91 protein-coding genes, 3 tRNA genes, 2 rRNA genes and 1 riboswitch (1 of these 97 only partly in view) are annotated in these 95,000 nt (G+C 65.0%); of the genes, 46 read left to right on the forward strand and 50 right to left on the reverse strand.

The genetic code is table 11. The features are described 5' to 3' along the window. Window positions 1–107: 107 nt before the first annotated feature. The 4 genes from XF30_RS06420 to XF30_RS06435 form a co-directional block, all read right to left on the reverse strand. Complete coding sequence (locus XF30_RS06420; protein ID WP_035996672.1) at window positions 108–1,169, reverse strand: MBL fold metallo-hydrolase; 1,062 nt, start codon at window positions 1,167–1,169, stop codon at window positions 108–110. Window positions 1,170–1,306: 137 nt separating this feature from the next. Beyond that, on the reverse strand, window positions 1,307–3,463 hold the full coding sequence (locus XF30_RS06425; RefSeq protein WP_109142220.1) for a methyl-accepting chemotaxis protein: 2,157 nt from the start codon (window positions 3,461–3,463) through the stop codon (window positions 1,307–1,309). A 161-nt stretch (window positions 3,464–3,624) separates the two neighbouring features. Beyond that, complete coding sequence (locus XF30_RS06430) at window positions 3,625–4,350, reverse strand: outer membrane protein (RefSeq protein WP_035996788.1); 726 nt, start codon at window positions 4,348–4,350, stop codon at window positions 3,625–3,627. Window positions 4,351–4,574: 224 nt separating this feature from the next. Further along, the gene (locus XF30_RS06435) at window positions 4,575–4,895 is read right to left on the reverse strand and encodes a hypothetical protein (protein WP_035996689.1); all 321 of its coding nucleotides are present in this window, start codon (window positions 4,893–4,895) and stop codon (window positions 4,575–4,577) included. A gap of 189 nt (window positions 4,896–5,084) precedes the next feature. Here XF30_RS06435 and XF30_RS06440 point away from each other — a divergent pair, with 189 nt between their 5' ends. After that, window positions 5,085–5,369, forward strand: coding sequence for a hypothetical protein (locus XF30_RS06440; protein WP_035996692.1), 285 nt, complete (start codon window positions 5,085–5,087; stop codon window positions 5,367–5,369). 32 nt (window positions 5,370–5,401) lie between these two features. On the opposite strand, the gene XF30_RS06445 is transcribed toward XF30_RS06440, so the two are convergent. From XF30_RS06445 to XF30_RS06475, 8 genes are all read right to left on the reverse strand, one after another. After that, window positions 5,402–6,343 (reverse strand): AEC family transporter, encoded by a 942-nt coding sequence (locus tag XF30_RS06445; protein WP_109142221.1) that lies wholly within the window; start codon window positions 6,341–6,343, stop codon window positions 5,402–5,404. A gap of 105 nt (window positions 6,344–6,448) precedes the next feature. Continuing rightward, a complete protein-coding gene (locus XF30_RS06450; protein ID WP_035996696.1) occupies window positions 6,449–6,658 on the reverse strand; it encodes a hypothetical protein in 210 nt (69 codons plus the stop codon). Next, window positions 6,655–6,831, reverse strand: a complete 177-nt coding sequence (locus XF30_RS38400; protein ID WP_192893053.1) for a hypothetical protein — start codon at window positions 6,829–6,831, stop codon at window positions 6,655–6,657. The genes XF30_RS06450 and XF30_RS38400 overlap by 4 nt, the downstream gene beginning before the upstream one ends. 369 nt (window positions 6,832–7,200) lie before the next feature. After that, window positions 7,201–8,820, reverse strand: a complete 1,620-nt coding sequence (locus XF30_RS06455; protein WP_192893054.1) for an ABC transporter ATP-binding protein — start codon at window positions 8,818–8,820, stop codon at window positions 7,201–7,203. 2 nt (window positions 8,821–8,822) lie between these two features. Next, on the reverse strand, window positions 8,823–9,662 hold the full coding sequence (locus XF30_RS06460; RefSeq protein WP_035996700.1) for an ABC transporter permease: 840 nt from the start codon (window positions 9,660–9,662) through the stop codon (window positions 8,823–8,825). Continuing rightward, the gene (locus XF30_RS06465) at window positions 9,659–10,630 is read right to left on the reverse strand and encodes an ABC transporter permease (RefSeq protein WP_109142223.1); all 972 of its coding nucleotides are present in this window, start codon (window positions 10,628–10,630) and stop codon (window positions 9,659–9,661) included. The genes XF30_RS06460 and XF30_RS06465 overlap by 4 nt, the downstream gene beginning before the upstream one ends. 229 nt (window positions 10,631–10,859) lie before the next feature. After that, window positions 10,860–12,410: an ABC transporter substrate-binding protein gene (locus tag XF30_RS06470; protein WP_035996790.1), complete on the reverse strand. Its 1,551-nt coding sequence runs from the start codon at window positions 12,408–12,410 to the stop codon at window positions 10,860–10,862. Between the two features lie 301 nt (window positions 12,411–12,711). Beyond that, window positions 12,712–13,023 carry a hypothetical protein gene (locus XF30_RS06475; RefSeq protein WP_035996705.1) on the reverse strand — a complete coding sequence of 104 codons (312 nt, stop codon included), beginning with the start codon at window positions 13,021–13,023 and terminating at the stop codon, window positions 12,712–12,714. Between the two features lie 180 nt (window positions 13,024–13,203). Between XF30_RS06475 and irr the strand changes: the two genes are divergently transcribed. Next, window positions 13,204–13,689, forward strand: coding sequence for a Fur family transcriptional regulator Irr (gene irr, locus XF30_RS06480; RefSeq protein ID WP_057028406.1), 486 nt, complete (start codon window positions 13,204–13,206; stop codon window positions 13,687–13,689). A gap of 29 nt (window positions 13,690–13,718) precedes the next feature. Here the strand turns inward: irr and XF30_RS06485 are convergent, their stop codons facing one another. Continuing rightward, a complete protein-coding gene (locus XF30_RS06485) occupies window positions 13,719–15,266 on the reverse strand; it encodes a winged helix-turn-helix domain-containing tetratricopeptide repeat protein (protein WP_109142224.1) in 1,548 nt (515 codons plus the stop codon). A 133-nt stretch (window positions 15,267–15,399) separates the two neighbouring features. Between XF30_RS06485 and mddA the strand changes: the two genes are divergently transcribed. Then, entirely contained in the window at window positions 15,400–16,188 is a 789-nt protein-coding gene (mddA, locus tag XF30_RS06490) for a methanethiol S-methyltransferase (protein WP_192893055.1), read from the forward strand. Window positions 16,189–16,276: 88 nt separating this feature from the next. Beyond that, a complete protein-coding gene (locus tag XF30_RS06495; RefSeq protein WP_109142225.1) occupies window positions 16,277–16,699 on the forward strand; it encodes a GFA family protein in 423 nt (140 codons plus the stop codon). A gap of 80 nt (window positions 16,700–16,779) precedes the next feature. On the opposite strand, the gene XF30_RS06500 is transcribed toward XF30_RS06495, so the two are convergent. Beyond that, a complete protein-coding gene (locus tag XF30_RS06500) occupies window positions 16,780–17,004 on the reverse strand; it encodes a hypothetical protein (protein WP_036020653.1) in 225 nt (74 codons plus the stop codon). A 234-nt stretch (window positions 17,005–17,238) separates the two neighbouring features. Here XF30_RS06500 and XF30_RS06505 point away from each other — a divergent pair, with 234 nt between their 5' ends. Then, window positions 17,239–17,523 (forward strand): hypothetical protein, encoded by a 285-nt coding sequence (locus tag XF30_RS06505; RefSeq protein ID WP_109142226.1) that lies wholly within the window; start codon window positions 17,239–17,241, stop codon window positions 17,521–17,523. A gap of 134 nt (window positions 17,524–17,657) precedes the next feature. Here XF30_RS06505 and XF30_RS06510 read toward each other — a convergent pair whose 3' ends face one another. The 4 genes from XF30_RS06510 to XF30_RS06525 all read right to left on the reverse strand — a co-directional run bounded on the left by XF30_RS06510 (window position 17,658) and on the right by XF30_RS06525 (window position 21,663). Beyond that, a complete protein-coding gene (locus tag XF30_RS06510; RefSeq protein WP_036020659.1) occupies window positions 17,658–19,592 on the reverse strand; it encodes a sensor histidine kinase in 1,935 nt (644 codons plus the stop codon). Continuing rightward, window positions 19,589–20,272 (reverse strand): response regulator, encoded by a 684-nt coding sequence (locus XF30_RS06515; RefSeq protein ID WP_035996793.1) that lies wholly within the window; start codon window positions 20,270–20,272, stop codon window positions 19,589–19,591. Before XF30_RS06515 ends, XF30_RS06510 begins: the two co-directional genes overlap by 4 nt. 159 nt (window positions 20,273–20,431) lie before the next feature. Next, a complete protein-coding gene (locus XF30_RS06520; protein WP_109142227.1) occupies window positions 20,432–20,659 on the reverse strand; it encodes a hypothetical protein in 228 nt (75 codons plus the stop codon). Window positions 20,660–20,796: 137 nt separating this feature from the next. Next, the gene (locus XF30_RS06525) at window positions 20,797–21,663 is read right to left on the reverse strand and encodes an alpha/beta fold hydrolase (protein WP_109142228.1); all 867 of its coding nucleotides are present in this window, start codon (window positions 21,661–21,663) and stop codon (window positions 20,797–20,799) included. 143 nt (window positions 21,664–21,806) lie between these two features. Here XF30_RS06525 and XF30_RS06530 point away from each other — a divergent pair, with 143 nt between their 5' ends. Further along, window positions 21,807–22,184 carry a VOC family protein gene (locus XF30_RS06530; RefSeq protein ID WP_035996730.1) on the forward strand — a complete coding sequence of 126 codons (378 nt, stop codon included), beginning with the start codon at window positions 21,807–21,809 and terminating at the stop codon, window positions 22,182–22,184. Between the two features lie 19 nt (window positions 22,185–22,203). After that, complete coding sequence (locus XF30_RS06535; protein ID WP_109142229.1) at window positions 22,204–23,088, forward strand: arginase family protein; 885 nt, start codon at window positions 22,204–22,206, stop codon at window positions 23,086–23,088. Between the two features lie 96 nt (window positions 23,089–23,184). On the opposite strand, the gene XF30_RS06540 is transcribed toward XF30_RS06535, so the two are convergent. Next, window positions 23,185–23,269, reverse strand: a tRNA-Leu gene (locus XF30_RS06540). 157 nt (window positions 23,270–23,426) lie between these two features. Between XF30_RS06540 and XF30_RS06545 the strand changes: the two genes are divergently transcribed. Next, window positions 23,427–23,966, forward strand: a complete 540-nt coding sequence (locus tag XF30_RS06545) for a disulfide bond formation protein B (RefSeq protein WP_109142230.1) — start codon at window positions 23,427–23,429, stop codon at window positions 23,964–23,966. A 3-nt stretch (window positions 23,967–23,969) separates the two neighbouring features. On the opposite strand, the gene XF30_RS06550 is transcribed toward XF30_RS06545, so the two are convergent. Together XF30_RS06550 and XF30_RS06555 are read right to left on the reverse strand one after the other, a co-directional pair. Further along, on the reverse strand, window positions 23,970–25,055 hold the full coding sequence (locus tag XF30_RS06550) for an AbrB family transcriptional regulator (protein WP_036020673.1): 1,086 nt from the start codon (window positions 25,053–25,055) through the stop codon (window positions 23,970–23,972). Window positions 25,056–25,151: 96 nt separating this feature from the next. Next, complete coding sequence (locus XF30_RS06555) at window positions 25,152–25,433, reverse strand: PsiF family protein (RefSeq protein ID WP_109142231.1); 282 nt, start codon at window positions 25,431–25,433, stop codon at window positions 25,152–25,154. Window positions 25,434–25,634: 201 nt separating this feature from the next. On the opposite strand from XF30_RS06555, the gene XF30_RS06560 reads away from it, so the two are divergent. After that, window positions 25,635–26,117: a hypothetical protein gene (locus XF30_RS06560; protein WP_109142232.1), complete on the forward strand. Its 483-nt coding sequence runs from the start codon at window positions 25,635–25,637 to the stop codon at window positions 26,115–26,117. A gap of 108 nt (window positions 26,118–26,225) precedes the next feature. Here XF30_RS06560 and XF30_RS06565 read toward each other — a convergent pair whose 3' ends face one another. Next, a complete protein-coding gene (locus tag XF30_RS06565) occupies window positions 26,226–26,774 on the reverse strand; it encodes a TetR/AcrR family transcriptional regulator (protein WP_109142233.1) in 549 nt (182 codons plus the stop codon). Between the two features lie 107 nt (window positions 26,775–26,881). On the opposite strand from XF30_RS06565, the gene XF30_RS06570 reads away from it, so the two are divergent. From XF30_RS06570 to XF30_RS06580, 3 genes are all read left to right on the forward strand, one after another. Next, window positions 26,882–27,310 carry an acyl-CoA thioesterase gene (locus XF30_RS06570; protein ID WP_035996751.1) on the forward strand — a complete coding sequence of 143 codons (429 nt, stop codon included), beginning with the start codon at window positions 26,882–26,884 and terminating at the stop codon, window positions 27,308–27,310. Between the two features lie 3 nt (window positions 27,311–27,313). Beyond that, a complete protein-coding gene (locus tag XF30_RS06575) occupies window positions 27,314–27,757 on the forward strand; it encodes a PaaI family thioesterase (RefSeq protein WP_036020678.1) in 444 nt (147 codons plus the stop codon). 111 nt (window positions 27,758–27,868) lie between these two features. Continuing rightward, window positions 27,869–28,528: a DsbA family protein gene (locus XF30_RS06580; RefSeq protein WP_035996797.1), complete on the forward strand. Its 660-nt coding sequence runs from the start codon at window positions 27,869–27,871 to the stop codon at window positions 28,526–28,528. 80 nt (window positions 28,529–28,608) lie between these two features. On the opposite strand, the gene XF30_RS06585 is transcribed toward XF30_RS06580, so the two are convergent. The 3 genes from XF30_RS06585 to XF30_RS06595 form a co-directional block, all read right to left on the reverse strand. Continuing rightward, on the reverse strand, window positions 28,609–28,815 hold the full coding sequence (locus XF30_RS06585) for a hypothetical protein (RefSeq protein ID WP_035996755.1): 207 nt from the start codon (window positions 28,813–28,815) through the stop codon (window positions 28,609–28,611). A gap of 81 nt (window positions 28,816–28,896) precedes the next feature. Then, the gene (locus tag XF30_RS06590) at window positions 28,897–29,967 is read right to left on the reverse strand and encodes a carboxylesterase family protein (protein WP_109142234.1); all 1,071 of its coding nucleotides are present in this window, start codon (window positions 29,965–29,967) and stop codon (window positions 28,897–28,899) included. A gap of 26 nt (window positions 29,968–29,993) precedes the next feature. Further along, entirely contained in the window at window positions 29,994–30,965 is a 972-nt protein-coding gene (locus tag XF30_RS06595; RefSeq protein WP_109142235.1) for a S1C family serine protease, read from the reverse strand. A 264-nt stretch (window positions 30,966–31,229) separates the two neighbouring features. Between XF30_RS06595 and XF30_RS06600 the strand changes: the two genes are divergently transcribed. The 6 genes from XF30_RS06600 (at window position 31,230) to XF30_RS06625 (ending at window position 38,527) form a co-directional block, all read left to right on the forward strand. Continuing rightward, complete coding sequence (locus XF30_RS06600) at window positions 31,230–32,648, forward strand: M20 family metallopeptidase (protein ID WP_109142236.1); 1,419 nt, start codon at window positions 31,230–31,232, stop codon at window positions 32,646–32,648. Window positions 32,649–32,907: 259 nt separating this feature from the next. Beyond that, window positions 32,908–34,698: a peptide ABC transporter substrate-binding protein gene (locus tag XF30_RS06605; protein ID WP_109142237.1), complete on the forward strand. Its 1,791-nt coding sequence runs from the start codon at window positions 32,908–32,910 to the stop codon at window positions 34,696–34,698. A 26-nt stretch (window positions 34,699–34,724) separates the two neighbouring features. Further along, window positions 34,725–35,684, forward strand: coding sequence for an ABC transporter permease (locus XF30_RS06610; protein WP_025033623.1), 960 nt, complete (start codon window positions 34,725–34,727; stop codon window positions 35,682–35,684). After that, window positions 35,650–36,567, forward strand: coding sequence for an ABC transporter permease (locus XF30_RS06615; RefSeq protein ID WP_035996800.1), 918 nt, complete (start codon window positions 35,650–35,652; stop codon window positions 36,565–36,567). The genes XF30_RS06610 and XF30_RS06615 overlap by 35 nt, the downstream gene beginning before the upstream one ends. After that, a complete protein-coding gene (locus XF30_RS06620; protein ID WP_035996773.1) occupies window positions 36,567–37,562 on the forward strand; it encodes an ABC transporter ATP-binding protein in 996 nt (331 codons plus the stop codon). The genes XF30_RS06615 and XF30_RS06620 overlap by 1 nt, the downstream gene beginning before the upstream one ends. Next, the gene (locus tag XF30_RS06625) at window positions 37,559–38,527 is read left to right on the forward strand and encodes an ABC transporter ATP-binding protein (RefSeq protein WP_035996776.1); all 969 of its coding nucleotides are present in this window, start codon (window positions 37,559–37,561) and stop codon (window positions 38,525–38,527) included. The genes XF30_RS06620 and XF30_RS06625 overlap by 4 nt, the downstream gene beginning before the upstream one ends. A 29-nt stretch (window positions 38,528–38,556) precedes the next feature. Here the strand turns inward: XF30_RS06625 and XF30_RS06630 are convergent, their stop codons facing one another. Both XF30_RS06630 and XF30_RS06635 read right to left on the reverse strand, forming a co-directional pair. Beyond that, window positions 38,557–40,461 carry a sensor domain-containing diguanylate cyclase gene (locus XF30_RS06630; protein WP_192893056.1) on the reverse strand — a complete coding sequence of 635 codons (1,905 nt, stop codon included), beginning with the start codon at window positions 40,459–40,461 and terminating at the stop codon, window positions 38,557–38,559. Between the two features lie 173 nt (window positions 40,462–40,634). After that, a complete protein-coding gene (locus XF30_RS06635; RefSeq protein ID WP_036020706.1) occupies window positions 40,635–40,856 on the reverse strand; it encodes a dodecin in 222 nt (73 codons plus the stop codon). 178 nt (window positions 40,857–41,034) lie between these two features. Here XF30_RS06635 and XF30_RS06640 point away from each other — a divergent pair, with 178 nt between their 5' ends. After that, complete coding sequence (locus XF30_RS06640; RefSeq protein ID WP_109142239.1) at window positions 41,035–41,916, forward strand: DMT family transporter; 882 nt, start codon at window positions 41,035–41,037, stop codon at window positions 41,914–41,916. A 20-nt stretch (window positions 41,917–41,936) separates the two neighbouring features. Here XF30_RS06640 and XF30_RS06645 read toward each other — a convergent pair whose 3' ends face one another. The 6 genes from XF30_RS06645 to XF30_RS06670 form a co-directional block, all read right to left on the reverse strand. Continuing rightward, entirely contained in the window at window positions 41,937–42,494 is a 558-nt protein-coding gene (locus tag XF30_RS06645; protein ID WP_057028390.1) for an HNH endonuclease, read from the reverse strand. A 199-nt stretch (window positions 42,495–42,693) separates the two neighbouring features. Next, window positions 42,694–43,671, reverse strand: a complete 978-nt coding sequence (locus tag XF30_RS06650) for a peptidyl-alpha-hydroxyglycine alpha-amidating lyase family protein (RefSeq protein WP_109142240.1) — start codon at window positions 43,669–43,671, stop codon at window positions 42,694–42,696. 144 nt (window positions 43,672–43,815) lie between these two features. Next, window positions 43,816–45,579 carry a flavin-containing monooxygenase gene (locus tag XF30_RS06655; protein ID WP_109145599.1) on the reverse strand — a complete coding sequence of 588 codons (1,764 nt, stop codon included), beginning with the start codon at window positions 45,577–45,579 and terminating at the stop codon, window positions 43,816–43,818. Between the two features lie 163 nt (window positions 45,580–45,742). Further along, window positions 45,743–47,269: an acyl-CoA synthetase gene (locus XF30_RS06660; protein WP_035996868.1), complete on the reverse strand. Its 1,527-nt coding sequence runs from the start codon at window positions 47,267–47,269 to the stop codon at window positions 45,743–45,745. A gap of 22 nt (window positions 47,270–47,291) precedes the next feature. After that, window positions 47,292–48,473, reverse strand: coding sequence for an ABC transporter substrate-binding protein (locus XF30_RS06665; RefSeq protein WP_109142241.1), 1,182 nt, complete (start codon window positions 48,471–48,473; stop codon window positions 47,292–47,294). A 34-nt stretch (window positions 48,474–48,507) separates the two neighbouring features. Further along, a complete protein-coding gene (locus XF30_RS06670; protein WP_109145600.1) occupies window positions 48,508–49,482 on the reverse strand; it encodes an NAD(P)H-dependent flavin oxidoreductase in 975 nt (324 codons plus the stop codon). Window positions 49,483–49,662: 180 nt separating this feature from the next. On the opposite strand from XF30_RS06670, the gene XF30_RS06675 reads away from it, so the two are divergent. Next, on the forward strand, window positions 49,663–50,550 hold the full coding sequence (locus tag XF30_RS06675) for a LysR family transcriptional regulator (RefSeq protein ID WP_035996816.1): 888 nt from the start codon (window positions 49,663–49,665) through the stop codon (window positions 50,548–50,550). Here XF30_RS06675 and XF30_RS06680 read toward each other — a convergent pair. Beyond that, the gene (locus tag XF30_RS06680) at window positions 50,547–51,200 is read right to left on the reverse strand and encodes a DNA-3-methyladenine glycosylase family protein (RefSeq protein WP_057028386.1); all 654 of its coding nucleotides are present in this window, start codon (window positions 51,198–51,200) and stop codon (window positions 50,547–50,549) included. The genes XF30_RS06675 and XF30_RS06680 overlap by 4 nt on opposite strands. Window positions 51,201–51,383: 183 nt before the next feature. On the opposite strand from XF30_RS06680, the gene gluQRS reads away from it, so the two are divergent. Together gluQRS and XF30_RS06690 are read left to right on the forward strand one after the other, a co-directional pair. After that, window positions 51,384–52,256 carry a tRNA glutamyl-Q(34) synthetase GluQRS gene (gluQRS, locus tag XF30_RS06685; protein ID WP_109145601.1) on the forward strand — a complete coding sequence of 291 codons (873 nt, stop codon included), beginning with the start codon at window positions 51,384–51,386 and terminating at the stop codon, window positions 52,254–52,256. A gap of 101 nt (window positions 52,257–52,357) precedes the next feature. Then, the gene (locus XF30_RS06690; protein ID WP_109142242.1) at window positions 52,358–53,611 is read left to right on the forward strand and encodes an ATP-binding protein; all 1,254 of its coding nucleotides are present in this window, start codon (window positions 52,358–52,360) and stop codon (window positions 53,609–53,611) included. Here XF30_RS06690 and XF30_RS06695 read toward each other — a convergent pair. Continuing rightward, window positions 53,538–54,431, reverse strand: coding sequence for a YihY/virulence factor BrkB family protein (locus XF30_RS06695; protein WP_109142243.1), 894 nt, complete (start codon window positions 54,429–54,431; stop codon window positions 53,538–53,540). The two genes, XF30_RS06690 and XF30_RS06695, sit on opposite strands and share 74 nt — an antisense overlap. Before the next feature lie 312 nt (window positions 54,432–54,743). Between XF30_RS06695 and XF30_RS06700 the strand changes: the two genes are divergently transcribed. The 6 genes from XF30_RS06700 to XF30_RS06725 all read left to right on the forward strand — a co-directional run bounded on the left by XF30_RS06700 (window position 54,744) and on the right by XF30_RS06725 (window position 58,810). Next, complete coding sequence (locus XF30_RS06700) at window positions 54,744–54,938, forward strand: twin transmembrane helix small protein (protein WP_036020744.1); 195 nt, start codon at window positions 54,744–54,746, stop codon at window positions 54,936–54,938. A gap of 2 nt (window positions 54,939–54,940) precedes the next feature. After that, window positions 54,941–55,513 carry a cob(I)yrinic acid a,c-diamide adenosyltransferase gene (locus XF30_RS06705; RefSeq protein ID WP_035996833.1) on the forward strand — a complete coding sequence of 191 codons (573 nt, stop codon included), beginning with the start codon at window positions 54,941–54,943 and terminating at the stop codon, window positions 55,511–55,513. 126 nt (window positions 55,514–55,639) lie between these two features. Beyond that, the gene (locus XF30_RS06710; protein WP_109142244.1) at window positions 55,640–56,389 is read left to right on the forward strand and encodes an electron transfer flavoprotein subunit beta/FixA family protein; all 750 of its coding nucleotides are present in this window, start codon (window positions 55,640–55,642) and stop codon (window positions 56,387–56,389) included. Beyond that, a complete protein-coding gene (locus tag XF30_RS06715; protein WP_109142245.1) occupies window positions 56,389–57,333 on the forward strand; it encodes an electron transfer flavoprotein subunit alpha/FixB family protein in 945 nt (314 codons plus the stop codon). Before XF30_RS06710 ends, XF30_RS06715 begins: the two co-directional genes overlap by 1 nt. A gap of 196 nt (window positions 57,334–57,529) precedes the next feature. Beyond that, window positions 57,530–58,411, forward strand: a complete 882-nt coding sequence (locus tag XF30_RS06720; RefSeq protein ID WP_035996839.1) for a 3-hydroxybutyryl-CoA dehydrogenase — start codon at window positions 57,530–57,532, stop codon at window positions 58,409–58,411. Between the two features lie 204 nt (window positions 58,412–58,615). Then, complete coding sequence (locus XF30_RS06725; RefSeq protein WP_036020754.1) at window positions 58,616–58,810, forward strand: glutathione S-transferase family protein; 195 nt, start codon at window positions 58,616–58,618, stop codon at window positions 58,808–58,810. Between the two features lie 4 nt (window positions 58,811–58,814). Here the strand turns inward: XF30_RS06725 and tlpA are convergent, their stop codons facing one another. Continuing rightward, window positions 58,815–59,480 carry a thiol:disulfide interchange protein TlpA gene (gene tlpA, locus XF30_RS06730; protein WP_109145602.1) on the reverse strand — a complete coding sequence of 222 codons (666 nt, stop codon included), beginning with the start codon at window positions 59,478–59,480 and terminating at the stop codon, window positions 58,815–58,817. 100 nt (window positions 59,481–59,580) lie between these two features. Here tlpA and argH point away from each other — a divergent pair, with 100 nt between their 5' ends. The 3 genes from argH (at window position 59,581) to lysA (ending at window position 62,654) form a co-directional block, all read left to right on the forward strand. After that, entirely contained in the window at window positions 59,581–60,978 is a 1,398-nt protein-coding gene (argH, locus tag XF30_RS06735) for an argininosuccinate lyase (protein WP_109142246.1), read from the forward strand. A 93-nt stretch (window positions 60,979–61,071) separates the two neighbouring features. Beyond that, on the forward strand, window positions 61,072–61,365 hold the full coding sequence (gene lptM, locus XF30_RS06740) for an LPS translocon maturation chaperone LptM (protein ID WP_109142247.1): 294 nt from the start codon (window positions 61,072–61,074) through the stop codon (window positions 61,363–61,365). A 23-nt stretch (window positions 61,366–61,388) separates the two neighbouring features. Next, the gene (lysA, locus tag XF30_RS06745; protein WP_035996848.1) at window positions 61,389–62,654 is read left to right on the forward strand and encodes a diaminopimelate decarboxylase; all 1,266 of its coding nucleotides are present in this window, start codon (window positions 61,389–61,391) and stop codon (window positions 62,652–62,654) included. A gap of 131 nt (window positions 62,655–62,785) precedes the next feature. Here lysA and XF30_RS06750 read toward each other — a convergent pair whose 3' ends face one another. Together XF30_RS06750 and XF30_RS06755 are read right to left on the reverse strand one after the other, a co-directional pair. Beyond that, window positions 62,786–63,676 (reverse strand): NAD(P)-dependent oxidoreductase, encoded by an 891-nt coding sequence (locus tag XF30_RS06750; RefSeq protein WP_109142248.1) that lies wholly within the window; start codon window positions 63,674–63,676, stop codon window positions 62,786–62,788. 218 nt (window positions 63,677–63,894) lie between these two features. Continuing rightward, window positions 63,895–64,278 carry a carboxymuconolactone decarboxylase family protein gene (locus XF30_RS06755; RefSeq protein WP_028134137.1) on the reverse strand — a complete coding sequence of 128 codons (384 nt, stop codon included), beginning with the start codon at window positions 64,276–64,278 and terminating at the stop codon, window positions 63,895–63,897. A gap of 169 nt (window positions 64,279–64,447) precedes the next feature. On the opposite strand from XF30_RS06755, the gene XF30_RS06760 reads away from it, so the two are divergent. Next, window positions 64,448–67,117 (forward strand): TIGR02302 family protein, encoded by a 2,670-nt coding sequence (locus XF30_RS06760; RefSeq protein WP_109142249.1) that lies wholly within the window; start codon window positions 64,448–64,450, stop codon window positions 67,115–67,117. A gap of 202 nt (window positions 67,118–67,319) precedes the next feature. Here the strand turns inward: XF30_RS06760 and XF30_RS06765 are convergent, their stop codons facing one another. Both XF30_RS06765 and XF30_RS06770 read right to left on the reverse strand, forming a co-directional pair. Continuing rightward, window positions 67,320–67,694, reverse strand: a complete 375-nt coding sequence (locus XF30_RS06765) for a response regulator (RefSeq protein WP_035996894.1) — start codon at window positions 67,692–67,694, stop codon at window positions 67,320–67,322. A gap of 37 nt (window positions 67,695–67,731) precedes the next feature. Further along, a complete protein-coding gene (locus XF30_RS06770) occupies window positions 67,732–68,610 on the reverse strand; it encodes an MJ0042-type zinc finger domain-containing protein (protein WP_035996896.1) in 879 nt (292 codons plus the stop codon). Window positions 68,611–68,790: 180 nt separating this feature from the next. Here XF30_RS06770 and ftsE point away from each other — a divergent pair, with 180 nt between their 5' ends. From ftsE to XF30_RS06790, 4 genes are all read left to right on the forward strand, one after another. Further along, complete coding sequence (gene ftsE / locus XF30_RS06775) at window positions 68,791–69,450, forward strand: cell division ATP-binding protein FtsE (RefSeq protein WP_057028593.1); 660 nt, start codon at window positions 68,791–68,793, stop codon at window positions 69,448–69,450. Beyond that, window positions 69,443–70,411: a cell division protein FtsX gene (locus XF30_RS06780; RefSeq protein ID WP_035996909.1), complete on the forward strand. Its 969-nt coding sequence runs from the start codon at window positions 69,443–69,445 to the stop codon at window positions 70,409–70,411. The genes ftsE and XF30_RS06780 overlap by 8 nt, the downstream gene beginning before the upstream one ends. A 282-nt stretch (window positions 70,412–70,693) precedes the next feature. Beyond that, entirely contained in the window at window positions 70,694–71,398 is a 705-nt protein-coding gene (locus tag XF30_RS06785) for a YdcF family protein (RefSeq protein WP_035996919.1), read from the forward strand. A gap of 11 nt (window positions 71,399–71,409) precedes the next feature. Then, a complete protein-coding gene (locus XF30_RS06790; protein ID WP_035996922.1) occupies window positions 71,410–72,180 on the forward strand; it encodes a lysophospholipid acyltransferase family protein in 771 nt (256 codons plus the stop codon). Window positions 72,181–72,277: 97 nt separating this feature from the next. Here XF30_RS06790 and XF30_RS06795 read toward each other — a convergent pair whose 3' ends face one another. Continuing rightward, window positions 72,278–72,889, reverse strand: coding sequence for a gamma-glutamylcyclotransferase (locus tag XF30_RS06795; RefSeq protein ID WP_109142250.1), 612 nt, complete (start codon window positions 72,887–72,889; stop codon window positions 72,278–72,280). Between the two features lie 110 nt (window positions 72,890–72,999). Between XF30_RS06795 and XF30_RS06800 the strand changes: the two genes are divergently transcribed. After that, complete coding sequence (locus XF30_RS06800) at window positions 73,000–74,184, forward strand: DUF2125 domain-containing protein (RefSeq protein WP_109142251.1); 1,185 nt, start codon at window positions 73,000–73,002, stop codon at window positions 74,182–74,184. 119 nt (window positions 74,185–74,303) lie between these two features. Here XF30_RS06800 and XF30_RS06805 read toward each other — a convergent pair whose 3' ends face one another. Genes XF30_RS06805 through XF30_RS06815 form a run of 3 tightly spaced genes read right to left on the reverse strand, consistent with a single transcriptional unit; the run spans window position 74,304 to window position 77,215 of the window. Next, on the reverse strand, window positions 74,304–75,239 hold the full coding sequence (locus XF30_RS06805; RefSeq protein ID WP_109142252.1) for a prephenate/arogenate dehydrogenase family protein: 936 nt from the start codon (window positions 75,237–75,239) through the stop codon (window positions 74,304–74,306). Continuing rightward, a complete protein-coding gene (gene hisC, locus XF30_RS06810) occupies window positions 75,236–76,333 on the reverse strand; it encodes a histidinol-phosphate transaminase (RefSeq protein WP_109142253.1) in 1,098 nt (365 codons plus the stop codon). The genes XF30_RS06805 and hisC overlap by 4 nt, the downstream gene beginning before the upstream one ends. Before the next feature lie 33 nt (window positions 76,334–76,366). Next, window positions 76,367–77,215 (reverse strand): chorismate mutase, encoded by an 849-nt coding sequence (locus XF30_RS06815; RefSeq protein WP_035996937.1) that lies wholly within the window; start codon window positions 77,213–77,215, stop codon window positions 76,367–76,369. A gap of 156 nt (window positions 77,216–77,371) precedes the next feature. After that, window positions 77,372–77,451, forward strand: a riboswitch (SAM riboswitch). Between the two features lie 94 nt (window positions 77,452–77,545). Between XF30_RS06815 and metX the strand changes: the two genes are divergently transcribed. Together metX and metW are read left to right on the forward strand one after the other, a co-directional pair. After that, window positions 77,546–78,748: a homoserine O-acetyltransferase MetX gene (gene metX / locus XF30_RS06820; protein ID WP_109142254.1), complete on the forward strand. Its 1,203-nt coding sequence runs from the start codon at window positions 77,546–77,548 to the stop codon at window positions 78,746–78,748. A 2-nt stretch (window positions 78,749–78,750) separates the two neighbouring features. After that, window positions 78,751–79,413: a methionine biosynthesis protein MetW gene (gene metW, locus XF30_RS06825; protein WP_035996939.1), complete on the forward strand. Its 663-nt coding sequence runs from the start codon at window positions 78,751–78,753 to the stop codon at window positions 79,411–79,413. 116 nt (window positions 79,414–79,529) lie between these two features. Here metW and XF30_RS06830 read toward each other — a convergent pair whose 3' ends face one another. Continuing rightward, window positions 79,530–80,393 (reverse strand): alpha/beta fold hydrolase, encoded by an 864-nt coding sequence (locus tag XF30_RS06830; protein WP_035996943.1) that lies wholly within the window; start codon window positions 80,391–80,393, stop codon window positions 79,530–79,532. Between the two features lie 213 nt (window positions 80,394–80,606). Between XF30_RS06830 and XF30_RS06835 the strand changes: the two genes are divergently transcribed. Then, complete coding sequence (locus XF30_RS06835; RefSeq protein ID WP_109142255.1) at window positions 80,607–81,260, forward strand: TIGR02594 family protein; 654 nt, start codon at window positions 80,607–80,609, stop codon at window positions 81,258–81,260. Window positions 81,261–81,375: 115 nt separating this feature from the next. Here the strand turns inward: XF30_RS06835 and XF30_RS06840 are convergent, their stop codons facing one another. After that, entirely contained in the window at window positions 81,376–82,164 is a 789-nt protein-coding gene (locus tag XF30_RS06840) for an MOSC domain-containing protein (protein WP_109142256.1), read from the reverse strand. 239 nt (window positions 82,165–82,403) lie between these two features. Between XF30_RS06840 and clpB the strand changes: the two genes are divergently transcribed. Next, a complete protein-coding gene (clpB, locus tag XF30_RS06845) occupies window positions 82,404–85,043 on the forward strand; it encodes an ATP-dependent chaperone ClpB (RefSeq protein WP_109142257.1) in 2,640 nt (879 codons plus the stop codon). A 41-nt stretch (window positions 85,044–85,084) separates the two neighbouring features. Here clpB and XF30_RS06850 read toward each other — a convergent pair whose 3' ends face one another. Next, window positions 85,085–85,504 carry a nuclear transport factor 2 family protein gene (locus tag XF30_RS06850; RefSeq protein ID WP_109142258.1) on the reverse strand — a complete coding sequence of 140 codons (420 nt, stop codon included), beginning with the start codon at window positions 85,502–85,504 and terminating at the stop codon, window positions 85,085–85,087. 126 nt (window positions 85,505–85,630) lie between these two features. On the opposite strand from XF30_RS06850, the gene XF30_RS06855 reads away from it, so the two are divergent. Further along, entirely contained in the window at window positions 85,631–86,371 is a 741-nt protein-coding gene (locus tag XF30_RS06855; RefSeq protein ID WP_157783946.1) for a helix-turn-helix domain-containing protein, read from the forward strand. A 202-nt stretch (window positions 86,372–86,573) separates the two neighbouring features. Here XF30_RS06855 and XF30_RS06860 read toward each other — a convergent pair whose 3' ends face one another. The 3 genes from XF30_RS06860 to XF30_RS06870 form a co-directional block, all read right to left on the reverse strand. Then, window positions 86,574–86,837, reverse strand: a complete 264-nt coding sequence (locus XF30_RS06860; RefSeq protein ID WP_035996955.1) for a hypothetical protein — start codon at window positions 86,835–86,837, stop codon at window positions 86,574–86,576. Window positions 86,838–86,919: 82 nt separating this feature from the next. After that, window positions 86,920–88,539, reverse strand: coding sequence for a Vgb family protein (locus XF30_RS06865; protein WP_109142259.1), 1,620 nt, complete (start codon window positions 88,537–88,539; stop codon window positions 86,920–86,922). A gap of 154 nt (window positions 88,540–88,693) precedes the next feature. Then, the gene (locus tag XF30_RS06870; RefSeq protein WP_109142260.1) at window positions 88,694–90,757 is read right to left on the reverse strand and encodes a M23 family metallopeptidase; all 2,064 of its coding nucleotides are present in this window, start codon (window positions 90,755–90,757) and stop codon (window positions 88,694–88,696) included. A 1,126-nt stretch (window positions 90,758–91,883) separates the two neighbouring features. Here XF30_RS06870 and XF30_RS06880 point away from each other — a divergent pair. From XF30_RS06880 to XF30_RS06895, 4 genes are all read left to right on the forward strand, one after another. Beyond that, window positions 91,884–93,372, forward strand: a 16S ribosomal RNA gene (locus XF30_RS06880). A gap of 192 nt (window positions 93,373–93,564) precedes the next feature. Next, a tRNA-Ile gene (locus XF30_RS06885) sits at window positions 93,565–93,641 on the forward strand. 33 nt (window positions 93,642–93,674) lie between these two features. After that, window positions 93,675–93,750 (forward strand) — tRNA-Ala (locus XF30_RS06890). Window positions 93,751–94,134: 384 nt separating this feature from the next. Continuing rightward, window positions 94,135–95,000: ribosomal RNA gene (locus XF30_RS06895) — 23S ribosomal RNA — on the forward strand; it runs 1,981 nt beyond the window's last position. Together the 16S and 23S rRNA genes with 2 tRNA genes alongside form the textbook arrangement of a ribosomal RNA operon.

Genomic DNA, 95,000 nt, shown 5'->3' on the forward strand with positions numbered 1-95,000 from the left:
GGGGCTGTTTCGGCAATGATGGTGAGAGTTGGACTCGCGGAGACTCCCCCTCACCCGCCACGCTTCGCGTGTCGGCCTCTCCCCGCAGGCGGGGAGAGGCGAATAACTCACGTCGTCCGAAACTGCAGCACGCCGTCCTGCATCTCGGGCGTGAGGCGGCCCTCGACGATCATGTAGTTGACGTGGGCGACGAGCTCGCCGGCGGCAAAGCCCATCTGGTGCTCGTCCAGCACGTGCTTGTTGAACACCACGGGCACCAGGGCGCGCGAGGTTTGCGGCACCTCACGGCAGGCTTCCGCGATCAATCGGCAGCGCTCTTCATGGTGGTCGGCGAGCTGCTTGATGCGGGTCTTCAATCCGTAGAACGGCACGCCATGGCCAGGCAGCACCAGCACGTCATAGGGCAGCGTCGTGGTGAGGCTGGCGAGCGAGGCCAGATATTCGCCGAGCGAATTCTGGTCGGGCTCGACCGCCCAGACGCTGACATTCGGCGAGATCTTGCTCAGCACCTGGTCGGCGGAGAGGAACAGCTTGTCGTCGGCGCAATACAGCATCACCTGGTCGAGGGCGTGGCCGCCGCCGGTGATGACCTTGAAGCGGCGCGTGCCGATCACGACGTCGTCGCCATGCGAGATGCGGCGGTAGGACGGCGGCAGCACCGAGACGCGCTTCAGATAGTCCTGGCCGCGGCCGAGCAGCTTTTCGGTGAGCGACTCGTCCATGCCATGGCGGCGGAAGAACAGCCGCTGCGCCTCGCGCCGCTCCTCGGTGCCGCGGTTCTGGTGATAGACCGATTGCAGATATTCGACCTGCGACATCACCAGCGGGCAGCCGAACCGCTCGACGATCCAACCGGCGAGACCGACATGATCCGGGTGGGAGTGGGTGACGATCAGGCGCGTGATGTTGACGCCTTTCAGCGGTCCGTCGAACAGCTTCGTCCAGGCCTCGATCGTCTCCTCGTTGCCGAAGCCGGCATCGATCATCGCATAGCCGTCGCCATCGGCGAGCAGGTAGATGTTCACGTGGTTGAGGCGGAACGGCAGCTTCAGCCGCGCCCACAACACGCCGGGCCGCACCTCGACCACCTGTTCGGGGCCGGGATGCTGTTCCCAGGGGTAGCGCAGGGCCTCGGCCGAGGACTGCGGGGTGTCGGTTTTCGAGCTCATGCTATCGGCTTAAACCCAGCGCGCGCGGGGCGCCAGCCGAAAAAGGATGCTGGGCGGCGACAGCATGGCGGTCATACCGAGGCAGTTTTCCGTAGCCCGGATTGCGCTACGCTCCATCCAGGCTACAGGACAGGGCCTTACGCCGCCCGCATGTCGTTGAGGAAGGCGTCGATCTCCCCGCGCAGCATATCGGCCTCGCGGCGCAGCGCGTCCGAGGCGCCCAGCACCTCGGTGGCCGCAGCGCCGGCTTCGGCGGACGCGGTGGAGACGCCGACGATGTTGCTGGAGACCTCGCTGGTGCCGCCGGCGGCATGCTGGATGTTGCGGGCGATTTCGCGCGTCGCGGCGCCCTGCTCCTCGACCGCTGCTGCGATCGTGGTGGTGACGTCGTTGATCTCGCCGATGATCCGGCCGATGCCCTGGATGGCGCCGACCGCGGAGGTCGTGACTGACTGCATGCTGGCGATCTGGGTGCGGATCTCGTCGGTCGCCTTGGCGGTCTGGCTCGCCAGGCTCTTCACCTCGGAGGCAACCACCGCGAAGCCGCGGCCGGCCTCGCCGGCGCGTGCCGCCTCGATGGTGGCGTTGAGCGCGAGCAGATTAGTCTGCGAGGCGATGGTCTGGATCAGGTCGACGACGACGCTGATGCGGCTCGCGCTGTCGGCAAGGCTCTGCACCGTGGCGTCGGTCGCTCCCGCTTCGTCGACCGCCTTTTTGGCGATCTCGGCGGAGGTCACGACCTGACGGCTGATCTCCTGGATCGAGGAGGACAGCTGCTCGGTGCCGGCCGAGACGGTCTGCACGTTGACCGACGTCTCTTCCGCCGCGGAGGCGACCGCGTTGACCAGCGCGTTGGACTGGTCGGCGGTGTTCGACATGCTCTGCGCGGTCGATTGCATCGAATTGGCCGATTGGGCCAGATTATCGAGCGCGGAGCGCACCGTGCTTTCGAACTGGGCGATCTTCGCCTCCATGCGCGCGGCGCGCTCGGCCTTGGCGATACGGTCCTTGTCCTGCTCGCTCGTCAGCGCGCGGGTCTCGATCATGCTCTCCCGGAACACCTGCAGCGTGTTCGCCATCACCGAGATTTCGTCGTTGTGATTCTTCGAGCGGTAGATCTCGGTTTCGAGATCCCCGTTCGCGAGCAGCTGCATCGACTGCTGCAAGGCGCCGATCCGGCGCAGGATGTTACGGCCGACATAGAGCCAGACGAACAGCGCCGAGCCGACCAGCATCAGCGCGCCCAAGCCCAGCATGACCGACGTCGCGAGCGAAATCTCCTGCCGCGCCTGGAAGGTCGAGGTGTTGGTCTCTTTCTGCACGCCGTCGACGAGCTGCTGCACGCTGATGCCGAGCCCGACATTGAGCTTGCGGGTCTCGTCCAGGATGGTCTGGCCGTAGTCGATGGAGTCGAGCTCTTTCTCGCGCAGATTGAACACGCCGGTCTTGCCGGTGCCGAGCGCGAGCAGCTTTTCCGCCGTCTCGCGCAGCATCTTGTTGCCCTGGTTGTCCGGCAACAGATCGAGGTTCGACCGCAGGCGCCCCTGCGCCGTCTTGAATTCCTTCTGGATGTCATCGAGCTTGTCGCTGGTGTTCGCCGACAGCGCCGCGCTCATGTTGGCGGCGGCGAGATTACCGCTGGCGACGACGTTGCCGAGCTGACCGACGGTCTGCGCGGCGTCGGTCGCGTCTGCGGCTGACAGGTCGGCTGAACCGAGAATGGCATTGACGCGGGTCTGCGCGTCCAGCATCGCCGGACTCGCTGCGCCAACGAACGCGCCCTGCGCGGCGCGAAGCGCGTCATATTGCTTGTCGTGCAGCGCCGCGATGTCGAGCCGTTCGCGGGCGGCTTTCGTCAGGCTCTGAGCCGCCTCGTTGATGCTCTTCATCGTCTCGCTGAGCCCGGAGACGACGCTCTTGTCGCCGCCGAGCTCGATGATCTCGTTGAGCTTCTGCTGCGTCTGCTCCTGTAATTCCCTGAGCTTCTTGGTACGTTCGGTCAAGGCGTCCTCGCTCTGCGCCGCAAGCAGGGCCGGTCCCTGCGCCGCGAGGCTCGCACTCAGCGCCGACAATTGCAGGCTGGCGGAAAGGCGCGGAATGTCCCGTCCGCTCAGTTCAGTCATGCGTCCGCCGAGATTCTGCAGCGCAAGGCCGGCGCCGGCCGCGATCACGAGGCCCATGCCCGCGATGACCGCAAACGCCGCGAACAGGCTGCCGCGCACGCCCCATTTGGGCATTTTGAAACGCGGACGGAAACTGCCAAGGAAGCGGCCAAGGCCCAAACGGATCGGCATCGAAAATTCCCCCAATGTTCTTCTATTTGTGGCTGCAGTATCGGCAGCACCGGTTAAGGAATCGCAATGAGCCCAATCGGTTGACGTTGTTCCGCAGAGCGAAAAAAGAGGGGCCGGCAACGAGGCCGGCCCCTTCATCTTGATAAGGTCCTGGTAACCGATCAGTAGCGCGCCATGGCCGGGCTCGCCCAGTTGAAGCGGTAGTTGACGCCCGCCTTGAAGGTATGGTCGTCGGTGGTGAAGGCGCCGGTGCCGGCGAGCGGACCGGCAGTGAAGCTGGCGTCGCCGAAATTGTAGTACTGGTACTCGGCCTTGGCCGACCAGTTCGGGGCGAACATGTATTCGAGGCCGGCGCCGACGGTGTAGCCGTTGCGGTGATCGCCGGTGATGACGAAGGCGGCCGGCACGCCGCCGACGGTGACCCTCTCGTTGTTGTCCGAATAGGCGTAGCCGCCCTTCACATAGACCAGGCCGGGACCCCAGGTGTAGCCGACGCGGCCCGTGATCGAGCCGAGGCCGCGCTGGTCGTTGGTGTAGGCGATGCCGCCCGGGAACACGGCGCCGACGCTGCCGGAGAGCCAGGAATACTGGCCTTCGACGCCGACCACGAAGTTCGGGTGGAACTGCCAGTCCGCACCGACCTGCACGCCGCCGAGGAAGCGGCCGTTGCCGTTGTTGCCGGTGGAGAGGCCATTGAAATTGTTGTCGCTGGAGAACGCGCCGCCGACATGGGCGCCGAGATAGAAGCCCGTCCAATTGTAGATCGGCGCGGCGTAGGCCGGCGCGGGCGTCTTGTAATAATTGCGGTTGCCGAGATCGGCACCGACGGCCGGCGCAGCCGCGCCCAACACGAGCAGCGCCACGGTCGCAAACAGAATCTTCTTCATCGTCTTGAACTCCAACACGTAAGGTCCCCGGCAGGCGCGTTTGCTGCGCCGCATTGGTTTTGCAGATAGCTCGCTTTTGACGAAAATGCTGTCACATCCGTGGCACAGCGACGGCCAACGTAACTTGTTGGGCCGCAAATGATTTTCGTGCTTAATGGCAACTTAAGAAGTGGTGAAGGAAGGCTTAACGGCGCACTCTGTCGCTAACTTGCGCGCGCCTTGCGTTAACCAAGACGCCGCCGTGCCTCATCGCGCATCTGCGCGCGAAAGGCGGCGCGCTTTGCCGGCCTGTCTTCCTCACGCACGTCGTGTCGATCGAAGATGTCGAACTTCTCCAAGATCGGATAGCGCTCGCTCGCCATCGCGAGCACGCGCAGTATCCTGGTCCCCTCCGGCGTCGGGCCGCTGACCTCCCAGCGCCGGATGGTGTCGGCGCCGCCTCTTTCCGGCAGTCCGCAAAGCTTGGCCATGTCGGCCGCGCTGAGCTTGCGCTCGAGGGCATCGGAGAGGTCGTTGCGAAGCTGCTTCAGTTCGGCGCCGGTCATGCTTGCGTCCAGGGAAGTCACTGAAAGCAATGCACTAGCGCTGATTCGGGTCCATCCGAAGACGGTGTGAGTCCGCCGCGCTCCGGCACCTTCGTCCGCACACGGAGTTATGAAGGGAGAAACCATGGAAATTTGCCGATGCATGAACACTTGGCATATCGGGGCGCGCAACGGGTGAAGGGATCAGCCATGAAAACCATCAGACTCGCCATTTCCGCGCTGATCACGACGGGACTGCTTGCCGCACCATTCGCAGCTGAGGCGAAAAAGGTCCGGTCCAGCCGGCAATACAGCACTGGTGTGGTGGCTCCGACCTATGGCGGAGCCGGAGCGCCGGCCGCGCAACCGAGGGCGGCCTACGGATCGTCGGGACAGACGGTTGGCACTGTCACCGCGCCGTCGATCGGATCATACAATTGGCCCTCGGTCGGCGTGACCAACTCGGCTCCCACCTGGAGCAACACCACGAGATAGAGGGCTCCGGCAAGGTGGAGACCACTGGCGGATCAACGCATGCCGCTCGCCGATCCCGAGAGCAGATAAAGCGCGATGAGCAATGTCGCGACCGACATCATCGTCGTGATCGAGACCGTGGCCGCAACCAGCTTCTCCTCGACCTTGTGTTCATGTGCGAGGACGTAGACGGTTTTCGCCGTCGGCACGGCCGCGCAGATGACCGCCGCAACCGTGTAGAGAGGGGTGAGGCCGATCACGACGCAAAGCCCGTAGACGATGAGCGGCATGACCACCAGTTTCACCGCCGCGAGCGCAAACGACGCTTTCAGGTTGGACCGCAAGCCCTCGATGGACAGGCCAAGCCCAATGGCGAACAGCGCGCACGGCGTGAGCGCGGCAGCGATCATGTTGAGATAGGCCGCGACCGGTGCCGCAATCGGCAGTCCCGTCACCGCCCAGGTGAGGCCGATGAACGTCGACAGCACCATGGGATTGAGCAGGATCTGCTTTGCCAGTCCCATAGAGCCCACGGAGGCCCCGCGTGCATCGCGCTTTTCCAGCAGGATCACCGTGATCGGAAACATCACCGCGGCCACGAACACCGTCGCGACGGCCGCGGGCAGGACGGCGGGTTGGCCGTAGATCGCATGCAGGATCGGCAGCGCAACGAACCCGGTGTTGGTCATCGCCGCCGCCATCCCGTGAATGGTGCTGCTGGCGAGGTCGTGTTTGCCGCCTGCGCGGACCGGCACGAACACGAGCGCGAAGCAGATCAGCGAGCCGCCGCCGAAGGCGAGCAGAAAACGCCATTCCAGGAGATTGCGCGCCGGCTCCTGGGCGATCGTGACAATCAACAGCGCCGGCATCGCCACGTTGTAGGCGAAATGCACCAGGGCATCGGCCAGCGCCCGCGAGAGATAGCCGAGCTCGCCGGCGAGCCAGCCGGTGACGATGATCGCGAATACGGGAAGAACGAGGCTGGCGACCTCCATCCGGCTTCCCCCTCATTTTCGAACAGGGAGGGTAGACCGGCAATGGACTGGCGTCACTCCGTGATTTGTGGGTCGCCTTGATTTGTCGGAGGAGAATCCGCCTCGCTAGATTCCCCGGCGCCCCTGGTCTCCGATCACGCAGCGCCAGGCCGCCAGGCGCTCGGCCGGATGCTGGTTCATCCATTCGGCAAGCTGCGGCGCGCCCATCAGGCAGGCCTGCACCGAGATTTGCGCAAAGTCCGACGTGGTGACGATCTGCTCGTGACAATTGGAGGGAGAGGCGAGGCTGCAAAGCACGGCGATGATCTTGATCACGATACGTTACCTCCGTCGCGGCCGATGAACGGGCGACGGATCGCCGGCTTTCCCTGGCCCTCGTCCGTCGGATCGACCGGCGGGAAGATGCTGTCGTAGATCGCCCGCGCTTCCTGGATGAGACGCGTTCGCTCGCGCTCGGACTTCGAGACAAATCGAATAACTTCGCCCATGTTGGCTCCGAATATCAGTGTGAGTCCGTCATGAGATGACGTCGATCATTCAAACGTCATCTATGGTCATGCCCTTAAGCTTTGAAGCGGCCGGTCCGGTCACGACCGGATAAAAAGCGCGTGACCAGGCTGCGCAGTTCCCAGCATCCCGGTGCGTCTTGCTTGCTGGGTTGTTGAGCTGCCCATCACACCACGTTCGTTGTACGGCGCCAGCCGCGACGAGCGACTATGGCGTCAACTCACCCCTTGCCGACATGAGCAAGGATGGTCTCACGAAAGCAAATGCCGCTGAATCGAATATGTTTCGCCTCGCTCGGCGTGCAAGTTTTTGGAACCATCACGGAAATCAATGAACGAGGACGAACCGTCTCAGGCCGCCGGCGCGTGCTCCTTCCGTCCGGGCACGGCTGCGAGCAATTCGCGCGTATAGGCGTGCTCGGGCGCGGCGAAGAGTTGCGCCGTCGGCTTCAGCTCGACGATGGCGCCGCGCTGCATCACCGCGATGCGGTCGCAGATCTGGGCTGCGACGCGCAGATCGTGGGTGATGAACAGCATCGACAGGCCAAGGCGCGCCTTGAGATCTTCCAGCAGCTTCAACACCTGCGCCTGCACCGAGACATCGAGCGCGGAGACGGCCTCGTCCGCGACGATGATCTCCGGCTCGAGCGCGAGCGCGCGGGCAATGCCGATACGCTGGCGCTGACCGCCGGAGAATTCGTGCGGATAGCGTTCGAGCGCGCCGGCGTCCAGGCCCACCATCTTGAGGAGATCGCGGGCGCGGTCGAACGCCACCTTCGGATCGGTCCCGGCTGCGATCGGCCCGTCGGCGATGATGTGGCCGATTTTGCGGCGCGGATTGAGCGAGGCGAACGGATCCTGGAAGATCATCTGGATGCGATGGCGCTCGCCGCGCAGCGCCTTGCCGGAAAGCGAGGTCAGGTCGGTCTCGCCGATCCGCACCGTGCCGCGGTCGGCTTCGATCAGTCGCATCACCAGGCGCGCTACCGACGACTTGCCCGAGCCGGATTCACCGACGAGGCCGAGCGTCTCGCCCTTGAGGATGTTGAAGTTGACCGCGCGCGCCGCATCGACGCGGCGGGCCTGGCGGAACCAGCCGCCCGACGTGACGTAGGTCTTGTCCAGCCCGATCACCTCGACGGCCTTGGCCCGATCGTCCAATGGCTCTCGCGGCGGCGGATCCATCGAGGGCACGGCGGCAAGCAATGCCTTGGTGTAGTCGTGCTGCGGCTCGTTGAAGATGGCCGCGGCCGGACCTTCCTCCACGACCTTGCCGTGGCGGAGCACCACGACCTGGTCGGCGATGTCGGCGACCACGCCGAAATCATGGGTGATGAACATCACCGCCATGTTGCGGCTCCGCTGGAGGTTGCGGATCAGCTTCAGGATCTGGGCCTGCGTGGTGACGTCGAGCGCGGTGGTCGGCTCGTCCGCGACCAGCACCGCGGGCTCGAGCGCGAGCGCCATCGCGATCATGGCGCGCTGGCGTTGGCCGCCGGAGAGCTGGTGCGGATAGGCGCGCACGATACGCTCAGGGTCGGGCAGGCCGACTTCGCTTGCCAGCGCCAGCGCCTTGGCCCGCCGCTCCTTCGGCGTGAGCAGGCCGTGCGCCTCGAACATCTCCGCCATCTGGTCGCCGATCCGCATCAACGGATTGAGCGCGGTCATCGGCTCCTGGAAGATCATCGCCAGCCGACGGCCGCGCAGATCGCGCCAGCCGTCGTCAGCGAGCTTGAGCAGGTCCCGGCCCTCGAACTGGATTTCACCGGAGGTGACCGAGACCGTATCCGGCAAAAGGCCCATCAGCGCATGCGCGCACATCGACTTGCCGGAGCCGGACTCGCCGACGACGCAGACGATCTTGCCGGGCTGCAGATCGAGCGAGACACCGTCGACCGCGAAGGGGCGCTCGGCGCCCTTGGGCAGCGCGATCCGCAAGTTCCTGATGGAGACGGCGGGCGAGGCGGTCATCGTCAGCGGCCCTCCCGCGACAGGCGCGGATTGAGCGCATCGTTGAGGCCTTCGCCGATCAGGTTCAGCCCGAGCACCGAGATCAGGATGGCGATGCCGGGAAACACGGTGATCCACCAGGCCTGCCGGATCACGGTGCGGCCGGCGCCGACCATGTAGCCCCAGGAGATCAGATTGGGATCGCCGAGGCCGAGGAAGGACAGCGAGGATTCAAGCAGGATCGCGGTCGCCACCATCAACGAGGCCAGCACGATCACGGGCGACAACGCGTTGGGCAGGATCTCGCGCAGGATGATCCAGCTGTTGCTTTGGCCGGTGACCACGGCGGCCTGGACATATTCGCGGGTGCGCAGCGACAGCACCTCGCCGCGCACGAGGCGAGCGACCGGCGGCCAGCTCACCACCGCGATCGAGGCGACGATCGAATAGATCGAGGGCTGCAGGATGGCGACCAGCACGATCGCGAGCGCGAAGCTCGGAATGGTCTGGAAGAACTCGGTGAAGCGCATCAGGGCGTCGTCGACCTTGCCGCCGAAATAACCGGCCATGGCCCCGATCGGCACGCCCACGATCAGCGCCGCCAGCGTGGAGACGAGACCGACCAGAAGCGAGACGCGGGCGCCGAAGATCATGCCGGCGAAGATGTCGCGGCCGAGCGCGTCGGTGCCGAGCGGCACGGCCCCGAGCGTGAACGGCGGCAGGAACGGCCGCTGCACCATGCGCCAGGGCGAGTTCGGGAACAGCATCGGTCCGAACACCGCGACAGAGATTGCAACCAGGAGGATGACGAGCCCGATGACGCCGCTCGGGCTCTTCAGCATCGATTTCCAGAACTGTTTCATGCGGCGTATTCGATCCGCGGATCGACCAGGCGATAGACGAGGTCGGTGATGAGGTTGAAGGTGAGGACCATGGCAGAGCAGATCACGAACACGCCGAGCAGCAGATTGTAATCCCGCTGCAGCAGTGCGTCGTACATCAGCCGCCCGATGCCGGGCCAGGCGAACACGGTCTCGGTGATGACGGCGCCGCCGATCAGCGTGCCGGAATGCACGCCGGCGAGCGTCACCACCGGCAGCAGCGCGTTGCGCAGCACGTGGCGGCGCTGGATCACGGCGTCGGAGAGCCCCTTGGCGCGCGCCGTCTTGACGAAGTCGAGGCGTTTCACCTCCAGCATCGAGGCGCGCGTCATGCGGGTGTAGGTCGCCATGAAGAACAGTCCCAGCGTCATCGCCGGCATGATCAGGTGCTTTGCGACGTCGAACGCGTGGGCAAGGCCGGTGAGGTTGGCGCCGACCGTCTCGTAACCGAAGCTCGGCAGCCAATCCATCGTGACCGAGAACAGGAGGATGCCCATCAGCGCCACCCAGAAGATCGGCATGGCGTAGAAGATCAGCGCGAATACGGTGATGGCGGTGTCGAAAAAGGTTCCGGCAAAGCGCGCGGCGAAGGTGCCGAACAGGATGCCGAGCGCGAGCGAGATCGCGAAGGCGGTCAGCGTCAACAACAGCGTCGCCGGCAGCCGCTCGCCGATCAGTTTTGCGACCGGAGCCTGCTGGCGGAAGGAAAAGCCGAGGTCGAGGCTGACGACGCCCTTGACGTAGATGAAGAGCTGCTCGGGCAGCGGCTTGTCGAGCCCGAACTTCTCCCGAAGCTGCTTGACGAAGACCTGATCGCTGGCCCCGGCCTCGCCCGCCATCACGATCGCGGGATCGCCGGGCGCCAGGCGGATCAGGAAGAAATTGAGAACGACGATCGCGAGCAGGACGATCACGCCCTTCAGGACGCGCTGAGCAACGAAGGAGAGCATCTAGTGAGTCATATTGGTGATGTGACCTGGCGCCACGGAGACGGAGTGACTCCCTCGCCCCGCTCTTGTCCGCCGAAGCCTCGGCGAAGGCGGATGCGGGGAGAGGGTTGGGGTGAGGGGGACTTCCCGCGAACGTATCAGCAGTTGGACTCGTGGAGACTCCCCCTCACCCGAATGTGCGCTATGCGCACATTCGACCTCTCCCCGCAGGGGAGAGAGGTAAGAGGCTTCACTTGTCGAGCCATGCGTCCTTGAAGCCGTCATTGACCCCGATCCCCGTGGTGATCAGGTTCTTGACCTTGCAGCGCATGATGGTCGGAAATTGCAGCTCGAGCATCCAGGCCACCGGCACGTCCTCGACCAGGATCTTCTGCGCCTTCTCGTAGATCTCCTTGCGCTTGGAATCCGGCGTTGCAACCGCGCCCTCGGCGAACAGCTTGTCGATATCCGGGTTGGAGTAACCCTCGACGTTGTTGAACATCTGGCCCTTGGCGATGTTGCTGGAGATGTAGTTGCGTCCCACTCCGAGCGCGGGGTCGCCGTACTGGTAGAGATAGGTAAAGGCGATGTCATAATCCCACTCGGCGATCTTCTGGTTGCCGCCGGCGACGTCGGTGGCGATCGTCTCGATGGTCATGCCGACATCCTGGAGGTTCTGCTTGACGGCTTCACCCCAGCGCTGCCAGGTCTCGCCATAGGCGAGCGGCAGCAGACGGATCTTTTCGCCCTTGTAGCCGGCTTCCTTCAGCAGTGCCTTGGCCTTGGCCGGATCGTAGGGGTATTTCTTCACGTCATCGGTATAGAACTTGATGGTCGAGGCCGACGGGCCGGTGGCGACCTTGCCGAGCCCGTTCCAGATCACGTCCTTGGCGAAGTCGCGGTCGACCGCATACATGATCGCCTGCCGCACCCGCTTGTCGGCTAGCGGACCCTGGCGGTTGTTCAGCCACAGCCAGGCCAGCGGCGAGAAGAATTCCCAGCCGGCGCCGGTGACGCAGGTGTCCTTCAGCTTGGACAGCCGCGGCACGTCGAAATTCTCGACCGAGCCGCCGGGCAGCACGTCGACCTTGCCGGTCTCGTAAGCCACCGAGCGCGCGGCGGCGTCGGGGATGATCTGCCAGTAGATCTCGTCGAGATGGGGCTTGCCCTTCTCGTGGTAGTTCGGGTTCTTGACCAGGCGGATGAACGAGCCCTTCTGCCATTCCTTGAACATGAAGGGGCCGGTGCCGATGGGTGCGTTGTTGTAGGGGTTGGTCTTCCAATCGGTGCCTGCATAGAGATGCTTCGGCACCATCGGCATCGAGCCGACCTCGAAGATGCCGAGGAACGGGCCGAACGGCTGCTTCAGCGTGAAGACCACCGTATGATCGTCCGGCGTCTCGACCTTGTCGACCTGCGCCAAATTGGTGCGGGCGCGCGCATGGGTCTGCTTCAGCATCTCGATCGAGAACAGCACGTCGGCGGCGGTGAAGGGCTTGCCGTCGTGCCAGGTTACGCCCTTCTTCAGCTTGAAGATGTAGGTCTTGGCGTCCTCGCTGACGCTCCAGCTCTCGGCGAGCTCCGGCAGGGGATCGAGCTTGGGGCTATAGCGCAAGAGGCCTTCGAAGATGTTGCCCGAGACCATCTGGGTCGGGCCGTTCTGGACCTGCGCAAGCATCAGGCCGGGCGGCTCGGGCTGAATCACGGCATTGATCACACCCCCCGTCTTCGGCTCTTGCGCCAGCGCAGGGGCCGCAAGGCCGCAAGCCAGGAGGAGACCAAGCAAGACTCGTTTTGGCATGTCGTAATCTTTCTCAAGCGAGACCAGCCGGAAACGCTTCGCACGCGCCCTCGCGCGCAAAGCGACGGTCGGTCCATCCCAGTCCCCATCCGCCATCAAGGCTCACACAGTCCCGTTCGGCGCGGCAAGATGAAAGTCGCGACAGTGCTCGCACAAAAAATGTACAGCTCGTCCTGTTTCTCCGCCTGTGCGACGGCACGGTAGATCGGCCAGCTCCGAGGGATCAGGCGGCCTTCAGAAGTGATGAGAGCATGCCGGGGCAGTGCACAAGTCCGCGCCTGCGACCAAAAGCATCAGCCCGTCATTTTGCGCCGAGCGCCCGCCGCAATTCGTCGAGCGCCTCTGCAAGCTGCTCGCGGTGCGCGATGTCGTCCTTGGGAAGCGCGGCGACGCTGCCGGCGAGCTCCCGCAGGATGCCGGCCAGCAGGCCGAAGTTGACGTGCAGATGCACCGATTTGCGTTCATCGGCCGCACCAGGATGCTGCAGCACCAGCGCAATGCCGCTGCCGTCGAGCTTCGCCTCGAAGCGGGACGAATGCTCGAAGGTGCCGACATAGAATTTGTCGGGATATTCGAGTGCGACCTCTGCCTTGTCGGGAACCGGCTTGGACATGCGAACCTCATCTATGCCCGCGCATTCTGGCCGGGAATGAGCCGGCCCGCCTGGCGCCAGGTCAGAGGCGGTCGACGCCAAATTTGATCCGGATCAAAGCCGGCCCGCCGCTTTTGCGATCGAATGGCAAGTAGCGGGACGCGGCTGCGCATCCCGTTTGCTTGAGCCGTGAGACGATGGATGGACATTCAGGCCACGACTATCCCTGCGGATGACGACGGCGGATCCGATGTCGCCGGTCTTGAGCCGTCGCCGGATGCGGGCGTGCAGCACTGCCTGCAATTGCTCGGCAATGCCGGCTTGCGCCCGACACGCCAGCGCGTGGCGCTGGGCCGATTGCTGTTCCTGGGCGGCCATCGTCACGTCACCGCAGAAAGTCTCTACGCAGAAGCGATGGCTGCGAACGCATACCTGTCGCTCGCCACCGTCTACAACACGCTGAACCAGTTCACCGAAGCCGGCCTGCTGCGCCGGATCGCGGCCGACGGCATCAAGTCGTTCTTCGACACCGACACGTCCCTGCATCCGCATTTCTATCTCGAAGGCGAGGACGTGCTGGTCGACGTGGCCGAGGGCCTCGCCTTCACCAAGATGCCCGAGGCGCTTCCCGGCCACGAGATCGCGCGGCTCGATGTCGTCGTCCATTTACGCCGGAAGCGAACCTAGCGCTTGCGCTGCAGGGAGGCTAAGACGCCTCACTGCAACCCGGCGCGGCGGAATCCCTCCAGATAGTGTTCGCGATCTCGCTCATTGGCCCACGGTAGCTGCGTCGCGATCCAGTGTAGCGAGATGCCCGGCTGGGTGCGGCGGAGCTCTCCGAGTGCCATTTCCGCAAGCGTGCCATCGCCGGTCATGCCGGCGGAGACGGCGAGCACGCGGTATGCGCCGGTAAGATCGCCGCGGTGGCGGATCGCCTCGCGCGCCAGCGCGATGGCCTCGCCATAGTGCCGTTCGGTGAAGCGCGCATAGGCGGCGATACCGTGATAGATCGCCAATGACGGATCGCGCGGCGACAGCCGGATCGCCTTTTGCGCAGCCTCGAACGAGTCCTTCGACCGTCCGGCGTAGGACAGTGCCAGCGCGTAGTAGCCCTGCGCCAGCGAGAAGTTCGGATTGAGCGCGAGCGCCTGCTCGAACTCGGATAGCGCGTCGGTGAGCCTGCGGGTCGAGAAGCAGACGCTGCCGAGCGCGGCATGTGCCCAGGCATCCTCATGGTCGCAGCGCACCGCTTTGAGCGCGGCGGCTTCCGCGGACGGCGCAACCGCGGCCAGCTCGGTCCAGCCGAGATGCACGCCGAACATGTCGTTCACGGCCAACACCGACAGCGCCTGGCCGTAGTTCGGATCGATCGCGATCGCGCGCGCGAGCAGTTCCTTCGCGGCCGTCTGGTCCTGGCGGGTCACGCGCCAATAATGCGACAGCGCGCGCATCAAGAGGTCCCAGGCGTCGAGGCTCGCCGGCGGCTTCCGACGGTTGCGGAAATTCTCGGCGGCGTGGATCTGCGGCTCGATCGCGGCGGCGATCGCGTTGGTGATCTCGTCCTGCACGGCGAAGACGTCGACGAGCTCGCGGTCATAGCGCTCGGCCCAGAGATGACCGCCCGACACGGCGTCGTTGAGCTGCGCGGTGATGCGCACCCGGTTGTCCGTCTTGCGCACGCTGCCTTCGACGATGTAGCGGACGCCGAGCTCCTCGGCGATCTGCCTGATATGGACCGCGCGTCCCTTGTAGGTGAAGGAGGAGTTACGGGCGATCACCATGAACCAGCGCTGCTTCGACAGCGCGGTGAGGATGTCCTCGCTGATCCCGTCGCCGAAATAGTCCTGCTCGGGATCCCCGCTCTTGTTCTCGAAGGCGAGCACCGCGACCGCCGGGCGGTCCGCCATGCGCGGGGGAGCGAGCCTGGCTTCGGTCCGCGCGGGCGATCCCGCCACCTCTTCCCGGACCTCGCCGACGAACCGAAAGCCCTTGCGCGGAATGGTCTTGATCAGGCGCTGGCTCGCGCCGTCGTCGCCGAGCGCCTTGCGCGCGGCGTTGATCCGGCTGTTGAGGGCGGAATCCGAGACGATGCGGTCGTTCCAGACCTGGCTGATCAGGTCATCCTTACTGACCACACGCGCCCGTTGCGTGACCAGATAAAGCAGCAGATCGAACACCTGCGGCTGCAACGGGACGGGTTTTCCGTCGCAAGTGAGCTCCCGGAGGTCGCCGTCCAGCACGTTGTTTTCAAAGCGGAATCGCACGTTCTCGTCGTCTCAAGCAAAAATCAAAGTCGTCTCAGGCGAAAATCAATCGTCCGCGAAAGCCGCGGGACGTCCGATCCGGCATGGTGCGAAGACCAAACCGTGTCGATGCCTCGGCACAACGGAGTGTTTCATGACCCAAATTGATCATCAGGTTCATTCTCTCGGCCCGGAGGTTACGGGCTCTCGTATTTTCAGGTTCATCGCCTTTCTGTACGGAATTGCGGCATATCTCGTGTTTTTCGTCACCATTCTCTACGCGATCGGCTTCGTCATGGGGGTGATGGTGCCCAAGACCATCGATACCGGTGCCGAAGCGCCCGTCGTTCGCGCGGTCGTCATCAATCTGCTGCTGATGTCGCTGTTCGCAGTTCAACACAGCGTGATGGCACGCCGGCAATTCAAGGATTGGTGGACGCAGTTCGTCCCCAAGCCGGTCGAGCGAAGCACGTATGTGCTGTTCGCGAGCCTGTCATTGCTCCTGCTGTTCTGGCAGTGGCGTCCGCTACCCGCGGTCATATGGGAGGTCGAGAACCCCGATCTTGCCGTGACACTGGTCACATTGTCCTTCGCTGGCTGGGTGCTGGTGTTCACCTCGACCTTCATCATCAACCATTTCGAACTGTTCGGCCTGCATCAGGTGACGAATCATCTCGTCGGCAAGGAAATGCAGCCGCCGCGTTTCAAGACGCCGCTGCTCTACAAATTCGTCCGCCATCCGATCTATCTCGGTTTCATCATCGCGTTCTGGGCGGCGCCAGTCATGACCGCGGGTCATCTCTTGTTCGCGGCCGTGACCACGCTCTACATCTTCGTCGGCATCGCGCTGGAGGAGAGCGATCTCCTCGATCTCTTCGGCGACGAGTACCGGCAGTACAAGCAACGCGTCTCCATGCTTATTCCCTGGCGCCGGTCGGTATAGTCTAGGCCAAGCCCCGCGCATCCAATCGAAACGGCGCGCGGGGCGCCGACGCGCGATAGCGATCCATCGGAAAAAGGGAGACGTCCAAATGAAACATGTCGGAAACTGCTTCTGCGGCGCGGTCACGGTCGAGGTCACGGGCGCGCCGGAGGCGATGGGCTATTGCCATTGCCGCTCCTGCCGCTCGTGGTCGGGCGGTCCGGTCAACGCTTTCAGCCTGTGGAAGCCGGAAGCCGTGCGCATCACCGAAGGCGCTCAGAATGTCGAGACCTTCGCCAAGACGCCGCTCAGCCAGCGCAAATACTGCAGGAAGTGCGGTGGCCATCTCATGACCAACCATCCGCCGCTCGGTCTGGTCGACGTTTTCGCCGCCACCATCCCCACCCTCGCGTTCACGCCCGGCGTCCACGTCAACTATGCCGAGACCGTGCTGCCGATGCGCGATGGCCTGCCCAAGCTGAAGGATTTTCCCGCCGAGTTCGGCGGAAGCGGCGAAATGATGCAGGAATAGCGGCGCGCCTTTGGCATTTTTTCGAGAGGGCGGCAGAGCGCCGCCCTCTCTGGCTTCTTCCAAGAGAGAAGGATGAAGGACTAGCCTCCGCGCGATTCGACCACCTTGCGGCAGGAATCGGACAGCTTCGACTTGTTCTCGCGCAGGCAGGCGTTCATCTGCGGCGGCTTGCCGATATGCTCGGCGCAGAATTTGCTGGCGTCGCCGCGGCAGGCCATTTGCTCCTGCACAGATGGACCGGACTGTGCGGCAGCAGGCAGGGCGGCAGCTGCGAGCAGCAGCGCGGCAAGAACCGAAATCTTCATGGAGCACCTCTTTGGAATTCTCGTTGGTCCCGACCGGGATCAATCGGGCCGGACCATTCCGCAAAGGCCGGGCGCCGGTCCATGCCATGTTCATGGCAGCGGCCAGTCCTCCCGGCCGCGGTACCCCCATCTTCATGGCATGTATCCGCGCGCCGACTTTTGTCATTCAGGCTGCACCTCGGCTGCGAGACCCGGTGATTGCGTCGGGACGCCGAACGGAACCAGGAGAGCAAGATGTCGAAGAGAGCTGGAGCGCTGGGCGCAGGGCTGACGGTCATGGCGCTGGCGGGCGCGGCGATGGTGTCGCTGGGCACGAGCCCGGCGCAGGCCGTGGTCTATTGCAAGACCGTCGGCGTGCCGAAGGGCTGCGTGGTGCGGCCGACTGGCGCCGTGGTGGTGGGAGCGCCGGTCGCGCGGGCTGCCGTCGCGACCCCCGGTATCGGCGCGCCCGGTGTCGGTGTGCGTGCCGGCACGCCGATGAATCGCGGCGGCCCGGTCAATCGCGTCGGCGTGCGCTGATATTTCCGCTTCATTGAATTGATGCATCGCTTCGGGCCAAGGGGCCTGCGGACGAACCCCCCGTCCTCCGCAGCCAATTTTACCCGGCCCGTCCCCTCTCTCCGTGCGCCCCACACGTTCGGGGAGGGGCCCTTTCAGCCTGCGGCCATGTCGCTGTCGGGAAAACGTTGCGGCAATTTCAGCCGCACGCGCGTGCCGGAGGAATCAGACGTCAGGTCGAGCACCGCGCCGCAGCGGGCGGCGCGGCTTTTCATGTTGCGCAAGCCGCGCGCGGTCTGGCCGGCCCCCGCGGCCTCGCCATTGCCGGCCAGCGCAAAGCCGCCTCCGTCGTCAGTCACGCTGATCACGCCGTACGGCCCCTGGCCCGCGTCGAACGTGTCGATGGTCACCGCGATGCGGCGGGCCTGCGCGTGCTTGACCGCATTGGTCACGGCTTCGTCGAGGATGCGCACGATCTGGACGACGTGCCATGGCCTGAGCTCGGGATGCAGCGGCAGGCCCTGCGGCGTCGCCACGCGCCAGTCGAGCGTGATGTCGTGCGGGCGCAATTGGGCCGTGGCGCGCTCGCGCCAGGAGCCGAGCGCCAGCATCAGGTCGCCGCCAATGTCGTCCATGGAATCGATCACGAGACGGAGATCCTTCAGCGCCGCGCGGGCGGCATCCGTGATGCTCGCGCCCGTGCTGCCGCGTTCGGACAGCGCGACGATGCTCACCAGCTGGCCGCCGAGGCCGTCGTGCAGGTCTCGCATCAGGCGCGTGCGCTCGTTGGCGAGCGCCGCCGCGCGGGCGCGCTCCTCCTCGCGGGCAAAGCTCGCCTTCAGCCGCTCCTCGGCCTCCCGCACCCGCGTCACCAACTGGCCGGCAAAGCTGTCGACCTGGTTCAAGGCGCGGGCGAAGCGCCAGGTCAGCCCGGCGCCGATCGCGACCAGCATCGCCGAATAGGACAGGCGCGAGACGAAGATGCGATCGTTGCTCACGATGTCGAGCACCGTGAGCATGTCCTGGACCCAGCAGACCAACACGATGGTCACCGCGCAGCCGATCGTGAAGCTCGCCGCGTCCTGCCGCCGCACCACCGCGGTTGCGGTGACGCAGGCCATCAGGAACAGGCAGAGCCCGACGGTGGGAATGCCGAGCACCAGGAACAGGATGCGCGGCAGCGGTGGGCCTCCGATCAGCCCGACCACGAACACGAGGACGCCGGGCACGAACAGCAGCGTGCCGTAGCGCGGCCAGCGCCAGCCGAAGAACAGCACGCCGAACACGACGATCAGCGCGCTCTCAATCGGTGCGGAGGCCAGCAGCACCGCGGCCAGGTGCGATACCGTAGCCGGCGGCACCGGCGGCGGCGCGAATGCCTGCACCACGCCGAGCACCATCGCCGTCGCCAGTACGCCATAGACCGGCTCGTGACGCCGCATCAGCCACATGATCGCGAGGATGACGGCCAGGATCGCCTGCCAGGCGGAAAACACCACCGGCAGGGTGACGAACAGCAGCGTGCGTGTCTCATAGGCCGGGCGCAAGGCGGCATCCGGCCCGACATAGACGGTGTCGAGGAAGCCCTTGAGCGGGCCCCATACGAACAGCCGCACCGTGATCTCGTTTCCGCCCTCGCGCAGCAGCGACGCGGGGATGGCTGCGATCTGCGGCGTGTTGCGGTCGGGCCGGTTGGCGTTGGTGTCGCGTCGGGAGTCGAGCACGACGACGCCGTTGACGGCGACCTCCACCGCGTTGCTGAAGCGCGGCAGGAACACCGACCAGCCCGAGGCCGCATCGCCGCTCCGGAACGTGAAGGTGCCGGCGTAGATCGGCGGGTCGGCCAGCGAATAGCGCGACGAGGTGAAATGCGGCAGCGTCACCGGGCGCGTCAGACCGTCCTCCCGCGCCGAGAAATCGTCCACCGCGTAGTCGTCGGGATCGCTCGGCTGCAGCAACCGAATCCCCAGGATCGTGACGATCACGATCAGCGCCTGAAGCAGCAGATAGGGCACGAGGCGCGAGGCGATTAGCCGGCGCCGCGGGCGTGTCGGTGCCTTCGTAGGTGCTTTGGCCGCGATCTCGCTCACAGCTTGATCAGGCCCTGCTGCACCGCCTCGAACACCGCCTCGCTGCGCGTATGCACCTCGAGCTTGCGATAGATGTTCTTGATATGCCCAGGCACGGTCTGCTTGGACAGGCCGAGATGGCTCGCGATCTCGGCATAGCTGAAGCCTTTAGCGATGCCCCACAGGATGTCGATCTCGCGCGGGGTGAGCCTTGCCGTGTTGAGCGCGGGGCCGGGCGGCGGCTCCGCCGAATTCTGCGCGGCACCTTGCGTCCTGCGCACGATGAAGCGGGCGATCGAGGCCGAGATCGGCGAATGTCCCGCGACCAGATCGCGCACCGTGGTGGCGATGTCGGTGGGGAAGGCGTCCTTGAGCAGGTAGCCGGTGGCGCCGACCGTGATCGCGGAGATCACGCTTTCCTCGTCGCCCAGCGCGGAAATCACCATGATTTCGGTGTCGGGGAAGCGCTGCCGCATCTCGCGGATCAGCTCGACGCCGTGGCCGTCGGGCAGTCGCAGGTCGGTCAGCAGCACGCGCGGCGCGCCGGCGGCGAGGGCTTGCCGCGCCTCTGCGAGCGTACCGGCGCTGCGCACCTCGTAACCGGCCTTGACCAGCGCATCCTGGAGCCGCCAGCAGGTCGGCGCATCGTCCTCGACGAGGAGGATGGTGATGGCTTCACCCGTCTCGCCTTGTTCGGTCATGATCATGGTCCCGCGATCCGCGTGTCCCCCGCGGCGCGAGGCAAGTCTAACCGCAGCCCGAAGGCCGTGACACCCATAATCATGGGGGCGGGAAAGTCACGGGACTGCCATGTGCCGACCCAACGTTGCCGCGCGACGGAGTGCCGCCGCCAATCCAGCTTACGAAAGATCAACCCGCGGCGGCGGATATCGCCGCGCCAGGACCGATAGCGACAGCGGCCGTTCGTCTTCCGGCAGCTCCAGATAGGCCAGCACGAGCGGCCGCTTCCAATCGCCGACGCCGAAATCCATCGCCGTCCATTTCTGCGGCTCGGGCCCTTCGAGCCCCCGGACCCAGACGAAATAGCGGGGAAGGTCGTCCGCGTCCGTCGTGCGTCTCCTGGCCATCGAAGCGGTCCGCTGCGTCAAGATCGTTGCCGCACGATATAGGGAATATCTGGGGGAAGTCGAACGCCCCGGGACGATCGGGGAAGCTTGCCGCCCGCGCCGGTGCCGGTTGGCGACAAAAGCGCTGTCGTTGCCCGTTAAGGTTCGATCCGTTCGAGAAATGATCGCGTAAGCGAAACAACCTCATCGAGGTTGGTTTCGAGCAGCCAATGGCCGCCATCCAGGAGATGCAGTTCGGCATCCGGCAGGTCGCGGAGATAGGCCCGCCCTGACTCCTCAGGCATGTAATGGTCCTGCGGCCCCCACAGGATCAATGTTGGCGGCTTGTGCTGCTGAAGATATCGGCGGTGCTCGGGAAACCATTGGCGGTTCGCCTTGAGGCCAAACAGAACGTCTGCGGCGGCGTCTTTCCGCCGCTCGGTCATCAGCGACCAGTGCAATCGCCAAAGGTCCGGCGCGATCAGTCCAGCCATGTCCGCACGCACATCATTCAGGAACTCGTCCCGGAAATTCTCTTCAGTGATAGCTTCCCTCATCGCCGCACGCATCTCCTGATCGGGCAGTGACCAGGACTTCTCGATGTCAGCGTATGCCGGGCCAAGCGCATCTTCGTAAGGTATGTCGCCGTTTTGAATGATCTGGGCCACCACCCTCTCAGGCCGCATGATCGCCAGCCTGGCTCCGATCGGTGAGCCAAAATCATGAAGGTAGATCACGAAGCGTTCGATCTTCAGCTGCTTCACGAACTGGTCGAGCCACGCGGCATAGCCGTCGAAGCTGTAGTCGAAGTCATCAGGTGTCCCGCTATAGCCGAACCCGGGATAGTCGGGAGCAATCAGCCGCCAATTATCGGCCAGTCGCGGCATCAGATTGCGGAATTCGTAGGATGAACAGGGATAGCCGTGCGGCAGCAGAACGACGGGCGCGCGTTCAGGACCGGCTTCTCGGTAGAAGGTATCCACGGATCCGATCCGGACCCTGCAATGTCTGACGCGTGTGTCCATGTCTTGCTTCCTTTGTAGATAAAGCAACTTCGGGGGCGGGGTTCCCGGCATCTGCTTCGTGGTGGGTAGAACCGCAGGCGGCACCGACGGAACAACGACCGGAAGGTCACCGTTACGAAGCAACACCGGAACGGGAGGTCGTTGTGATCCATCATGTCTCCGTCGGTACGAATGATGTTCAGCGTGCGAAGCGCTTCTACGATGCGGTCTTGCCGGTCGTCGGGATCACGCCGATGGCCGAGGACGAGGGTGGACTGGGCTACGGAAGCGGGACGTTTCACTTCAGCGTTCAAGTTCCGATCGATGGAAAACCCGCGACCGTGGGTAACGGCAGTCATATCGCCTTTGCCGTCGAGAACCGCGCGATGGTCGATCGCTTCTACGCAGCAGCATTAGAGCATGGTGGCAGCGACGCTGGCGCTCCCGGGCTGCGGCCGAGTTACGACCTCAACTATTATGGGGCGTTTGTCCGCGATCCAGACGGTCACAAGATCGAGGCCGTGACCTACTCGGCACAATAGTCGCGAGCGGGAAGGCGCCATGCCGACCATGCCCTATGCAATTATCGAAGCTCCTTCGACGCTCGGCCTTGCGACCGACGGCGTGGAGCGCTTGCCCGAACAGCTGCTGAAGCTTGGACTTGCGGAGCGCATCGGCGCACGCCGCGCCGGGCGGCTGGTGGTGCCTTCGAAAGATCCGGTGCCGGATCCCGAGACCGGCATCTTGAACGCCGGCGCAATAGCGGCGTGGTCGCCCCAGCTCGCCGACGCGGTGGAAGCGGTGCTTGTCGAGGGCAAGTTTCCGCTTGTGCTGGGCGGCGATTGCACGATCTTGCTGGGCTCGATGCTCGCGCTTCGACGGCGCGGCCGCTACGGCCTGTTGTTCATCGACGGCCACGCCGATTTCTTCCAGCCCGAGGCGGAGCCCAATGGTGAGGGCGCCTCGATGGACCTTGCCTTCGTTTCCGGCTACGGCCCGTCCCTCCTGGCCGACATCGAAGGTCACGGTCCTCTGGTCCGCCCTGAAGACATTGTGGCGTTTGGATATCGCGATCACCAGGATCAGGCGGAATATGGAAGCCAGCCGCTTCCCGAAGAGCTCAAGGTGCTTGATCTTCCTGCTGTGCGGGCGCGGGGCATCGAGGCCGCTGCACGCGAAGCCGTCGATTACCTCACGCGAGCCGAGCTGGACGGCTTCTTCATCCATCTCGACGCCGATTGTCTCGACGATGCCATCATGCCGGCTGTCGATTTTCGCGTGCCGGGTGGGTTGTCGTGGGACGAGCTATCGACCGTGCTCCGGGTTGGCTTGGCGAGTGGCAAGGCGGTCGGCCTGGAGATCACCATTTACAATCCGGGCCTGGATGAAGACGGCAGCGCCGGGCGTGGCCTGGCCGATGTGCTCGCAGCAACGCTCGGGTCGTAGCTCGAGTTTGCTGAACCAGTTCGACTTCGCCAAGAGGCTTCGCCGGACACGCTTCGCCCTTCGAGCCCCGCCACGCGAAGCCCGAAGGGCGAAGCGTGGTGCCCCTGGCCGGAATCGAACCAGCACTCCTTGCGGAACTCGATTTTGAGTCGAGCGCGTCTACCAGTTCCGCCACAGGGGCCCTCGGTCGGCCCCATAGGCGGCGTCGCGAAGCCGGCGGACTATAGCCATGGACGGGACGGGGTCAACCCGCGCCAAAGTGATCCCGGCCGTTCTCGACAGCCGCATGGGCCGGGGCTAGAGGCTTAGGGCGCGCGAGAGATACGAAAGAGGCTGCCGTGACCACCCAGAGTGCCGCCATACCTGCGTTCAAGCCGGGCGCCACGAGCCCCGCGCTGACCGCCGCGGCCTTGGTCACGCTGATCGGCGCAGCCACGATTGCGGGCGCCTGGTTCTTCCAGCTCGTCCTGGAGATACTGCCCTGCCCGTTGTGCCTGGAGCAGCGCTACGCCTATTACCTTGCGATACCGCTCGGTGTGTTGACGGCGCTGGCGGCGCGAAGCGGCGCGCCGCGGCCGCTGCTGCTGGCGGGGCTGGCGATCCTCACCCTGGCCACGCTCGCCAATGCCGGCCTCGGCGCCTACCATTCCGGGGTCGAATGGGGGTTCTGGAAGGGGCCGACTGATTGCTCCGGTCCGGTCGTCAACCTCGGCAGCGCCGCCGATCTCTTGTCGAAGCTCGACACTGTGAAGGTGGTGCGCTGCGACGAGGTGCAATGGCGCTTCCTCGGCCTCTCGCTCGCCGGCTACAACGTGCTGATCTCGCTCGTGATGGCCGCCATCGCCGCGTGGGGATTCGTTCGGACGGCGAAGCGCTAAAGCTCAATCATCCACGTCGTCCTGCGTGCGCCCGAACAGGTGCACGATGCCCGGCGTTGCGATCGTCACGAAGACGAAACGCGACAGGTGGTGGGCGCCGACGAAGATCGGGTCGATGTGCAGCGTCAAGGCCAGCGCCAGCATAGCGTCCATCGCGCCCGGCGCGAAGGCGACGACGACGTCGGAGAATTTCACCGGGGTGGTCAGCGCCACGATGCCAACGAAGATGGCGGAGACGGCGATGGCCACGGCAAACGAGCCCAGCGCAGCGCGGAGGTGGCCGGCGAGCGTCTTGATCCGCATCCGCGCGAAACGGCTGCCGATCAGTGCGCCGATCCCGATCAGCGCAACGCCACGCACCCAGTCCGGCAGGCCGCCCTCGACCCATCCGGCACCATGCAGCACGCTGGAGGCGATCATCGCGCCGAACATCCAGCTCGCGGGAAACCTGATCAGCCGCAACACGAGCGCTGCGGCCAGCGACGCGGCGGCTAGCTCGAGCAGGTCGAGCGGCGAGGCGATGGTCGTCGTCAACGACGGTGCAGCGGAGGGCGTGACGCCTGCAATCGCCAGCACCATCGGCAGCGCGGCGGTCAGGATCATGACGCGCATGGTCTGCACCACCGCAATGCCCGGCAGGTCGGCGCCGCGCTCGACCGCCAGGATCGTGATCTGCGACAGCGCGCCGGGACTGCCGGCCAGGAAAGCGGAGGTGCGGTCCCAGCCATGCATGCGCTGGAGGTAATAGCTCGACCCGAACGTGGAGCAGAACGTGGCGAGCGCAAGCAGGCCGATGGTGACGGGGTAGGCGCTGACCTGCTGAAGCAAATGGCGCGAGACGACCGAGCCCAGCGAGATGCCGAGCAGCACCAGCACGGTCTGGGTCAAAATCGGCGGCAAGGTCAGCTGGCGGCCGGCGATCGCGGCGATCCCGACCGCGATCATCGAGCCGGAGATCAGCCCGCCGGGAAGGCCGGCGAGCAGAAACACAAGGCCGCCGGCGGTGCCGATGACGAGCGTCTCCACCGTGCTCAGGATCGTGGCACGGCTCGGCCATTCGAACGACAGGGAGGCGGTGATGTGCTTCACGCCACCTTATCGCAAATCAGCGCGAGGCGCACAATTGCAGGCTCATCATGCCGCAATGCGCGAGGCCTTCCGCGGAGGCTCGGAATCGTGACGGGCTTATTTCTTGTCGGCTGCGGGAGCGGCGACTGCGCTGCCGGCCTTCGCCTCCTTTTTGCATTCGCGACGGAATTTCTTGCGCTCCTTCCCCTTCAATCCCTTGGCGTCTGCCTGCCTGGAGCATTCCAGCGGTTCCGCCGATCGCTCCTTCGTTGCCCTCTTGTCGTCAACAGTGGCGGCAGTGTCGGTCTTGGCGGCCGGCGCGGCGGTCTGCGCGAAAGCGGTGCCGGTGACGAGCAGGGAGGCGAGAGCAACGGCGGCGAGGCGGGACGTGAAGGTCATGTGGTGCACTCTGCTTGCGAGAATTGCGAAGGGCTGAAACGTTGGCTCGCGTTGCTGAACGCGACATGAATGAAGTCGAGCGGCAGGATCACTATATTTTGCCGGCGCAACTCATCGCATCCTTGTCGCAAGCGGCTAACACGCTAGGATAGCAATCCTCAATTCACTTCCGTCGGGGAAGATCAAGCAGGAGACCCAGGGATGACCATTCAGACGAAATTGTTGTATGTGATCGCAGCGTCCGGTGTCGCGGCATTGCTGACGAGCGCGCCGGCACAGGCACTGACAGCGCAGGAGTGCAGCGCGAAGTACCAGGCCGCCAAGAAGGACGGCTCGCTCGGCACCATGAAGTGGAATGACTTCCGCAAGGCCCAATGCGGTGCCGATGCGACGCCCGCCGCTGCGCCGACAGCGGCTGCGCCCACAGCTCCCGCGGAGCCGAAGCAGGCCAAGAAGGAAGAGGCACCCGCCGCCGCGCCGGCCCTGCCGGCCGGTCCTGCGGTCTACCCAAACGCGGTCGATCCGAAATATGCCAAGGAGACGCCCGGCAAGGCGCGCCTGCACACCTGCGTCGACCAGTACAATGCCAACAAGTCCACCAACGGCAACGGCGGCTTGAAATGGATTCAGAAAGGCGGCGGCTATTACAGCGAATGCACCAAGAAGCTGAAGGGCGCCGCCTGAGCTTCGCAGCGAAGGCCGGAGCAAGGCTCCGGCCGATTCGCCTGAATTCTCGCGCATGATCTTGGCAGAACACCTGCGCTCACCCGGCCCTTGGGGTCCGGATCATGCTTAGTCCAGCAGCTTCTCGGCAGATTTCGCCACGAGCTGCGACCGCTTGCGCGGACCGCTCTCGACGAACAACAGGCTCTGGCCGAAGATGAAGCAGTAGAACAGAAAGGCCTGCGCGTCGGCCTCCTCGGCCGCAAGGCCGGTTGCGCGATAGAGGTCGCCGACGTGCCTGAGCCGCGCCGCGTCGACGCTCGCCACCGCCGCCGCGGCGTTGTCCTCCGATCGGGCCCATTGCCGGATCGCGAGCTCGATCGCCATCCCTTCTGGATTGAGCCGCTCGGAATAAAGCTGGATCACCGCCTTCAGCCGCTCGCGGGGCGCTTGTCCGTCGAGGCTCGTCTGCTGCGCGATCGCGGCGATGCGGCCCTTGCGCCAGGCGTCGAGCATGGCCTCGAGCAGTGCGGCGCGGTCGGCGAAGTGCCGGTAGAAGCCGCCCTTGGTGACGCCGAGATTCTTGGCGAGCACCTCGACCCGCACGCCCTCCACCCCCGCGCGGGCGAGCTCGGCAAACCCAGCCTCGACCCAGACGTCGCCCTTGCCGTCGCTCATGAAGAAAGCCTCACCCGGTCTTGATACGGTGCCGTATTGCTAACGTGACACGGGTTTGATACGCTACCGTATCAACGAGCAAGGACGAAATTGCGGGAGGAAATGCGATGGAGCAGGAGGCGACCTATCGCGGCACGGTCTATCCGTGGCAATGCGACCATGTCGGGCACATGAACATCATGTGGTATGTCGGCAAGTTCGACGAGGCCAATTGGAATCTGTTCGCTCGTCTCGGCCTGACGCCGAGCTATTTGCGCATCTCCGGCCGCGGCATGGCCGCGGTGCAGCAGAACATCGCCTACAAGCGCGAGCTGCTCGCCGGCGACATCGTCGAGATCCGCAGCCATCTGCTCGAGATCAGGGACAAGTCGATCCGCTTCCGGCACGACATGACGAATGCGGAGACCGGCGAGCTCGCGGCGACGTGCGAGATCACCGGCGTGCACATGGACCGTCAGCTCCGCAAGTCCGCCCCGTTCGCCGATTGCATTCGCGAAGCTGCCTTGAAGCATCTTGCCGAACCAGCCGAGGTGTGAGCCATGACCGCATTCGAGCCGAAAAACCCGGGCTATCGCGCGGCGGCCATCGCCATGTTCGATGCCCAACCGGCCATGCGCACGCTCGGTATCGTGATCGTCCGGCTCGCGCCGGGCGAGGTCGAGCTGGCGATGCTGCATGCGCCGGCCCTCACGCAGCAGAATGGTTTCATCCATGCCGGCATCATCACGGCCGGGCTCGACAACGCCTGCGGCGTTGCGGCCTTCAGCTTGATGCCGGCGGAGGCCGGTATCCTCACCGTCGAGTTCAAGACCACGCTGCTCGCGCCCGCCCGCGGCGAGCGTTTCGTCTTCAAGGCCGAAGTGGTCAAGCCCGGCCGCACGCTGACCTTCTGCGAGGCAAAGGCCTACGCCGAGCATGACGGCAAGACCACGCTGATCGCCATGATGAGCGGGACCTTGATGGCGATGCTGCCGGCGGCTTAGTCGAGCCGGACGCGATTCGCGTGGCAATCGCGCCCGCGGCATTCTATATGACCCGTAACAATGACCGGTGCGCGGGCGTATATCCGCAAGACGGGACCGAAACGGGACGATATGACTGGATTTGGGAATAATGGCCTTGGGCCGAGCCGGCGCGCAGCCTTGACGCTGATCGGAGCGGGCGCTCTCGCCGTGGGTGGGATCGTTTCGGCGCGCGCCGCCACCGGCGATGACGAGGTGCTGACCGAAGCCAAGGTGCTGCGCGATCCCGACACGCCGGTCGCAGGCAATCCCGACGGCAACATCACCATCGTCGAATGGTCCGACTACAATTGTCCCTATTGCCGCAAGCTCGAGCCCGAGCTGCGCCAGGTGGTCCAGGACGACGGCAAGGTGCGGCTGGTCATGAAGGACTGGCCGATCCTCGGGCCGGTTTCGGTCACCGCGGCGCGGAGCGCGCTGGCGGCCAAGTTCCAGGGCAAGTATCACCAGGCCCATGACGCCCTGATCGGCGTCAGCTCGCGCCTGACCGAGCCGCGCATCAACGAGCTGCTCGCGGCTGCCGGGGTCGACATGGACCGCTTGAAGCGCGATCTCACCGGCCACGCCAAGGACATCGACGCCATCCTCAAGCGCAACAACGAGCAGGCTGAAGCTTTCGGCTTCCAGGGCACCCCGTCCTTCATCGTCGGCAAGTATCGCGTGCCCGGCGTGCTCAGCATGACCGAGTTCGAGCAGGTCATCGCCGACGCCCGCAAGGCCAAGATGAACTGAGCCGGCGATATTTCAGGACGCAATACAAAGGCGCCGTCGCGGGTCTGCGACGGCGCCTCGTTCATGTCGATCGGACGAAATTACTTCGACGAGATCCGGACCCAGTCCTTGTGCGCGCGATCGCGCAGCGCATCCCAATCGGCCTTGGCGACGTCCCAGTTCACGATCGTTCGGTTGGTGGTCGCGATGTCGCCTTTGGCGACTGACGACGTCTGCATGGAATCATAGACGTAGACGCCGCCCGCAAGCAGCAACGCGCCCAGGATCATTCCGAAAAAAGTCTGCATGGCGAACCTCCGGTGACGGGCGATAACGTCGGCCCGGAGTGATGGTTCCGCGACTATGCGGCGCATCCAAGGTGAGGTTGTTCATTCTCCATTCAGCCACTCCATCAGCTCCGCATTGATCTCGCGCGGATAGGTGTGGCTGAGGTCGTCGATCTCTCGATAGGTGACTTGGGCACCGGCGGCGGACAGCGCCGCCTGCGTCTGCCGTGCGGTCTGCACCGGAAACATCCAGTCGAGCTTGCCGTGAGTGATGAAGACCGGCAAGCCTTGCAGGCGCGTTGCGTCGGCCATCTCCGCCATCAGCGGATGGAAGGTCGCCGCAACCGGGGCGAGATGCGTGAACGGCGAGGCGCCGTCGAGGCCGGTGACGTAGCAGAAGGTGCCGCCGTCGCTCATGCCGGTCAGCAGCATGCGCGAGGGGTCGATGCGCCAGCGGCCGCGTACAGTATCGATGATGCGCATGAGGTTCGGTGTGTCGGTGTCGTCGCCCATCAGCGCCCAGGTCGGGCCGGTCGCGGTCGGCGCCACCAGGATCGACCCGAGAGTGCGGGCGTCGCGGAGCCAGCTCCACAGAAAGCCGCGTCCGTTGCCGCTGCCGCCATGCAGCGCCATCACCAGCGGCATGGCACGCTCAGGCGCATAATATTCGGGGACATAGACCGAGAAGCCGCCGCGGCTGCCAGGCTCGTTGTGGTCGTGGAAGATGCCGGTATCTTCGCCCGCGCTGGCTTGGAGCCGCGACAACAAATCCGCATTGTCGCGATTGGCGGCGTTGAGGAAGAAGCCGCTCACGGGCGGAAATTGCGCTGCCAGCGGATAGAGCGCCTCCTGCGCGCGCGGGACATGGCGCAGCGCGCGGAACACCGCGACGAGATCGCCATGGCCACGCTCGACCTCACGAATGCCGGCAAAGGCAGCGAGCGTCTCGCCGCAGGCGCGATCGAGCCGCTCGCGCAAGCCTCCGAACTGCTCCGGCCAGTCCCCGATTGCTGCGTGCGCCGTCTGCAGCGCCTCGTCCGGCGTGCCGATCGCATCCATCACCGAGGCGAAGGCCGGCGGATGCAGATGCCGCTGGAAGAAGCCGAGCGCTTCCAGCGCATTGAGCAGCGGCGGCAGCACGGCCACGATGTCGTCCACCACGGCCTCGGTCATCGCCCGCTTCCTCAAAGCCTTTTGGATCAGTGCAGCTTCGGCGCCTTCAGGAGCTTGAAGCGATCGGTCGACGTCACGGTGACGTCGAAGGTGACGCCTTCGTGATGAACGGTGAGCGGCACGTCGACGCCGGCGGCGCCGAGCGCCCACATTTTCTTGTAGAAGGCGGTCTGGCTCGTCACCCTGTCACCGTTCACGGCGAGAATGACGTCGCCGGTCTTGAGCTCGGCGCGGGCGGCCGGGCCATTGGCGGAGATCCCGATCACCACCACGCGGTTGTCGATCTCGGTCGAGTAGAGTCCGAGCCAGGGTCGTGCCGGCTTGTTGACACGGCCGAACTTGCGCAAGTCCTCCAGGACCGGCTTCAGGAGGTCGATCGGCACGATCATGTTGACGTGCTCGGCCTCGCCGTCACGTTCGCGATCGAGCTGGAGCGAGCCGATGCCGATCAGCTCGCCGCGTTCGTTGAGCAGCGCCGTACCGCCCCAGTTCGGATGTGCGGGAGCGGTGAAGATGGCCTCGTCCAGCAGATATTCCCAGTAACCGGCGAATTCCTGCTTGGCCACGACCTGGCTCGCGACCGAGCGCGTGCGTCCGCCGGCGCCGCCGACCACGACGCGGTCGCCGATCCGTGTCGCCGCCGACGAGCCGAGCGGCAGCGGCGCAATGTCGAGCTGGCCGAGCGCCTGCACCAGCCCGAACCCGGTCTCGGAATCGAAGCCGAGCGCATGGCCCTCCACCACTCGTCCGTCGGCGCGGTGCAGCCAGACCGACTCTGCCTCGGTGATGAGATAACCTATCGTGAGCACCAGGCCCTCATCGATCACGACGCCGTTGCCGGCGCGTTCGGTGCCCAGCGTCTCGGCACTGAAGGCGTCCGGAGGGATGATGGCGTGCAGGCCGACGACGGAGCCGAGCGCGCGGTCGAGATCGAAACCATAGTCGCCCGCCCGCGGCTGGTTCGCCGGCGGCACTCTCCATTCGGTCAGAGCGCTCATGGAGTTCTCCTGGCTGAGAGCATCGCTCCGGCAAGGCTGGCGGAGCGACGCGCGAAGCACGCCTAATTTAGGCCGGAGCAGGCCGTCTTGAAAGCCTCGTTCCCAACTATTCGGGAGAACGCCGCGTGAAATCTTGGAAAGGCCCGGAAACACATCGTCATCTGATCCGGCGCATGGCTGCTGTCCGGCGCAGTGCTAGGCGCCGTGCAGTGAAGCTGCTAACCATTGCCGCCTCGTTTGACCAAGGGATCACGGACGACAAGCATGGACAACCGCAGCGACATCTGGCGTGGCATCGACACGATCAAGGCACGCTTCATCGACCTCAGCGACAGGGTCTGGGGCATGCCTGAGGTCTGCTACACCGAGGCGCGGTCCGCCGCCGAGCATCTCGCCGAGCTGCGTCATCAGGGCTTCCGCATCACTGAGAACGTCGCCGGCATCCCGACTGCGCTGATCGGCGAGTGGGGCGAGGGCGGTCCGGTCATTGCCTTCATGGGCGAGTACGATGCGCTGCCGGGCCTCAGCCAGGAGGCGGGTGTCGCCGAGCATCGCCCGATCGAGACCGGCGGCCATGGCCATGGCTGCGGTCACAACCTGCTCGGTTCCGCAGCGCTGCTCGCCGCGACCGCGGTGAAGGACTGGCTGGCCGAGAACAAGGTGCCCGGCCGCGTGCGCTATTACGGCTGTCCGGCGGAGGAAGGCGGCGCGGCCAAGGCCTTCATGGTGCGCTCCGGCGCGTTCGAGGACGCCGACATCGCCATCACCTGGCACCCGCACAGCTTCTGGGAGGTGGCGGTAACGCCCTCGCTTGCGAATACGCGCGCGGATTTCATCTTCACCGGCCGCACTTCGCATGCGGCGGCCTCGCCGCATCTTGGCCGTTCGGCGCTCGATGCGGTGGAATTGATGAATGTCGGCGTGAACTACATGCGCGAGCACATGCCGAGCGACGCGCGCGTGCACTATGCCCTGCTCGACACCGGCGGCATCGCGCCGAACGTGGTGCAGGCCCATGCCCGCGTGCGCTATTCGATCCGCGCGCGCGACCTTCCCGGCATGAACGAGTTGGTCGAGCGTGTGTCCAAGATCGCGCAAGGCGCGGCGTTGATGACCGAGACCAAGGTCGAGATGAAGATCATCTCCGCGGTCTCCAACATCCTGCCGAACACGCCGCTGGAGCAGGCGCTGCATCAGGTCATGGAAGAGCTCGGACCGCCGCATTTCGACGATGCGGACAAGAGCTTTGCCGGCCAGATCCGTGCGACCTTGAGCGACAAGGATATCGCCTCGGTCTATTACGCGATCGGCATGGAGCCGACCGATCGGCCGCTGGCCGACTTCCTGGTGCCGCTCGATGCCAAGCGCAATCCGCTGGTCGGCTCCACCGATGTCGGCGACGTGAGCTGGGTGGTGCCGACCGTGCAGGTGCACGCACCGACGGTTGCAATCGGCACGCCCTTCCACACCTGGCAGGTGGTGGCGCAGGGCAAGAGCCCGCACGCGCACAAGGCCATGGTGCAGGCCGCCAAGGCGATGGCAGGCCTCGGCATCAAGGCGTTGACGGAACCGGAGCTGATCAAGGTTGCTAAGGCGGATCTCCAGACGCGGACGGCCCGCACTCCTTACGTCTGTCCGTTGCCGGATCACGTCGCGCCGCCGCTCGACATGTCCGTGGCGTAGGAATTCGCCTCGATACTTCGTCTGATCCAGCGAACAAATTTTCCGCAGTGCAGCGCGCAATCCAGCAGATTTTGATGATGGATTGCCGAACGGATGGGCTGCGGAGCGCAATTTTGCCCAACGGACAGCCAATAGACCGTTTGCATACACACGGTCCCAGTTGACGTGCACCCCATTCGGTGTGCCATCTACCGCCAGCCAAACCCGGCGGTCGCGAGCGGCCGCCTGCATCCATGTCGGAACCAGACGGGGGACAACCATGCTGGACAAAGAGCTGCGTTCGATGATCGGTCAGGTGAAGGACGGGCGGATGGACCGCCGCGCCTTCGTCAAGCGCCTCGCCGCGGTCGGTCTCACCGCTCCCCTCGCCAACCAGCTCCTCGCGCTCGGCGGCGTTGCCATGGCGCAGAGCCCCGCGGTCTACAAGCCGACAAAGCGCGGGGGCGGCGGCCCTCTCAAGGTGCTGTGGTGGCAGGGGCCGACGCTTCTCAATCCGCATTTCGCCACCGGCACCAAGGACCAGGACGGATCGCGGCTTTTCTACGAACCGCTCGCCAGCTGGGACGCCGACGGCAATCTCAACCCGATCCTCGCTGCAGAGATTCCCTCGCTTGCAAACGGCGGTCTCGCCGCCGATGCCAAATCGGTGGTCTGGAAAATCAAGCGGGGAGTCAAATGGCACGATGGCAAGCCGCTGACTGCCGACGACTTCGTGTTCACCTGGCAATACGCCAGCGATCCCGCCACGGCCGCCGTCAGCATCAGCACCTATGGTGACATCACGGTCGAGAAGGTCAGCGATCTTTCGATTCGCATCCTGTTCAAGACCCCGACGCCGTTCTGGGCCAACGCGTTCGTCGGCGCTTATGGATGCGTTCTCCCCAAGCATCTGTTTGCCGACTACAAAGGCTCGAAGTCCCGCGAGGCGCCGAACAATCTTGCCCCGGTGGGCACCGGTCCCTACAAGTTCGTCGAGTTCAAGCCGGGCGATGTGGTCCGCGGCGAGCTCAATCCCGACTATCACATGCCCAACCGTCCGCATTTCGACACGATCGAGATGAAGGGCGGCGGCGATGCCGTCTCGGCGGCGCGCGCGGTGATCCAGACCGGCGAATTCGATTTCGCCTGGAACATGCAGGTCGAAGACGACGTGCTGCTGCGTCTGGAGAAGGGCGGGAAGGGCAAGACCGTCTATGCCACCGGCGGCGACATCGAGTTCATCGCGATCAACTTCACCGATCCGAACACTGAGATCGACGGCGAACGGTCCTCGATGAAGACCAAGCACCCGATCTTCTCCGATCCGAACGTGCGCAAGGCGCTCGCCCTGCTCGTCGACCGCGACTCCGTCAAGAAGGCGATCTATGGTCGGGCCGGCCGCACCACGGCCAACTACCTCAACGGCCCCGAGAAGTTCGTCTCCAAGAACACCTCGTGGGAGTTCAACATCGAGAAGGCGTCGAAGATGCTCGATGACGCCGGCTGGAAGGTCGGCGCCGACGGCATCCGCGAGAAGGACGGCAAGAAATTCAAGCTTCTGTACCAGACCTCGACCAACGGTCCGCGCCAGAAGACCCAGGCCATCGTCAAGCAGGCCTGTCAGAAGGCCGGCATCGACGTGGAGCTGAAATCGGTCGTCGCCTCGGTCTTCTTCTCGTCTGACGTCGCCAACCCGGACACCTATCCGAAGTTCTATGCCGACATCGAGGAGTTCCAGATCCCGATGACGCAGCCCGATCCGGCCCTGCACATGCGGCGCTACATCTCCGCCAATGTGGCCACCAAGGAGAACAAATGGCAGGGGCAGAACTTCCCGCGCTACGTCAACAAGGAGTATGATGACGCCATTGCTGCGGCTGAGACCGAGACCGATCCAGTCAAGCGCGCCGCGCTCTACATCAAGTGCAACGACCTGTTGTGGCAGGACACCGTGTTCATTCCGGTGATGCATCGCCTGCTGGTGGATGCCTGCTCCAACACGTTGCGGCCGGCGCTCTCGGGCTGGGCCAATCGGACCGATAACCTTCAGGACTGGTACCGGGAGGCATGAGCGCAGGCTAGACGGGATTCTTCCCTATGAGTCAGTATGTCCTGCGTCGCCTCCTGATCGCCGTTCCGAGCCTGCTGGCGATTTCGCTGGTGCTGTTCGTCGTGCTTGCGCTCGCGCCCGGCGATCCGTTCTCCGAACTGGCCACCAATCCGAACGTGCCGCCCGAAGTGCAGGCGGCACTCCGGGCCAAGTTCGGTCTCGACGACCCGATCTACCTCCGCTACCTGCACTGGCTCAACGCCATGCTGCACGGCGACTGGGGCTTCTCCTTCGTCAGCCGGATGAACGTCGACACGCTGATCCTCCAGCGCCTGCCCGCCACGCTCTACGTGATCGGCTCGGCGCAGATCCTGGCGCTGCTGATCGCGATTCCGGTCGGCGTCTATGCCGCGACCAGGCCGTATTCGCTGTTCGACCAGATCGCGAATACGCTCGCCTTCGTCGGCTTCTCGCTGCCGACCTTCTTCACCGGCATCCTGTTCATCCTGATCTTCTCGGTCACGCTGGACTGGCTGCCTTTCGTCTACACCACCGACATCAAGGCCACCGGCATCCGCTGGGTGCTGGAGATGATCCGTCAGGCGATCATGCCGGTGGCGGTGCTCGGCCTGTTCCAAGCGGCGTCGATGACGCGCTTCGTGCGCTCGGCGATGCTCGACGTCATCCGGCTCGACTACGTCACCACGGCGCGGGCCAAGGGCCTCGGCCAGACCACGGTGATCATCAAGCACGTGATGCGCAACGCCATGATTCCCGTGGTCACGCTGATCGCGTTGCAGATGCCCGCGGTGTTCGGCGGCGCCATCGTCACCGAGCAGATCTTCCGCATTCCCGGCATCGGCTCGCTGCTGATCTCCTCCATCCTTTCCAACGACACGCCGGTGGTGATGGCCGTCACCTTCGTCTTCGCGTGCCTCGTGGTGCTGTTCAATCTCATCGCGGACGTGCTTTATGGCTGGCTTGACCCTCGCATCTCCCTCCGCTGAGCGGCGCGCCTATTCGCCCTGGCGCGAAGCATGGCGGCGTTACAGCCGCCACCGGCTCGCGGTGGTCAGCGCTGTCCTGCTCCTCATCCTGGTGCTCGCCGTCGTGCTTGGGCCGTTCGTATGGCGTGTGAAGATCAACGAGATCGACATCGTCGCGGGCCTGCAGGGTCCGTCGCTCGCCCATCCCTTCGGCACCGACGATCTCGGCCAGGACATTCTGGCGCGCATGATCTATGGCGGCCGCATCTCGCTCGCGGTCGGGCTCGCCGCGATGCTGGTCGCTGTCATCATCGGCACAGTGATCGGCGCGCTCGCCGGTATGTCGCGCGGCGCGCTCGGACACGGATTGATGTGGCTCACCGACCTGTTCCTGTCGCTGCCGCAGCTGCCGCTGCTGCTGCTGCTGATCTATCTGTTCCGCGACGGGCTGAAGCAGGTGTTCGGGCCCGAAGGCGGCATCTTCATCTTGATCGTGCTCGTGATCGGAGGTCTGCGCTGGATGCCGGTGGCGCGGCTGGTGCGTGCCCAGTTCTTGTCGCTCCGCGAAAAGGAGTTCGTCGAAGCCGCCCGTGCGCTCGGTGCCAGTCCGGTGCGGCAGGTGGTACGGCACATCCTGCCCAATGCGGTCGGCCCGGTGATCATCGCCGGTACCATCGACGTCGCCGCCGCGATCATCGCGGAATCGACGCTGTCCTTCCTCGGCCTCGGCTTCCCGCCGGATACCCCGACCTGGGGCCGGCTGCTGTTTGACGCCAAGGATTTTCTCGACATCGGCCCGCACTGGGCGCTGTTTCCGGGCGGCGCGATCTTCGTCGCGGTGGTGGCCATCAACTTCATCGGCGACGGTCTGCGCGACGCGCTCGATGCGCGACGGGTGATCTGATGGCGCCGCTGCTCGAGATCAAGGGCCTGAAAACCCACTTCTCCACGGACGACGGCATCCTCCAGGCCGTCGACGGTGTCGACATCTCCATCAACAAGGGCGAGACGCTCTGCGTCGTCGGCGAATCCGGCTGCGGCAAGACCGTGACCGCGATGTCGATCCTGAAGCTGATCGCAATGCCGCCGGGCCGGATCGCGGCGGGCCAGATCATCTTCGAGGGGCGCGATCTGGTGCCGCTGACCAGCAACCAACTCGACGAGATCAGGGCGAAGGAGATCGGCTTCATCTTCCAGGAGCCGATGACCTCGCTCAATCCGGTGCTCACCATCGGCGAGCAGATCGCAGAGAGCCTGCGGCGGCACGAAGCGGTGACCAGGAAGCAGGCGCTCGAGCGCACCATCGAGATGCTGAAACTGGTGCAGATCCCGAACGCCGAAGGCCGCGTGCACAATTATCCGCATCAGTTTTCCGGCGGCATGCGCCAGCGCGTGATGATCGCGATGGCGCTCGCCTGCAAGCCGAAGCTGATCATCGCCGACGAACCCACCACCGCGCTCGACGTCACCATCCAGGCGCAGATCCTCGACCTCTTGCAGGACATGAAGGACCGCTTCGGCATGGCGGTGATGCTGATCACCCATGCCATGGGCGTCGTCGCCGAGACCGCGCAGCGCGTCGTCGTGATGTATGCCGGCAAGGTGGTGGAGGAGGCGCCCGTCGACGATCTCTTCGGCGATCCCCGTCACCCCTATACGCAAGGCTTGATCCGCTCGATCCCGCGCATCGATCTCGACAGCGAGCACAAGACGCGGCTCGAGGCGATCGGCGGCTCTGTGCCGATCCTGATCAACCCGCCGGCCGGCTGCCGCTTCGCGCCGCGCTGCAAGTTCGCCATGAATGTCTGCACCGAGAAGGAGCCGCTGCTGCGCGAGATCGCGCCCGGTCACCGCATGGCCTGTCATCTCGGAGATACCAGCGTGGGAGCCGCGTCATGAGCGAGCCCTTGCTCCGCGTCAGCGGCCTGAAGAAACATTTCCCGGTGCTCGGCGGCCTCTTGTCGCGCCAGGTCGGCACCGTCTATGCGGTCGACGGCGTGTCGTTCTCGGTCAACCGCGGCGAGACGCTCGGCCTCGTCGGCGAATCCGGTTGCGGCAAGTCGACGACCGGGCGCTGCGTGCTGCGCCTGATCGAGCCGACCGACGGCGAGGTCACCTTCGACGGCCAGGACGTACGCAAGCTCGGCGGCAACGATCTGCGCGCGATGCGGCGGAACATGCAGCTGGTGTTCCAGGATCCGTTCGCCTCGCTCAATCCGCGCATGACGGTCGGGGCCATTCTCGGCGAGGCCTTTACCATCCACAATCTCGCCTCCTCCTCGAAAGAGCGCGAGGAGCGCGTTGCGGGACTTCTGGTCAAGGTCGGGCTCAAGGCCGAGCACATGCGGCGCTATCCGCATGAATTCTCCGGCGGCCAGCGCCAGCGCATCGTGATCGCGCGCGCGCTCGCGGTCGAGCCGAAGCTGATCGTCTGCGACGAGCCGGTCTCCGCGCTCGACGTGTCGATCCAGGCCCAGGTCATCAACCTGCTGGAGGACCTTCAGGCCGAGCTGAACCTGACCTATCTGTTCGTCGCGCACGATCTCTCGGTGGTCGAGCACATCTCCGACCGCGTCGCGGTGATGTATCTCGGCCGCATCGTCGAGCTCGCGAAAGCCAGCGACCTCTACCGCAACCCGCAGCATCCCTACACCAGGGCGCTACTGTCGGCGGTGCCGGTGCCAGATCCAAAACTCAAGCGCGAGCGCATCCGCCTCAAGGGCGACGTGCCGAGCCCGATGAAGCCGCCCTCCGGGTGTCACTTCCACACCCGCTGCCCGATCGCCCAGCCACGCTGCGCGGAAAGCGCGCCGCCGCTGAAGGAGGGCGCGGGCGGCCATTTCGTGGCGTGCCATCTGGCGTAGTGCTATGAATCCGTAGACGGCCGATCAGCTCACGCGCTTTTCGCGGGCCATGCTATCACCTGGCCCGACATCACCAGCCGGTCTCGGCCGCTCTCCTTGGCGACGTAGAGCGCACGGTCGGCGGCGGCGACCAGCGTACTAGAGTCCATCGCGGTCTGGGACGGAAGAGCCGCGGCGCCGCCGATGCTCGCAGTCACCAGCCGCGAAGGCGGATTTTGCGCGTGCAGCATGGCGAGATCGAGCAGCGCCTGGCGAATCGCTTCGCCGACCTCGGCGCAGCCTTCAGGACCGGTGTTCGGCAGCAGCACGGCGAATTCCTCGCCGCCATAGCGCGCCGCGAGGTCGGCCGGACGCCTGGCCTGGGCGGATAAAATCCGGGCCAGCGCGCGCAGGCAGGCGTCGCCCGCCAGATGCCCATAGAGATCGTTGAATTTCTTGAAATGATCGACATCGATCAGTAGCAGCGAGAGCTGGGTTCCGTCGCGCCGAGCCCGCGCCCATTCGTCGGCAAGGTGGTCGTCGAAGGCGCGACGGTTGGCGAGGCCGGTGAGACCGTCAGTGATTGCCAGCGAGGCGAGCCTGTCCTGAAGATCCTTCTGCTCGGTCATGTCGCGCACGACCGCGACGACGCCGTCGATCACGCCGCTGTCGGACGCCACGGTGACGTGTAGCGCCGCCTCGGCCCAGATCTCGCCTTTGTCGCGATGACGCTGCCGATAGACGAACCGCGCTTCCTCCGCCTCGCCATTCTTCAGCGCGGCGATGGCCTGCTCAACTCGTTCCATGTCGTCGGCGTGAATGCCGGCCAGGGCCGAGGTGCCCATCAGTTCTTCGGCCGACCAGCCGGTGATGCGCGCGCAGGAGGGAGAGACGTAGAGCAACCGGTTATCCAGCCCGATGCGGGTCACCATGTCGCTGGATTGCTCGGCCAGCAGGCGGAAATTGGCTTCCTTGGCGACCAGGGCCTGTGCCGTGCGCTGCCGCTGCAGCAACTGACGGACCAGATAGTAGCCGATCACCGCGATCAAGAGGACGAGTCCGAGGACGAAGCTCATGCGTGCTGCTGCCGCGCGTCGCCAGGGGGCGAGCACGTCGGCCTGCGACTTGCTCGCCAGCACCATCAGGGGATAGCGGCTGCTGCGCTGGTAGTAGCTCAGCCGCTCCGCGCCATCGAGCGGCGATTTGAAGTAATAGACCGCTGCGGCGGGGCGGCTTTTCCAGCTTCTGAACAAGGGCGCATCGGACAGGTCGCGTCCGACGAAGGCGCCGCTCTCGTCACGGCTGCGCGCCAGCATGATGCCGCTGTCGTTGAGCAGAGATGCCGAGCCGTTCGGCCCGATGTCGAACCGCTCGTAGAATTTGACGAAATAGCTGACGTCGATCGTGAGCAGGGCGACGCCGGCGAAGCCGCCGTCGGAATCGTTGATCCGGCGAGATGCGGTGACGATCCACTGACCGCCGGAGCGGCTCTTGACGGGTCGCCCGATCAGCGTGCCCGTGTCCGTAGAATCGCGATGGCGTTGGAAATATTCACGGTCGCTGTTGTTGAGCTTGGAGAAATCGAGGTGCTCCGTCGTGGCGAGCCAGCGGCCGGTCGCATCATAGATGAAGATGCCGCGGATGCGTTCCGATGATTTGCGGGTGGGCAGATAGGCCTGGAGCTTCATGATCGTGTCCGGGCCCATCCCGTCGATCTCGAGCCGGTGGACCAGCCCGACGAGAATCGTATCGGCAAGCTCGAACGTGTCGTCCGCGTGCTGGATCAGCGACTGAGCGAGGTTGGTGACGTCGATTTCGGCGTTCCTCAGATCGGCGTTGCGCGCCTCCCATTCGCGCCACGCACTCAGGCCGAGGATAGCCACGCAAGTCAGCACGACGAATCCGGCCGCCCAGAGCGGAAGGCGCGTCTTGCCGAGTTCGCGGCTTGTGACCATCAGGCTTGCTCCAAATCGGAGCAAACCTCTCACTTTCGCCTTAACGGCTTGTTGCAATATCCGCGATGATTGTGCGGGGTCTGTACTCGACCGGGAACATGGCCGACATCGAGTTCCACTCTCGTCGGCCCGCTTTCATGGTGGTGTCGCCGCGCGATGGGCGGCCTGACGTCTCATCCTTCCAACGTGAAGCCGACGCGCAGCGTCACCTGAAAATGACGCACGGCGCCGTTCTCGACATGGCCGCGCGTTTGCACGACCTCGAACCATCTTATCTCGCGAACGGTCTTGGAGGCGCGGCTGATAGCGTTCTTGATCGCATCCTCGATCGAGGTCTCGGATGATCCGACGAGGTCCAGGATCTTATAGACGTGATCGTGCTCGGCTGTGGGCATGGCCTTCCCTCATTTGGTATATTGCCATCCGAAACATGCGTATGGCGGAACGTGCGCAGGCGAGCATGCCTGGCCCACGGTCTGAACGGTCGTGGGAGCTTCGGGTTCCTTGCTCCGCGATGGCCCGCATGCACCAGGCGAGGTGGAGCGGCCGGCGCTGGCCTGCTAAGCGCTGGGTATGGACACGGCGCGACGCGACAGGACGATCGGCTCTCTCTGCCTGTGCGTAACGGCGTTCGGCTGGGCGTTGAACTGGCCGCTGATGAAGCTGCTGCTGCAGCAATGGCCGCCTTTGTTCGCGCGCGGCCTTGCGGGTGTTTGCGCCTCGCTCATTCTCGGCACCCTGGTGCTGATCCGGAAGGAATCCTTCGCCGTTCCGCGCGAGGCGGTGCCGCGGCTCTTGTTTGCGACCTTCACCAACGTCTTAGCCTGGATGGGTCTCGGCACGGTCGCGATGAAATATGTGAGCGTAAGCGAGGGCGCGCTGCTCGCCTATACGATGCCGATCTGGGCGATGCTGCTCGCCTGGCCGGTAATGCACACGCAGCCGGCGCGACGGGATGTTTTCGGGCTTGTCCTCGGCATTGCCGGCGTCACGCTGCTCCTGAGCGGCAACGGTCTTGCGTTCAGCACCGACAAGCTGGTCGGCATTGCGCTCGCACTGCTCTGCGCCATCCTGTTCGCGCTCGGCAATGTGCTCAACCGCAAGCCGCTGCCGATGCCGCCGCTGGTCGTCGTCGCCTGGCAGGTCGGGCTGGGCTGCGCCACGATGCTGGTCCTCGGCGTGCTGTTCGAGCGCCCTGACGTCACCGCCATCACTCCGCTGGGGCTCGGCTGCTTCGTCTACATGACGCTGGTGCCGATGGGCCTCTGCTACGTCACCTGGTTCGAGACGCTACGCCGTCTGCCGCCGACCTCGGCGTCGACCGGCATGCTGATCGTGCCCGTGATCGGCGTCGTCTCCGCCGCCATCATTCTGGGCGAGCCGCTCGGCTATCGCGAATGGACGGCGATGGCGCTCACGCTCGGCGGCGTGACGCTGGCGTTGCAGCGGGGGTAGCAGAGCGCGCTGGCTCGCACCTACGGATCCAGCTCCGTATCCCAGTACAGATAGTCCAGCCAGCTGTCGTGCAGATAGTTCGGCGGAAACAGCCGGCCGTTGCGGTGGAGCTGGTGCACGGTGGGCGCGAACGCTGTCTGGCGCGGAAACATTTTGGACTGCGCCGGTGTGAGATTGCCCTTGCGCAAATTACACGGCGAGCACGCCGCGACCACGTTCTCCCAGGTGGTCTGGCCGCCTTTGCTGCGCGGGATGATGTGATCGAAGGTGAGGTCTTCGGGCGAGCCGCAATATTGGCAGGCGAAACGATCCCGCAGGAAGACGTTGAAGCGGGTGAAGGCGGGGTGGGTGGTCGGCTTGACGAAGGATTTGAGCGAGACGACGCTGGGCAGCTGCATTTCCAGCGTGGGACTTCGAACCGCCTGATCGTAATGTGCGACGATGTTGACGCGGTCGAGGAACACCGCCTTGATCGCGTCTTGCCACGACCACAACGACAGTGGGTAGTAACTCAGCGGCCGGAAGTCCGCATTCAGCACCAACACCGGCCAACTGCCTTGCGAGACATGTGCGTTCAAGTAACGCTCCCGGCCTCCAATATACGCTGCGAAGCAGCATGTAGTGACATACTACATGCAGCGTGACGGGATTGTGAAGCCCGTTGAGCGACTTATTCAAGCGCAAGCAATGCGGCGGCGGGGTGGCAAACGGGCTCAAAAAGCCGCGATCCAGGGGGCGCGCGGAACCGCCCCAGCATGGCTGCCGTTGCCATGGCAGCTACTCCCGTACCCGCTCCAGCTTCTGCAGGCAGCGCGTCGCGCGCACTGCGGCCGGCATCTCCTCGTCCGGAAAGCTGGTCTCCCAATTGGTGACGCCGACCTCGCCGACATAGATATCGCCCTTCGAGTCCAGCGCGATGCCGTGCGGCGCCAGGAATTTGCCGCTGGCGACGCCCGGCCCCTCCTCGCCGCCGAGCCGCGCGATGCGATTTCCCTTGGTGTCCACGATCGACAGCCGCGGGCCGAGATTGGGTACATTGCGGTTGATGGCGAGGCCGGGGCCGAGCTCGCCGATCACGAAGGTCGGGCTCTCGGCCCCGCCGCAACAGCACAGCGCGCAGGGTCGGTGCAGATTGTTCCACTGCGTCTCGTATTTGCCCTCGCCGTCGAACACCTGGACGCGGTGGTTCTCGCGATCGGCGACATAGACCCAGCCGTCGGCATCGGTGGCGATATTGTGCACGATGTTGAACTGACCGGGATCAGTGCCCGGCTCGCCCCAGCTCTTGATCAGCTTGCCGTCGGGCGTGAATTTGTGCACGCGCGCATTGCCATAGCCGTCGGAGACGTAGATCTCGCCCTTCGGCGACAGCGCGGTGTGGGTGCAGCGGTGGAACGGCTCGCCGCTCATGAACGGCGCCGGCTTTGCAGGAATGCCGATCGTCAGCAGCACCTTGCCGTCGGCGGTGCATTTGCGCACGGTATGGTCGCCGTCGTCGGTGCAATAGAGATTGTCGTCGGCGTCGATATGCAGGCCGTGCGCGCGCGAGAACAGGCCTTCGCCAAAACTGCGCAGGAAATTGCCCTCGCGGTCCAGCACCACCATCGGGTGGGCGCCGCGGTTGAAGACGTAGACGCGGTCCTTGCTGTCGACCGCCACCGAGGCGACGTCGGTGAGCTGCCAGCCGTCCGGCAATTTCGCGAAGTTGTCGACGACGCGGTAGCGGTGCTCGCCGGTGCCGAGAATGGCTGGCATTGATCTCTCCTCTTGTCATTCCGGGGCGCGCGAAGCGTGACCTATGATGCGCAATTGCGCATCTGAGAATCCATTGGGCAGCATACTCTGTGGTTAGATGGATTCCGGGTTCGCGCTTCGCGGGCCCCGGAATGACGGCTGTAGCTATATTCGTGCCAAAATCCCTTCCTCGATCGCCTTGATCTGCAGCGCCAGATATTTCGAGTTGATCCGGCATTGCGCCAGGCTCCCGGCGATGAACCAGAGGCCGGGCTGCCTGGTGCGCGCATACATGTTGCGCAGCTCGAAGCCTTCGCCAAAACCCCAGATCGGCCCGACGCGGTCGGCGATGCCGTCGCCGAACAGCTTGCGCACCAGATATTCCTGCGGCTTGTAGCCGGTCGAGAGCACGACCAGGTCGGCGGTAATGATCGAGCCGTCCTTCATCCGCGCGCCCTCAGCGTTGAAGCTTTCGATGTCGGAGAACTGCCTGAGGCTGATCTTGCCCTCGACGATCAGGTTGGAGCAGCCGACGTTGAAGTAATAGCCGCCGCCGCGGGTGAGGTATTTGAACTGCCAGCCGGTGCCGGCTTCGCCGAAATCGAGCTTGAAGCCGACGCGCGCGAGGCCGTCGAGTAGCTCCTTGTCGAGCTGCTTGGATTGCTCGGTCAGCATCACATGCGTCTTCTTCGCGAGCGGCGTCGGCATCGAGGCCGCAATCAGATCGTTGTCCTCGAGCGTGCCCTCGTTGTAGGTCGCATAAGCGAGCTGCGCCGACGGTTCGATATTGGTCACGAGTGTGGGCGAGCGCTGCACCAGCGTCACCTCGGCGCCGCTGGAATGAAGATCCTGCGCGATGTCATGACCGCTGTTGCCGGTGCCGAGGACGATGGCGCGCTTGCCGGTCCAGTTCTCGCCGTCCTCGTAGCCGCTGGAATGCACCAGCGTCCCCTTGAAATTGTCGAGGGTCGGAATGTCGGGAATGTTGGCGATGCCGCTGACGCCGGTCGCCATGATCACATGGCGCGGATGCATGGTGCGCTTGCTGCCGTCGGCGCGCCGCAGCGTGACGGTCCAGTGGCCCTTGGCCTCGTCATAGGCGCCGCCCTCGAACTCGGTGCCGGTCCAGAAGTTCAGCTCCATCGCATCGACATAGGCCTCGAACCAGTTGGCGAGCTTGTCCTTGGGGATATAGACCGGCCAGTTCGGTGGAAACGGCATATAGGGCAGGTGATTCACCTGCACCTGGTTGTGCAGGGTCAGCGCGTGATAGCGCTTGCGCCAATTGTCGCCGATCCGCATCTCGCGATCGACGATCAGCGTGTCGACCTTGAGCTGCTTCAGCCGCGCGGCGATGGCGAGCCCGGCCTGGCCGCCGCCGACCACCAGCACGGCCGGGTCACGATCGACATAGTCGCGCGAGGCGTTGCGCTGGTCGAGCCAATTCGGCCCGCGGAAGTCGCGCGAATAGGCCTGCCCCCGCGGGCGCGAGGTGCCGAGCTGTTCCTCGAAGCCCTTGAGTTCGTCGAGCGCGGTCAGCAGCGTCCAGGCCTTCAGGCGGTCGCCGTCGGCAGTATCAGGCACGAGCCGTACGATGCCGTTGCCGCGACCGAGCGCGGTCTCGAAGTTGAAAATCGCCTCGATGCAGTTGGTGCCGGCCCGCGTCACCCAGCGCGGCGGGGCCCGGTTCGGAGCGAGCTTGAAACTGATCGGCTCTGCCTTGGACGCGAGCGCGGCCAGCGCTTGCGCAATCGTCTCGCGCCCGGCGAGCGTTTGCAGGTTCCAGCTCAGCGCCAGCACGTCGCGCCAGAAGCCGTCGGCGAGGAAGAGCGGGCCCAGCGTCGCGGGATCAGGTCTGCTTAAGGTGCGCTCGAAGTCGTCGAGCCAGGCCTGTGCGGCGATGGAAATATCCTGCGTCCGGTCCAGCATGCGCGACCTCATGGCCGTCTTCGCGGCGTTTCCTCAGAGATCGAACGCTATACGGTTTCGCCGCCCGCCAAAAGCCGCGGACCTGAGCGAGGCCGGCATGCGGCCCTGCCCGGACGGAATATGGCCCGGAATTCCGCACGTGCGGACGCCGCCGGAGAACGACTTAAGCGCCGGCCGGCCTGTGGTCCGCCCAATAGGGGTCGCGCAGCTTGCGCTTGAAGATCTTTCCGGTTGCCTCACGGGGCAGCGCATCCAGGAACTTGACCTCCTTCGGCACCTTGAAGTTGGCCAGACGCTCGCGCAGATAAGCCTGCACCGCGGCGGCGGAGAGCTGCTCGGCCCTGTCGGGCTCGATGCAGGCGCACAGCCGCTCGCCATATTCCGCGTCCGGGATGCCGAACACGGCGCAATCGCGCACGCCGGGCATCGCGATCAACACGTTCTCGATCTCGGCGGGATAGATGTTGACGCCGCCCGAGATCACCATGTCGCGCTTGCGGTCGCACAGGAACAGATAGCCGTCCTCATCGAGATAGCCGACATCGCCGACGCTGACGAGACCGTCGCGCCCCGCCTCGGCGCGCGCCTGTGCCTTGCCGTGGTAGTCGAAATCCGGCACCGCGGTCTGGCGCATATAGATCTCGCCGACCTCACCAGCATCGCAGAGGCTGCCGTCGTCGCGAAAGATCTTGACGATGCCACCTTCGATGGCGCGGCCGACCGTGCCGGGCTTCTTCAGCGCCTCTTCGGCCGAGTGCCAGACCGGGATGCCGGTCTCGGTCGAGCCGAAATATTCGTTGATGACCGGTCCCCACCACTCGATCATCGCCCGCTTCACCTCGGGCGGGCAGGGCGCCGCGCCGTGCACGACGAAGCGCAGCGACGACAGGTCGTAGCGCTGCCTGACCGCTTCGGGCAGGCGCAACAGGCGCACGAACATGGTCGGCACCATGTGGATATGCGTCACACGGTGGCGCTCGATCAGCGCCAGCAGCTCCTCGGCGTCGAACCGCGGCTGAAGCACGATGGTGCAGCCGTTGCGGAAGGCCATCATGCCGTAGGAATGCGGCGCCGAGTGATACATCGGACCGTTGATCAGCACGACCTGGTCCTCGCGCGGCTTGATGCCGTAGGCGATCGCGCCGACGCGCTCCGAGGCGGCGGCCTGCTCCGGCGGCATCGGCATGCGCCGCACGCCCTTCGGCATGCCTGTGGTCCCCGACGTGTAGATCATCGCCGCCGCCCGGCGCGGCGGCTCCTCTGTTTCCGTGTGGCCGTCGCGCCAGCGGTCCCAATCGGTCAGGCCCGAAGAGACCTCGGTCAGCTCACGGGGAATGGCGAAGGTCGCCGCCAGCTCGGGCGGGGTTGCGACCACGAGCAGGCGGACATCCTCCGGAATGCCGCCGCGGATTTGTGGCAGCAGGTCGGCGTGGCAGATCAGGATCTTCGCGCCACTGTCGGTCAGGATGTAGCGGACCTCCTCGGCCTTCAGGTGCCAATTGATCGGCACCACGGGGCTGCCCAGTGCGGCCGAGGCCGCGACCACCTCGAACAAGGCGAAGTCGTTGCGCAGCATCATGGCAACCGGTGCGCCTGCGGCAAGGTCGAGGGCGCGCAGCCCGCTCGCCGCGCGTCTGATGCGCGCCTGGATCTCGTCATGGCCGATCCGGCGTTCGCCGCTGATGATCATGGTCATTCCCATTCCGTTGGAGTCAGCGATCGTCCAGCACGTCGCCGAAGCCGACCCAGCTCTTGCCGTTGAAGCGCCGCAGCTGCAGCTGCTGGAACGGCAGATAGTCGTCGGCGGCGGTGCTGACGGATATGCCGGGCAGCAGCAGCGGCAGCTTCACCTCTTTCAGCGAGGCGGACTGGCGCATGATGTTGTCGCGGCTGAAATCGTCCTTGCACGCCTTCAGCACCGTCATCAGCAGCGTCGCGTAATGGTAGCCGGCCGCATAGTTGGAGTTGGAGAGATCCGCGTTCGGCATGTACTGCTTCATGAAGGCGAAATACTCCTTCACGCCGGGATCGCTGACCCATTGCGGGTCCATCGTGTCCTTCTGGTTGCTCGACGAGATCAGGCCGACGGCGTTGTCGAGCCCGGCCGGCTCCAGGAACGAGATCGACGAGGCCGAGGTCGGCACGAAGAACAGCTCGGGCTTCCAGCCGAGCTCGGCGACGCCCTTGATCATCTGCGAGGTGAACTTGCCGAGCACGACGCCGAACAGCACGTCGGCGCCCGATGCCTTCAGGGTCGAGAGCTGCGAGCTGATCGTCGGCGCGCTGGTCTCGTAGGTCGCTTCCGCAACAATCATGCCGGCAGCCTTGTCGCCGAGCGCGCGCTTGAAGCCGGCGACGTAGTCGCGGCCGAAATCGTCGTTCTGGGAGAGGATGGCGATCTTGGCGCCCGGCTTGGTGCGCAGCACGTGCTTGGCATAGACCACGCCTTCGGATTCATAGGCGGCCATGCCGGGCATGGTCCATGGATATTTCTGCGGATCGGCCCATTTGGTCGCGCCGGAAAGCACGAACAGCTGCGGCACCTTCTTGCCGTTGAGGTAGCGATGCACGGCGCTGTTGGTGGCGGTGCCGAGCGAGCCGAACAGCATCAGCACTTCGTCCTGCTCCACCAGCTTGCGGGTCTGCTCGACCGTCTTCGGCGGCGAGTAGGCATCGTCCAGCGTGATGAACTTGACCTTGCGGCCGTTGATGCCGCCTTCGGCATTGATCTTCTCGAAGAACGCCTCCTGCGTGCGGCCGATCGCGCCGAAGCCGGAGGCCGGGCCGCTATAGGGCAGGGTCTGTCCGATCCGGATCTCCGTGCCTTCGGCGTGGGTGCTGTCCGTGGCGAGCGCCAACAGGGACAGACCGATCAGTGCGGCTGCCAGCTTCATGATATCCTCCCGTTTGTCTTGTCAGTTGGAGACGTCAGGCGCTGACGCGCATCAGGAAATCCTGCCTCGCCTGATCGAATTCACGCTTCATGCGGTCGACGAGCTCCGCAACGGGCGGGGCATCGGTGATCTGGCCGATGCCCTGGCCCGATCCCCAGATGTCGCGCCACGCCTTGGATTTCATGTTGCCGCCGGAGCCGAAATTCATCTTCGATTTGTCGGCGGCGGGGAGGTTGTCCGGATCGAGGCCGGCGGCAGCGATCGACGGGCCGAGATAATTGCCGTGCACGCCGGTGAACAGGTTGGTGTAGACGATGTCGTGCGCGGCGTGCTGCGTCAGCGCCGATTTGTAGGCTTGGTCGGCATTGGCTTCCTGCGTCGCGATGAAGCGCGTGCCTATATAGGCGAGGTCGGCGCCCAGCGTTAGCGCCGAAGCGATGCCATAGCCGTCGCTGATCGCGCCCGACAGCAGGACGGCGCCGTCAAACCATTGCTTGACCTCGCGCACCAGCGCAAAGGGCGACAGCGTGCCGGCGTGTCCGCCCGCACCGGCGCAGACCAGGATCAGGCCGTCGACGCCCTGTTCGGCCGCTTTGCGCGCGTGCTTGACGTTGATGACGTCGTGGAACACCAGCCCACCATAGGAATGCGCGGCCTCGACGATCTCCGCCGGCGGCCGCAGCGAGGTGATGATGATCGGCGCCTTGTGCTTGACGCAGGTTTCCATGTCCTTCATCAGCCGGTCGTTGGAGGCATGGCAGATCTGGTTGACGGCGTAGGGCGCGACCTTCTTGCCGGGATTGCGCGATTTGTACTCGCCGAGCTCGTCTTCGATCCGGCTCAGCCATTCGCCGAGCTTCTCGACCGGACGAGCATTGAGCGCGGGAAAGGAGCCGACGACGCCCGCCTTGCACTGGGCGATCACCAGTTCCGGGCCGGAGACGATGAACAGCGGCGAGCCGACCACGGGCAGCTCGAGCGAATCCTTCAAGAGATTGGGCAGTGCCATCATGTCCTCCCGAAACGCGGCCCCGCCGGCGGGCGGATCACGAGGCGTTTCCGTTTTGATTGTCGCGCGGGCGGATGGGCCGCCCGTGGCCGCGGATTTGATCCCATTATAAGGTTGGACGGCGCCGCCCGGGCCGTTCAATAATGAACGGACGATCATTCAGGTATGAACAGGGCGCCGATGGATTGGGACCTTTGCAAGACCTTCGTCGCGGTCGCCGATACCGGCAGCTTCACCGCCGCCGCCCGCCGCCTGCACACCAGCCATCCCACCGTCAGCCGCAAGATCGCGGCGCTGGAAGCCCAGCTCGGCACCAGATTGGTGGCGCGCGCCGCCGACGGCCTGGCGCTGACCGCGGATGGACGGACCTTGCGCGAGCACGCCGAGGCCATGGCGGCCGCAGCGCTGCGGGCCGAGACCGCAGTGGCGGCGGGTGGACACAAGGCGCGCGGCATCGTCAAGCTGTCGATCGGCGCGACGCTGGCCTCGCACTGGCTGATGCCGCGCTTGCCAGCCTTCCTGCGCGCGCACGATCATATCCAGCTCGAGATCATCACCCATCCATTTCCGGCGAGCGTGCGCCGGCGTGAGGCGGACGTGGTGCTGCGGCCCTTCGATACCGGGGAGGAGAACCTGGTCGGCCGCAAGATCGGCCGTCTCGGCACCGGCTTCTATGCCTCGCGCGATTATGCCGCCGGGCGGTCCCTGCCCGAAAGGCGCGGCGATTGGAAGGAGCACAGCGTCATCGGCTTCGCCGACCAGACGTCCAATGCGCAGCTTGCGCGCTGGAGCGACGTCGTCACGCGGCAGGCAAGGGTGGCGATGCGCTGCTCGTCCCAGGGGGACATGCTGGCGGCGGTCCGCGCCGGCATCGGAATCTCCGCGCTGTCGTGCTTCGTCGCCGAAGCCTATTCCGATCTCGTGCGCGTCGCCCCGCAGAAGCTCGCCAGCGTTGCGGATCTCTGGCTGCTGGCCCATCCCGACCTCGTCGAGCTGCCGGCGGTGCGCGCCGTAATCGAATTCGTCGCCGAATGCGCCCGGACCGACCGCGCGCGGCTGCGGGGTTAGCCCGATTCCGCGAGCACGCCCTCGCGCTTCTTCACCGCGCGGTAATAGCTCCACCACAGATGCGCCGCCGCACCGCGCAGCGGACGCCAGGGCTCGGCAATCGGCGCCATCTGCTTCTCCGTCGGCCGCGCCTTGAGGCCGAGGCCGATACGGATGCCTTCCTGCACGGCGAGGTCGCCGGCCGGCCAGGCATCGCCGTGGCCGAGGCAGAACAGCAAGTAGAGGTCGGCCGTCCAGGGGCCGATGCCCGGCAGCGCGATCAGGGTGTGATGCGCCGCGTCGGCATCCTCCTCCGCGAGCACGTCGAGGTTCAGCCGCTGCGCGGCGATCTCGCGGGCGAGATGCTTGAGCGTCTTGATCTTGGCGGCGGAGAGGCCGAGCCGCCCCAGCCGGTCGGCGCGGGCGCGGCGCACGGCGTCATGGTCGAGCGGATCGAATGCGGCCGACAGCCGCCCCCAGATCGCCGCGGCGCTCGCGGTGGAAAGCTGCTGCCCGCAGACGATGTGCGCGAGCCCCGTAAACCCGGGCTCGCGCCGCCGCAACGCCGGCATGCCCGCGATCTCGAGCACGGGCTTGAGCCGCGGATCGCGCTTGATCAGCGCGTGGACGGCCTCTTCGAGATCGGACTGGGTTTCGAGGTGGATGGTCATGGCGGGCGGGTTCTCTCCAGCGTCATGGCGGGCTTGTCCGGCCATCCACGTCTTTCTCACCGCGAGGCACTGTGTAGCATGAGCGGTGGTCGTGGTGTTTGTTCGTGACGTTGACACCATCGGTCTGTGGTACCGAAGAACGTGGATGGCCGGGACAAGCCCGGCCATGACGAGATTCATGTGATGGCACCACCCGTTTTCCGATTCGCCCCGAGCCCGAACGGCTTCCTGCATCTCGGCCACGCCTATTCCGCGCTGCTCAACTTCGATCGTGCGCGAAAGACGGGCGGGCGGTTGTTGCTGCGGATCGAGGACATCGACGTGACGCGGTGCCGGCCGGAGTTCGAGACGGCGATCTACGAGGATCTCGCCTGGCTCGGGATTGCCTGGGAGACGCCGGTGCGGCGGCAGTCGGAGCATTTCGCCGATTATCGCGCTGCGCTGGACAAGCTCTCTGCGCTCGGTCTCGTCTATCCCGCCTTCGAAAGCCGGGCCGAGATCGCAAGGCTGGTGGCGGCGCGCGAGGCCGGCGGGCCGTGGCCACGTGATCCCGACGGCGCGCCGCTTTATCCGGGCGAAGCCAAATCGCTCTCGGCTGACGCGCGCGCGCAGCTGATCGCCTCGGGCGCGCCCTATGCGCTGCGGCTCGACATGGCGGCCGCCTGCGGCCGCGCCGCCGGCCTGAGCTGGAACGAACTCGGCGAGGGGCCGGACGGCGAGCGCGGCATCATCCCGGCGCGGCCGGAGGCCTGGGGCGATGTCATCCTGGCCCGCAAGGAGACGCCGACCAGCTACCATCTCTCGGTGGTCGTCGACGACGCGCTCCAGGGCGCCAGCGAGATCGTGCGGGGCCAAGACCTGTTTTCCGCCACGGCGGTGCACCGCTTGCTCCAGGTTCTGCTCGGCCTGCCCGAGCCGGTCTATCGCCATCACCGGCTGATTCGGGATGAGGCGGGCCGGAAGCTGTCGAAATCGAGCCGCTCGACCGGTCTGCGCGAATTGCGTTCGGCCGGCCTCACGCCTGCCGCGATCCGCCGGCTGGTGGGATTAGGTTAAGTTTCTCTGGGGGTTAGCGAAACGTCGCCGTGACTCCGGGCGTTCCTCCGTGCCATGCTTGGCCAGCGCGGGGTTCGAAGAGGGTACTTCGAAGGGGATTCATGGCGGCGAAGACGCGTCCAGTGCGCACCACCCGGACGTCCAGGCGGCGGCCGCTTCGGAAGCGGCCCAAGGCGGCCGGCCAGTTGCGCAAGCGCAGCACCAAGGCGGCTGCGCCTGATGTCGTCCAGGCGGCGCTGGCCGCGTTTGCCCATGAGGTCCGCACCCCCCTGACCGGCATTCTCGCGATCAGCGACCTGCTCGCGACCTCCGATCTCGGCGAGCGGGAGCGGCGCTGGGCCGACACCATCAAGGCCGGCGCCGAGCATCTGGCGAGCCTCGCCACGCTGTTCGTGGATGCTGCCAGAACGGAGAAGGGCGGCAGCACGCCGCGCCAGGATCTGTTCGATCTCAAGGCGCTCGCCCGCACCGCCGGCGATTCCCTGGCCGGCCGCGCCGCGGCCAAAGGTCTCCAGGCCAAGGTCGAGATCGCCGACAAGATCCCAGGGCTCGTGGTCGGTGATTCCGTCCGCCTGCGCGCCGCGCTCGAGAACCTGATCGACAACGCCGTGAAATTTACCGACCAGGGCGGAGTGGCCCTCGCCGTCGAGCCGTGGCGTCCCGCCAAAGGCAAAGCAAAGGGCAGGGTCGGCGTCGCTTTCGCCGTGTCCGACAGCGGCATCGGCCTGACCATGGCCGAGATCAAGCGGCTTTTCCGCCCGTTCACCCAGGCCAATGTCACCATTGCCGCGCGCTTCGGCGGCGCCGGCTTGGGGCTCTCCTCGGTCAAGCAATTGGCGCGGGCGATGGGCGGCGACATCACCGTCGCTCCGCGCCGCGGTGGCGGCGCCACCTTCACATTGACGGTGTCGCTGGACTTGGCGGGACGGGGCAAGACCCGCAAGGCAAAGGACGGCAGCGAGCCCGAGGCGGCCGCTGCGCTTCGCGTTCTCAGCGTCGAGGACAATCCGTTCGGCCGCGTCGTGCTCAACACCATCCTGACCGAGCTCGGCCATCACGCCGAGTTCATCGGGCGCGGCGAGGACACCGTGAACCGGCTGGAGCAGGGCGCATTCGACGCGGTGCTGATGGACATGGTGCTGCCGGGCATCGACGGCATCGAGGCCATCCGGCGGATCCGCAGGCTGACAACGCCGCTGGCTCGGATCCCGATCATCGGCGTGTCCGGCCGCGGCGAGGACGAGGCCGCCTCGCGCGAAGCCGGGGCCGACGCCTTCCTGGTCAAGCCTGTGTCTCCGAGGGCTTTAGCGACTGCGCTGCTTGAAGCGACACGCCGTGAGGAAGCCGCGACTTGATGATCGCGGCATTGAGCTCGCCGCCGTAAACGAAGATCGCGGCGATGAAGTACAGAAACACCAGCGCGATGATCACCGAGGCGAGCCCCGCATACATGGTCACGTAGTTGTTGGCAAAGCGGGCCAGGTATTGGCCGAACACGATGCTGGAGATCAGTGACGCCACGATGGTGAAGACGATGCCGGGCAGTATCTGCAGGAAGCTGCGCCGTCCCGCCGGCAGCCAGGCGTGCAGGATGATCAGCGCCACCACCAGCGCGCCGATGGAGATGCCGTAGCGCACCCAGGTGAGGATGCTCTCGTTGGATTCGACGAACAGCGGAATGTGGCGCCGCGCCGCCTCGATAATGAGCGGACCGAGCACGATCAGGAACGCCATAGCGAGCGCCGTGAAGGCCGCAATGATCGTATAGGCAATCGACTCCAGCCGAAGCCAGTACCAGCTTCGCATCTCCACCACCGCATAGGCGCGGTTGAGCGCCACCCTGAGCGCCTCGACGCCGTTCGAGGCGAAATAGACCGACAGCGCCGCGCCGATGGTCAAAAGGCCGGTCCGGGTGGTGGTCAGCACGTCATGCACCTCGCCCGAGATCGAATCGGCGACCTGCTTGGGCCAGACCTGGAGCATCAGGCTGGCGGCCTGGTCGGCGAGTTCCTTGGAGCCGAAGAAGCCGGCGAGCGCGGTCAGCACGATCAGGAATGGGAACAGCGCCATCAGCGTCGAGAGCGCGATGTGGCTCGCGATCGCCCAGCCGTCATCGGCGAGGAACGTGTAGAACGCGTCCTCAGCGACGCAGTAGATGTAGCGGATGGCTTTCACTTGGCACCTACGCCGCTGCTGTCTCCTTCTGAACGTAGGGAGAGGCCAGGAGAACAAGCAATGGGCGCAAATCGAAAAATCATCGCGCTACCATCTGATATTCTTGGCCCAAAAGCCAGTTCGCGAAGCCCCCTTTGTCATTCCGGGGCGCGCGCAGCGCGAGGCCGGAATCCATCTAGCCGCGGCGCAAGTGGCGCGATGGATTCCGGGCTCGACGCGCCGGGTCTCGCTTCGCTCGATCCCGCCGCGTCGCCCCGGAATGACGAGCTGGGGAGATGGCGGACCGGCACACACGGTGTTATCTACCCTCAAATGGCATCTTTTCTGAGTACTTTCATCCTGCCGGCCGCAGCCGGCGCCGTGGCGCTGGTGCTGCTGCTCGGGCTCATCAACATGATGCGCGGCGGCTCGCCCAACACCTCGCAGAAGCTGATGCGTTGGCGCGTGCTGCTTCAGTTCGTGGCGATCATCGTCGCGATGCTCGCGGTCTGGGCGATGGGACGCTGATCATGGTGGTGCTGAACCGCATCTACACGAAGACCGGTGACGATGGCACGACGGCGCTCGGAACCGGAGAGCGGCGTCCGAAATACGATCTGCGCATCGAGGCCTATGGCACCGTCGACGAGACCAACGCGGCGATCGGCGTGGTCAGGCTCTACACCGCGGAGATGCCCGAGCTCGATGCGATGCTCGGCCGCATCCAGAACGATCTGTTTGATCTTGGTGCCGATCTCGCCGTGCCGGAGCGGGAAGGCAAGGCCGAGCGGCTGCGGGTGGTGGCGAGCCAGGTCGAGCGGCTCGAGCGCGACATCGACATGCTCAACGACAAGCTCGCGCCGCTGACCTCCTTCGTGCTTCCCGGCGGCACGCCGGCCGCGGCCCATCTGCATGTGGCGCGCACGATATGCCGCAGGGCGGAACGCGTGATCGTGGAACTGGCGGCCCAGCCGGGCGAGCCGGTCAGCGCGGCTGGCATCCAATATATGAATCGCCTGTCCGACTTTCTCTTCGTGGCCAGCCGGGTCGTGAACGGCAATGGCGCCGGCGACGTGCTCTGGGTTCCCGGCCAGAACCGCTGACCCATCGCGCTCCCGCATTTCAGAAGGCCAAAATTAGACCCGTTCGCGCGTTGACCGGGGCAGATCGGGCCTTTAGGTTCCGCGCCAGTTGATAACCCCCCTCCCAAATTGAGTGAAAGAGGATCGATGAAGGTCTTAGTGCCGGTAAAGCGGGTGGTCGATTACAACGTCAAGGTCCGCGTCAAGGGCGATGGATCGGGCGTTGAACTCGCCAACGTCAAGATGTCCATGAACCCCTTCGACGAAATCGCTGTCGAGGAAGCGCTGCGCCTGAAGGAAGCCGGCAAGGCCACCGAGGTCGTGGTGGTCTCGATTGGACCTGCGCAGGCGTCCGAAACGATCCGCACCGGTCTTGCCATGGGCGCCGATCGCGGCATCCTGGTGAAGGCGGACGGCACCGTCGAGCCGCTCGCCGTCGCCAAGATCCTGAAGAAGGTTGCGGACGAAGAGCAGCCGGGCCTGATCATTCTCGGCAAGCAGGCGATCGACGACGACTCGAACCAGACCGGCCAGATGCTGGCCGCGCTGCTCGGCTGGTCGCAGGCGACCTTCGCCTCCAAGCTCGAGGTCGAAGGTACCGACTTCAAGGTGACGCGTGAAGTCGATGGCGGTCTGCAGACCGTGAAGCTGAAGGGACCGGCGATCATCACCACCGATCTCCGCCTCAACGAGCCGCGCTACGCCTCGCTGCCCAACATCATGAAGGCGAAGAAGAAGCCGATCGCGGAGAAGACGGTCGCCGATTACGGCGTCGACATCGCCGCGCGCCTCGAAGTTCTGAAGACGGCTGAGCCCGCGGGCCGCAAGGCCGGCGTCAAGGTCAAGGACGTCGCCGAGCTGGTGTCGAAACTCAAGAACGAAGCCGGGGTGCTCTGATGACGACGCTTCTGATTGCCGAACACGACAATGCGTCGCTCAAGGACGCCACCAACAAGGCCCTGACCGCAGCTGCCGCGCTTGGCGCGGATGTCGAGGTGCTGGTCGCCGGCCAGAACGCCAAGGCCGCGGCGGATGCCGCTGCCAAGCTCGCTGGCGTGAAGAAGGTGCTGCTCGCCGATGGCGACCTCTACGCGCACGATCTCGCCGAGCCGCTGGCTGCGCTGGTGGTGTCGCTGGCGTCCGGCTATGACGCCATCGTCGCGCCGGCGACCTCGCGCTTCAAGAACGTGATGCCCCGCATCGCCGCTCTGCTCGACGTCATGCAGGTCTCGGAGATCACCAAGGTGGTCGCGCCCGATACCTATGAGCGCCCGATCTACGCCGGCAACGCCATCCAGACGGTGAAGTCGAAGGACGCCAAGAAGGTCATCACGGTCCGCACCTCGACCTTCGCCGCAGCAGGCGAGGGCGGCAGCGCCCCGGTCGAGACCGTGGCGGCGGCGGCCGATCCGGGCCTGTCGACTTTCGTCGGTGAGGAAGTCGCCAAGAGCGATCGCCCCGAGCTGACCTCGGCCAAGATCATCGTCTCCGGTGGCCGCGCCATGCAGAGCCGCGAGAACTTTGCCAAGTACATCGAGCCGCTCGCGGACAAGCTTGGGGCTGGTGTCGGTGCCTCGCGCGCCGCGGTCGACGCCGGCTATGCGCCGAACGACTGGCAGGTCGGCCAGACCGGCAAGGTGGTGGCCCCCGAGCTCTATGTCGCGGTCGGCATTTCCGGCGCGATCCAGCATCTGGCCGGCATGAAGGACTCCAAGGTGATCGTTGCGATCAACAAGGACGAGGACGCGCCGATCTTCCAGGTCGCCGATTACGGCCTGGTGGCCGATCTCTACCAGGCGGTTCCGGAGCTGACCTCCGAACTCGGCAAGCTCGGCAAGTAAAAGGCATCGAAAACACCGGCCGGAGGTATAAACTCCGGCCGGTGCTGCGTTTCTGAGGCGTTTTCTTTGGCGTTGGGCGCGCCTTGGAGGCGATCCAATCTAGGTTTCGAGCCAAGGTTCTGATTAAATCGGACCTCCCGGCTCGAGGGGAAAAGGCAGGGCGCGCCCCCCGCGCGCCGTTCCGGTGGATGACAATATGGCGGCAGTGATCAAGAAGGTCGGCGTGATCGGCGCGGGTCAGATGGGCAATGGCATCGCGCATGTCGCGGCGCTCGCTGGCTTCGACGTGGTGCTCAACGACGTTTCGGCCGACCGCCTCAAGTCGGGCATGGCCACCATCAACGGCAATCTGGCGCGCCAGGTCTCCAAGAAGGCCGTCACCGAGGACGACAGGGCCAAGGCGATTGCGCGTATCAAGCTAGCCGAGAAGCTGGACGATCTCGCCGATTGCGACCTCGTCATCGAGACCGCGGTCGAGAAAGAAGAGGTCAAGCGCAAGATCTTCCACGAGCTCTGCGCCGTATTGAAGCCGGAGGCGATCGTCGCCTCCGATACGTCCTCGATCTCGATCACGCGCCTCGCCGCCGCCACCGACCGCCCGGAGCGCTTCATCGGCATTCACTTCATGAATCCAGTGCCGTTGATGGAACTGGTCGAGCTGATCCGCGGCATCGCCACCGACGACGCCACCTTCGAGACCGCCAAGGACTTCGTCGGCAAGCTCGGCAAGCAGGTCGCGGTCTCCGAGGATTTCCCGGCCTTCATCGTCAACCGCATCCTGCTGCCGATGATCAACGAGGCGATCTACACGCTGTATGAAGGCGTCGGCAACGTCGAGGCGATCGACGCGGCGATGAAACTGGGCGCCCACCATCCCATGGGTCCGCTCGAGCTTGCCGATTTCATCGGGCTCGACACCTGCCTCTCCATCATGCAGGTGCTGCACGAGGGGCTAGCCGACTCCAAGTACCGCCCGTGCCCGCTGCTGGTCAAATACGTCGAGGCCGGCTGGCTCGGCCGCAAGACCCAGCGCGGCTTCTACGACTACCGCGGCGCCAAGCCGGTGCCGACGCGGTAAGGTGGTCTTGTGCCCCGGACGCAGCGCGGAGCGCGGCAGAGCCGAGGCCCAGGAGCCGCGCGCTGAAGGCTAGGTCCCGGCTCTGCGGTGCGTCACTTGCGTGCCGCCCCTTGTCCGGGACACGATTGCCCGTACTGCTCCATGACAATTCATGTCGCGTTAACCTCTCGCGCCTAGGTTACGGCCGGTACGAGGGTTCGCGTAATGGACATGATGGCAATGGTCAGCAGCATGCTGGCCGCACAGCAAGGCGCGCTGCAGTCGAATATCGCGGCGACGCTGACCAAGCAGAACGCGGATATGGAGAAATCCACCGTCCTGACGCTGCTCGGCACCGGCCAGCCCTCGCTTGCCAATGTCGCCCCCGGCGTCGGCGGCAATCTCAATGTGACGGCCTAAACCCTTAAAGCGCCGCGGCGGCCTTGCCGGTTGCCGCGCGGATCAGCTTGAGCGCGTCCTCACTCGCCCATTCCGCCGGCCCCGCGATCGTCGCGATTTCACACCCGTGAGGGTCGACCAGCACGGAGGTGGGCATGCCCAGTGCCCGTCCCACGGCCTTAAGATCCTGGAACACCTTGGCTTTCTGGTCGCTGAAATAGGCGAGCCGGGTCAGGTTGGCCTCTTTCAGGAAGGTTTTCGGCTTCTCCAGGTCGCGGGTGTCGATGTTGATCGCCACCACCTCGAAATTCGGGCCCGATAGCTTGCCCTGGAGCTCGTCCAGCGCCGGCATCTCCTTGCGGCAGGGCACGCACCAGGTGGCCCAGAGGTTCACCAGCAGGGTCTTGCCGCGGAAGTCGGACAGCTTCTTCGGCTTGCCCTCGGCATCCTCGAAGGTGAGGTCGGGCAGCTTCAGCGGGGCGCTCGCCATGGTCAGCGCCGCCACCTCGCCATGGGCGAGCGGGGCGATCTTCTGCGCCGTCGCCACCGCCGCCTTACAGGTCGGATCGCCCAAGGGCGCCCGGCTCGGGCCGAGCCCGTACAGCGCGGCGAAGCCGGCCAGCCCGACGATCGCCACGGCGGCGATGACGAAGGGGATGCGGCGCGTGGCGGAGGGCTTCTGGTCGAGCATATCGTTTGTCATCCGGTCGCAGATATGGCTATCAGGGGCCTCTTAATACGGCTGGCCGCGGCCAGCAAACGTGCGGCAAATCAGGCGTGAGCAGGGGATCATGAGCAACAAGATGTGGGGCGGCCGGTTCTCGGAACGCCCCGACGAGATCATGGAAGAGATCAACGTCTCCATCGACGTCGATCGTCACCTCTTCGCCCAGGACATTGCCGCGTCCAAGGCCCACGCCGCGATGTTGGCCAATCAGGGCATCATCACGGCTTCTGATGCGAAAAATATCGGCAAGGGTCTAGACACAATCCTGTCAGAGATCGGCAAGGGCAGCTTCGAATTCAAGCGCGCGCTCGAGGACATCCATATGAATGTCGAGAGCCGCCTGTCGGAGCTGATCGGCCCGGCCGCCGGAAGGCTGCACACCGCGCGTTCGCGCAACGACCAGGTCGCCACCGACTTCCGTCTGTTCGTCCGCGACGTCATCGACGAGACCGATGCCGCGCTCGCCGCGTTCCAGCAGGCCCTGGTGGACCGCGCGCTGGAGCACGCCGCAACCGTGATGCCCGGCTTCACGCATCTGCAAACGGCGCAGCCCGTCACGTTCGGCCATCACCTGCTGGCTTATGTCGAGATGGCGGCGCGCGACCGCGGCCGCTTCCAGGACGCCCGCAAGCGCCTGAACGAATCGCCGCTGGGCGCGGCTGCGCTCGCCGGCACCTCGTTCCCGATCGACCGCCATGCCACCGCGAAGGCGCTCCTGTTCGACCGCCCGATGGCGAACTCGCTCGATGCCGTCTCCGACCGCGATTTCGTGCTGGAGACGCTGTCGGCCGCCTCGATCTGCGCCGTGCACATGTCGCGCTTTGCCGAGGAGATCGTGATCTGGACCTCGCCGCTGGTCGGCATGATCCGGCTCAGCGACAAGTTCACCACGGGATCCTCGATCATGCCGCAGAAGCGCAACCCGGATGCCGCCGAGCTGGTGCGCGCCAAGACCGGCCGCGTCATCGGCGCGCTCAACGGCCTCCTGATCGTCATGAAGGGCCTGCCGCTCGCCTATCAAAAGGACATGCAGGAGGACAAGCAGGGCGCCATGGAGGGTTTTGCCGCGCTGTCGCTGGCAATCCGCGCCATGACCGGCATGGTCCGTGATCTCGTTCCGGACGAACCCAAGATGAAGGCGGCCGCGGGCGAGGGCTATGCCACGGCGACCGACCTCGCCGACTGGCTGGTGCGGACGCTGAGGATGCCGTTCCGCGAGGCGCACCACGTCACGGGCCGCATCGTCGCCAAGGCCGCCGAGGGGGGCGTCGCGCTGCACGAGCTGCCGCTCAACGAAATGCAGGCGATCGAGCCCAAAATCACCAAGGACGTGCTCGGTGTGCTGTCGGTCGAATCGTCGGTGAAGAGCCGCACCAGCTTTGGCGGCACCGCGCCGAAGAACGTGGCGTCCCAGGCCAAGGCCTGGGCGAAGCGGCTGGAAAAAGAGCGAAAATTGGGCTGAGGGCAAAATTTCGCTTATGTTTCATGGTCATCCGGCTCTCGCCAGAACGCGCCAATCTCTGTATGGTGCGCCGCGCGTAGTGGGGATTTCGTCGTGACGTCAAAGTTTCGCCCGGCCGGCTCGGGGTGGGCCATCATTGTCTTGAGCCTGACGGCGCTCGCGCTTGCAGGTTGCGGCCGCAAGGGCCCGCTGGATCTGCCGCCGACCGCCTCCAACGCCCCCGCAGCCACCGGCGCCGCACCCGTCGAGCCCGAGACCGCGGCCCAGAAGGCGCCGAGCCTGTTCGAACCCACGGCCAGCGCGGATGCTGCGCCCACGGCGGCCAAGGGCCGGAAGAAATCGTTTATTCTCGACCCGCTCCTGGACGAACCTCCCGGCAAGAAATAAGCCGGGACAACCGAGCCTGCGCCATGAACCATTTCGACTATCGCAACGGCGTGCTGCACGCCGAGGCGGTGAACCTGTCCGAGCTGGCCGCCACCGTCGGCACGCCGTTCTACTGCTATTCGACCGCAACGCTGGAGCGGCATTACCGCGTCTTCACCGAGGCCTTTGCCGGCGAGAAGGTGCTGGTCTGCTACGCCATGAAGGCGAACTCCAACCAGTCGGTGCTGCGGACGCTGGCCAAGCTCGGCGCCGGCGCCGACGTGGTTTCGGGCGGCGAGCTGAAGCGCGCTTTGGCCGCCGGCATTCCCGCCAGCAAGATCGTCTTCTCCGGCGTCGGCAAGACCGAGGCAGAGCTGCGCGCGGCGCTCGCCGCCGACATCCTCTGCCTCAACGTCGAATCCGAGCCGGAGCTCGAGCTGCTGTCGCGACTCGCGACCGAGATGGGCAAGACCGCGCGCATCTCGCTCCGCGTCAATCCCGACGTCGATGCCGGCACACATGCAAAGATCTCCACCGGCAAGTCCGAGAACAAGTTCGGCATCCCGATCGTGCATGCCCGCGAGGTCTATGCGCGCGCGGCGAAGCTGCCCGGAATCAAGGTGACCGGCACCGACGTGCATATAGGCAGCCAGATCACCGACCTGTCCGGCATGGAGACCGCGTTCCGCATCCTCTCCGAATTCGTGCAGACGCTTCGGGCGGACGGCCACGACATCAGCCACGTCGATTTCGGCGGCGGTCTCGGCATCCCCTATTACATGGATCGCGAGGCGCCGCCTGCGCCCGCCGCCTATGCCGCCATGGTCAGGCGCGTCAGCCACAATCTCGGCTGCACGCTGATGTTCGAGCCGGGCCGCATGATCGTCGGCAATGCCGGCATTCTGGTCGCCAAGGTGATCTATGTGAAGCACGGCGACGGCAAGAATTTCGTCATCATCGACGCGGCCATGAACGACCTGATCCGCCCGACACTGTACGAGGCGCATCACGACATCCTGGCGGTGAAGCAGCCGGCCAAGGGCGCCGCCACCATCAAGGCCGATGTCGTCGGCCCGGTCTGCGAGACCGGCGATTATCTCGCCCTCGACCGCACGCTGCCGACGCCCGCGCCCGGCGATCTCCTCGCCATCATGACCGCCGGTGCCTATGGCGCCGTGCAGGCCGGCACCTACAACACCCGGCCGCTGGTGCCCGAGGTGCTGGTGAAGGGCGACCAATACGCCGTGGTGCGCCCGCGCATCGAGGTCGAGCAGCTCATTGCAATGGACACGCCGGCGCCGTGGCTGTGAGGCCGCTACCAAAACCTGCAAAACAACCCCATGCACAGTAGACCGGGGCTTTCGCGATGATGCGTGGTCGTCGGGCAAAACCGCTTGAACTGTCAGATAAATTCAGCACGACCGCGCAATTTCGCTGAACGTCAGTTTTTTCCACCTACGATCACACCCGCCTTCTTCTCGATCGGCTTGATCGCCGCGGTAAAATCGGACTCGGCGCCTTCGGCGCTGATCACCGTTTCCCACAACCGTCCGACCGCGTCGGCGACCTCCATCGACAGGCCGAGCTGCTTCATCTCCTCCAGTGCCAGCCGGACGTCCTTCACCATCAATCCCGTGGCGAAGCCGAAGTCGAAGGTGCGCGGCAGCACCGCGCGCGGAAACTTGTCGCGGCTCGCGGTGTTCATGCCCGAGCCCGCATTGATGACGTCGATCATCACGGCGGGATCGAGCCCGGCCTTCACGCCCATCACCACGGCTTCCGACGTCGCCACGATCGCGGTCGCCGACAGAAAATTGTTGGCCAGCTTCATGGTCTGCGCCGCGCCCGGCTTCTCGCCGATGAAGAACACCTTTCCGATCACCTCGAGCGCGGGCTTGAGCAGCTCGAACTCGGCTTTCGGGCCCGACACCATCACGGCAAGCGTGCCCTTCTCGGCGCCGCCGACGCCGCCGGAGACGGGACAGTCGATCTGCACGATGCCGCGCTCGGCGAGCAGCCCGTGAATCTTCACAGCCATTGCCGAGCCGACGGTGGAGAGATCGACGAAGCGTTTGGCGCGCCTGCCCTCGATCACGCCGTTCGCTCCCGTTGCGACGTCGAGTGAAGCCTGCAGCGAAGGCAAACTCGCCATGACGGTCTCGGCCTGGTCAGCGACGTCCTTCGGCGACGACGCGGCAAGGGCACCGCGCGCGACCAGCTTGCCGATAACCTCCTTGCGCGTGTCGAATACGACGAGCCTGTGCCCCGCCTCGATCAGCCGCCGCGCCATCGGGAAACCCATGTTTCCGAGCCCGATGAATCCGATGTCCATGGTGTTTCCCTTTGGTTGTTGAAAACGCGCACACCGATGTCGTCCCGGACAAGCGCGCCCTAAAGCGCGCGCCGGTCCGGGACCCATAACCACAACAAGGAGGAATCGTCCCGCAAAGGCGCCGCTCCGAGTCGTCGTAGCAACATCGTCCTGTTGCTATGGGTCCCGGGCTCGCGCTTCGCGCGCCCCGGGACGACAGTTGAGATTGGCGCTGGGTCTCACGCCTTCCCGTCGATCTCTGCGAACACCTCGCGCGCGATGCGGAAGCTGTCGACCGCGGCGGGCATGCCGCCATAGATCGCGACCTGCATCAGGATCTCGCGGATCTCCTCGCGGGTGACGCCGTTGGTCAGCGCGCCCTTCAGGTGCGCGCGAAACTCGTGCTGACGGTTGAGGATCGCGATCATGGCGATGTTGAGCATGCTGCGGGTCTTGCGCGGCAGCTCCTCGCGGCCCCACACCGTGCCCCAGCAATATTCGTTGAGCATCTCCTGGAACGGGCGGTTGAAATCGTCGACGTTCTTCAGGGCGTTGTTGACATAGGCCTCGCCCAGCACAGCTTTGCGGACTTCCAGGCCCTTGTCGTGCATCTTCTTGTCCATGGCGTTTCCTTCGTTTCCCTCGAGATTGGCGCGCGGAAATTACGGGGTTGCACCCGGCCAGTCACGTCCTCGTGTTATGCGGGAAAAGGAGGCGCTCCCGTACGGGAACGGATGCCTCAGTGCTGCCGTTGTGATAGGCTCTGCTCTACCGGGCAACCTGGAGAGTTGATTGAACGGCGTCCCCCCCGAGCCGTCAGACCCGATCCGCAACGGCGATGCGCTGTCGCGGCTGAAGCTGGCGCAGGCCCTTGATCGGGCAACTTATGCCATCGCGTGGGAGCGTGCCTGGCCCAATGCGGCGCGCCTTCTGACCGTCGTCGGCCTGTTCCTGGTGGTGTCCTGGGCCGGCCTCTGGCTGGCGCTGCCGTTCACGGCCAGGGCCGTCGGTCTCGCCCTCTTCGCCGCGATCGCGGCGGCCGCCCTGTTCCCGCTGATTCGCTTCCGCTGGCCGAGCCGCGAAGAAGCGCTCGCCCGGCTCGACCGTGGCTCCGGCATCCGGCACCGCCCGGCCACCACGCTCACGGACACGCTGACCTCACAGGACCCGGTCGCGCAGGCGCTGTGGCAGGCGCAGCGCGAGCGGACGCTTGCCTCCATTAAGCGCATTCGCGCCGGTGTGCCGCACCCGCGACTCGCGCTTCACGACCCGTGGGCGCTCCGGGCTCTGGTCATGGTGATGCTGGTCGCGACCTTCTTTGCCGCGGGTGACGAGCGTGCGATGCGCCTTGGCGCCGCCTTCGACTGGAACGGGGTGCTGGCGCCGGCCAATGTTCGCGTCGATGCCTGGGTCACGCCGCCGCTCTACACGGGTAGGCCGCCGGTCATCCTGTCGGCCGCCAACAAGGAAGCCGCGGCGCTGCCCGCCAGCGGCCCGCTTGCCGTTCCCGCCGGCTCGACGCTGATCGTGCGCTCCTCCGGCGGCAATTTGGATGTCGCCGTCTCCGGCGGCCTCAAGGAGGTCGCCCCGGCCGAAGCCAGCCCCAAGGGGACCAACGAAAGGCATTTCGCGATTTCCGGCGACGGCACCGCGCATGTCCGGGCGCCCTCCGGCCAGCCGCAATGGGCCTTCGCCGCCACGCCGGATCGTCCGCCGACGATCGCGCTCGCGAAGGACCCGGAGCGCCAGGCGCGCGGCGCGCTCCAGCTCTCCTACAAGATCGAGGACGATTACGGCGTCACCGGCGCCGAGGCGAAATTCGCCCCGCGGCCGACCGACGCCAAAGATGGTGCCAAGGATGGCCCCAAGGATGGTCCGAAGGCCGCCGCCGGTGATGGCGACAGCAGGACGGCGCCGCGGCCGCTGTTCCAGCCGCCGAAATTCCCGCTCGCGCTGCCGAATGCGCGCACCCGCAACGGCGTCGGGCAATCCGTGAAGGATCTCAGCGAGGATCCCTATGCCGGCGCCGAGGTCACGCTGACGCTCACGGCCAAGGACGAGGCCGGCAACGAGGCCGCCAGCGAGCCGTTCAACATGCGCCTGCCCGAGCGGCTCTTCACCAAGCCGCTGGCCCGTGCATTGATCGAGCAGCGCCGCATCCTCGCGCTCGACGCCAACAAGAATTCGGACGTCTATGCCGCGCTCGACGGGCTGATGATCGCGCCCGAGATGTTCACGCCGGAGCCGGGACAATATCTCGGCCTGCACAGCGTGGCCCGGCAGCTCGAAGCGGCGCGTACCGACGATGCCTTGCGCGAGGTCGTGGCGAGCCTGTGGGCGCTTGCGGTGACGATCGAGGACGGCAAGATCTCCGACGTCGAGAAGGCGTTGCGCGCGGCCCAGGAGGCGCTGAAGCAGGCGCTGGAGCGCGGCGCAAGCGACGAGGAGATCAAGAAGCTCACGCAGGATCTGCGTCAGGCGCTGAACGATTTCATGCGCCAGCTCGCCGAGCAGTTCCGCAACAACAATGACCCGCAGCAGCTGGCGCGGCCGCTCGATCCGAACACCAAGGTCCTGCGCCAGCAGGATCTGCAGAACATGATCGACCGGATGGAGCGCCTGTCGCGCTCCGGCGACAAGGATGCCGCCAAGCAATTGCTCGACCAGCTCCAGCAGATGCTGGAAGGCCTGCAGATGGCGCAGCCGGGACAGTCCGGCGAGAGCGAGATGGAGCAGGCGCTCAATGAGCTCGGCGACATGATCCGCAAGCAGCAGCAATTGCGCGACAAGACGTTCAAGCAGGGCCAGGATTCCCGGCGCGACCGCTCGCGCGGCAAGCAGCAGCAGGGCGATCAGTCCATGTCGGAGCTGCAGCAGGACCAGCAGGGACTGCGCGACCGCCTGAAGAAGCTGCAGGACGAGCTTGCCAAGCGCGGCCTCACTCAGAAGGGGCAGAAGGGTCAGCAGGGCCAGCAGGCACAGAAGGGCCAGAAGGGTCAGCAAGGCGAGCAGGGCCAGCCCGGCCAGAACGGCGATCAGGATGGCGACCAGGGCGATGACGGCAGCCTGGATGCAGCCGACGGTGCCATGGGCGATGCCGGATCAAAGCTCGGCGAGGGTAATGCCGACGGCGCCGTGGACTCGCAGGGCAAGGCACTCGACGCCATGCGCAAGGGTGCGCAGAAGATGGCCGAGGCGATGCAGCAGGGCGATGGCGACGGCCAGGGCGACGGCCCCGGCCAGCGTGCCGGCCGGCAGCAGAGCGGCGGCAACCAGACCGATCCGCTCGGCCGGCCGCTGCATGGGCGCGAATATGGCGACGATTACACGGTCAAGATTCCCGGCGAGATCGACACGCAGCGTGTCCGCCGCATTCTCGAAGAGCTCCGCCGCCGTCTCGGCGATCCCTCGCGGCCGCAGATCGAGCTCGATTATCTCGAGCGGCTGCTGAAGGAGTTTTGAGGGACGGCTCAGGTCTCGTAGCCCGGATGAGCGCAGCGACATCCGGGGCATTGTTCCCGCATATCGCTGAGCTGATGCGGGCTACGATCGCGCCACAGTTTGCGTCATAGCGAGCGCAGCGAAGCAATCCAGAGCCTTTCCGCAACGGCAGTCTGGATTGCTTCGCTGCGCTCGCAATGACGATGTGGGGATACCGCCGACGCTAGCCCTTCTTCGCCGCCAGCGCATCGGCGACCGCCGTGCGGATATCGGCGACCGAGAACGGCTTGGTCACGACGTCATGCACCAGCGCGTTCAGGTTCGAGGCGCGCTCGCGCTGGTCGGCAAAGCCGGTCATCAGCAGGATGGTCAGGTCGGGAAAATCGCGCGCCGCGGAGAGCGCCAGCGCGATGCCGTCCATCACCGGCATCTGGATGTCGGTGAGCAACAGGTCGAAGGCGCCATCCTCGCGGGTCAGGATCTCCAGCGCCTCTGCGCCGTCCTGGGCGGTGACGGTCTCGTGGCCGTCCATGGCAATGGCGCGCGCCACCAGCGCGCGCATCGAATCCTCGTCGTCGGCAATCAAGATCTTCGGCATGAGACGAACCTTGGTATCAACCTCCCCTGGGGGGCGATTATACGCTGCCGCCGGCAATGTCGCGCCGGTTGAAGAAACGAACGTCGATGTTGCGGCCTTCCGGCGGCGGTGAGGCCAGGCGCGAGCGGAAGAAGGCGCGCTCACCTGGCCGCAGCACGGTCTGCTCCAGCACCGCATTCCAGGCATAGATCTCCGCGCCCTGGGCGTCGCGCACGGCAAAACGCAGCCGCGGAATGTCGAGCGGCTTCTTGCCCTCGCCGACGATGACGCCCTCGATCACCAACACCTGTTTACCGTCCACGGTCTCGCTGGAGAGCTTGACGTCCTTGAAGGCGAGACCCCGCAAGTTCACCTCGAGCCCGACCATCTTGTAGAACGCTGCCGTCTGCGGCAGCAGCCGCACCACGTCGCCGCGCCAGAGCACCAGTGCCAGCACCAGCGCGCCCATCGCGGCGCAGGCGGTCGGCAGGCCAAGATAGGATTTGCGCGGAGCTGTGGTGGCGACCGGGCGGCTCACCCGCGCGCCGCGGCGGGGGAACAGGCTGCGGAACCAGGACTGGTGTTGCGCGCCGGCGGCCTCCTCTTCGGCCTGCCGGGCCGCTGCCGACCATTCGTCCTCGGTCTCGCGGGTCTCCTCATCCGGCCAGTCGCTGGCGATCGAGGGACTATCGACGACCGGCGTATCAGTGGCGCCGTCGTCCTTGGCATAGGAGTTCCATTGTTCGGCGAGGTCGGACTGGTCGTCGGCTCGGCTGGCCGCGGCCATGGCCGGAACGGACGCCTCCTCGATGGCATCCTCGGCGTGGGCGATCCAGGTCTCCTTGCAGCGGGAGCAGCGGACCGCCCGCCCGTTCGCCCCAAGGCTCGCGAGCTTGATGGCGTAGGATGTCATACAATGGGGGCAGACGATATGCATGGACGAGCCTTGATGCATGAACGAAGGTCTTGACGATGCCACGGTCGCGGAGACCGGGCGCCCCTTATGCTACTGGGCGACCGTTAACGAACCGGAAACCATAACGGCGGCAAAACCCGTTGATCGCGTATGGCGGACCGCCGCAATGCGGCCCGCGCCCCCTCTCGAACGGAGCTGAGCTTGGTTCGGTTCGAAAATGTCGGATTGCGTTACGGTCTGGGGCCGGAGATTTTGCGCGACCTCACCTTCCAGATCCCCGCGCATTCCTTCCAGTTTCTCACCGGGCCGTCAGGTGCCGGCAAGACGTCCCTGCTGCGCCTGTTGTTCCTGTCGCATCGACCGACGCGGGGCCTCGTCAACCTGTTCGGCCACGACATCTCGCAGCTCGGCAAGGACGAGATCGCAGACTTGCGCAAGCGCATCGGCATCGTGCTCCAGGATTTCCGCCTGCTCGATCACATGACGACCTATGAGAACGTCGCGCTGCCGTTCCGCGTCATGGGCCGCAGCGAGTCGAGCTACCGCAAGGAGGTGATCGATCTGTTGCGCTGGGTCGGCCTCGGCGACCGCATGGACGCGCTGCCGCCGATCCTGTCAGGCGGCGAGAAGCAGCGCGCCGCGATCGCGCGCGCCGTGATCTCGCGGCCGCAGCTGCTGCTCGCGGACGAGCCGACCGGCAGCGTCGATCCGACGCTCGGCCGCCGCCTGCTGCGACTCTTCATCGAGCTCAACAAATCAGGCACCGCCGTCATCATCGCCACCCACGACATCGGCCTGATGGACCAGTACGAGGCGCGGCGCCTGGTGCTGCACCAGGGACGGCTGCACGTCTATGAGTAGGCTGGACGAGCGCGGCGTGCTGGTCGATCTCGGGCAGGAGCGTCCGCAGCTTCCGGCCAAGGCGCGCAACATGTCGCCGATCGTGCCGCGCGCCTCGATCCACGGCAGAGCGCTGCTCGCGGTGGTCGCCATCATGACGTTCCTCGCCTCGATGGCCACGGGCACGGTGCTGCTGGTGAGTGCCTCCGCCGCCGAATGGCAATCGGATGTCGCGAGCGAAATCACCATCCAGATTCGTCCGCAGGCCGGCCGCGATCTCGATCGCGACACCGCCGCCGTGGCGGAAGCGATGCGCACGCAAGCCGGTATCGTCGAGGTCAAGCCGTTCACCAGGGACGAGAGCGGCAAGCTGCTCGAGCCCTGGCTCGGCACCGGCCTGTCGATGGACGATCTGCCGGTGCCGCGCATGATCATCGCGCGCGTGCAGCCGGGCACGCCGCTCGATCTCGGCGCCTTGCGCGCGCGCGTGGCGCAGGTCGCCCCTAGCGCCAGCGTCGACGATCACCGCGCCTGGATCGAGCGCATGCGCCTGATGACGAACGCCACCGTGCTGGCCGGCCTCGGCATCCTCGCGCTCGTCATCGTCGCAACCATCATCTCGGTGTCGTTCGCGACGCGCGGCGCAATGGCGGCGAACCGTCCGATCGTCGAGGTCCTGCATTTCGTTGGCGCCGGCGACCGCTACATCGCCAACCACTTCCTGCGTCATTTCCTCAGGCTGGGCCTGGAGGGCGGCGTGATCGGCGGCGGTGCCGCCATGCTGATGTTCGGCTTCTCCGAGTCCATCGCAGGCTGGTTTTCCGGGACTCCCGTCGGCGACCAGTTCGCCGCGCTGCTCGGCACCTTCTCGCTGCGCCCCTCCGGCTACATCGTGCTCGCGGTTCAGGCCGTCCTGATCGGCGCCATTACCGCAGTCGCCTCGCGCCAAACGCTGTTCGCGACATTGAACGATGTTGATTGAGTTTCTTTTCTTCCCTTCTCCCCTTGTGGGAGAAGGTGGCGCGAAGCGCCGGATGAGGGGTTCTGTCCACGCGTACAAATGTCGAGGTGAATGCGCGGAGAGAACCCCTCACCCGTCTCGCCGCTTTCGCCATAGCCGATGCAAAGCATCGGCGTTCTTAAGAACGGCGGCCGGCGGCCGCCTATGCCACCCTCTCCCACAAGGGGAGAGGGTGAAGAAACCGGACTCCACTTCGCCTCAAAACGTCATAAAATCAGATCGGGAAGGGATCACCGACATCGCATGAGCTCGCCGACCGACGATCGATCGCCGAAACTGCCGCGCGGCTGGCTGCGCGCGGCAATCGTGTCGACGATCGCGCTCGCCTTCGTCGGCGCGGCGGCGGGCTTCATTGCGTTCCTGGCGCAATTGCGCGGGGCCGAGAAAGTACCCGATCGCAAGGCGGACGGCATCGTGGTCCTGACCGGCGGCTCCTCGCGGGTATCGGACGCGATGGAGCTGCTGGCTGCCGGCTACGGCAGGCGGCTCCTGATTTCCGGCGTGCATCCGACCTCGACGGCGAACGACATCTCCCGCACCTTGCCGGAGAATCAGTCCTTCATGACCTGTTGCGTCGACCTCGACCGCACCGCGCTCACGACCCGCGGCAACGCGGCGGAGGCGCGGCGCTGGGCCGAGGGACGCCGATTTACGTCTCTGATCGTGGTCACCTCGAACTATCACATGCCGCGCGCGCTGGTGGAATTCTCGCATGCGATGCCGCGGACGACGCTGATCCCGTTCGCGGTGGTCGGCGAAAAATGGCGCGAGGAGCCGTGGTGGATCTCAGGCTCGACGCTGCGGCTGCTCCTGTCCGAATACGTCAAGTACGTTGCGGCCGAGCTCAGGGTGCGGCTGGAGGATTTCGGGATTGACCTTTGGCCTGAGATGTCGGAGCAGCCTGCAGGTCAGCAACCGAAGCGGCCCGCCACCGCGCAGGCCAATTGATCGGACCATCGATGTTCCTGATTTTCCTGCGATCGCTCGTGTTCAACGTGCTGTTCTACGCCGTGCTGGTCTGTCTGGCGATCGTTGCGCTGCCGACCTTTGCATTGCCGCCGCGCGCCATGCTGACGGTGGCGCAATGGTGGGCCAAGGCCACGCTGGTCCTGATGCGCCTGGTCTGCAACATCAAGGTGGAATTCCGCGGGGTGGAGAAGATCCCGACAGGACCGCTGCTGATCGTGGCCAAGCATCAGTCGTTCTGGGAGACTTTCGTGCTGCCGGGCTTTTTCAATCGCCCGATCTTCATCCTCAAGCGCCAGCTGATGCAGATCCCGGTGTTCGGCCAGTTCCTGGTCAAGACCGGGATGATCGCGATCGACCGCAATGCCGGCGTGAAGGCGCTGCTCGAGATGACGCGGCGCGCGCGCGAGGCGGTGCGCAGTGGAAAGCAGCTCGTGATCTTTCCGGAAGGCACGCGCCGTGCGCCGGGCGCGCCGCCCGATTACAAGACCGGTTTTGCGCAGATCTATTCCTCCTGCGGCGTGCCGTGCCTGCCGATCGCGCTCAATTCCGGCCTGTTCTGGCCGCGCCGCACCTTCATGCGCTACCCGGGCACGCTGGTGGTCGAGTTTCTCGAACCGTTGCCGCCGGGCCTGCCGAAGGACGAGTTTCTCGCACGCGTGCAAGCGGCGATCGAGGACGCGACCGCCCGGCTCGTCGAAGCAGGACGGAAGGAGCAGGAGCAGTTGATCGGCTCGGCGCCGAGCTACGCGCCGACCGGCTAAAGCGCGATGAGATTGGGATGAATCTTCATCGCGCTCTAGGTTGTTGTTTACGCATGATCTTTCCGGAAAACCGCTTCGCACTTTTCCGGGTCATGCTTTAGCGGCTTTCCCGATCCTGGTCCCGAGCCGCCGCGTGCAGGGAATGCGCATCACCGTGCAGCATCAATGCAAGCTGATGCAGCTGCGTGTCGCGAAAGCCTTCGGCCTCGATCGCCTTCACCGTCGCGGTGACGTAGTCGCGGTTGGCGCCGGACTGGCCGTGGCCCTGGACGACATGGCGGTGCTGCTCGGCGAGCGAGAGGCGGCCGGCATATTGCACATGACCGCGGTCGACGACGTAGGCGAGCGCGGCGACGCGCTGGCGTGCATCGTTCTCCAGCCACACCGAGCGCATCACCTCGCGATAGACCGAGGTGACCTGCTCGCGTGCGCGCAAATAGGCGACCACTTCGGCACGGTTCTTCTCGGCGACACGGAAGGCGATGCCGCGGCAGGCGCCGCCGCGGTCTAGTCCGAGCACCAGGCCCGGCTTCTCCGGCGTGCCGCGATGCACGAAGGAATAGACGCAGAGCGCGCGATGCTCGCCGACCAGCCGCGCCGGGACGCGCTCCTCGAAATCGAAGCCCGGCCGCCACATCAGCGAGCCGTAGCCGAACACCCAGAGGTCGCCCTTGGCTGTGGTGACGGAGGGGAGGGTGATTTCGGACATTTCGGGGACGGCTACCAGAACCCTGCGCCCAAGCGAAGCGATTTCTGCGCCTTTCGTCGCAGGCCCGCCCCGCTTACATTTGCCTGAATCTGGCGTCAAAGGGTCGCCGCATGTCCAATATGACCGTTGCCACTGGCCGCCGCTCCCGCTGGGGCCTTTTCATCGCCCCCGTTCTCGTCCTGGTCCTCGCCGTCGGCTGGACCTGCTTCTGGTTCTATGCGGCGTGGCAGGCCGAATTCGTCGCCGACGCCTGGCGGGCGCAGGAGGCCAAGGCCGGCCGCATCTATGATTGTGCCAAGCGCTCGATCGCCGGCTTCCCGTTCCGCTTCGAGGTCCAGTGCTCCGGCGCCAGCGTCGCCCTGGTCTCGCAGAACGCGAGCAAGACGCCGTTCACGGCCAAGCTCGACAACATCCTGGTCGTGGCCCAGGTCTACGACCCCAAGCGCATCATCGCCGAATTCGCAGCGCCCGCCACGCTGATCGACGGCATTACGCAAAACACCTTCACCGTGAATTGGAGCAAGGGCCGCGCCAGTGTGGCGGGTCTGCCGGCTGTGCCGGATCGCGCTTCCATCGTGTTCGACGACCCCAGCCTCAACCGTCTCGATGGCAGCGTGCAGGTGCCGCTTGCGCGCGCCAAGCAGGTTGAGCTGCACGGGCGCCTTGCCGATGGCTCGCCGGCCGATCATCCGGTGATCGAGACCGTGCTCCATGTCGCGCAGGGCAGCATCCAGGGCGTGCATCCGCTGCTCGCCGAGCCGTTCGAGGCGGACACCCGCGCCAAGATCACCGGCCTCTCCGACCTCACGCCCAAACCGTGGCCGCAGCGCTTCCGCGAGATCCAGGCCGCCGGCGGTCACATCGAGATCGTGCAGTCGCGCATTCAACAGGGCGAGATGATCGCGGTCGCGGCCGGCACGCTCGGCCTGTCGCCCAACGGCCGGCTCGACGGCGAATTGCAGATGACGGTGACCGGCCTCGAGCGCGTGATCCCGGCGCTCGGCATCGAGAAGATGCTGGAGGAGGGCGTACCGCAGGCAACGCTCGATCGCCTCGCGCCCGGCGTGAAGTCGCAGGACCTGAATAATCTGTTCGGCGCGCTCGACCGCGCCGTGCCGGGCCTCGGCAAGGTCATCAAGCAGAACGCCAATGCCGGCGTTGCCGCCGGCATCAATTCGATCGGTACCGAGAGCACGCTGGAAGGCAAGAAAGCGCGGAGCTTCCCGCTAAAATTCGTCGACGGTGCCGTGCTGCTCGGCCCGGTCAAGGTCGGCCAGATCCCGCCGCTGTATTAGTTGGCTCCCGTAGCCCGGATGGAGCGCAGCGCAATCCGAGGTTCTTGATCACAGCTGGCACTGTCCCGGATTACGCTTGTGCTCCATCCGGGCTACGCAGCTTTGTCCGGGCTACAGGCTCACGGCTTCTTCAGCGCGCCATGCTGGCGGCCGAAATCGGGCGCGGCGGAATCCTGGCCGATCTCGACGATGCCGCGGCGGATGGCGCGGGTGCGGGTGAAGTGGTCGAACAGCGCCTCCCCGTCGCCGCGGCGGATCGCGCGGGTGAGCTTTGCCAGATCCTCGGTGAAGGTGCCGAGCATCTCCAGCACGGCCTCCTTGTTGGCGAGGAAGACGTCGCGCCACATCGTCGGATCGGACGCCGCAATGCGGGTGAAATCGCGAAAACCGCCGGCGGAGAATTTGATCACCTCGGATTCCGTCACCTGCGCCAATTCGTCGGCGGTGCCGACGATGGTGTAGGCGATCAGATGCGGCAGGTGGCTGGTGATCGCGAGCACGAGGTCGTGATGATCCGGCGTCATCACCTCGACCTTGGCGCCCATCGCCGCCCAGAACGCGCGCAGGTGATCGGTCGCCGCTGCGTCGCTGCCATCAGGCGGGGTCAGGATGCACCAGCGGTTGATGAAGAGCTCGGCGAAGCCCGAATCCGGGCCGGAATGCTCGGTGCCTGCCACCGGATGCGCCGGCACGAAATGAATGCCGCCCGGCAGATGCGGGGCCATGTCGCGGACCACAGCGCCCTTGACCGAGCCGACGTCGGAGACGATCGCACCCGGCTTGAGATGCGGCGCGATCTCCTGCGCTACGGGTCCGCAGGCGCCGACGGGAATGCAGAGGATGACGAGATCGGCATCCCTCACGGCCTCCGCATTGGTCGCCACCACCTGATCGACGATGCCGAGCTCGGCGACACGCGCGCGTGTCTTCTCCGAGCGTGCGGTGGTGACGATTTCACCGGCAAGCCCCTGGAGCTTCGCAGCGCGGGCAATCGAGCCGCCGATCAGGCCGAAGCCGATCAGCGCCACGCGCTGGAAGTGCGCCTGCGCGCTCATTTGCCGCCCATGAAGTCGCGCAAGCCTTCGACGACGAGGCGGTTGGCCTCCTCGGTGCCGATGGTCATGCGCAGCGCATGCGGCAGGCCGTAGTTCTTCAAGCCGCGCAGCACGAGCCCCCGCTTGGTCAGGAACGCGTCGGCGTCATCGGCGGTCTTGCCCTTGTCGGTCGGGAAATGGATCAGCACGAAATTGGCGACGCTCGGCGTCACCTTCAGCCCGAGCTTGCCGATCTCCTCGGTGAGCCAGTTGCGCCAGGTCTCGGTGAACTGCTTCGACATCGCCTGATGCGCGGTATCCTCGATCGCGGCGATCGCGGCATACATCGCCGGCGTCGACACGTTGAAGGGACCGCGGATGCGATTGACCGCGTCGATGACGTGCTCGGGCCCGAACATCCAGCCGATGCGCAGCGCGGCAAGACCGTGGATCTTGGAGAAGGTGTGCGTCACCACCGTGTTCTCGGTGGTGGCGACGAGCTCGATTCCCATCTCATAGTCGTTGCGCGAGACGTAATCGCAATAGGCGGCGTCCAGCACCAGCAGCACGTGCGAGGGCAGGCCGGCGCGCAGCCGCTTGACCTCGTCGAACGGAAGATAGGTGCCCGTCGGGTTGTTGGGGTTGGCGAGCCAGACCAGCTTCGTCTTCGGCGTCACGGCCTTCAGGATGGCGTCGACGTCGGCGGTGAGGTTGGTCTCCTGGGCGATGACGTTCCTGGCGCCGACCGCCATCGTCGCGATCGGGTAGACCAGGAAGCCGTGTGTCGTCGAGATCGCCTCGTCGCCCTGGCTGAGATAGGTGTGCGCGAGCAGATTGAGGATCTCGTCCGAGCCGGCGCCGCAGATGATGCGGTTGGGATCGAGGCCGAACGAGCGGCCGATCGCCTCGCGCAGCACGCGCGAGGTGCCTTCCGGGTAGTCCTCCAGATGATCCGCCACGCGCTTGAAGGCTTCGATCGCCTTGGGCGAGGGCCCGAACGGCGTCTCGTTGGCGGAGAGTTTGAACACCTTGCGGCCCGGCTCCGGCACCGGGCTCTTGCCGGGCGTGTAGGGCGCAATATCGAGAATGCCGGGATTCGGCACGGGGCGGGACATCTTGGACTCCGGATAGGCTGGGCTGTTCGCGACCTACGATTTCGGCCCGGTCGGGGGCACCGTATAGCGCGTTGCGTGGCTGCCGACGAGGGCCACGGAGCGCACCGAGGCCCCCGCCTCGATCAGGGCAGCCCTGATCTTGTCGATGCTGGTCGCGCCGGTGACCGAGACCAAGAGCGCCGCGCCGTCGAAGGCGGTATCGGGCACGGCCACGATCTCGGCGAGCGGCGACAGCGCCCGGGCGACCTCGGCGTTCCATCCGGAGACGCGCACGCTGAACGTCTCGACCTCCGTCACCAGGGCGCTGTCGGCGACGCGCGAGATCGCGAACACCGGCAATGCGGCCGGATGATCGGCACGCTCGATGAAGGGCATCCGCGCGATGATCTTTGGTGCGCCGTCCGCTTCCAGCTCCAGCCACCATGGCGTGCGGCTCGAGGTCGCCGAGACCATTGCCAGATCACCCTTGGATTTCGCTACCGCCTCGACCGCGGCCTGTGCGCTGAAATGCGCGACGTAAGGCACGGTGAAGCCGAAATTGAAGCGCACGGAATCGCGCATCGCCGCCTCGCTGGCCGAGATGTCGGCATGCACGGAGAACGGCGCCTGTACGTAAGTGAAGGTCGAGATGATGACGCGCCAGATGCTCTCGACCGTGTCGAGCGGCAGGATGCCGCGATGACGCTGCACGATCTCGCGCATCATCGAAGCTTCGCGCGCAGGCCGGAACGCCGAGCCGACCTCCTGGGTCTGCTTCACCTGGATCAGGCGATCGATGATCTCGCCGCGCTGCATGAGGAGGCGATGCATGCCCTCGTCGATCGCGTCGATCTCCTTGCGCAGTTCCTGAAGCGATGGTGGCGCGGGCGGACGTTGGGACATGTCTGGTCGTCGATCGTTCCGGTGGGGGATATCCTGATTAGGCAGTCGGGGCGGCGAAAGCAAAGAGAAATGACGTGCTTTGCGGGCGTCGCGGCAGAGGCGAATTGGGCCGATCCGGGCCGCGACTTGACGAAAACCGCCCAAGACGGTAGCTTTTGCCCGTTCCGTGGTCATTTGAGCCGGCCGGCTTGCAGCCACGTTAAAAAACTCGCTAAACAGGCCGGGGACGCTTCCGATCCCGGCCGAACCTATCGTTCAGGCCGGGTTTTTCATGGCCTGATGTCAGCGGCGCGGTCGAGCAGCCAGTCGCAAACGAGGTCGATGTCCGAGATGGGTAGCGTCAAGTCGATACCGAGTCCTGCGATCAGCGCCGACGAGCGGTCGCACGAGGTGGATCATCCAAGCTCGCTGGTTGCGCATTTCGGCGCCGAGCAGCCGCTGCGGCTCGATTGCGGCGTCGATCTCACCCCGTTCCAGATCGCCTACCAGACCTATGGCGAGCTCAATGCCGATCGCTCCAACGCCGTGCTGATCTGTCATGCGTTGACCGGCGACCAGCATGTCGCCAACGTACATCCCGTCACCGGCAAGCCGGGCTGGTGGGAGACGCTGGTCGGTCCCGGCCGACCCATCGATCCCAAGCACTACTTCATCATCTGCTCCAACGTGATCGGCGGCTGTATGGGCTCGACCGGGCCGGCGTCGATCAATCCCGCCACCGGCAAGGTCTGGGGCCTGGACTTCCCCGTCATCACCATTCCGGACATGGTGCGCGCGCAGGCGATGCTGATCGACCGGCTCGGCATCGACACGCTGTTTGCCGTCGTCGGCGGCTCGATGGGCGGCATGCAGGTGCTGCAATGGACCGCCGCCTATCCTAGCCGCGTGTACTCCGCGCTGGCGATCGCCTGCGCGACGCGGCACTCGGCGCAGAACATCGCCTTCCACGAGCTCGGCCGCCAGGCCGTGATGGCCGACCCCGACTGGCATGGCGGCGGCTATGCCGATCGCGGGATCCATCCGCATCGCGGGCTCGCGGTGGCGCGGATGGCGGCGCACATCACCTATCTCTCGGACGCGGCGCTGCACCGCAAGTTCGGCCGGCGCATGCAGGACCGCGAGCTGCCGACCTTCTCGTTCGACGCCGATTTCCAGGTCGAATCCTATCTGCGTTACCAGGGCTCGTCCTTCGTCGAGCGCTTCGACGCCAATTCCTATCTCTACCTGACGCGGGCGATGGACTATTTCGACATCGCCGCCGACCATGGCGGCGTGCTGGCCAAGGCCTTCGCCGACATCAAGACCCGCTTCTGCGTGGTCTCCTTCACCAGCGACTGGCTGTTTCCGACCTCGGAATCGCGCGCGCTGGTGCACGCGCTGAACGCTTCGAGCGCGCGCGTGTCATTCGCCGAGATCGAGACCGATCGCGGCCACGACGCCTTCCTGCTCGACGTGCCCGAATTCTTCGACATCTCCCGGGCCTTCCTGCAATCGGCAGGCAAGGCCCGCGGGCTCAACCTCGAGGACCGTTAGCGATGTCCGTGCAGGAAGTGTTGCCGCTGGACGGCGTTGCCGCCAGGCCATCCGGTGATTATCGCGCCGATCATCGGCTGGTCGCCGAAATGGTCAAGCCGGGCTCGAAAGTGCTCGACGTCGGCTGCGGCGACGGCGATCTGCTTCAGCTGCTGGAGACCCGCGGCATCGACGGCCGCGGCATCGAATTGTCGCGCGAGGGCGTCAACCGCTGCGTCGCCAAGGGGCTCGCGGTGGTGCAGGGCGATGCCGACACCGATCTCGTCAATTATCCCGACGATGCCTTCGACTACGTGATCCTGTCGCAGACGCTGCAGGCGACGCGGCAGCCGAAGGTCGTGCTGGAGAACCTGCTGCGCATCGGCCGCCGCGCCATCGTCTCGTTCCCGAATTTCGGCTTCTGGAAGATGCGGCTCCAGCTCCTGATCGGCGGCCACATGCCGCGCACGGAGAATCTGCCGGCGACCTGGTACGACACCGCCAACATCCATTTCTGCACCATCAAGGATTTCGTGCAGCTCTGCGACGAGATCAACGTCAAGATGGAGCGCTCGGTCGCGCTCGATCTCTACGGCCGCCCGGTGCCGCTGAACCTGCCCTGGTGGGTGTGGAACATGTTCGGCGAGCAGGCGGTGTTCTTGCTGAGCCGCGGCGGGGGGAAGTAGTTTCTCTCCGTCATTCCGGGGCGATGCGAAGCATCGAGCCCGGAATCCATCGTCCAACAGCGCCTGCAGCCCGATGGATTCCGGGCCTGCGCCTTCGGCGCGTCCCGGAATGACAGCTAGTGGGAAACCAGCGACCGCGGGTCCCGCACCGGCCAACGTCCTGCTTCCACCAGCGTCACGAACCGCTCGACACTCTCGTTGAACAGCGCGGGCTCCTCCAGGTTCAGCACGTGGCCGGACTTCGGAAACATCGCGAGCCCCGCCGCGGGCAGGTGCTTCTTCAGGAACAGGCTGGCGCCCACGCAGGGCTCGTCCTCGTCGCCGCAGATGATCAGCGCGGGTGTTGCCGCGCCTCTGATCGCGTCCGTCATCGTGTAGATCGAGGGACGGCCGCCCTGGAATCCGCGCATGGTGCGCGCCGATCCCTTGGCATCGTGCCGCGCCAGTGCGGCGTAGAAATCGGCATGCCCGCGTGGATCCTTCACCAGGAACGGAATCCGGCTCGGCGCCTCGCGCGTGACTTTCGCGACCTCCACCGATCCCAGCGTCTCGAACTGCTCGGCATTGGCGCGGCACTGCGTGCGCCAGGTCTCCAGGTTCTCGAGCTCCGAGCCGGAGCCGACGCCGGCCAGCGTCATCGACAGTGCGCGCTGCGGCGCGTTCAACCCGATCTGCAACGAGGAATAGGCGCCCATCGAAAGACCGACGAGATGCGCGCGCTCGATGCCGAGATGATCGAGCACCGCAAGCGCATCGGTGTAGAAATGCGTGTAGGTGTAGACCTCGCCGTCAGGCACGTCCGACGGCGTGTAGCCGCGCGCCGAATAGGTGATGCAGCGATGGCCACGCGAGAAGTAGCGCATCTGCGGCTCCCAATTGGTGTAGTCGGCCGCGAACTCGTGCAGAAAAAGTATCGGCGTTCCCTGGCCCGCCTCCTCGAAATAGATGCGGACGCCGTCCCTGGTCGTGGCGTGGGGCATTAACCGTTTCCCTCTGTTTCAAGCCGTGTTCGAGGATCGCAGTTAATTCTGTTGTCGGCAATGCGGCAGCAGCGCCGAGCACAAACACAAAATCATTGCAGCCATTCGCGGGCGTTGCGTCTTTTTCTCGCCACATCGGGCGGCTTAACGGCCAAACGGATGTCGGCCATTGCACGGGCCGGCGGGAAGTGGGGGTGTCAAGAAGGATGAAGAATGTTCGAGTTGTTTGCGTCTCGCCTGTCGCGTTGTGTTGTCGCGCTGGCGCTGTTCTTCGCGGCGTTCGCCGTGTTCGTTTCTCCGGCCTCGGCACGGCCGTATCATCGTCATAGCGCAGAGCGGCACGGTTACGTGCATCACGCCAGACATCATCACCACCGTCACTATCGCCATCATGCCCGCAGTTCGCGCTTCGAGCGCAGCGCGGCGCAATTGCAGGCAAGCGGCTTCGCCGACACCCAGGCGAGCTATGATCCGAATGCCAATGCCAGCGGTGCCGGCATGAACGGAGGCTTCAGCGGAGGATCGGGTCTCGTCTCCGAGGCGCGCCGCCATATCGGCGGCAATCCGACCGGGCGCGGCCGGCTGTGGTGCGCGCGCTTCATGAACATGGTGCTGGAGCATACCGGCCATCGGGGCACCGGCTCCGACATGGCGAGCTCGTTCGCGCGCTACGGCACGCGCATCTCCGGACCGCAGGTCGGTGCCATCGCCGTGATGTCGCGCGGCCGCCGCGGCGGTCATGTCGGCATCATCACCGGCATCGACGCGCAGGGTAATCCGATCATGATCTCCGGCAACAACGGCAACCGAGTCCGCGAAGCCCCGGTCTCGCGCGGCAAGATCTATGCGTATGTGATGCCGAACTGAGCCTCGTCATTGCGAGGAGCGCTTGCGACGAAGCAATCCAGACTGTTTCCGCAGATGCATTCCTGGATTGCTTCGCTGCGCTCGCAATGACGGAGTATGTTGAGACGGAGTTAGCTCACAGCAGCTTCGGCTCTTCCACCGCCACCACATCGCCGACGCCGACGTCACCGTCGGCGATCACCTCGGCATAGATGCCGCAGTCCATATGGCCGAGATGGCGCGAGAGCGTGGGCGGGATTTCGAGATCGCGCTTGGCGGTCTCGGGGTCGACATTGGTGGCCGGGCAGCGGACGATGCGCTTGATCACCTTCAGTCTGGCCTGCCCGATCGCGAGCGTCTGGCCGACGAGGTCGAGCTCCGACCAGGCCGGCCAGCCTTTCACGTAGAGATTGGCGCGGAAGCGCAGCGGATGCACGGCGACGCCGCCGAGCATGGTCTCGATGGCGCGGACGCTGTCGAGATTGATGATGGAGACGACCTTGCGGGCAACGTCGGAGAAGCTGTGGTCGCGGCCGGAGAGAATTTTGGGCGGGCCCTTCAACTCGGGCTGAAAGTTCTCCGTGAAATAGGCCTCGATGGCGGCGCGCCCGGCGGCGGTCTCGAGATCGCCGCTGGCGACGATCTGGCCGTCCTTGCGGATGGTCAGCACGTTGGTTTCGTCGTCGAACCGGCTGTCGAGCGCGGCCAGCCGCTCATTGCGCGCCAGCATCAGGAACTGGATTTTCGGCTTCCATTCGGGCGCCTCGGGGTCGAACCCGCTCGGGCCGTTCTCGATGGCGTAGCGGCGGTCGGCCGGCAGGGTCTGGCCGACCCGCAAAGGAACGTGCGACAGGCGCTCCGGCGTCAGGCCCTTGATCGGGTAGCGGTAGAGGCCGGTGATCTCGGCGGTATGGCTGACTGTCATGCCGCTACTTAAGGGATTCGGCCCGCCACCGCCAAGCCCGCCCGTCCGCGCACGAAATTGTGAAGTAGCCTCTTTCGCATCCGCAACCTGCTTCCCACATCTGGCCCAGGCCGGCGGCAACGCCGGCAAAAGACGACCGTTACCGGTTGAGAAACGTCAATGCGGTAATTGGAAACCCAATGAAGATGCCGTTTGGGGTGCCTTAGAGGGCCCCGAGGGCAGGCCGAGGGACAGAAAAGATGAATATCGAGAAGTATACCGAACGCTCCAGGGGCTTCATCCAGTCCGCGCAGTCGCTCGCCATGCGCGAGGGGCACCAGCAGTTCTCAACCCTGCATGTGCTGAAGGTCCTCTTGGACGACAATGAGGGGCTCGCCGCCGGTCTGATCGACCGCGCTGGCGGCAATTCCCGCGCAATCCTGAAGGCGACCGAGGACGCCCTCAACAAGGTGCCGAAGGTCTCCGGCGGCGGTGCCGGGCAGATCTATCTCGCGCCCGAGCTGGCCCGCGCTTTCGATGCGGCCGAAAAGGCCGGCGAGAAGGCCGGCGATAGCTTCGTCACGGTCGAACGGCTTTTGCTCGGGCTCACGCTGGAGAAGACCAGCGAGGCCGGCACCATCCTGAGCAAAGGCGGCGTCACGCCGCAAAACCTCAACGCGGCGATCGAGGCGCTGCGCAAGGGCCGCACGGCCGACAGCGCGACCGCTGAGAACGCTTATGATGCCCTGAAGAAGTATGCCCGCGACCTGACCCAGGCTGCGCGCGACGGCAAGCTCGATCCGGTCATCGGCCGCGACGAGGAGATCCGCCGCACGATTCAAGTGCTCTCGCGCAGGACCAAGAACAATCCCGTCCTGATCGGCGAGCCCGGCGTCGGCAAGACCGCCATCGCCGAAGGCCTTGCGCTGCGCATCGTCAATGGCGACGTGCCGGAGAGCCTCAAGGACAAGAAGCTGCTCGCGCTCGACCTCGGCGCACTGATCGCCGGTGCGAAGTATCGCGGCGAGTTCGAGGAGCGGCTGAAGGCCGTGCTGCAGGAAGTGACCGGCAGCGAGGGCACCTTCATCCTGTTCATCGACGAGATGCACACGCTGATCGGCGCCGGCAAGGGCGACGGCGCGATGGACGCCTCCAACCTGCTCAAGCCGGCGCTTGCGCGCGGCGAGCTGCACTGCATCGGCGCGACCACGCTCGACGAATATCAGAAGCACGTCGAGAAGGACGCCGCGCTGGCGCGGCGCTTCCAGCCGATCTTCGTCAGCGAGCCCTCGGTCGAGGACACCATCTCGATCCTGCGCGGCTTGAAGGACAAGTATGAGCAGCATCACGGCGTGCGGATCACCGATTCCGCGCTTGTTGCGGCGACGACGCTGTCCAACCGCTACATCACCGACCGCTTCCTGCCCGACAAGGCGATCGACCTCATGGACGAGGCCGCGGCGCGGCTGAAGATGCAGGTCGATTCCAAGCCGGAAGAGCTGGATTCGCTCGACCGCGAGATCATCCGGCTCAAGATCGAGCAGGAGGCGCTGAAGAAGGAAAGCGATGTCGGCTCCAAGTCGCGGCTCCAGACCCTGGAGAAGGACCTGGCCGAGCTCGAGGAGAAGTCGGCGGCGCTGACGGCGCGCTGGAGCGCGGAGAAGAACAAGCTCTCCGACGCCCAGAAGCTGAAGGCCGAGCTCGACGGCTTGCGTGTCGAGCTCGCCAATGCGCAGCGGCGCGGCGAATTCCAGAAGGCCGGCGAGCTGGCCTATGGACGGATCCCGCAGCTCGAGAAGCAGCTTGCCGATATCGAAGCCAAGGAGAACTGGGGCGAGATGATGGAGGAGGCGGTCACCGCCAACCACATCGCGCAGGTGGTCTCGCGCTGGACCGGCGTGCCCGTCGACAAGATGCTGGAAGGCGAGAAGGAGAAGCTCTTGAAGATGGAGGAGCAGCTCGGCAAGCGCGTCGTCGGCCAGGCCGAGGCCGTGCGTGCGGTCGCAACCGCCGTGCGCCGCTCGCGTGCCGGCTTGCAGGACCCGAACCGCCCCACCGGCTCGTTCATGTTCTTAGGGCCGACCGGCGTCGGCAAGACCGAGCTGACCAAGGCTCTCGCGGAGTACCTGTTCAACGACGAGACCGCGATGGTCCGCCTCGACATGTCCGAATACATGGAGAAGCACTCGGTCTCGCGGCTGATCGGCGCGCCTCCGGGCTATGTCGGCTATGACGAGGGCGGCGCGCTCACCGAGGCGGTGCGGCGCCGACCCTACCAGGTGGTGCTGTTCGACGAGATCGAGAAGGCGCATCCTGATGTCTTCAACGTGCTGCTGCAGGTGCTCGACGACGGCCGCCTGACCGACGGCCAGGGCCGCACCGTCGACTTCCGCAACACGCTGATCATCATGACCTCGAACCTTGGTTCGGAATATCTGGTGAACCAGCCGGAGGGCGAGGACACCTCGGCCGTGCGCGAGCAGGTGATGGGAATGGTGCGGGCGCACTTCCGCCCCGAATTCCTCAACCGCGTCGACGAGATCATCCTGTTCCACCGCCTGCAGCGCAGCGAGATGGGCCGGATCGTCGAGATCCAGTTCGCGCGCCTGCAGAAGCTCCTGACCGATCGCAAGATCGTGCTGAGCCTCGATGCCGCCGGCCGCGACTGGCTGGCTGCCAAGGGCTGGGATCCCGCCTACGGCGCACGGCCCTTGAAGCGGGTGATCCAGCGCTACCTCCAGGACCCGCTCGCCGAGATGATCCTCGCCGGCGACGTCAGGGACGGCGACAATGTCGCGATCTCGTCCGAAGGCAATGTGCTGACCTTCAACGGCAAGGCGCCGCAGACCGCCGAGATCACCCAGTTCGAGGCGCCGGTGGCGAAGCGGAAGCTGAACTGATGAAATACACGCCCTCCGCGCCAACCTCGCGGAGGGCGTTTTCAATCCGCTAAGAACGCGTCCACCACTGCCTGACCGCGGTCGTAGACCCAGCATTCGCTCAGCAGGCCTTCACGCACGGCATAGACCAGCAACCGTTCCAATTCAGCCGTGCGACCGTCCCGGCTGAATGATTCCCGTGCGAGAATGGCGCCGCGCCGCGGCCCGGCCATCACGTCATCGATGGCGAGCAGTTTTCGGTTGGAGCGGCGTGCGACCTCGGCCAGAGTGGCAACCGCGGCCGCCTTGCCGCGGTGAGTGCCGGCGAGCGGATTATGGCCGGCATAGTGCAGCATGAATTCATCGTGGTAGCAGGCGGCGATCGCGGCGCGGTCACCGGCCTGCCAGGCGGTCGCGTAGCGCGAGACGGCGGCGCGGATCGCGGCGATTTGTGCGGCGTCATCTACCAGAACTCTGTCCATCGATATGATCTCCCGGGTCATCGGCAGCGCTGTGCCGGTGCGCTATGATGAGGCATGACCTCGCCTTCCGGCTTTCAGGAACTGGCTATCAGCACGCCGCCCAGCGGCGGACCAAAGAGGGCGCGGATGCTCGATTGGGACGCGCGGGTGCTCTATCTCGGTCCAGCCTTCGGGCTGACGCCCCACCGCAATGCCACCGGCGTGCTGGCCGTCGCGCTCGACGGGGCGATAGGCGTAGCTAACGATCCGAGGGCGCGCTCACCGTCTTATCGCCAGACCCGCAGCGTGCTGATCATGCCCAACAGTCTGCACCATCTCCGCACCGATGCTGGACGGATGGCCTTCCTCTATGTCGATCCCCTCGGCCGCGATATCGAGGCGCTTCGCTCACGAATGAAGGAGGTCGGATCGAGGGCCGCGTTCGACATGATCGACGAGAGGTCGGTCGTCGCGCTGTTCGGCGCCATCGCGGAGCGACGCCTCGCATCTGAGGACGCGCAGCAAGCAGCCCGCGATATGCTTGGGATCGGATCAAGTCCGCAGCCAGATGCAAGAATCGCCGCCGCCATCGAGCGGATGCGCGAGCAGCCCAGCGGTTCGCACACGCTTGCTGAACTCGGCCGCAAGGCCGGGCTTTCGTCCTCGCGCTTCCTGCATCTTTTCAAGGACGTCACGGGTGTGCCGCTCCGCCGCTACCGGATCTGGACCCGGATCGGCGCTGCCGCACGGGCGGTCGCACAAGGCCAATCGCTGACCGAGGCCGCGCATGGCGCGGGCTTTTCCAGCTCCGCGCATTTCAGCACGGCCTTCCGCGACATGTTCGGTATGATGCCGTCGGAATTGTTCGCACGGGTGCGTGCGGGTTAACGTCTTCAACGTGCTGTTGTAGGCGCTCGGCGACGGCCCGCTGGCCGAGGGCCAGGGCCGTACCGTCGATTCCGCGACATGCTGATCATCATGGCCTCGAACCTCGGTCCGAGTATCTCGTGAACCAGCCGGAGGGTGAGGATCTGAAATGAAAGCCGCCCCGGAGGGTCACCTCTCCGGGGCGTCCTGTTTTGCTGTCTGGCTAGTTGCCAGGGGCCGAGGCGGAGCGCGGCTCGACGCCGTCCTCCTCGTCCTCCTCCAGCTCCGACAAAATATCCACCAGCTCGCGCACCCGGCCCTGCGCCAGCGGGCGCAGATCGTTGATCATCGGCTCATCGTTGGCGAGCCAGGCCTGGGCCTCAGCAAGCTCCTCAGCGGTCGCGCCGGTCCCGATGATCTGGGCAATGGTGACGTCATCGGCGCGGTCCACGGCCTTGACGACATCGTCGCGTGAGAGGCGCGTCATGAGCGATCCTCCTGCTGGCTTCCGTCAGCGTCTAACCGGGGAACCGGCGTGACGGTTCCCGCCAGTCCCGTGCACGTAGCTCCTACTTCTTCACCACCTTGTAGATCGCATTCTCGACATCCGAGCTGACGTAGATCGCGCCCGTCGCGCCGACTGCGACGCCGGTGGGGATATGCGTCGGCAAGCCGCCGGGGGCGCCGGTCAGGCCGATCGGGAGATTGGCTGCGATCTCGGTGACCTTGCCGGATTCCGGCACGATCTCGATCAGCCGCTTGGCGCCGACTTCGGCGACGATCAGCTTGCCGTCGCCGGTGCGCGCGATGCCTTCTGGCATCTTCAGATCCTTGGCGATCACGGTCTTTTCGCCGGTGCTGTTGATTTTGGAGATGATGCCAGCAAAAGCCTCGGTGACGTAAACCTCGTCGCCGGCCCCGCGGACGAGACCCATCGGACCCTCGAGCGCGCCGATCAGCGTGGTGCGATCCTTGCCGTGCTCGCCGCTCACCTTGACCAGCGACTTGGTGCCGAGCTCGGCTACCAGGATGCTGCCGTCCGCGAGCACGACCGCGTCATGCGGCGCCTTGAAGTCGTGCAGCATGTCGCGCGTCGCGCCGGTCTTGCCGTCGATCACCTGCACGGTGCCGGTGAACCAGCTCGACAGGACCACGTCGTTGCCCTTCGCCGTCGCGCTCATCGGATATTCGAGCGTCGTGCCAGCGGCGTGCATGCGCGCCTTTTCGGTGACCTCGCCGGTCACGCCGTCCACCGTGCGATAGGCGAACAGGTCGGCGACGTGGATCGTGTCCTTGCCGTTCTCCGAGGTGACGCCGATGCCGCCGGGCAAAGCGAGCTTGCCGATGATGATCTGCTTGGCATGACCGGTCGCGGGATCGACCTCCTGGATGCCGTTGTCGGCCATGTTGGAGACGTAGATGCGGTCCTTGTCGTCGATGGCGAGATTGTCCAGCGACGGCTTCAGCTGCGCGACCATGGTCTTGGCGCCCGATTTGGGATCGACCCGGACGAGCTGGCCGAGCGCGGTGTCGATCACGACGAGATTGCCCTTGGAATCGAAGTTCACGGCGGCCGGGATCTTGAAGCCGTCGGTGACGACACTCAGCTCGGCCTTGTCGACGTCGACCCTTGCGACCTGGCCCTTGAACCAGAGCGGACCATAGAGCTTGTCGTCGGGACCGAACTCGAAGCCGTTGAGGCCGCCCATCTTCTCCATGATCTGGCGGGGCGGTTTGACGCCCTCGACGTCGATCTCGTAGAGCGCATCGCCGAGGAAAACGGTGGTGGCGTAGAGCCTGCCGTCCTTGCGGAAGGCGAGCGAGTTGATGCCGGGCAGCCCGGACGCGAGCTTCTTGATCGGTCCGTCGCCCTTGCGCGCATAGAGATCGCCGGCGAGGAAGCCGGTCCAGGCCATGGTGCCGTCGGGCGCGAATGCAATGTCGTCGGCCATCCCCACCGGTGCCGGGATTGCAACCTTGGCGCTGCCGCCGGCAATGTCGACCTCGTAGAGCGCAGCGCCCGCGACGCTGCCGGCAAACAAATGGCCGGCCTTGTCGACACCGAGCCCGTGCACGCCGTGGAATGCCGAGCCCGGCACGAGTCTCGTGACCTCCCAGCTGTCGGCCGATGCGCTCGTTGTGGCGAACAGCGCAGCAATCAGGGCTGCGCAGGCGAGCCTGTTTCTCATGGCGTGACCTCCCATTTTTTGGAAAGTATTCGCCCGTCCTGCGGCTTTGGCAAACAAAACTTGACGTTGTGTCGCCGCGAAGCGGCCTCGCTGCGTAGCGTGCTCGTTTGAAATTCTGTTTGACAACGCCGGCCGATATCGGCGCGTTGCCGGCTTACCGGTTGGTGACCTGCAGCGGCCCGCCGGTGGCGTCCGACATGCGGGCGATGGCGCCGCCGCGGCCGCTCATCATGCCGTCGAGCCGGTCGCGCTCCTTCTCGAAGCTTGCCAGCATCGGGCCCTCCAGCGAACGGCCGCGCGGCAGCTTCACGCGCATGGGATCGACGAAGCGGCCGTTGACCAGGATCTCGTAATGGACGTGCGGGCCGGTCGACAGGCCGGAGGAGCCGACGAAGCCGATCACCTGGCCCTGCCGCACCTTCTTGCCGGGCTCCATGCCCTTGGCGAAGGCCGACATGTGGCCGTAGGCAGTCTCGTAGCCGTTGGCGTGCTTGATGCGGATGTACTTGCCATAGCCGCCCTCGGGGCCGGCCTTCTCGATCATGCCGTTGCCGGAGGCGAAGATCGGCGTGCCGTAGGAGGTGGACCAGTCGACGCCGGTATGCATCTTCACGTAGCCGAGGATCGGGTGGCGGCGGCCGCCGAAGCCGGAGCGCATGATGGCGTTGTTGACGGGCTTTCTGACCAGGAACTTCTTCGCGCTCTTGCCGGTCTCGTCGTAATAGTCGACGAGGCCGTCGTCGGGGCTCTGGTAGCGGTAGTATTTCTTGGTCTCGCCGCCGACGGTGAGCGAGGCGAACAGCACCTCGTTCTTCTCGGTCGCGGTCACGCCCTCGTCCTCGCCCGCGTAAAACACGTCGAAGGAATCTCCGGGCTGCACCTTGCGCTGGAAATCGACGTCGTAGGAGTAGATCTTGATCATGTCCTCGATGACGGGCATCGGGACCTTGTTGCGCATCGCGGTCTCGTAGATGCTCTGGTAGAGCCGCACGCCGGAGCCGTCATCGTCATCCTCGTCGTCGCTGCTGGCGTTGGCCGCAGTATCGGCGACGGTATTCATGCTGGAGACGTCGACGGCGACGTATTTGCCGAGATCGGACAGCGCCGCGATCGCTTCCACCATCGTGTCGTTTGCAACCACGACGCGATAGGGCTGCAGGCGGGCGCCGGGGCTTGCGGGCGCCATCAGGATGCGGAGCTTCTCGCCTTCCTTCAGGCCGCTGTCGCGGCCGCGCGGTCCGAGAGTCGCGGTGATCGCCTTGATCTCGTCGGCACTGGCGCCGAGATCGCGCAGCACGCCGGCGACGCTGTCGCCCTTCTTGACCATGTGGACGCGTTCGCCGTTGGGATTGCCGCCGGTGATCTGCTCCTTGGTCTTGGGCAGCAGCGTGACGTTCTCCGGCACCACGCGCGTCTCGAAGCCGGCATAGGGATCGGACGGCGAGGCCTCGGCGGCGTAGGCGGTTCTGATGTCGGAAGGACCGGTCGCGCCGGAGATGTCGGCAGCCGTGTTGGCGAGCGAGGCGTAGCGCACCCCGCCATTGCCGCGCCAATTGGCGGCATCGCGCACCCGCATCAGGATGTCGTCGAGTGCCACCACCGCGGGAATCTTGGCCTTCGGCAGCACCGGCGACAGGTCCTTGGTGACGAAGGACACTTCCGCGTCGGGCTCGACGGCTTCGGGATTGTTGGGATCGTCGGACGCCGTCTTCGGGTCGGAGCCGACATCGGTCAGCAGGCGCTGGGCGTTGAACGGCGGGATCTTCGCCGACAGATCGCTCGTCGTCATCGACAGATTGCCGGCGATCCGCACGAACGGACGCACCCGCATCACGTCACGGTTGCCGACGCGGGCAACCGTCGAGACGCGCATCACGTTGCGTGAGGCGGTGGATTCGCTCGGCGGCGGCAGGCGATCGCTCTTGTGCAGCGTGGCGGCACGATCGGCGGCGCCGAATGCTCCGCGCAGCGCGCCCTCGACCCGCTCCGGCACCTTGGCGAAGGTCATCTCGCCGTCGAGCGAAGCGAAAACGGCGCCGCCGATCAGGGCTGCGCCGCAGAGTCCGGTCAAAATTGTCCCGCTGAACCATTGCACCGAGACGCGTCGGCGGTCGATCACCGCGGCTTCAGAACCATCGACGGACAGCGGCGGCTCGTGGCCGAGATCGATGATCCCGGTCTCACGCCCGTAAGTGCCGCGTGACGTCCTGTGGTTCAACCCAAGTCCCCCAACTCAACGACCCAAGATGCCCGGTTTCGAACCTGTCCCAGGCTGCCCTCTTGAACGGGGATCGCCGGAGCAGGCAAGCCGCACAACTGTCCGCGCCCAGAAAGCCCCTTGATGGGGCCGGCCGAAATTACGAACAGCTGGACGGGTAAAGCTCTCTCGATGTCTTTCGAATGCCGAAGGAAGGTCGCGTCATTTGCAACATCGCCTTCCTCTGACCCCATGAAAATCGCCGGCAGCCCCCACAGGCGTCCCCGCGATTCAAGCTTGTCTCTTATCAGAACGCCGCGGGATTGTGGCTCAAGTACGGCGCCAAATATGGAAAAAGTTTCCTAAATGCCGGGCCGTAAAGGCCCCCGTGAGATCACGGGCTGAGCTCGAGCGGGGTGGGGGACAGGGCCCCATCTAGCGGGGGAGGCGGGCGTCTGGCAGGGGGGCCGACAGCGCTTGGGACGGCGCGCCCCCCCAGGGTGGCGGAGTGCGGAGGAGGGCCCCCGAGGGAGGCCGCCAGGGAGGGCTCCAAGGCGCCCTCCGGAGCCCGCCGGCGGGCAAACTTTTTTTCAGATTTTTTGCCGGGCGGGCTCGTTCGGCGTGCCCGGCGGCTTTCTAAATGGCTGGAATCGTGGATGTTTTCTCGCTGGTCCACTGTGCGACGATTTGTTGACGATTGGCGTTGACAGGCCGGAAGGTGGGGCCTATAACCCCAACCACTGAGCGCGGCGCCGCCGGGTCACTGACCAAGGCGAGCGAACGCGCCACTGATGCTCCTCACCTTGTTGAGTGACACAACAGCCGACACCAGTCGGTTGGAGTTCATCCATCGTCGGTAAGGGTGTCGGAACCCTTCCTCTCAGGAAGGTTGAGACCTCCACGGTCTCGGGCTGTTTGACAAGTGAAGATGAAGAAAGAGAAACGTGGACGGCGGAGTCCTTGCGGGTCTCGCTTCCGAGAAGCTTCGGCTTTTCTGATCGAGACCGGACGAAAGACTTCGGCGGTACACGTTTTAAAGGAAACACCATCGTTGCCAGCGATGTGAATCGCGGGCAGCACATCGACTTCGGTCGATAATGGTGGGACCTCGTCAAACGTTGTGATCAGCCGGTTCAAAGTTCAAGTCCAACTTGAGAGTTTGATCCTGGCTCAGAGCGAACGCTGGCGGCAGGCTTAACACATGCAAGTCGAGCGGGCGTAGCAATACGTCAGCGGCAGACGGGTGAGTAACGCGTGGGAACGTACCTTTTGGTTCGGAACAACACAGGGAAACTTGTGCTAATACCGGATAAGCCCTTACGGGGAAAGATTTATCGCCGAAAGATCGGCCCGCGTCTGATTAGCTAGTTGGTGAGGTAATGGCTCACCAAGGCGACGATCAGTAGCTGGTCTGAGAGGATGATCAGCCACATTGGGACTGAGACACGGCCCAAACTCCTACGGGAGGCAGCAGTGGGGAATATTGGACAATGGGGGCAACCCTGATCCAGCCATGCCGCGTGAGTGATGAAGGCCCTAGGGTTGTAAAGCTCTTTTGTGCGGGAAGATAATGACGGTACCGCAAGAATAAGCCCCGGCTAACTTCGTGCCAGCAGCCGCGGTAATACGAAGGGGGCTAGCGTTGCTCGGAATCACTGGGCGTAAAGGGTGCGTAGGCGGGTCTTTAAGTCAGGGGTGAAATCCTGGAGCTCAACTCCAGAACTGCCTTTGATACTGAAGATCTTGAGTCCGGGAGAGGTGAGTGGAACTGCGAGTGTAGAGGTGAAATTCGTAGATATTCGCAAGAACACCAGTGGCGAAGGCGGCTCACTGGCCCGGTACTGACGCTGAGGCACGAAAGCGTGGGGAGCAAACAGGATTAGATACCCTGGTAGTCCACGCCGTAAACGATGAATGCCAGCCGTTAGTGGGTTTACTCACTAGTGGCGCAGCTAACGCTTTAAGCATTCCGCCTGGGGAGTACGGTCGCAAGATTAAAACTCAAAGGAATTGACGGGGGCCCGCACAAGCGGTGGAGCATGTGGTTTAATTCGACGCAACGCGCAGAACCTTACCAGCCCTTGACATGTCCAGGACCGGTCGCAGAGATGTGACCCTCTCTTCGGAGCCTGGAGCACAGGTGCTGCATGGCTGTCGTCAGCTCGTGTCGTGAGATGTTGGGTTAAGTCCCGCAACGAGCGCAACCCCCGTCCTTAGTTGCTACCATTTAGTTGAGCACTCTAAGGAGACTGCCGGTGATAAGCCGCGAGGAAGGTGGGGATGACGTCAAGTCCTCATGGCCCTTACGGGCTGGGCTACACACGTGCTACAATGGCGGTGACAATGGGATGCTAAGGGGCGACCCTTCGCAAATCTCAAAAAGCCGTCTCAGTTCGGATTGGGCTCTGCAACTCGAGCCCATGAAGTTGGAATCGCTAGTAATCGTGGATCAGCACGCCACGGTGAATACGTTCCCGGGCCTTGTACACACCGCCCGTCACACCATGGGAGTTGGTTTTACCTGAAGACGGTGCGCTAACCCGCAAGGGAGGCAGCCGGCCACGGTAGGGTCAGCGACTGGGGTGAAGTCGTAACAAGGTAGCCGTAGGGGAACCTGCGGCTGGATCACCTCCTTTCTAAGGATGATCCTTCAGCGAGCTCACGCTCACTATCGGATCGTTTTAGAAACATCAGTGGCCAACAGATCGCCAGATCGTTGAGCTGCATTGGCGGGATTTCGCCGTCTTCGTTTCTCTTTCTTCGCGGACGAACACGCGCTGGGCCTGCATCATGCAGGATCCCACGGTCCCTGACGGGATATGCGTTAGGGGCTTGTAGCTCAGTTGGTTAGAGCGCGCGCTTGATAAGCGTGAGGTCGGAAGTTCAAGTCTTCCCAGGCCCACCACTTTCATCGAGTGAGCATTCGTCTTCTGGTTACGGGGCCATAGCTCAGCTGGGAGAGCGCGTGCTTTGCAAGCATGAGGTCGTCGGTTCGATCCCGTCTGGCTCCACCAGATGGTTTGATCACCGAGATCTTGCACCGTCGTCCGCGAAACATCACTTCGCATCCTGCTAGTCTGGATAGCAGCAAGATGCGTGTTTTCTGACATCGTAAAGAGGAGATCGATCCGAGTTGGGTCGTGCAGCAGATTGTTGCGCGAATCCTTCATTATCTCCGGATCATTTTCGGCGCTCGCCTTCAGCCGTGAGGTTGAATGCGAGTTGTAAAATGATCCTTTTAGCGAAGCTTGACCGCCTCGCTATCGGAACGATCTTACGAAGCAAGCTGGTCTTTCTAGTCAATGTCCGGCTGCACGTAGCATTCATCGAGGGTGCGCGCCGTAAGGCAATCGTGCAGACAACATTCTGCCGAGTGTGTGGACATTGATAATGAGAGCAATCAAGTGCCTTAAGGGTGTTCGGTGGATGCCTTGGCGCTGAGAGGCGATGAAGGACGTGCTACGCTGCGATAAGCCGTGGGGAGCTGCGAAGAAGCTTTGATCCGCGGATTTCCGAATGGGGAAACCCACCTTCGATAGCCGGAACTCCAAGACCTTGTGTCTTGGTGTTCGACCAGAAATGATCCGGACCATGACCCTAGAGGTTTTGGATTTCCGGTTATCAAGAGAAGGTATGAGACTTCTGAATACATAGGAGGTTTCAAGCAAACCCAGGGAACTGAAACATCTAAGTACCTGGAGGAAAGGACATCAACAGAGACTCCGTTAGTAGTGGCGAGCGAACGCGGACCAGGCCAGTGATACATCAAAGACAATCGGAACCAGTCAGGAAAGCTGGGCCTCAGAGGGTGATAGCCCCGTACGAGTAATGCGATGATGTATCCACGAGTAAGGCGGGACACGTGCAATCCTGTCTGAACACGGGGGGACCACCCTCCAAGCCTAAGTACTCCTCAGCGACCGATAGCGAACCAGTACCGTGAGGGAAAGGTGAAAAGCACCCCGACGAGGGGAGTGAAATAGACCTGAAACCGGACACCTACAAACAGATGGAGCTCAAGATTCGTTCTGGGTGACATCGTACCTTTTGTATTATGGGCCAGCGACTTAATTTAACGAGCAAGCTTAAGCCGATAGGCGAAGGCGTAGCGAAAGCGAGTCTGAATAGGGCGCCAAGTTCGTTGTATTAGACCCGAAACCTAGTGATCTAGCCATGAGCAGGTTGAAGGTGAGGTAACACTCACTGGAGGACCGAACGGGTGCCTGTTGAAAAAGGCTCCGATGACTTGTGGTTAGGGGTGAAA

It is taken from the genome of Bradyrhizobium sp. SUTN9-2 (assembly GCF_003122645.1).
Classification (GTDB): domain Bacteria; phylum Pseudomonadota; class Alphaproteobacteria; order Rhizobiales; family Xanthobacteraceae; genus Bradyrhizobium; species Bradyrhizobium yuanmingense.

What these genes read in the sequence shown, in the direction of transcription:
- XF30_RS06420 (WP_035996672.1), bottom strand. Translation starts at nt 1,169, where the DNA reads ATGAGCTCGAAAACCGACACCCCGCAGTCCTCGGCCGAGGCCCTGCGC.
- XF30_RS06425 (WP_109142220.1), bottom strand. Translation starts at nt 3,463, where the DNA reads ATGCCGATCCGTTTGGGCCTTGGCCGCTTCCTTGGCAGTTTCCGTCCG.
- XF30_RS06430 (WP_035996788.1), bottom strand. Translation starts at nt 4,350, where the DNA reads ATGAAGAAGATTCTGTTTGCGACCGTGGCGCTGCTCGTGTTGGGCGCG.
- XF30_RS06435 (WP_035996689.1), bottom strand. Translation starts at nt 4,895, where the DNA reads ATGACCGGCGCCGAACTGAAGCAGCTTCGCAACGACCTCTCCGATGCC.
- XF30_RS06440 (WP_035996692.1), top strand. Translation starts at nt 5,085, where the DNA reads ATGAAAACCATCAGACTCGCCATTTCCGCGCTGATCACGACGGGACTG.
- XF30_RS06445 (WP_109142221.1), bottom strand. Translation starts at nt 6,343, where the DNA reads ATGGAGGTCGCCAGCCTCGTTCTTCCCGTATTCGCGATCATCGTCACC.
- XF30_RS38400 (WP_192893053.1), bottom strand. Translation starts at nt 6,831, where the DNA reads ATGGGCGAAGTTATTCGATTTGTCTCGAAGTCCGAGCGCGAGCGAACG.
- XF30_RS06455 (WP_192893054.1), bottom strand. Translation starts at nt 8,820, where the DNA reads ATGACCGCCTCGCCCGCCGTCTCCATCAGGAACTTGCGGATCGCGCTG.
- XF30_RS06460 (WP_035996700.1), bottom strand. Translation starts at nt 9,662, where the DNA reads ATGAAACAGTTCTGGAAATCGATGCTGAAGAGCCCGAGCGGCGTCATC.
- XF30_RS06465 (WP_109142223.1), bottom strand. Translation starts at nt 10,630, where the DNA reads ATGCTCTCCTTCGTTGCTCAGCGCGTCCTGAAGGGCGTGATCGTCCTG.
- XF30_RS06470 (WP_035996790.1), bottom strand. Translation starts at nt 12,410, where the DNA reads ATGCCAAAACGAGTCTTGCTTGGTCTCCTCCTGGCTTGCGGCCTTGCG.
- XF30_RS06475 (WP_035996705.1), bottom strand. Translation starts at nt 13,023, where the DNA reads ATGTCCAAGCCGGTTCCCGACAAGGCAGAGGTCGCACTCGAATATCCC.
- irr (WP_057028406.1), top strand. Translation starts at nt 13,204, where the DNA reads ATGGACATTCAGGCCACGACTATCCCTGCGGATGACGACGGCGGATCC.
- mddA (WP_192893055.1), top strand. Translation starts at nt 15,400, where the DNA reads ATGACCCAAATTGATCATCAGGTTCATTCTCTCGGCCCGGAGGTTACG.
- XF30_RS06495 (WP_109142225.1), top strand. Translation starts at nt 16,277, where the DNA reads ATGAAACATGTCGGAAACTGCTTCTGCGGCGCGGTCACGGTCGAGGTC.
- XF30_RS06500 (WP_036020653.1), bottom strand. Translation starts at nt 17,004, where the DNA reads ATGAAGATTTCGGTTCTTGCCGCGCTGCTGCTCGCAGCTGCCGCCCTG.
- XF30_RS06505 (WP_109142226.1), top strand. Translation starts at nt 17,239, where the DNA reads ATGTCGAAGAGAGCTGGAGCGCTGGGCGCAGGGCTGACGGTCATGGCG.
- XF30_RS06515 (WP_035996793.1), bottom strand. Translation starts at nt 20,272, where the DNA reads ATGACCGAACAAGGCGAGACGGGTGAAGCCATCACCATCCTCCTCGTC.
- XF30_RS06520 (WP_109142227.1), bottom strand. Translation starts at nt 20,659, where the DNA reads ATGGCCAGGAGACGCACGACGGACGCGGACGACCTTCCCCGCTATTTC.
- XF30_RS06525 (WP_109142228.1), bottom strand. Translation starts at nt 21,663, where the DNA reads ATGGACACACGCGTCAGACATTGCAGGGTCCGGATCGGATCCGTGGAT.
- XF30_RS06535 (WP_109142229.1), top strand. Translation starts at nt 22,204, where the DNA reads ATGCCGACCATGCCCTATGCAATTATCGAAGCTCCTTCGACGCTCGGC.
- XF30_RS06555 (WP_109142231.1), bottom strand. Translation starts at nt 25,433, where the DNA reads ATGACCTTCACGTCCCGCCTCGCCGCCGTTGCTCTCGCCTCCCTGCTC.
- XF30_RS06560 (WP_109142232.1), top strand. Translation starts at nt 25,635, where the DNA reads ATGACCATTCAGACGAAATTGTTGTATGTGATCGCAGCGTCCGGTGTC.
- XF30_RS06565 (WP_109142233.1), bottom strand. Translation starts at nt 26,774, where the DNA reads ATGAGCGACGGCAAGGGCGACGTCTGGGTCGAGGCTGGGTTTGCCGAG.
- XF30_RS06570 (WP_035996751.1), top strand. Translation starts at nt 26,882, where the DNA reads ATGGAGCAGGAGGCGACCTATCGCGGCACGGTCTATCCGTGGCAATGC.
- XF30_RS06575 (WP_036020678.1), top strand. Translation starts at nt 27,314, where the DNA reads ATGACCGCATTCGAGCCGAAAAACCCGGGCTATCGCGCGGCGGCCATC.
- XF30_RS06580 (WP_035996797.1), top strand. Translation starts at nt 27,869, where the DNA reads ATGACTGGATTTGGGAATAATGGCCTTGGGCCGAGCCGGCGCGCAGCC.
- XF30_RS06585 (WP_035996755.1), bottom strand. Translation starts at nt 28,815, where the DNA reads ATGCAGACTTTTTTCGGAATGATCCTGGGCGCGTTGCTGCTTGCGGGC.
- XF30_RS06590 (WP_109142234.1), bottom strand. Translation starts at nt 29,967, where the DNA reads ATGACCGAGGCCGTGGTGGACGACATCGTGGCCGTGCTGCCGCCGCTG.
- XF30_RS06595 (WP_109142235.1), bottom strand. Translation starts at nt 30,965, where the DNA reads ATGAGCGCTCTGACCGAATGGAGAGTGCCGCCGGCGAACCAGCCGCGG.
- XF30_RS06600 (WP_109142236.1), top strand. Translation starts at nt 31,230, where the DNA reads ATGGACAACCGCAGCGACATCTGGCGTGGCATCGACACGATCAAGGCA.
- XF30_RS06605 (WP_109142237.1), top strand. Translation starts at nt 32,908, where the DNA reads ATGCTGGACAAAGAGCTGCGTTCGATGATCGGTCAGGTGAAGGACGGG.
- XF30_RS06610 (WP_025033623.1), top strand. Translation starts at nt 34,725, where the DNA reads ATGAGTCAGTATGTCCTGCGTCGCCTCCTGATCGCCGTTCCGAGCCTG.
- XF30_RS06615 (WP_035996800.1), top strand. Translation starts at nt 35,650, where the DNA reads ATGGCTGGCTTGACCCTCGCATCTCCCTCCGCTGAGCGGCGCGCCTAT.
- XF30_RS06620 (WP_035996773.1), top strand. Translation starts at nt 36,567, where the DNA reads ATGGCGCCGCTGCTCGAGATCAAGGGCCTGAAAACCCACTTCTCCACG.
- XF30_RS06625 (WP_035996776.1), top strand. Translation starts at nt 37,559, where the DNA reads ATGAGCGAGCCCTTGCTCCGCGTCAGCGGCCTGAAGAAACATTTCCCG.
- XF30_RS06630 (WP_192893056.1), bottom strand. Translation starts at nt 40,461, where the DNA reads ATGGTCACAAGCCGCGAACTCGGCAAGACGCGCCTTCCGCTCTGGGCG.
- XF30_RS06635 (WP_036020706.1), bottom strand. Translation starts at nt 40,856, where the DNA reads ATGCCCACAGCCGAGCACGATCACGTCTATAAGATCCTGGACCTCGTC.
- XF30_RS06640 (WP_109142239.1), top strand. Translation starts at nt 41,035, where the DNA reads ATGGACACGGCGCGACGCGACAGGACGATCGGCTCTCTCTGCCTGTGC.
- XF30_RS06650 (WP_109142240.1), bottom strand. Translation starts at nt 43,671, where the DNA reads ATGCCAGCCATTCTCGGCACCGGCGAGCACCGCTACCGCGTCGTCGAC.
- XF30_RS06655 (WP_109145599.1), bottom strand. Translation starts at nt 45,579, where the DNA reads ATGCTGGACCGGACGCAGGATATTTCCATCGCCGCACAGGCCTGGCTC.
- XF30_RS06660 (WP_035996868.1), bottom strand. Translation starts at nt 47,269, where the DNA reads ATGATCATCAGCGGCGAACGCCGGATCGGCCATGACGAGATCCAGGCG.
- XF30_RS06665 (WP_109142241.1), bottom strand. Translation starts at nt 48,473, where the DNA reads ATGAAGCTGGCAGCCGCACTGATCGGTCTGTCCCTGTTGGCGCTCGCC.
- XF30_RS06670 (WP_109145600.1), bottom strand. Translation starts at nt 49,482, where the DNA reads ATGGCACTGCCCAATCTCTTGAAGGATTCGCTCGAGCTGCCCGTGGTC.
- XF30_RS06675 (WP_035996816.1), top strand. Translation starts at nt 49,663, where the DNA reads ATGGATTGGGACCTTTGCAAGACCTTCGTCGCGGTCGCCGATACCGGC.
- XF30_RS06680 (WP_057028386.1), bottom strand. Translation starts at nt 51,200, where the DNA reads ATGACCATCCACCTCGAAACCCAGTCCGATCTCGAAGAGGCCGTCCAC.
- gluQRS (WP_109145601.1), top strand. Translation starts at nt 51,384, where the DNA reads ATGGCACCACCCGTTTTCCGATTCGCCCCGAGCCCGAACGGCTTCCTG.
- XF30_RS06690 (WP_109142242.1), top strand. Translation starts at nt 52,358, where the DNA reads ATGGCGGCGAAGACGCGTCCAGTGCGCACCACCCGGACGTCCAGGCGG.
- XF30_RS06700 (WP_036020744.1), top strand. Translation starts at nt 54,744, where the DNA reads ATGGCATCTTTTCTGAGTACTTTCATCCTGCCGGCCGCAGCCGGCGCC.
- XF30_RS06705 (WP_035996833.1), top strand. Translation starts at nt 54,941, where the DNA reads ATGGTGGTGCTGAACCGCATCTACACGAAGACCGGTGACGATGGCACG.
- XF30_RS06710 (WP_109142244.1), top strand. Translation starts at nt 55,640, where the DNA reads ATGAAGGTCTTAGTGCCGGTAAAGCGGGTGGTCGATTACAACGTCAAG.
- XF30_RS06715 (WP_109142245.1), top strand. Translation starts at nt 56,389, where the DNA reads ATGACGACGCTTCTGATTGCCGAACACGACAATGCGTCGCTCAAGGAC.
- XF30_RS06720 (WP_035996839.1), top strand. Translation starts at nt 57,530, where the DNA reads ATGGCGGCAGTGATCAAGAAGGTCGGCGTGATCGGCGCGGGTCAGATG.
- XF30_RS06725 (WP_036020754.1), top strand. Translation starts at nt 58,616, where the DNA reads ATGGACATGATGGCAATGGTCAGCAGCATGCTGGCCGCACAGCAAGGC.
- tlpA (WP_109145602.1), bottom strand. Translation starts at nt 59,480, where the DNA reads ATGCTCGACCAGAAGCCCTCCGCCACGCGCCGCATCCCCTTCGTCATC.
- argH (WP_109142246.1), top strand. Translation starts at nt 59,581, where the DNA reads ATGAGCAACAAGATGTGGGGCGGCCGGTTCTCGGAACGCCCCGACGAG.
- lysA (WP_035996848.1), top strand. Translation starts at nt 61,389, where the DNA reads ATGAACCATTTCGACTATCGCAACGGCGTGCTGCACGCCGAGGCGGTG.
- XF30_RS06750 (WP_109142248.1), bottom strand. Translation starts at nt 63,676, where the DNA reads ATGGACATCGGATTCATCGGGCTCGGAAACATGGGTTTCCCGATGGCG.
- XF30_RS06755 (WP_028134137.1), bottom strand. Translation starts at nt 64,278, where the DNA reads ATGGACAAGAAGATGCACGACAAGGGCCTGGAAGTCCGCAAAGCTGTG.
- XF30_RS06765 (WP_035996894.1), bottom strand. Translation starts at nt 67,694, where the DNA reads ATGCCGAAGATCTTGATTGCCGACGACGAGGATTCGATGCGCGCGCTG.
- XF30_RS06770 (WP_035996896.1), bottom strand. Translation starts at nt 68,610, where the DNA reads ATGCATATCGTCTGCCCCCATTGTATGACATCCTACGCCATCAAGCTC.
- XF30_RS06780 (WP_035996909.1), top strand. Translation starts at nt 69,443, where the DNA reads ATGAGTAGGCTGGACGAGCGCGGCGTGCTGGTCGATCTCGGGCAGGAG.
- XF30_RS06785 (WP_035996919.1), top strand. Translation starts at nt 70,694, where the DNA reads ATGAGCTCGCCGACCGACGATCGATCGCCGAAACTGCCGCGCGGCTGG.
- XF30_RS06790 (WP_035996922.1), top strand. Translation starts at nt 71,410, where the DNA reads ATGTTCCTGATTTTCCTGCGATCGCTCGTGTTCAACGTGCTGTTCTAC.
- XF30_RS06795 (WP_109142250.1), bottom strand. Translation starts at nt 72,889, where the DNA reads ATGTCCGAAATCACCCTCCCCTCCGTCACCACAGCCAAGGGCGACCTC.
- XF30_RS06800 (WP_109142251.1), top strand. Translation starts at nt 73,000, where the DNA reads ATGTCCAATATGACCGTTGCCACTGGCCGCCGCTCCCGCTGGGGCCTT.
- XF30_RS06805 (WP_109142252.1), bottom strand. Translation starts at nt 75,239, where the DNA reads ATGAGCGCGCAGGCGCACTTCCAGCGCGTGGCGCTGATCGGCTTCGGC.
- hisC (WP_109142253.1), bottom strand. Translation starts at nt 76,333, where the DNA reads ATGTCCCGCCCCGTGCCGAATCCCGGCATTCTCGATATTGCGCCCTAC.
- XF30_RS06815 (WP_035996937.1), bottom strand. Translation starts at nt 77,215, where the DNA reads ATGTCCCAACGTCCGCCCGCGCCACCATCGCTTCAGGAACTGCGCAAG.
- metX (WP_109142254.1), top strand. Translation starts at nt 77,546, where the DNA reads ATGGGTAGCGTCAAGTCGATACCGAGTCCTGCGATCAGCGCCGACGAG.
- metW (WP_035996939.1), top strand. Translation starts at nt 78,751, where the DNA reads ATGTCCGTGCAGGAAGTGTTGCCGCTGGACGGCGTTGCCGCCAGGCCA.
- XF30_RS06830 (WP_035996943.1), bottom strand. Translation starts at nt 80,393, where the DNA reads ATGCCCCACGCCACGACCAGGGACGGCGTCCGCATCTATTTCGAGGAG.
- XF30_RS06835 (WP_109142255.1), top strand. Translation starts at nt 80,607, where the DNA reads ATGTTCGAGTTGTTTGCGTCTCGCCTGTCGCGTTGTGTTGTCGCGCTG.
- XF30_RS06840 (WP_109142256.1), bottom strand. Translation starts at nt 82,164, where the DNA reads ATGACAGTCAGCCATACCGCCGAGATCACCGGCCTCTACCGCTACCCG.
- clpB (WP_109142257.1), top strand. Translation starts at nt 82,404, where the DNA reads ATGAATATCGAGAAGTATACCGAACGCTCCAGGGGCTTCATCCAGTCC.
- XF30_RS06850 (WP_109142258.1), bottom strand. Translation starts at nt 85,504, where the DNA reads ATGGACAGAGTTCTGGTAGATGACGCCGCACAAATCGCCGCGATCCGC.
- XF30_RS06855 (WP_157783946.1), top strand. Translation starts at nt 85,631, where the DNA reads ATGCTCGATTGGGACGCGCGGGTGCTCTATCTCGGTCCAGCCTTCGGG.
- XF30_RS06860 (WP_035996955.1), bottom strand. Translation starts at nt 86,837, where the DNA reads ATGACGCGCCTCTCACGCGACGATGTCGTCAAGGCCGTGGACCGCGCC.
- XF30_RS06865 (WP_109142259.1), bottom strand. Translation starts at nt 88,539, where the DNA reads ATGAGAAACAGGCTCGCCTGCGCAGCCCTGATTGCTGCGCTGTTCGCC.